This is a genomic window from Georgenia sp. Z2081 (assembly GCF_055326445.1).
The window spans coordinates 47,087-160,109 of record NZ_JBUZNK010000003.1; the positions used below are offsets into that span (position 1 = coordinate 47,087).

The 113,023-nt window shown below is 73.1% G+C and carries 111 protein-coding genes and 4 tRNA genes (1 of these 115 only partly in view); 87 read left to right on the plus strand and 28 right to left on the minus strand.

What is annotated here, in order from left to right; all coding sequences use genetic code 11:
- Positions 1-94: 94 nt before the first annotated feature.
- From ACZLKG_RS06005 to eccCa, 3 genes are all read right to left on the minus strand, one after another.
- A complete protein-coding gene (locus tag ACZLKG_RS06005) occupies positions 95-1,084 on the minus strand; it encodes a carbohydrate kinase family protein (protein ID WP_425709132.1) in 990 nt (329 codons plus the stop codon).
- On the minus strand, positions 1,081-2,472 hold the full coding sequence (locus ACZLKG_RS06010) for a mannitol dehydrogenase family protein (RefSeq protein WP_425709131.1): 1,392 nt from the start codon (positions 2,470-2,472) through the stop codon (positions 1,081-1,083). The genes ACZLKG_RS06005 and ACZLKG_RS06010 overlap by 4 nt, the downstream gene beginning before the upstream one ends.
- 120 nt (positions 2,473-2,592) lie before the next feature.
- Complete coding sequence (eccCa, locus tag ACZLKG_RS06015) at positions 2,593-6,681, minus strand: type VII secretion protein EccCa (RefSeq protein ID WP_425709130.1); 4,089 nt, start codon at positions 6,679-6,681, stop codon at positions 2,593-2,595.
- A 202-nt stretch (positions 6,682-6,883) separates the two neighbouring features.
- Here eccCa and ACZLKG_RS06020 point away from each other — a divergent pair, with 202 nt between their 5' ends.
- Together ACZLKG_RS06020 and ACZLKG_RS06025 are read left to right on the plus strand one after the other, a co-directional pair.
- Positions 6,884-8,263, plus strand: a complete 1,380-nt coding sequence (locus ACZLKG_RS06020; RefSeq protein WP_425709129.1) for a hypothetical protein — start codon at positions 6,884-6,886, stop codon at positions 8,261-8,263.
- A gap of 719 nt (positions 8,264-8,982) precedes the next feature.
- A complete protein-coding gene (locus tag ACZLKG_RS06025) occupies positions 8,983-10,248 on the plus strand; it encodes an RDD family protein (RefSeq protein WP_425709282.1) in 1,266 nt (421 codons plus the stop codon).
- Between the two features lie 129 nt (positions 10,249-10,377).
- Here the strand turns inward: ACZLKG_RS06025 and ACZLKG_RS06030 are convergent, their stop codons facing one another.
- The 5 genes from ACZLKG_RS06030 to ACZLKG_RS06050 all read right to left on the minus strand — a co-directional run bounded on the left by ACZLKG_RS06030 (position 10,378) and on the right by ACZLKG_RS06050 (position 14,848).
- The gene (locus ACZLKG_RS06030) at positions 10,378-11,517 is read right to left on the minus strand and encodes a hypothetical protein (RefSeq protein ID WP_463648250.1); all 1,140 of its coding nucleotides are present in this window, start codon (positions 11,515-11,517) and stop codon (positions 10,378-10,380) included.
- A gap of 63 nt (positions 11,518-11,580) precedes the next feature.
- Positions 11,581-11,763, minus strand: coding sequence for a hypothetical protein (locus ACZLKG_RS06035; protein WP_463648251.1), 183 nt, complete (start codon positions 11,761-11,763; stop codon positions 11,581-11,583).
- A 142-nt stretch (positions 11,764-11,905) separates the two neighbouring features.
- Complete coding sequence (locus ACZLKG_RS06040) at positions 11,906-12,259, minus strand: WXG100 family type VII secretion target (RefSeq protein ID WP_463648252.1); 354 nt, start codon at positions 12,257-12,259, stop codon at positions 11,906-11,908.
- Positions 12,260-12,352: 93 nt separating this feature from the next.
- Entirely contained in the window at positions 12,353-14,455 is a 2,103-nt protein-coding gene (locus ACZLKG_RS06045) for a hypothetical protein (protein WP_463648253.1), read from the minus strand.
- A 36-nt stretch (positions 14,456-14,491) separates the two neighbouring features.
- Positions 14,492-14,848 carry a hypothetical protein gene (locus ACZLKG_RS06050; RefSeq protein WP_463648254.1) on the minus strand — a complete coding sequence of 119 codons (357 nt, stop codon included), beginning with the start codon at positions 14,846-14,848 and terminating at the stop codon, positions 14,492-14,494.
- 1,007 nt (positions 14,849-15,855) lie between these two features.
- On the opposite strand from ACZLKG_RS06050, the gene ACZLKG_RS06055 reads away from it, so the two are divergent.
- The gene (locus ACZLKG_RS06055; protein ID WP_463648255.1) at positions 15,856-16,173 is read left to right on the plus strand and encodes a hypothetical protein; all 318 of its coding nucleotides are present in this window, start codon (positions 15,856-15,858) and stop codon (positions 16,171-16,173) included.
- Positions 16,174-16,835: 662 nt separating this feature from the next.
- Here ACZLKG_RS06055 and ACZLKG_RS06060 read toward each other — a convergent pair.
- The 3 genes from ACZLKG_RS06060 to ACZLKG_RS06070 all read right to left on the minus strand — a co-directional run bounded on the left by ACZLKG_RS06060 (position 16,836) and on the right by ACZLKG_RS06070 (position 17,981).
- Entirely contained in the window at positions 16,836-17,213 is a 378-nt protein-coding gene (locus ACZLKG_RS06060) for a hypothetical protein (protein WP_425708375.1), read from the minus strand.
- Positions 17,214-17,349: 136 nt separating this feature from the next.
- The gene (locus tag ACZLKG_RS06065; protein ID WP_425708374.1) at positions 17,350-17,646 is read right to left on the minus strand and encodes a WXG100 family type VII secretion target; all 297 of its coding nucleotides are present in this window, start codon (positions 17,644-17,646) and stop codon (positions 17,350-17,352) included.
- A 35-nt stretch (positions 17,647-17,681) separates the two neighbouring features.
- Positions 17,682-17,981: a WXG100 family type VII secretion target gene (locus ACZLKG_RS06070; protein WP_425708373.1), complete on the minus strand. Its 300-nt coding sequence runs from the start codon at positions 17,979-17,981 to the stop codon at positions 17,682-17,684.
- Between the two features lie 382 nt (positions 17,982-18,363).
- Here ACZLKG_RS06070 and eccD point away from each other — a divergent pair, with 382 nt between their 5' ends.
- From eccD to ACZLKG_RS06090, 4 genes are all read left to right on the plus strand, one after another.
- A complete protein-coding gene (gene eccD / locus ACZLKG_RS06075; protein ID WP_463648256.1) occupies positions 18,364-19,704 on the plus strand; it encodes a type VII secretion integral membrane protein EccD in 1,341 nt (446 codons plus the stop codon).
- Positions 19,705-21,153 carry a type VII secretion protein EccB gene (gene eccB, locus ACZLKG_RS06080; protein ID WP_425708371.1) on the plus strand — a complete coding sequence of 483 codons (1,449 nt, stop codon included), beginning with the start codon at positions 19,705-19,707 and terminating at the stop codon, positions 21,151-21,153.
- Entirely contained in the window at positions 21,150-22,538 is a 1,389-nt protein-coding gene (locus ACZLKG_RS06085) for a S8 family serine peptidase (RefSeq protein ID WP_463648257.1), read from the plus strand. Before eccB ends, ACZLKG_RS06085 begins: the two co-directional genes overlap by 4 nt.
- An 81-nt stretch (positions 22,539-22,619) precedes the next feature.
- A complete protein-coding gene (locus ACZLKG_RS06090) occupies positions 22,620-24,020 on the plus strand; it encodes an FAD-dependent oxidoreductase (RefSeq protein ID WP_425708369.1) in 1,401 nt (466 codons plus the stop codon).
- A 69-nt stretch (positions 24,021-24,089) separates the two neighbouring features.
- Here the strand turns inward: ACZLKG_RS06090 and ACZLKG_RS06095 are convergent, their stop codons facing one another.
- Positions 24,090-24,848 carry a hypothetical protein gene (locus ACZLKG_RS06095; protein ID WP_463648258.1) on the minus strand — a complete coding sequence of 253 codons (759 nt, stop codon included), beginning with the start codon at positions 24,846-24,848 and terminating at the stop codon, positions 24,090-24,092.
- A 190-nt stretch (positions 24,849-25,038) separates the two neighbouring features.
- Between ACZLKG_RS06095 and ACZLKG_RS06100 the strand changes: the two genes are divergently transcribed.
- The 3 genes from ACZLKG_RS06100 (at position 25,039) to ACZLKG_RS06110 (ending at position 28,404) form a co-directional block, all read left to right on the plus strand.
- Positions 25,039-26,481, plus strand: coding sequence for a hemolysin family protein (locus tag ACZLKG_RS06100; protein ID WP_463648259.1), 1,443 nt, complete (start codon positions 25,039-25,041; stop codon positions 26,479-26,481).
- The gene (locus tag ACZLKG_RS06105; RefSeq protein ID WP_425708366.1) at positions 26,478-27,548 is read left to right on the plus strand and encodes a CNNM domain-containing protein; all 1,071 of its coding nucleotides are present in this window, start codon (positions 26,478-26,480) and stop codon (positions 27,546-27,548) included. The genes ACZLKG_RS06100 and ACZLKG_RS06105 overlap by 4 nt, the downstream gene beginning before the upstream one ends.
- A gap of 136 nt (positions 27,549-27,684) precedes the next feature.
- Positions 27,685-28,404 (plus strand): SDR family NAD(P)-dependent oxidoreductase, encoded by a 720-nt coding sequence (locus ACZLKG_RS06110; RefSeq protein ID WP_463648260.1) that lies wholly within the window; start codon positions 27,685-27,687, stop codon positions 28,402-28,404.
- A gap of 30 nt (positions 28,405-28,434) precedes the next feature.
- On the opposite strand, the gene ACZLKG_RS06115 is transcribed toward ACZLKG_RS06110, so the two are convergent.
- Complete coding sequence (locus ACZLKG_RS06115; RefSeq protein ID WP_425708364.1) at positions 28,435-28,932, minus strand: YajQ family cyclic di-GMP-binding protein; 498 nt, start codon at positions 28,930-28,932, stop codon at positions 28,435-28,437.
- A gap of 126 nt (positions 28,933-29,058) precedes the next feature.
- On the opposite strand from ACZLKG_RS06115, the gene ACZLKG_RS06120 reads away from it, so the two are divergent.
- The 8 genes from ACZLKG_RS06120 to ACZLKG_RS06155 all read left to right on the plus strand — a co-directional run bounded on the left by ACZLKG_RS06120 (position 29,059) and on the right by ACZLKG_RS06155 (position 33,074).
- Positions 29,059-29,139 (plus strand) — tRNA-Tyr (locus tag ACZLKG_RS06120).
- Between the two features lie 174 nt (positions 29,140-29,313).
- Positions 29,314-29,386 (plus strand) — tRNA-Thr (locus tag ACZLKG_RS06125).
- A 53-nt stretch (positions 29,387-29,439) separates the two neighbouring features.
- Positions 29,440-29,513: transfer RNA gene (locus ACZLKG_RS06130), tRNA-Met, on the plus strand.
- A 56-nt stretch (positions 29,514-29,569) separates the two neighbouring features.
- Positions 29,570-29,740: a 50S ribosomal protein L33 gene (gene rpmG, locus ACZLKG_RS06135; protein WP_425708363.1), complete on the plus strand. Its 171-nt coding sequence runs from the start codon at positions 29,570-29,572 to the stop codon at positions 29,738-29,740.
- Between the two features lie 43 nt (positions 29,741-29,783).
- Entirely contained in the window at positions 29,784-30,257 is a 474-nt protein-coding gene (locus ACZLKG_RS06140; RefSeq protein ID WP_425708362.1) for an FAS1-like dehydratase domain-containing protein, read from the plus strand.
- Positions 30,254-30,682, plus strand: coding sequence for a MaoC/PaaZ C-terminal domain-containing protein (locus tag ACZLKG_RS06145; RefSeq protein ID WP_425708361.1), 429 nt, complete (start codon positions 30,254-30,256; stop codon positions 30,680-30,682). The genes ACZLKG_RS06140 and ACZLKG_RS06145 overlap by 4 nt, the downstream gene beginning before the upstream one ends.
- Positions 30,679-31,875, plus strand: a complete 1,197-nt coding sequence (locus ACZLKG_RS06150) for a UDP-N-acetylmuramate dehydrogenase (RefSeq protein ID WP_463648261.1) — start codon at positions 30,679-30,681, stop codon at positions 31,873-31,875. Before ACZLKG_RS06145 ends, ACZLKG_RS06150 begins: the two co-directional genes overlap by 4 nt.
- 65 nt (positions 31,876-31,940) lie before the next feature.
- A complete protein-coding gene (locus ACZLKG_RS06155; protein WP_463648262.1) occupies positions 31,941-33,074 on the plus strand; it encodes a hypothetical protein in 1,134 nt (377 codons plus the stop codon).
- A 9-nt stretch (positions 33,075-33,083) separates the two neighbouring features.
- Here ACZLKG_RS06155 and ACZLKG_RS06160 read toward each other — a convergent pair whose 3' ends face one another.
- Genes ACZLKG_RS06160 through ACZLKG_RS06170 form a run of 3 tightly spaced genes read right to left on the minus strand, consistent with a single transcriptional unit; the run spans position 33,084 to position 35,886 of the window.
- Positions 33,084-33,884 carry an esterase/lipase family protein gene (locus tag ACZLKG_RS06160; protein WP_463648263.1) on the minus strand — a complete coding sequence of 267 codons (801 nt, stop codon included), beginning with the start codon at positions 33,882-33,884 and terminating at the stop codon, positions 33,084-33,086.
- Positions 33,881-34,867 carry an alpha/beta fold hydrolase gene (locus tag ACZLKG_RS06165; RefSeq protein ID WP_463648264.1) on the minus strand — a complete coding sequence of 329 codons (987 nt, stop codon included), beginning with the start codon at positions 34,865-34,867 and terminating at the stop codon, positions 33,881-33,883. The genes ACZLKG_RS06160 and ACZLKG_RS06165 overlap by 4 nt, the downstream gene beginning before the upstream one ends.
- Positions 34,864-35,886 carry an adenosine deaminase gene (locus ACZLKG_RS06170; protein WP_425708356.1) on the minus strand — a complete coding sequence of 341 codons (1,023 nt, stop codon included), beginning with the start codon at positions 35,884-35,886 and terminating at the stop codon, positions 34,864-34,866. The genes ACZLKG_RS06165 and ACZLKG_RS06170 overlap by 4 nt, the downstream gene beginning before the upstream one ends.
- A 97-nt stretch (positions 35,887-35,983) precedes the next feature.
- Here ACZLKG_RS06170 and ACZLKG_RS06175 point away from each other — a divergent pair, with 97 nt between their 5' ends.
- Both ACZLKG_RS06175 and ACZLKG_RS06180 read left to right on the plus strand, forming a co-directional pair.
- Positions 35,984-37,279: a phosphotransferase family protein gene (locus tag ACZLKG_RS06175; RefSeq protein WP_425708355.1), complete on the plus strand. Its 1,296-nt coding sequence runs from the start codon at positions 35,984-35,986 to the stop codon at positions 37,277-37,279.
- Between the two features lie 165 nt (positions 37,280-37,444).
- Positions 37,445-37,888, plus strand: coding sequence for a hypothetical protein (locus ACZLKG_RS06180; protein ID WP_425708354.1), 444 nt, complete (start codon positions 37,445-37,447; stop codon positions 37,886-37,888).
- An 82-nt stretch (positions 37,889-37,970) separates the two neighbouring features.
- Here ACZLKG_RS06180 and ACZLKG_RS06185 read toward each other — a convergent pair whose 3' ends face one another.
- From ACZLKG_RS06185 to ACZLKG_RS06195, 3 genes are all read right to left on the minus strand, one after another.
- Complete coding sequence (locus ACZLKG_RS06185) at positions 37,971-38,645, minus strand: response regulator transcription factor (RefSeq protein ID WP_425708353.1); 675 nt, start codon at positions 38,643-38,645, stop codon at positions 37,971-37,973.
- Positions 38,645-40,306 (minus strand): sensor histidine kinase, encoded by a 1,662-nt coding sequence (locus ACZLKG_RS06190; protein ID WP_425708352.1) that lies wholly within the window; start codon positions 40,304-40,306, stop codon positions 38,645-38,647. Before ACZLKG_RS06190 ends, ACZLKG_RS06185 begins: the two co-directional genes overlap by 1 nt.
- A 182-nt stretch (positions 40,307-40,488) precedes the next feature.
- A complete protein-coding gene (locus tag ACZLKG_RS06195; RefSeq protein WP_425708351.1) occupies positions 40,489-41,709 on the minus strand; it encodes a pyridoxal phosphate-dependent aminotransferase in 1,221 nt (406 codons plus the stop codon).
- A gap of 189 nt (positions 41,710-41,898) precedes the next feature.
- On the opposite strand from ACZLKG_RS06195, the gene ACZLKG_RS06200 reads away from it, so the two are divergent.
- The 44 genes from ACZLKG_RS06200 (at position 41,899) to rplQ (ending at position 78,389) form a co-directional block, all read left to right on the plus strand.
- Positions 41,899-41,971, plus strand: a tRNA-Trp gene (locus ACZLKG_RS06200).
- Between the two features lie 112 nt (positions 41,972-42,083).
- Positions 42,084-42,335, plus strand: coding sequence for a preprotein translocase subunit SecE (gene secE / locus ACZLKG_RS06205; RefSeq protein WP_425708350.1), 252 nt, complete (start codon positions 42,084-42,086; stop codon positions 42,333-42,335).
- An 81-nt stretch (positions 42,336-42,416) separates the two neighbouring features.
- Positions 42,417-43,232, plus strand: a complete 816-nt coding sequence (gene nusG, locus ACZLKG_RS06210) for a transcription termination/antitermination protein NusG (protein WP_425708349.1) — start codon at positions 42,417-42,419, stop codon at positions 43,230-43,232.
- Positions 43,233-43,287: 55 nt separating this feature from the next.
- Positions 43,288-43,719 (plus strand): 50S ribosomal protein L11, encoded by a 432-nt coding sequence (gene rplK, locus ACZLKG_RS06215; RefSeq protein WP_425708348.1) that lies wholly within the window; start codon positions 43,288-43,290, stop codon positions 43,717-43,719.
- A 92-nt stretch (positions 43,720-43,811) separates the two neighbouring features.
- The gene (gene rplA / locus ACZLKG_RS06220; RefSeq protein ID WP_425708347.1) at positions 43,812-44,528 is read left to right on the plus strand and encodes a 50S ribosomal protein L1; all 717 of its coding nucleotides are present in this window, start codon (positions 43,812-43,814) and stop codon (positions 44,526-44,528) included.
- Positions 44,529-44,825: 297 nt separating this feature from the next.
- Entirely contained in the window at positions 44,826-45,350 is a 525-nt protein-coding gene (gene rplJ / locus ACZLKG_RS06225) for a 50S ribosomal protein L10 (protein WP_425708346.1), read from the plus strand.
- 63 nt (positions 45,351-45,413) lie between these two features.
- The gene (rplL, locus tag ACZLKG_RS06230) at positions 45,414-45,809 is read left to right on the plus strand and encodes a 50S ribosomal protein L7/L12 (RefSeq protein ID WP_425708345.1); all 396 of its coding nucleotides are present in this window, start codon (positions 45,414-45,416) and stop codon (positions 45,807-45,809) included.
- A gap of 427 nt (positions 45,810-46,236) precedes the next feature.
- A complete protein-coding gene (gene rpoB, locus ACZLKG_RS06235) occupies positions 46,237-49,734 on the plus strand; it encodes a DNA-directed RNA polymerase subunit beta (RefSeq protein WP_425708344.1) in 3,498 nt (1,165 codons plus the stop codon).
- Positions 49,735-49,792: 58 nt separating this feature from the next.
- Positions 49,793-53,689 carry a DNA-directed RNA polymerase subunit beta' gene (locus ACZLKG_RS06240; protein ID WP_463648265.1) on the plus strand — a complete coding sequence of 1,299 codons (3,897 nt, stop codon included), beginning with the start codon at positions 49,793-49,795 and terminating at the stop codon, positions 53,687-53,689.
- A 382-nt stretch (positions 53,690-54,071) separates the two neighbouring features.
- On the plus strand, positions 54,072-54,446 hold the full coding sequence (gene rpsL / locus ACZLKG_RS06245; protein ID WP_425708342.1) for a 30S ribosomal protein S12: 375 nt from the start codon (positions 54,072-54,074) through the stop codon (positions 54,444-54,446).
- Complete coding sequence (rpsG, locus tag ACZLKG_RS06250) at positions 54,446-54,916, plus strand: 30S ribosomal protein S7 (protein ID WP_425708341.1); 471 nt, start codon at positions 54,446-54,448, stop codon at positions 54,914-54,916. Before rpsL ends, rpsG begins: the two co-directional genes overlap by 1 nt.
- Positions 54,917-54,988: 72 nt before the next feature.
- Positions 54,989-57,103 carry an elongation factor G gene (fusA, locus tag ACZLKG_RS06255; protein ID WP_463648266.1) on the plus strand — a complete coding sequence of 705 codons (2,115 nt, stop codon included), beginning with the start codon at positions 54,989-54,991 and terminating at the stop codon, positions 57,101-57,103.
- A 119-nt stretch (positions 57,104-57,222) separates the two neighbouring features.
- Positions 57,223-58,416 carry an elongation factor Tu gene (gene tuf, locus ACZLKG_RS06260; protein WP_425708339.1) on the plus strand — a complete coding sequence of 398 codons (1,194 nt, stop codon included), beginning with the start codon at positions 57,223-57,225 and terminating at the stop codon, positions 58,414-58,416.
- 678 nt (positions 58,417-59,094) lie between these two features.
- Positions 59,095-59,403: a 30S ribosomal protein S10 gene (gene rpsJ, locus ACZLKG_RS06265; RefSeq protein WP_425708338.1), complete on the plus strand. Its 309-nt coding sequence runs from the start codon at positions 59,095-59,097 to the stop codon at positions 59,401-59,403.
- An 11-nt stretch (positions 59,404-59,414) separates the two neighbouring features.
- Positions 59,415-60,083 carry a 50S ribosomal protein L3 gene (gene rplC, locus ACZLKG_RS06270; protein ID WP_425708337.1) on the plus strand — a complete coding sequence of 223 codons (669 nt, stop codon included), beginning with the start codon at positions 59,415-59,417 and terminating at the stop codon, positions 60,081-60,083.
- Between the two features lie 2 nt (positions 60,084-60,085).
- On the plus strand, positions 60,086-60,730 hold the full coding sequence (rplD, locus tag ACZLKG_RS06275) for a 50S ribosomal protein L4 (RefSeq protein WP_425708336.1): 645 nt from the start codon (positions 60,086-60,088) through the stop codon (positions 60,728-60,730).
- A complete protein-coding gene (gene rplW, locus ACZLKG_RS06280; protein ID WP_425708335.1) occupies positions 60,727-61,032 on the plus strand; it encodes a 50S ribosomal protein L23 in 306 nt (101 codons plus the stop codon). Before rplD ends, rplW begins: the two co-directional genes overlap by 4 nt.
- A gap of 34 nt (positions 61,033-61,066) precedes the next feature.
- A complete protein-coding gene (gene rplB / locus ACZLKG_RS06285; RefSeq protein WP_425708334.1) occupies positions 61,067-61,903 on the plus strand; it encodes a 50S ribosomal protein L2 in 837 nt (278 codons plus the stop codon).
- 19 nt (positions 61,904-61,922) lie between these two features.
- Positions 61,923-62,204 carry a 30S ribosomal protein S19 gene (gene rpsS / locus ACZLKG_RS06290; protein WP_425708333.1) on the plus strand — a complete coding sequence of 94 codons (282 nt, stop codon included), beginning with the start codon at positions 61,923-61,925 and terminating at the stop codon, positions 62,202-62,204.
- A 38-nt stretch (positions 62,205-62,242) separates the two neighbouring features.
- Positions 62,243-62,632, plus strand: a complete 390-nt coding sequence (gene rplV / locus ACZLKG_RS06295) for a 50S ribosomal protein L22 (RefSeq protein ID WP_425708332.1) — start codon at positions 62,243-62,245, stop codon at positions 62,630-62,632.
- A complete protein-coding gene (rpsC, locus tag ACZLKG_RS06300) occupies positions 62,632-63,426 on the plus strand; it encodes a 30S ribosomal protein S3 (protein WP_425708331.1) in 795 nt (264 codons plus the stop codon). Before rplV ends, rpsC begins: the two co-directional genes overlap by 1 nt.
- 2 nt (positions 63,427-63,428) lie before the next feature.
- Positions 63,429-63,848 carry a 50S ribosomal protein L16 gene (rplP, locus tag ACZLKG_RS06305; RefSeq protein WP_425708330.1) on the plus strand — a complete coding sequence of 140 codons (420 nt, stop codon included), beginning with the start codon at positions 63,429-63,431 and terminating at the stop codon, positions 63,846-63,848.
- Positions 63,848-64,102: a 50S ribosomal protein L29 gene (rpmC, locus tag ACZLKG_RS06310; protein ID WP_425708329.1), complete on the plus strand. Its 255-nt coding sequence runs from the start codon at positions 63,848-63,850 to the stop codon at positions 64,100-64,102. The genes rplP and rpmC overlap by 1 nt, the downstream gene beginning before the upstream one ends.
- Positions 64,103-64,110: 8 nt before the next feature.
- Positions 64,111-64,407 (plus strand): 30S ribosomal protein S17, encoded by a 297-nt coding sequence (rpsQ, locus tag ACZLKG_RS06315; protein ID WP_425708328.1) that lies wholly within the window; start codon positions 64,111-64,113, stop codon positions 64,405-64,407.
- A gap of 82 nt (positions 64,408-64,489) precedes the next feature.
- A complete protein-coding gene (gene rplN / locus ACZLKG_RS06320) occupies positions 64,490-64,858 on the plus strand; it encodes a 50S ribosomal protein L14 (protein WP_425708327.1) in 369 nt (122 codons plus the stop codon).
- On the plus strand, positions 64,858-65,199 hold the full coding sequence (rplX, locus tag ACZLKG_RS06325) for a 50S ribosomal protein L24 (RefSeq protein WP_425708326.1): 342 nt from the start codon (positions 64,858-64,860) through the stop codon (positions 65,197-65,199). The genes rplN and rplX overlap by 1 nt, the downstream gene beginning before the upstream one ends.
- Before the next feature lies 1 nt (position 65,200).
- Positions 65,201-65,767, plus strand: coding sequence for a 50S ribosomal protein L5 (gene rplE / locus ACZLKG_RS06330; protein WP_425708325.1), 567 nt, complete (start codon positions 65,201-65,203; stop codon positions 65,765-65,767).
- A gap of 4 nt (positions 65,768-65,771) precedes the next feature.
- Positions 65,772-65,957, plus strand: a complete 186-nt coding sequence (locus tag ACZLKG_RS06335; RefSeq protein WP_425708324.1) for a type Z 30S ribosomal protein S14 — start codon at positions 65,772-65,774, stop codon at positions 65,955-65,957.
- A 58-nt stretch (positions 65,958-66,015) separates the two neighbouring features.
- Positions 66,016-66,414, plus strand: a complete 399-nt coding sequence (rpsH, locus tag ACZLKG_RS06340; RefSeq protein WP_425708323.1) for a 30S ribosomal protein S8 — start codon at positions 66,016-66,018, stop codon at positions 66,412-66,414.
- A 19-nt stretch (positions 66,415-66,433) separates the two neighbouring features.
- Positions 66,434-66,973, plus strand: coding sequence for a 50S ribosomal protein L6 (rplF, locus tag ACZLKG_RS06345; protein ID WP_425708322.1), 540 nt, complete (start codon positions 66,434-66,436; stop codon positions 66,971-66,973).
- A 2-nt stretch (positions 66,974-66,975) separates the two neighbouring features.
- On the plus strand, positions 66,976-67,347 hold the full coding sequence (rplR, locus tag ACZLKG_RS06350) for a 50S ribosomal protein L18 (protein ID WP_425708321.1): 372 nt from the start codon (positions 66,976-66,978) through the stop codon (positions 67,345-67,347).
- 29 nt (positions 67,348-67,376) lie between these two features.
- Complete coding sequence (gene rpsE, locus ACZLKG_RS06355; protein WP_425708320.1) at positions 67,377-68,087, plus strand: 30S ribosomal protein S5; 711 nt, start codon at positions 67,377-67,379, stop codon at positions 68,085-68,087.
- On the plus strand, positions 68,087-68,269 hold the full coding sequence (rpmD, locus tag ACZLKG_RS06360) for a 50S ribosomal protein L30 (protein ID WP_425708319.1): 183 nt from the start codon (positions 68,087-68,089) through the stop codon (positions 68,267-68,269). The genes rpsE and rpmD overlap by 1 nt, the downstream gene beginning before the upstream one ends.
- 2 nt (positions 68,270-68,271) lie before the next feature.
- Positions 68,272-68,742, plus strand: coding sequence for a 50S ribosomal protein L15 (rplO, locus tag ACZLKG_RS06365; RefSeq protein WP_425708318.1), 471 nt, complete (start codon positions 68,272-68,274; stop codon positions 68,740-68,742).
- A gap of 249 nt (positions 68,743-68,991) precedes the next feature.
- Entirely contained in the window at positions 68,992-70,278 is a 1,287-nt protein-coding gene (secY, locus tag ACZLKG_RS06370; RefSeq protein WP_425708317.1) for a preprotein translocase subunit SecY, read from the plus strand.
- A complete protein-coding gene (locus tag ACZLKG_RS06375; protein ID WP_425708316.1) occupies positions 70,275-70,850 on the plus strand; it encodes an adenylate kinase in 576 nt (191 codons plus the stop codon). Before secY ends, ACZLKG_RS06375 begins: the two co-directional genes overlap by 4 nt.
- A gap of 10 nt (positions 70,851-70,860) precedes the next feature.
- Positions 70,861-71,691, plus strand: a complete 831-nt coding sequence (gene map / locus ACZLKG_RS06380; protein WP_425708315.1) for a type I methionyl aminopeptidase — start codon at positions 70,861-70,863, stop codon at positions 71,689-71,691.
- Between the two features lie 226 nt (positions 71,692-71,917).
- On the plus strand, positions 71,918-74,347 hold the full coding sequence (locus tag ACZLKG_RS06385; protein ID WP_463648267.1) for a helix-turn-helix transcriptional regulator: 2,430 nt from the start codon (positions 71,918-71,920) through the stop codon (positions 74,345-74,347).
- Between the two features lie 764 nt (positions 74,348-75,111).
- Entirely contained in the window at positions 75,112-75,333 is a 222-nt protein-coding gene (infA, locus tag ACZLKG_RS06390) for a translation initiation factor IF-1 (protein WP_043501486.1), read from the plus strand.
- 79 nt (positions 75,334-75,412) lie between these two features.
- A complete protein-coding gene (gene rpmJ / locus ACZLKG_RS06395) occupies positions 75,413-75,526 on the plus strand; it encodes a 50S ribosomal protein L36 (RefSeq protein WP_100421663.1) in 114 nt (37 codons plus the stop codon).
- 147 nt (positions 75,527-75,673) lie between these two features.
- The gene (gene rpsM / locus ACZLKG_RS06400) at positions 75,674-76,048 is read left to right on the plus strand and encodes a 30S ribosomal protein S13 (RefSeq protein WP_425708313.1); all 375 of its coding nucleotides are present in this window, start codon (positions 75,674-75,676) and stop codon (positions 76,046-76,048) included.
- 78 nt (positions 76,049-76,126) lie between these two features.
- Positions 76,127-76,534 carry a 30S ribosomal protein S11 gene (gene rpsK, locus ACZLKG_RS06405; RefSeq protein WP_425708312.1) on the plus strand — a complete coding sequence of 136 codons (408 nt, stop codon included), beginning with the start codon at positions 76,127-76,129 and terminating at the stop codon, positions 76,532-76,534.
- Between the two features lie 169 nt (positions 76,535-76,703).
- Positions 76,704-77,726, plus strand: coding sequence for a DNA-directed RNA polymerase subunit alpha (locus ACZLKG_RS06410; protein ID WP_425708311.1), 1,023 nt, complete (start codon positions 76,704-76,706; stop codon positions 77,724-77,726).
- Positions 77,727-77,768: 42 nt separating this feature from the next.
- Positions 77,769-78,389, plus strand: a complete 621-nt coding sequence (rplQ, locus tag ACZLKG_RS06415) for a 50S ribosomal protein L17 (RefSeq protein ID WP_463648268.1) — start codon at positions 77,769-77,771, stop codon at positions 78,387-78,389.
- 314 nt (positions 78,390-78,703) lie between these two features.
- On the opposite strand, the gene ACZLKG_RS06420 is transcribed toward rplQ, so the two are convergent.
- A complete protein-coding gene (locus ACZLKG_RS06420) occupies positions 78,704-79,267 on the minus strand; it encodes a hypothetical protein (RefSeq protein WP_463648269.1) in 564 nt (187 codons plus the stop codon).
- 273 nt (positions 79,268-79,540) lie between these two features.
- On the opposite strand from ACZLKG_RS06420, the gene ACZLKG_RS06425 reads away from it, so the two are divergent.
- The 5 genes from ACZLKG_RS06425 (at position 79,541) to ACZLKG_RS06445 (ending at position 83,996) form a co-directional block, all read left to right on the plus strand.
- Positions 79,541-80,428 (plus strand): tRNA pseudouridine synthase A, encoded by an 888-nt coding sequence (locus ACZLKG_RS06425; RefSeq protein WP_463648326.1) that lies wholly within the window; start codon positions 79,541-79,543, stop codon positions 80,426-80,428.
- 298 nt (positions 80,429-80,726) lie between these two features.
- Positions 80,727-81,185, plus strand: coding sequence for a 50S ribosomal protein L13 (rplM, locus tag ACZLKG_RS06430; protein ID WP_425708308.1), 459 nt, complete (start codon positions 80,727-80,729; stop codon positions 81,183-81,185).
- Between the two features lie 29 nt (positions 81,186-81,214).
- Positions 81,215-81,706 (plus strand): 30S ribosomal protein S9, encoded by a 492-nt coding sequence (gene rpsI, locus ACZLKG_RS06435; RefSeq protein ID WP_425708307.1) that lies wholly within the window; start codon positions 81,215-81,217, stop codon positions 81,704-81,706.
- A 125-nt stretch (positions 81,707-81,831) separates the two neighbouring features.
- Positions 81,832-83,196 carry a phosphoglucosamine mutase gene (gene glmM, locus ACZLKG_RS06440; RefSeq protein ID WP_463648270.1) on the plus strand — a complete coding sequence of 455 codons (1,365 nt, stop codon included), beginning with the start codon at positions 81,832-81,834 and terminating at the stop codon, positions 83,194-83,196.
- A 5-nt stretch (positions 83,197-83,201) separates the two neighbouring features.
- Complete coding sequence (locus ACZLKG_RS06445) at positions 83,202-83,996, plus strand: DedA family protein (protein ID WP_463648271.1); 795 nt, start codon at positions 83,202-83,204, stop codon at positions 83,994-83,996.
- A gap of 10 nt (positions 83,997-84,006) precedes the next feature.
- Here ACZLKG_RS06445 and coaA read toward each other — a convergent pair whose 3' ends face one another.
- The gene (gene coaA / locus ACZLKG_RS06450; RefSeq protein ID WP_425708382.1) at positions 84,007-84,984 is read right to left on the minus strand and encodes a type I pantothenate kinase; all 978 of its coding nucleotides are present in this window, start codon (positions 84,982-84,984) and stop codon (positions 84,007-84,009) included.
- 56 nt (positions 84,985-85,040) lie between these two features.
- Between coaA and glmS the strand changes: the two genes are divergently transcribed.
- The 11 genes from glmS to ACZLKG_RS06505 all read left to right on the plus strand — a co-directional run bounded on the left by glmS (position 85,041) and on the right by ACZLKG_RS06505 (position 96,375).
- Positions 85,041-86,894: a glutamine--fructose-6-phosphate transaminase (isomerizing) gene (glmS, locus tag ACZLKG_RS06455; RefSeq protein ID WP_425708304.1), complete on the plus strand. Its 1,854-nt coding sequence runs from the start codon at positions 85,041-85,043 to the stop codon at positions 86,892-86,894.
- Between the two features lie 26 nt (positions 86,895-86,920).
- A complete protein-coding gene (locus ACZLKG_RS06460) occupies positions 86,921-87,262 on the plus strand; it encodes a holo-ACP synthase (RefSeq protein ID WP_425708303.1) in 342 nt (113 codons plus the stop codon).
- Positions 87,262-88,884 (plus strand): NAD(P)H-hydrate epimerase, encoded by a 1,623-nt coding sequence (locus tag ACZLKG_RS06465; protein WP_425708302.1) that lies wholly within the window; start codon positions 87,262-87,264, stop codon positions 88,882-88,884. Before ACZLKG_RS06460 ends, ACZLKG_RS06465 begins: the two co-directional genes overlap by 1 nt.
- A gap of 23 nt (positions 88,885-88,907) precedes the next feature.
- Positions 88,908-90,200 carry an alanine racemase gene (gene alr, locus ACZLKG_RS06470; RefSeq protein WP_463648272.1) on the plus strand — a complete coding sequence of 431 codons (1,293 nt, stop codon included), beginning with the start codon at positions 88,908-88,910 and terminating at the stop codon, positions 90,198-90,200.
- Entirely contained in the window at positions 90,197-90,784 is a 588-nt protein-coding gene (tsaE, locus tag ACZLKG_RS06475) for a tRNA (adenosine(37)-N6)-threonylcarbamoyltransferase complex ATPase subunit type 1 TsaE (RefSeq protein WP_425708300.1), read from the plus strand. The genes alr and tsaE overlap by 4 nt, the downstream gene beginning before the upstream one ends.
- Positions 90,781-91,632, plus strand: coding sequence for a hypothetical protein (locus ACZLKG_RS06480; protein ID WP_425708299.1), 852 nt, complete (start codon positions 90,781-90,783; stop codon positions 91,630-91,632). Before tsaE ends, ACZLKG_RS06480 begins: the two co-directional genes overlap by 4 nt.
- Positions 91,633-91,653: 21 nt before the next feature.
- Positions 91,654-92,361, plus strand: a complete 708-nt coding sequence (gene tsaB / locus ACZLKG_RS06485; protein WP_425708298.1) for a tRNA (adenosine(37)-N6)-threonylcarbamoyltransferase complex dimerization subunit type 1 TsaB — start codon at positions 91,654-91,656, stop codon at positions 92,359-92,361.
- Positions 92,358-92,813, plus strand: a complete 456-nt coding sequence (gene rimI / locus ACZLKG_RS06490) for a ribosomal protein S18-alanine N-acetyltransferase (RefSeq protein WP_425708297.1) — start codon at positions 92,358-92,360, stop codon at positions 92,811-92,813. The genes tsaB and rimI overlap by 4 nt, the downstream gene beginning before the upstream one ends.
- 141 nt (positions 92,814-92,954) lie before the next feature.
- Positions 92,955-93,656, plus strand: coding sequence for a succinate dehydrogenase cytochrome b subunit (locus ACZLKG_RS06495; RefSeq protein WP_425708296.1), 702 nt, complete (start codon positions 92,955-92,957; stop codon positions 93,654-93,656).
- 11 nt (positions 93,657-93,667) lie between these two features.
- A complete protein-coding gene (locus tag ACZLKG_RS06500) occupies positions 93,668-95,632 on the plus strand; it encodes a fumarate reductase/succinate dehydrogenase flavoprotein subunit (RefSeq protein WP_425708295.1) in 1,965 nt (654 codons plus the stop codon).
- A complete protein-coding gene (locus tag ACZLKG_RS06505; protein WP_425708294.1) occupies positions 95,629-96,375 on the plus strand; it encodes a succinate dehydrogenase/fumarate reductase iron-sulfur subunit in 747 nt (248 codons plus the stop codon). Before ACZLKG_RS06500 ends, ACZLKG_RS06505 begins: the two co-directional genes overlap by 4 nt.
- A 15-nt stretch (positions 96,376-96,390) precedes the next feature.
- Here ACZLKG_RS06505 and ACZLKG_RS06510 read toward each other — a convergent pair whose 3' ends face one another.
- Positions 96,391-97,179 carry a helix-turn-helix transcriptional regulator gene (locus tag ACZLKG_RS06510; protein WP_463648327.1) on the minus strand — a complete coding sequence of 263 codons (789 nt, stop codon included), beginning with the start codon at positions 97,177-97,179 and terminating at the stop codon, positions 96,391-96,393.
- A 97-nt stretch (positions 97,180-97,276) separates the two neighbouring features.
- Here ACZLKG_RS06510 and ilvD point away from each other — a divergent pair, with 97 nt between their 5' ends.
- On the plus strand, positions 97,277-99,139 hold the full coding sequence (ilvD, locus tag ACZLKG_RS06515; protein ID WP_463648273.1) for a dihydroxy-acid dehydratase: 1,863 nt from the start codon (positions 97,277-97,279) through the stop codon (positions 99,137-99,139).
- Positions 99,140-99,217: 78 nt separating this feature from the next.
- The gene (gene tsaD / locus ACZLKG_RS06520; RefSeq protein WP_463648274.1) at positions 99,218-100,261 is read left to right on the plus strand and encodes a tRNA (adenosine(37)-N6)-threonylcarbamoyltransferase complex transferase subunit TsaD; all 1,044 of its coding nucleotides are present in this window, start codon (positions 99,218-99,220) and stop codon (positions 100,259-100,261) included.
- Between the two features lie 107 nt (positions 100,262-100,368).
- Here tsaD and ACZLKG_RS06525 read toward each other — a convergent pair whose 3' ends face one another.
- Together ACZLKG_RS06525 and ACZLKG_RS06530 are read right to left on the minus strand one after the other, a co-directional pair.
- Complete coding sequence (locus ACZLKG_RS06525; protein ID WP_425708290.1) at positions 100,369-101,496, minus strand: YbdK family carboxylate-amine ligase; 1,128 nt, start codon at positions 101,494-101,496, stop codon at positions 100,369-100,371.
- Positions 101,497-101,550: 54 nt separating this feature from the next.
- Positions 101,551-102,828, minus strand: a complete 1,278-nt coding sequence (locus ACZLKG_RS06530) for a class I SAM-dependent methyltransferase (RefSeq protein WP_425708289.1) — start codon at positions 102,826-102,828, stop codon at positions 101,551-101,553.
- 237 nt (positions 102,829-103,065) lie between these two features.
- On the opposite strand from ACZLKG_RS06530, the gene groES reads away from it, so the two are divergent.
- Positions 103,066-103,362, plus strand: a complete 297-nt coding sequence (groES, locus tag ACZLKG_RS06535) for a co-chaperone GroES (protein ID WP_425708288.1) — start codon at positions 103,066-103,068, stop codon at positions 103,360-103,362.
- Between the two features lie 153 nt (positions 103,363-103,515).
- On the opposite strand, the gene ACZLKG_RS06540 is transcribed toward groES, so the two are convergent.
- Entirely contained in the window at positions 103,516-103,818 is a 303-nt protein-coding gene (locus tag ACZLKG_RS06540; RefSeq protein ID WP_425708287.1) for a WhiB family transcriptional regulator, read from the minus strand.
- Between the two features lie 219 nt (positions 103,819-104,037).
- Here ACZLKG_RS06540 and ACZLKG_RS06545 point away from each other — a divergent pair, with 219 nt between their 5' ends.
- Both ACZLKG_RS06545 and guaB read left to right on the plus strand, forming a co-directional pair.
- The gene (locus ACZLKG_RS06545) at positions 104,038-105,243 is read left to right on the plus strand and encodes a MerR family transcriptional regulator (protein WP_425708286.1); all 1,206 of its coding nucleotides are present in this window, start codon (positions 104,038-104,040) and stop codon (positions 105,241-105,243) included.
- A gap of 4 nt (positions 105,244-105,247) precedes the next feature.
- Positions 105,248-106,759 carry an IMP dehydrogenase gene (gene guaB, locus ACZLKG_RS06550; RefSeq protein WP_425708285.1) on the plus strand — a complete coding sequence of 504 codons (1,512 nt, stop codon included), beginning with the start codon at positions 105,248-105,250 and terminating at the stop codon, positions 106,757-106,759.
- A 96-nt stretch (positions 106,760-106,855) separates the two neighbouring features.
- Here guaB and ACZLKG_RS06555 read toward each other — a convergent pair whose 3' ends face one another.
- The 3 genes from ACZLKG_RS06555 to ACZLKG_RS06565 all read right to left on the minus strand — a co-directional run bounded on the left by ACZLKG_RS06555 (position 106,856) and on the right by ACZLKG_RS06565 (position 110,447).
- Positions 106,856-108,364 carry an HNH endonuclease gene (locus ACZLKG_RS06555; protein ID WP_463648275.1) on the minus strand — a complete coding sequence of 503 codons (1,509 nt, stop codon included), beginning with the start codon at positions 108,362-108,364 and terminating at the stop codon, positions 106,856-106,858.
- 243 nt (positions 108,365-108,607) lie between these two features.
- Positions 108,608-109,714 (minus strand): DNA glycosylase AlkZ-like family protein, encoded by a 1,107-nt coding sequence (locus ACZLKG_RS06560; protein WP_425708283.1) that lies wholly within the window; start codon positions 109,712-109,714, stop codon positions 108,608-108,610.
- 16 nt (positions 109,715-109,730) lie between these two features.
- Positions 109,731-110,447, minus strand: coding sequence for an exonuclease domain-containing protein (locus tag ACZLKG_RS06565; RefSeq protein ID WP_425708282.1), 717 nt, complete (start codon positions 110,445-110,447; stop codon positions 109,731-109,733).
- Positions 110,448-110,512: 65 nt separating this feature from the next.
- On the opposite strand from ACZLKG_RS06565, the gene ACZLKG_RS06570 reads away from it, so the two are divergent.
- Both ACZLKG_RS06570 and ACZLKG_RS06575 read left to right on the plus strand, forming a co-directional pair.
- Complete coding sequence (locus ACZLKG_RS06570) at positions 110,513-111,637, plus strand: GuaB3 family IMP dehydrogenase-related protein (RefSeq protein ID WP_425708281.1); 1,125 nt, start codon at positions 110,513-110,515, stop codon at positions 111,635-111,637.
- Between the two features lie 97 nt (positions 111,638-111,734).
- Positions 111,735-113,023, plus strand: the 5' portion of a protein-coding gene (locus ACZLKG_RS06575; RefSeq protein ID WP_425708280.1) for a class II fumarate hydratase. It continues 106 nt past the right edge of the window; the window shows 1,289 of its 1,395 coding nt (coding positions 1-1,289); it begins with the start codon at positions 111,735-111,737; its stop codon lies off the right edge, out of view.

The following is a 113,023-nucleotide window of genomic DNA, read 5'->3' on the forward strand; positions in this document are numbered from 1 at the left end:
CTCCTTTTTCCTCTGTTCCCCCTCCAACCCCCCCCCCCCCCCCCCCCCCCCCCCCCCCTCGACGAGGGGAAGCCGGGGTTGCGACCTCTCCCGGTCAGGCCTGATCGAGCTCGGCGGCCGTCGGCAGGTCGGCGCCCCGGCGGCTCACCGTGATCCCCGAGGCCGCGGCGCTGCGCCGGCCGATCCGCTCCAGGTCGAGCGGCTCATCGCCCGCACCGTCGCCGCCCACCGGTCCGGCTCCGCCCGGCAGCGTGAGCAGCGAGTCGATGAGCGCGGCCATGTAGCTGTCCCCGGCGCCGACGGTGTCGACCACGTCCACCTGCGCGCGCGGGACCCGGACCGACCGTGCCTGGTCGGCGAGGATCGCCCCCTCGGCACCGAGCGTGAGCACGACGAGCCGCGGTCCGAGGGCGAGCGTGTGCGCGACGACCTCCTCGTCGGTGAGGTCCGGGAAGAGCCACTCGGCGTCCTCGTCGGAGATCTTGACGACGCTCGCATGCGCGGCGAGCGCGTCGTAGCCCTGCTGGACCTGCGCCAACGGCGGGAGCAGCGCGGCGCGGATGTTCGGGTCGAACGAGACGATCGCCCCCTCGGCGGCGGCACGGGCGGCGACCTCCCGCACGCGCGTGGCGCCGGGCTCGACGAACGCCGCGTAGGAGCCCACGTGGACGGCCTCGGGGATCTCGATCGTGGCCACGTCGGGCAGCTGCCAGGCGACGTCGAACTCGTAGGCCGGCACGCCCGCCTCGTCGACGGTGGCGACCGCCGTCGACGTGCGCCCCTCGACGACGGAGCCGTCGAGGACCTCGACCCCGGCGTCGGTGAGGTGCTCGAGCACGAGTGCGCCGTCCTCGTCGTCGCCGAGGTGGGTGAGCAGGGCGACGGGCAGGCCGAGCCGGGCCAGCCCGACCGCCATGTTCGCGGGGCTTCCCCCGGGGACGCGGCCGCTCGCTCGCGCGGGCCCCCCGGGCTCGTCGGGGAAGACGTCGACGAGGGCCTCACCGACGACGAGCACGCGCTGCCCGGCGGTGGATCCGACGGCGGGCGCGCCGTCGGCCCCCGCGGCGGGGCCGTCCCCGCTCACGCGTCGCCCGTCCCGTCGAGCAGCGCCTGGGCCGCGGCGAGGACGCCGTCGGCGACGATGGCGTCGTGGGCGGCCACGAAGGCTTCCCGGAACCGGGCGTCGGCGCCGATCCGGCCGAAGAGGTCCTCGTCGTCGAGGTAGGTGCCGGTGTCCGCGCCGAGTCGCTCGGCCGCGGCGTCGAGCCGGTCGCGCTGCCGGTCCGTCACCTGCTCGGTCAGCTCGGGCGTGCCCGCGACCACCGCGCTCGCGGCGAGGGTGAACGCCGTCGCGCGCACCGGCAGGTCCTGGGCGATGAGGTCCTCGACCACCGGGACCACGAACTTGTGGATGCGGTCGGACCCGTCGGTGGCGATCCGCACGAGCGTGTCGGCGATGGCCTCGTTCCCGAACCGCTCGAGGATGGTGTCCTGGTAGTCCGCCAGGTCGATCCCCTCGACCTCGCCGACGGTGGGCCGGGCCTCGTCGGCGATGTAGGCGGCCGCGAGGCGCCCGAGCACGTCGTCGGTCGCCGCCTCGTGCACGTAGCGGTGCCCGGCGAGCAGGCCGGTGAACCCCAGGAGCTGGTGGGTGGCGTTGAGGATGCGCAGCTTCATCCGCTCGTAGGGCACGACGTCGTCGACGAGCTGGACGCCCACCGAGCCGAGGTCGGGGCGGCCGGCGGGGAAACGGTCCTCGAGCACCCACTGGACGAACGGCTCGCCGACCACCGGCCGCCGGTCCTGCACGCCGAGCTCGCGCTCGACCATCGCGCGGTCCTCGTCCGTGGTCACCGGCGTGATCCGGTCGACCATGCTGCCCGGGAACGCGACGTTGTCCTCGATCCAGCCGGCCAGGTCCCCGCCGCGGGCGTAGGCATGCCCGAGGACGCTGCGGCGCGCGACGACGCCGTTGGACTCGATGTTGTCGCAGCTGACCACCGTGAACGGCTCCGTGCCGCGCTCACGACGCAGCGCGAGGGCGTCGACGATGTAGTCGAACGCGGTCGGTGTGCCGGACGGGTCCGGGTGCTCGCCGTACCCGCCCTCGGTGATCGTCAGGCTGACGATCCTCGTCTCCGGCGACGCGAGGCGCTCGACGAGCGCGTCCGGGTCGTCGGGTGCGTAGACGAAGTCGACGATCGAGCCGATCGTCCGCGCCTCGAGCGGCTCCCGCGAGTCGCGCAGGACGAGGGTGTAGGTGAAGTCCTGGGCGGCGAGGTCGTCGCGCATCGCCTTGTCACCGGGGAACAGGCCGACGCCGCAGATCGCCCATCCGTCGCCGTCGCCCGCCTCGAGGAGCCGGTCGACGTACATCGCCTGGTGCGAGCGGTGGAAGTTCCCGATCCCGAAGTGCACGATCCCCGTGGTGAGGCCGCTGCGGTCGTACGCGGGTGAGGTCGGTGTGGTCATGGTGGGCCCCCCGTCCGTCGTCGGGCCGCGCCCGACGAGCTCACGATCAGTGTCCCACGTCACCCTACGCCGGAGGGTGGGCGTCGCCCACCCCGGCGTCCGCCCCGGGCCGTGCCGGAACTACCCGTGGATCTTCGGCAACCAGGCGAGCTGGCCGACCTCGTTGCCGCGGTCGCGGGTGATCATCTGCGCGCGTCCTGCGTTCGTCTTCTTCGCGCGGATGCGCCCGATGACCGGCCCGTCGTCGGGGTTGCCGGACAGCAGGTAGGCGGGGGCCGCGAGGTCGGTCATCGTCTGCATGACCGGCTCGAACATCGCCCGCGAGGCACCACCGATGCGGCGCGTGATCACCACGTGCAGGCCGATGTCCTTCGCCTGCGCCATGAGCGGCTGCAGCGCGGAGAGCGGGTTGCCCGCCGAGGTGTTCACCAGGTCGTAGTCGTCCACGAGGATGTAGACCTCCGAGCCCGACCACCACGACCGGCTGCGCAGCTGGTCCGGCGTGACGTCCGGTCCGGGCAGGCGCCCCTTGAGGAACCCGGCCAGGCCCTTGAGCTCGGTCGTCGCCATCTCGTGCGTGGAGAGGTAGAGCCCGAGGTGCTTCTCCGGCAGCTCGCCGAGCAGCGCGCGGCGCAGGTCGACGGCGATGATCTGCGCCTCCTTGGGGCCGTTGAGTCGCGCGATCTCCGCGGCGACGGCCCGCAGGAACGTCGACTTCCCGGACTTGGAGTCGCCGAGGAGGAACATGAGCGGCTCGGCCGACGGGTCGAGGACGACCGGCGCGAGCCGGGCCTCGTCGACGCCGAGGAGGATGCCGCCGGCCAGCTCCTGCTCGGTGGCCTGGGCGCGGATCTCGTCGAGCGAGATCAGCTCGGGCAGCAGCCGCAGCTTCGGCCCGCGCCGCCCGGTCCAGCTCTCGTTGACGCGCCGCACCATGTCGTCGACACCGGCGCCGAGGGTGCCGGAGTCGCCGTCGCCGTCGACCCGGGGCAGCGCCGTGAGGATGTGGTGCTTGGACTTCGCCAGGCCCCGGCCCGGACGGTTGGGGATGTTCTTCGCCAGCTTCCGGTCCACGTCGGAGTCCAGGGCGTCACCGAGGCGGAGCTCGAGCCTCGAGCCGATCATGTCCTTGAGCTGCATGCGGAAGTCCATCCACCGGTTCGCGGTGCCGATGATGTGGAACCCGAAGGTCAGCCCGCGCCCGGCCAGCTGCTGGAGCGGGATCTCGAGGTCGTCGAAGTCGGCCTTGATCGTCGGCCAGCCGTCCACGACGAGGAAGATGTCGCCGTAGCCGTCGTCGACCCGGCCCTCGGCGCGGCGGATCCGGTAGGTCTCGATCGAATCGATCTTGTTCGCCCGGAAGAAGGCCTCGCGCTCGTCGACCAGCTGACGCATCTCGGCGACGATCCGGCGCACCACGTCGGGCTCCCCGCGGGTGGCCACGCCCGCGACGTGGGCGAGGTCGGTCATGGCGGCGAACGTGCCGCCGCCGAAGTCGAGGACGTAGATCTGCGCCTCCAGCGGCGTCCTCGTCAGCGCGATCGAGGTGACGATCGAGCGCGCGGCCGTCGACTTGCCCGTGCGGGGCCCGCCGACGATCGCCATGTGCCCGCCGGCGCCGGACAGGTCGAAGACGAGGTCCTCGCGGCGCTGCTCGAGCGGCTTGTCCACCACGCCGAGCGGGAGCGTGAGTGCGCCCGCGTCGCGCCAGCGCGGCGAGTGCAGGCCCAGCTCGGGGGTGACCGTGAGGTCGGGCATCAGCTCGTCGAAGGTCTGCGGGACGTCGAGCGGTGGCAGCCAGACGACATGCGCGGGCGGCCCCTGGCCCTCCATGCGGCTCACGCCGATGTCGAAGGTCGAGGGCTGGTTCTTGCGCTCCTCCTCGGCCTTCTTCTCTGCCTCGGCGGCCTGGCGCTCCTCGATCTCCCGGTCCGCGTCGTCAGCGGCCTCGAGCCTGCGCTGCAGCTCCTCGGGGCTCTCGCCGAGCACCGGCGCGGCCGTGTAGGGGGAGATGTCGATGTCGATCTGCTCGACCTGCTGCTGAGCCCCGCCGCCCTCGGAGCGCTTGCGGCGGCGCCGCACGGGCGGTGCACCGGAGACGTAGGCCGCGCGGAACCGGATCATCGTCGTCGTGTCGGGCTTGAGGTACCCGACGCCGGGCATCGGCGGGAGGTCGTACGCGTCGGTTACGCCGAGCACCGTGCGGGACTCCTGCGCCGAGAACGTGCGCAGACCGATCCGGTAGGACAGGTGCGACTCCAGGCCGCGCAGGCGGCCCTCCTCGAGCCGCTGCGAGGACAGCAGGAGGTGCATCGACAGCGAGCGGCCCAGCCGTCCGATCGCGACGAAGAGCTCGGCGAACTCCGGCTTGGCGGAGAGCAGCTCGGAGAACTCGTCGCAGATGATCATCAGCGCGGGCAGCGGCTCGAGGTCGGTCCGGCCGTTCGCGCGGGCCTTCTCGTAGTCGGTGACGTTGGCGAAGTTCCCGGCCGCGCGCAGGAGCTCCTGACGGCGGACCATCTCGCCGCGCAGGGCGTCCTCCATGCGGTCGACGAGCGTGAGCTCCTCGCCGAGGTTCGTGATGATCGCGGACACGTGCGGCATGTCGGCCATGCCGGCGAACGTCGCGCCACCCTTGAAGTCGACGAGCACGAGGTTGAGCGCCTCGGAGCTGTGGGTCATCGTCAGCGCCAGCACCAGGGTGCGCAGCACCTCGGACTTGCCCGAGCCGGTCGCGCCGATGATGAGGCCGTGCGGGCCCATGCCCTGCTGGGCGGACTCCTTGATGTCGAGCTGGACCACGCGGCCCTCGGGGGTCAGCCCGATCGGCACCCGGAGGCGGTCGCGCGGCAGGCGCGGACGCCAGGCCTGCGCGACGTCGAGGTCCCGGACGTCGCCCAGGCCGAGCAGGTCGGTGAGCTCGGCGGAGACCTCGGCGGCCGCCTCGCCGTCCTCCGTGGGGTCCGCCTGGATCTGTCCCGACCGGATCGACGCGAGCCGGGCGGTGAGGCGGCGGGCGGCCGCCTCCGCTCCGGGGACGCCGAGCTGGTCGGCGATCCCGATCTGCGGCTCCGCGCCGACCTGGAGGATCTCCACCGGGGTGGCGCCGGCCAACGGGCCCTCGTCGACGGCGTCGTGCAGCAGCAGCCTCAGCGTCGACGGGGAGACGAGTGCCTCCCACGTCTCGGGCAGGTCGAGGACGGTGACGCCCATGACGCCGTCGGGCGTGAGGACGGGGTTGACCGCCGGCACGTCTCCGCCGTCGACGACGACGAGGACGTGCGGCAGCTCCGGGTCGCCGCCCGACAGGCCGAACCGGGGCCGCTCGGCGATGCCGGCCGGCAGCAGGTCGGCCAGGTGGGCGAGCGACGTGGTGAGCATGCGGGCCGGGCCGACGGCGTCGCTCACGCGCGGGGAGAGCGCGTGGGGGAGCCACTTGATCCACTCCCACTCGGGCAGCGCCTCCTCGGACGCGATGACGGCGATCCGCAGGTCCTCCGGCGAGACGAAGGTCGCCAGGTGCGTGATGACGCCGCGCGCGAGCGACCGGGCGGCGTCCTCGGAGCCGGCGACCTCGATCCGGGCGAAGGCCTGGAGGTCCATGCCGAGCGGGAGGCCGCTGACCTCGCGGTGCGTGACGAGGAACCGGTGCGCGGCCGAGGCGGTGACCGGGTCGAGCTTGGCGAGCGTGGGGATCTCGGGCGACTTCAGGTCCAGGGACAGCGGCTGCGTGGCCGAGCCGATGCGGGTGAGCAGGAAGTCCTCGTCGTCGGGGCTGCGCTCCCACGTGCGGGAGCCCTCCTCGCCGACGGCCGCGAGCGAGCGCGGGTCGGGCATGCGCCAGGCGGAGTAGTCCAGCTGCATCTTCGCGGCGGTGCGCACCTTCTTGCGCAGGTCCGTGAGGTAGGCCAGGTACTCCCGGCGGGAGTCCATCACCGCCTTCTTGTGCTGGTTGCGCTGCCGGATGATGTTCATCGCGACCATGAGCACCATCGCCAGCATCATGGCGCCGCCCATGAGGACCATCCGCTGGTTGCCCGAGCCGCCCCCGAACATCATCACGCCCATCATCCCCATCGAGCCGATCATGGGGACGACCATCATGAGGATGTTCTGCATGCCCTCGGGCTCGGGGAGCTCGGGCGGCACCTGCAGCGTCTCCTCGCTCTGCGGCGGGGGTGGCGGCGCCTTGGTGGACGGACGGACCACGGACTTCCTCCACGTCGATCGCCGGACCGAGGCGCGCACCTCGCCGGGGCTGGACCGCGACGCCCCGGGGACCCAGCCCCTGCGCGCGGCCGGACGAACCGTCCGGAGCCGCCCCTAATATATGGTCTGGGGCGGCATGCGGCAGCCCCCACCGGGCGGTCCGGCCGCCGAGATCGGGCCCGCCGGACGGGGAGGGGAACGGATGACCACGACGGCCGAGCCGCGCGTGCATGCCACCGTGGTCCTCGGTCCCGTCGTGCGGGACGTGGCGGTCCCCGACGGCGCCACGGTCGCCGACGTCCTGCGCCGCCTGCGCGTCGACGCCCGCTCCCGGTCCGTGCTCGTCACCGACTCCTCCGGCTGGCGGGTCGCCGGCGAGGACGTCATCGGCGTCGACGTCCCCGACGGCGTGCTCCTCACCGTGACCCGCGGCTCCGCGGGCGCCTCGATCGAGGCCGACGAGCTCGGACGCTCCCGCACCCTGCCCGACGGCGCCGACTCCTTCGCCGTCATCGCCGCCGCCGCGGTCCTCGCCGTCGGCGGGGTCCTGCTGCTGGTCGGCTCCGCCTGGTGGGGGACCGGCGACCCCCTGCCCACCTGGTGGCGCGGCACCGTCGTCGCCCTGCTCGGAGTGGCCGCCCTCGGGCTGGCCCTGCGGCGCGCGCGGGAGGGCACGGTGCTCGTCGACCTGGCGGCGCTCTCGCTGGTGTCCGTGGCCGCCGGGGTCCTCGTCGTCCCGTCAGGCGGGCCCGCCCAGCTGCGGCTCGCGCTCGTCGTGGCACCCGCCGTGGCCGGGGCCGCGCTCGCGCTGCGCGCCGGCGTGGCCGAGCGGCGGCGCGACCGGACGGCCTCCTCCGCGGCGCTCATCGCCACCGTGTGGCTCGCGGCCGCGGCCGCCGCGCTGGCCACCCTGCAGATCGACACCGGCATGTCGGTCGTGGGGGCGCTCGTCGTCGGCGCGGTCCCGCCCCTCCTGCTCGCCATGCCGGACCTCGCGATCGACGTCCCCGACGACCAGCTCGTCGACCTCGAGCACGTCTCCCGCGACGCCACCGGCGTGCGCCAGGCGGCGCCCCGCGCGCCCGCCGAGGTCACGGCCCCGCGGGTGCGCCGGGTGGTGTCGACGGCACGGGTGCGCCAGGACCTGGTCGTCGTGCTGATGTCGCTGCTCGCGGCCGTCCTCGCGCCCTCCGTGCTCGCGATCGTGCCGATGGGCGGGATCCGGGGCTGGGCCGCGCTCGTGGCGGTCGTCCTGCTCGTGCTGTCCCTGCTGCTCGTGCCCCGCGGCGCCCGGGCCCGCACCGTGCGCGTCCTGCCGCGCCTGGCCGCATTCGTCGTCATCGGTCAGATCGGGTGGGCGGCCGTGGCGGGCGGCCGCGCGGAGGCGCTGACCGTGGGCATCGTGGCGGTGCTCGCCGCGCTCGCCGTGGCCGGGCTCGCGATCGCCGTCGCGTACGGCATGAGCAACGTGGCGCTCGCCCGCCTGGGCGACATCGTCCAGGGGCTGGCCACGCACTTCGCCCTGCCGGCCGGGGTCGTGGCCGCGGGAGCCATCCACTGGGTGAGGCAGGTGGGACTGTGACGGAGAGCGACGACCGACGACCGCGGCGGCGCGACCGCAGGGAGCCGGCTCCCCAGGGGCGACCACCGGAGGCCGGGCTACCGGAGGAGGTGGCTCCCACCCAGGATCGCGGGGCGACGGGCGAGCAGGGTACCGCACCCCGAGGCGGGGGCCGTCCTGCCGGCCGGGCCGGTTCGCGGTCCGCGGCGGGTTCCCGCCCGGCGCCCGGCGGCGGTTCCCGCCCGGCCCCCGGAGCCGGCTCACGCCCGGCGCCCGGCGGCGGTTCCCGCCCGGCGCCTGGCGGCGGTTCCCGCCCGGCGCCTGGCGGCGGTTCCCGCCCGGCGCCCGGCGCGCAGGGTGGGACCGGCGCGTCGGGCCCGATCGTCGGGTCGGGCGGCGGCCGGCGGGCTCCCCGCAGCGGCTCTCCGCTGGCCGGCGGGCCGGCCACGGGCCAGGGCTCCGGGCAGGGCGCCGCACAGTCGGGCTCGCCCGCTCCGACACAGGGTTCGTCGGCGTCGACCGGCACCGTAGGCCGGACGACCGGCGACCGCGCCCGCGCGGGTCTGCCACCCGTGACGACCCGCGCCGGCGCCGCGTCGGCGGCCGGGGCGACGGGAGCTCAGCAGCCTCCTGCGACGGCACGGGAGGAGGCCCGGCCCGACGCCGATCCTTACCGGGATCGCCAGACGCTGCGCGTGCAGCGGCGCACGGCCGCCCGTCCCGACCAGGGCGCCGGACCGATGCCCGGCACGCAGCCGGCAGCACCCGCCGATCGACCGGCGCCCGGGGCGTCGGGACCCGTCGGTGCGCAGGTGGCCGGGCCGGACGGCCCGCGGGCCGCCCTGCCGACCCCCGCCGGTCGGCGCCCCGCCCCGACCCGGGGCGACGGGCCGACGACCGGCTCCGCACCCACGACCGGCTCCGCACCCACGAGCGGACCTATACCCGCGTCGGTGCCTCCGACCGGCCCCGCCGCCGCGGGCGCTCCGATTGCCGGCTCCGCACCGGCACCGTGGGGGGCGTCCGCGCCCGAGGCGGGCGGGACCGACTGGGCCGCCCGTTTCGGCCCGGACGCCGCCGCGCCGTCGGCGCCCTCCGGGCCCGGGACCGGACCGCACCGGGGCGGGCAGGCACCGCAGGCGGGGGAGCGCGACGCGGGGACACACGGTGCAGGACCGACCTCCGTCGGGACCGCACCGGCTGCTGCCACCGCACCGGTCGCCCCCGACCGGCGTGCATCGGCCGCGGTGGCACCGTCTGCCGCGTCGTCACCGCCGGCGCCGGCCCCCGCCCGCGGTGGGGGCTCCCGGCCCGCGGGTCCGTGGCCGGCGGACCATGGAGCTACGGGGGACCGGGACCGCCGTCGCCGGCGACGTCCCGAGGGTGCCCCCGACGAGGCCTCGTCCCGCAGCGGACACCTGACCGGCGGGTCCGGCGCGGACCGGAGCCGGTTCGTCGACGGGCGCCCCACCACCGGTCCGCTCCTCCAGCTGGCGTCCTATCTGATCACGCTGGTCGTGATCGTCGGTCCGGCCGTCGGCGTCTGGTTCCTCAGCTCGTCGATCGTGCTCACCGTCCTCGCGGTCGTCGAGCTCGCGGCCCTGGTCGTCCTGCTCCGTGCGCGCACCGGCATCACGCCCGGCGGGCTCGTGCTCGGGCTGCGCGCCGCACGACGCACGAACCACCTCGCCCCGGGCCTGGCCCGCGAGGCCGCGCGCTCCGGTGTCCTCGGCGGGGCGCACCTCACCGTGGTCGGCGGACTCGTGCTGGCGCTGTCCGGTCTGTTCGATCCCCAGAAGCGCGGCCGCGCCTGGCACGACCGCGTCGGGAGCTCCCGCATCCTGCCCACCAGGCGGATCGCGCGGGAGGACGCCAAGGACCCGGACGGCGCGCGACGGGTGCGGGCGACGATGGCGCCGCTCCCCGCGGACCGGATCGACCTCGGGCGTGAGGTCACCCGGCTCGGTGACGACCCCCGCCACGGCTCGGGCACGCGCCGGGCCTGACCCGGCGCCGGACCCGCCGGCGGCGGGGCTGACCTCAGGTTGGACGTGACGAGGCCCCGACGACCGGCGCGGTCGTCGGGGCCTCGTCGTCGCCTCCTGCCCGAAGCAGGGGACGTCAGACGAGTCCGGTCACCACTCGTCCGTCCTCCGGTCGTTCCCCTTGCGGAGCTGGTCCGGCGCGGGTCGGGCGGCGGCGCGGTCGCTGCCCTTGGCCCCCTCGGGCCGGGCGATCACGGTCGGCCCGGCGGGCTCCTGCTCCGGGCTCGGCGCGAGCTCCTCGGCCGGGTCCTCCTCGTCCGTGCGCTTCCTGCGTCGGTCCGACTTGCGACCGCCGGCGACCATCCCGCCCATGGGCATGCCGCCCATCATCGGCGGCCGTCCACCGGCGCCCGCGCCTGCCCCACCGCTCCCGGACGTGGGCGTACCGCCGGCGGGAGCGGAGCCGACGACGCCGGACGGAGCGCCGCCCGCGCCGGCGGGACCGGGACCGGGGCTCGGGCGTACCGCGCCGGCCGGGTGCCCCGCCGCGCTCGCACCGTCGGAGCCGCCGCCAGGCACACCGGCGACACCGCCGACGGGTGCCACCGCGCCACCACCGACGCCGCCGTCCCCACCGGGTGCGCCCGCGCCGCCCGGGATGCCGCCGGTCCCCGGTGCTGCGCCCGCGCCGGGCGCGCCGCCCGCACCGGGCGCACCCCCTCCGCCGGGACCGCCGACCACGGGTCCGGAGCTCACGGGTCCGCCGGGTCCGCCGGGCGCCGTGCCGGGTCCGCCGGGACCGCCTGTCCCTCCGGGCGGGGCGGCGTCGACGGACGGCTCACCTATGAGGGTCCCGCCGGGGCCGCCCGGCAGGTCCATCGTCGGGATCTGCGTGTCCGGTGCGTCCCACCAGCCGGGGCCTCCCGGCCGCGGAAAAGTGTCGCCGAACCGCGGGGCGGGACGCACGTACCAGTCGCGGGTGTTGGTGTCGGGCGTCGGACGGCGCGGGCTCGTGACGATCCTGTGCTGCTCCGGCTCCGGCGGAAGGGAGTTGTATCGGGGAACACCGGTCACCTCGGGCGGCGGAGTGTGCACGCCGATCGCCGTGCCCTCCGGTGGTGGCGGCGGAATGACGTTCGGGCCGTTCGCCGTCCGAGCGCGGACCTGGCCGCCCGCGTCCTCACGCCATGGCTCGCCGCCGGCGGTGATCTCCGGCATCATCTCGGTGGCCTCGCGCACCCGGTACTCGAGATCCCACAGCGCGCCGCTCGCGTGAGAGTCGTAGCGCATGGTGTCGAACTCGTCGTAGTCGCCGCTCGCGCGGTCCTGCTCCCATCGCGCGTACGTGTCCTCTTACGTCCTCCTCGCCGTGTCGGCGCCGCTGCGCGCGTGCTCGACCGCCGAGCTCACCTCCCAGACCTCCCCCGAGCGGTGCTGGGCCCAGCGCTCCACCCGGGAGAACACCTCGACGGCGGAGTCTCCGGCGTCACCGGTGATGCCGAGCTCGCCCTGCGAGCCGCGCAGGTCGTCGGCCACCCTGACGAGCTCCTGGCGATACCGTCCAGGCCCTCGGAGAGGCCGAGGACGGCCGGTTCCTGAAAGGTCTCGATCCGCCGCATGTTCTCGGTGAGGAACGTGGGGGCCATGTAGTCGTTCGGCATGCTGCGTCCTTTCCTCGTCAGGCCTGCACGGCGGCGGAGACACGGGGCAGGTCGAGCCCCTCGAGCTGGGAGCGGGTCGAGGCGAGCAGTGTGGAGACCTCCTCGTCGACGTCCTGGATGCGCGACGCGGACTCGGTCAGCGACCGCGCGAGCTCCTCGAGCTGTGTCAGCAGGATCGTCATGCTGCCGGAGACGTCGTTGAGCTCCTGCACCACGGCGAACCTCATGCGCGTGGGGCCGGGGAGCTCGCCCCAGCTGGCGGCCTGCTGGTTGATCTCGTCGCTCACGCGCTGCCTGAGCCCCGCGATGTCGTCGACCGTGCTCGCGAGCAGACGTACCCGCGCCTCGAGCACGTCCGGATCCAGCTCCACCTGGTTTATCTCGTCCCCCCTCGGGCCGTGGAGCGCCCGGCCGGCTACTGCGGCGATGGGCCCCGGTTGTCGGTCGTCATTCGTGTCGTCGTCTCACCACTCGTCGGACTCGTCGGGAGTCCGCAGACGGGGCGCCGGTCGAGACTCGCCCCGGCGGCCTCCTCGGCCGGCGGGGCCGCCCGTGGGCGTCGCCTCCGTGCCCGGCTGGTCGACGAGGTCCATGTGATCGGCCTCGCCGGTCCGTCCCTCCGAGCGTCGCCCATCGCCCCGGCCGCGGCCAGCCGTCGCACCGGGGACTGCTCCCCCCGAGCGTCCGCCTCGTCCTGCACCCGCGGAGGCGGCACGGCCCGCGCCACCGCGACCTGCCGCGCCCGCTGCGCCGACCCCGCCCACGAGGGGGCCGGCCATACCGGCGCGCCCGGCGGCGCCGGCACCCGCGCGGCCTGCGCCTCCTGCCCCTGCTCGGTCTGCGGCCCCTGGACGTCCGGAGTCGGGTGCCGCCGCGCGTGTGACGCCGGTTCGTCCGGAGACGCCTGGACGGGCCGCCCCGCGGCCGGCTGAACCGCGACCGCCTGCGGCACCCGTCCCGCCGACGAGCGGGCCGGCCATGCCCGGACGGGCACCGGCTCCGGCCCGGCCGACGCCAGCGCGTCCAGCTCCTGCGCGACCGCCGCCACGGCTCCCGGCCGCGCCGGCGCCGCCCATCATCGGACCGACCATGCCAGGTCGACCGGCGGCTCCGGCTGAGCCTGCGCCTGCGCGTCCAGCTCCTGCGCGACCGCCGCCACGGCTCCCGGCCGCGCCGGCGCCGCCCATCATCGGACCGACCATGCCAGGTCGACCGGCGGCTCCGGCTGAGCCTGCGCCTGCGCGTCCAGCTCCTGCGCGACCGCCGCCACGGCTCCCGGCCGCGCCGGCGCCGCCCATCATCGGACCGACCATGCCAGGTCGACCGGCGGCTCCGGCTGAGCCTGCGCCTGCGCGTCCAGCTCCTGCGCGACCGCCGCCACGTGCAGCAGCGCCGCCCATGCCGGCGCCACCCATCATCGGACCCACCATGCCGGGCGAGCCACCCGCGCCGGGGGCTCCGGGCAGCGCGCCCGGACCACCGATACCCGGGCCGGCGCCCGGAGTTCCGGGTAGCGCGCCGGGACCACCGACGCCGGGACCGGCACCGGGGGCGCCCGGCAGCGCGCCGGGACCCCCGACGCCCGGGCCCGCGCCCGGCGGCGGCAACGTGGGCAGCTGAGAGTCGACGGACGGAGGGCCGGGGTCGGGGATCGGGGGAAGCGGCGGCCGGTAGAACGACGGCGGGTCCCGCGGGTCGGGCCGGTCCGGTGGGTACGGCCGGTCTGGCGGGTATGGCGGGTCGGGCCGGTCCGGTGGGTACGGCGGCTCCGGCCGGTCCGGCGGGTACGGCGGCTCCGGCCGGTCCGGTGGGTACGGCGGCTCCGGCCGGTCCGGCGGGTACGGCGGCTCCGGCCGGTCCGGTGGGTATGGCGGGTCGGGCCGGTCCGGTGGGTACGGCGGCTCCGGCCGGTCCGGCGGGTACGGAGGGTGGTACGGCGGGTCGTCCGGCCGATCGGGCGGGCGAGGAGGATCGGGCAGCCGAGGCGATCCGCCGCCTCCGCCACCTCCTCCGCTTCCACCGGTGCCGCCGTCACCTCCGGTGCCGCCGCCGGGAAGGTCACTGCCGCCCCCGGGCACGTCCGTGCCGCTGCCGCCGGGCACGTCTCCGGTGCCGTCGGCGATGTCCGGGAGCATGGCGATGGCGTCCTCGACCTGGTAGTCGAGCGACTCGATGGCCTCACCGGCGGCGGTGTTGTACTCCTGCCGCCGGGAGTCGTCCCAGTTGCCGCCCTCGTGCGCCGCGGTGTAGCTCTCGTTGAGGTCGAAGTAGTAGGTCTGGGTGGAGCCGCCGGCCTCGCGGGCGTAGTCCACCGCCGCCGCGATCGCGTCGACCTCCCCGGCCCGATGCTCCGCCCAGCCCTGGACCCGCTGGAACGCGAGGACCGCGTCGTCCCCGGCCTGCCCCTCGATGCCCAGGTTGCCGGACGCGGCGGCGAGGTCGTCGGCGAGACCGCGCAGACGCTCGGCGATCCCCGTGAGCGTCGTCGTGTAGCTGTTGATGGGCTGCGCCTGGAACGGCGAGATCTTCCGCAGGGTCTCGGTCAGCGAGGTCGGTTCGTCCGTCATGGTGCGCCTGCCGTCCTTCCCCTGCGCGGTCTCGTGTCAGTCGTCCTGGTCGTTGAAGTTGCCGAGCTCCATGTCGCTCAGCCGCTCGCGGGTCTTCGTCAGCAGGTCGGTGGTCTCCTCGTCGACCCCCTGGATCAGCGCCGCCGAGTCCTCGAGCGCGCGAGCCAGACCCTCGAGGTCCTGGAGCAGCCGCGTCATCCCCATCCCGACGCCGTACATCCGCTCCGAGACCCGGTCGCTGATCCGGTTGATGGTCGAGAGGTCGGACCACCCCGACTTGTGGTCGAAGCGCCCGTTCCAGGCCTCGGACCGGATGTCCTCGACCTCCTCGACGGTGGTCGAGAGCAGCCGGACGCGCGCCGCGAGCACCTCCGGCTGCAGCTCGATCGCCATCGTCGTCCCTCCCGCTGATCAGCCGACGTCGTCGTGCCGGGTCGGCGCGCCCCGTGAGGCGCGCCGGCAACAGGGGGGGCAAATCGGCGTTTTCTTTTTTTGCGCCGAGCGCGGGTGCGGACCGGGCGTCCGAGCGCGTGCCCTTGCCTGCGCCGGCCGCCGTCGCTGGTGCCGACTCGTTCTCGAGCTGGTCGACGAGGTCCATGTGCTCGACCTCGTTCTCCGTGCGCTCCTTGTCCTTGGCTCCCGGCCGTCCGGCGAGCATCCCGCCCATCGGACCACGGGCCGCGCCGGCTGAACCGCCGCGCGAGGCAGCGCCTGCGCCCGAACGGCCGGCCGCCGGAGCACCCGGGCGGGCTCCGCCCCGACCGGGGGCCGCCGCACCGGCCGCCGCGCCGCGTCCGGGCGCCGATGTGCCCGTGGCTGCGCCGCGTCCGGTGGCGCCCACGGTGCCGGGACGACCGGCACCTCGCGCACCGGGTGCACCCGCGCCGCGACCTGCGGCACCTGCGGCCGCACCGGGACGGCCAGCAGCACCTGCGGCGCCAGGACGACCGGCGGCACCGGGTGCGTGACCAGCTGCGCCGACCGTGCCCGGCCGGCCGGCTCCGCCTGTGCGACCGGCAGCCCCGGCTCCCGCGCGTCCGGGCGCTCCTGCGCCGCGGGCAGGCGCTCCGGCCACGCCCGGGCGAGCAGCGCCGCGCGCTCCTCCTCCGGGAGGCGCACCGACCATGCCGGCACGGCCGGGGGTCCCGGCGGCTCCGCCGCGCGCACCCCCGGGACCGCCTCGACCGGCGACCGCTCCACCGCGACCGGCGGGCGGCATGCCCGCCACCGCCCCGGGACGTCCGGGCATGCCACGGCCGCCCGCGCCGGTGCCAGTGCCGATCGGGCGGGCACCACCGCCGGGGCGACCGGCGCCCGGGCCACCGATGGTGTGGATCGGGGGCCTGCCGGGCGTGCCGCCGGGAATGCCGGGGGCACGCCCGCCGCCACCTGGACCGGGCATGCCGGGCGTGATGGGCGGCGGGATCGGCATACCGCCGCCACCGGGCGGCGGCACCGGAGCAGGTCCGGGCAGCACCGGGTTCGGCACCGGCGCCGGGCCGGGCGACGGCAGTGGCGGCGCCGGCGTCGGCATCGGCGCGTCGACGTTCGGCGGGTCCGGGTCCGGAAGCGTGGGGACCTCGGGGACGCGCGGACCCGGAGGGTCGGGCAGCACCGGAGGCTCGGGGCCGATGATGGGCGGCTCCCACGGGTCGTACGGCGGCGGCATGACAGGTGGGTCCGGGCTCGGCGGCCGGATGACCCCGGGCGGCAGGTAGTTCCCCGGGGGCTGGTGCCCGCCGGGTCCGCCGCCCGGTCCGGGCACGTTGCCGCCGCCGCCACCGGGCAGCGGCGCGCCCGAGCGGTTGACGTCGGTGCCGCCGCGGTCGGGCGAGTAGCCGCGGTCCTTGAAGGGCGTCCCGGTCGCCGGCGTGATCTCCGGGATCAGGTCGATGGCGTCCTCGATGCGGTAGTCGAGCGACTCGATCGTCTCGCCGGCGGGACGGTCGTAGCGCTGGATGAGCTCGCGCTGCTCGTTCTCGTCCATCTCGTCCCAGCGGTCACGCTCGGAGTTGTTCGACCAGGAGCTGGCCTCCGTCGTGTAGGTGCCCTGTGCCTCGTCCCCGGCAGTCCGCGCCGCCGCCAGGGCGGTGCCGATCTCCTCGGACTCCGCCGCGCGGTGGCGCGCCCAGGACTCCAGCTCGTCGAACCCCTGCCCCGCGGCATCCCCGGCCTCGCCCTCGATACCGAGCTCCGCACGTCGGGAGCGGATCTCGTAGGCGAGGTCGTCGAGGCGGTCCGCGTAGCTGGTGAAGTTCCGCTCGATGCCCTGCAGCCCGCTCTTCTGGAGGTCGTCGATCCGGGCGAGCGTCTCGGTGAGCATCGTCGGCTCGGTCTTGTGGTAGTTCATCTCGTCAGCTCTCGATCGTCCTGGCTCGGGTCAGACCGGAATCGGGTAGGGGCCGCCGTGCGGTCCGGGCGGGGGCGGGGGGGCGGCCTCGTCGATCTGCTCGCCGATGGCCTCCAGGTCCGCCATGAGGCCGTCGTCGGTCTCCTCCAGGTTCTCGGCGGCGCGCACGAGCGCCTGCCGGATGTCCTCGGTGCTGAGGAGCAGGTCGTTGATCCCGCGGGCGAGCGCGAAGGTCGCCGTCGCGAGCGGGGAGCCGATCCGGCTGACCGTGGCCAGCTCCGACCACATGTTCCGCTGATCGACCCCGTCGCTGTTCATCTCGTCGTTGATCTTGGCGAGCTGCGTCACGACGGTGTCGAGGTAGGTGACGCGAGCTCGGAGCACCTCGGGCTCCAGCACGATGTTCATCTCGGGGGATCCTCCAGATCATCTCTCTGCCGCACCGGGCTGGGCGCTCGGTGGCTCGGTACCTGCGGTGCCGACGCACGAGAGCCACGGAGGCACCGGGACCGAGGGGTCCCGGTGCGACCGAGGCTTGCGTGTGTCAGACGTTGCCGCCGAAGTTGTTGGCAGCGATCCGGTCGGCGTCGGCGAAGTTGCCGCGGCTGCGCAGGACGAGGGACTCGATGAGCATGAGGATGGAGTCGACGTCCTCCATGTTCTGGTCCCAGTGGTGCTTGGCGGTGTCCCAGGCCTGGCGGGCCTCACCGTGGAAGCGCTCGCGCAGGTCGGCGGTGCCGCTGTGCAGGTCGTCCAGGTGCTGGCGGATGCGCTGGCCGGCCGAGCTGATGTCGGCGGCCCCGGTGTCGAGGGCGGCGTGGGTGACGCGGATGTCGTTCATCTGGATAACTCCCAATTCTCAGGTGGTAGGTCGGGTCAGCCGAGCAGCTGGCCGAAGTTGACGCTGCCCTCTTCGTCCTGGGCGGTGAACGACGACTGCGTGCCGCGCAGGTTCTCGGAGAGGGTGGTGAGCACCTCGTTGGTGTGCCGCGCCTCCTCGTTCCAACGCTGCATGGCCCGGTGGAACGCGGTGGCCGCCGAACCGGTCCACTGAGCGCCGATGCTCTGAATCTGCGAACCGAGCCTGGTGAACTCGCCGTCGACGGCGGTCTTCGTCTCGTCGACGCGGGACGCGGCCGTCTCGAGTGCGCCCTCGCCTGCCTCTACTGCTCCCATGGTGTCCTCCTGCTGAATCTCTCGTGGACGGGCCGCTGGTGGACCCGGTGCCCCGCGGGGCCTGACGTCCGCCGATCCGGGAGACCCGCTCTCGACGACAACCATCACGTTACGGCCACGGCGCTCGGCCGGGAACGGTCCCGCTCGGGGAGACCTCCCCACGCGTACAGCCTGGTCGGGGACCAGTGTTCGTGCGGTGTTCGGCGACCCGCCAGGGACGTTGCCGGACGGTCACCCGGACGTCACCGTCCGGTCACGTGGGCCGTGCCGGGCGTGACCGACGACCGCGGTGCGCGGCCGTGCTTGTGGCCGGCTGCGGATATCCTCGTGCAGGCGTTCCCGGGCCGGGGCGCGACGACACCGCGTCGAGGGAGGGCACCGCGTGAGCCAGGCAGTCAGCCGCCGCGCCGTCGGCACCGTGGTCCGGGTGACTCTCGTCGAGGGCGACGACCGCACGGACCTCGCGCTCCCGGGCTCCGTCCCCGTGGCCGAGATCGTGCCGGGACTGGCCCGCCGCCTGGGGATGCTCGAGGTCCGCGCCGCCGTGACCGGCTACCGCCTCACCCGCACGGACGGCACGGAGCTCGCGCCCGACCAGTCGCTCGCGGCCCAGGGCGTCGAGGACGGCGCCCTGCTCGCTCTCGTCGCGCGCGACGCCGGCAGCTCCGGCCGCGTCTACGACGATCTCGTCGAGGCCGTCTCCGACGCCGTGGAGGACCAGCACCGGGCATGGGCCCCGGCGGACTCCGCACGGATGACGCTGGTGGCGACCCTCGTCCTCGTCGTCACCGGCAGCGTCGTGCTGCTCACCGCCGACGACTCCTCCCTCCTGGTTCCCGTGGTCGCGGGGGCCGCCGCGGCGCTCTCGCTCGGCGTCACCGGCGTGCTGGCCGCCCTGCGCAGGACCGCCGCCAGCATGACGATGCTCGGCTCGACGGCGGTGCTCGCGCTGACGAGCGGCCTCGCCCTCGGCGTGGGACCGATGGTCGGCGAGCCGCTCGCCTTCGGTGGGCTCGGCGTCCTCGCCGTCGGGGCGCTCGCCCTGCCGTTCCTCGGGTCGGTGCGCGAGTACGCGGCGGTCCCGATCCTCGTCGGCCTGGTGCTCCTCGCGCTCGGCGGGCTGCCGCTGGTGACCGACCTGGGCACCGGCCAGGTGGCCGCCGGGATCGTCGCCGTGTCCGGCATCGTGCTGTCCTCGGCACCCTGGATCGCCCTGTCGATGACCGGCATCCGCGTGACCGTGCCCCGCAACCAGGCCGAGCTCGACGCCGAACGGCAGGAGATCCGTGCCGCCCGCGTCCGCTCGGAGTTCCTGCGCGGCTCGCGGCTGCTCCTCGCGATGCGGCTCTCCGGGGCGGCGGCCATCCTGCTCGCCACGCCCCATGCGGTGGCGACCGGGATCTGGGGCACCGCGCTGGTCCTCGTCGTGTGCGTGGCGTTCGTCCTCGGCGTGCGCGAGATCTATGCGCGGCGCGACGTCGTCGTCATGACCTCCACGGGGGTCGTCGGTGCCGCGGTGGCGGGTCTCGCCGTCGTCGTCGTCCACCCGACCTGGTGGCTGGCGGTCGCGATCGCCGTCGCCGCGCTCACGGTGGGGATCGTCGGCATGGCCGTCCTCAGCCCCGGGCCGCGGCCCGGCCTGCAGCGCGTGGGCGACACCCTCGAGGTGATCTGCGTGCTCGCCGTCCTGCCGCTGGCCGCGTTCGCCTCGGGCGTGGTGTAGATGGCCTCCAACAAGGACATCCTCGACGCGCAGCGGTTCAACCGGCAGCGCCTCGTCACCTCCTTCGTCTCGGGGGCGCCCGACGGCCGCGAGCTCGAGCCCGGCAAGCCGTGGCGCGGCGTCGTCGGGGGCCTGGTGCTCGTCGGGATCATCCTCGCGGGCGGTTTCGTCTCGCGGTGGCTCGCCCCGGGGGAGCCGGAGGGGTGGGAGGACGGCTCGCTCGTCGTCGTCGAGGAGGACGGCTCCCGCTACGTCACGTCCTCGGGCGTGATGTACCCGGTGCTCAACACGGCCTCCGCACGTCTCGTGCTCGGTGCGGGCGAGATGACGGTCCAGACGCTGTCCCAGGAGGAGGTCGCCGGCGTCACGCGCGGCCCGACCGTCGGCATCCCGGACGCCCCGGACTCGCTCCCGGACCCGGGCGACCTCGTCAACGACGAGTGGCTCTCGTGCGTCACGTCCTCGGGCGCGTCGTGGACCGCGCTGGGTCGCCCCACGATCGACACGGACGGCACCCAGGTCTCCGCCGAGCCCGCGCCGGACCAGGCGATCGTCGTGCGCGTCGAGGGCACGCTGTGGCTCGTCTCCGGCGCCACGCGGCACGCGATCGACGCCGAGCACGAGCAGCAGATCGTCCGCGCGCTCCGGCTCGACGCGGCGCCGGTCCCCGAGACGTCCGCCGCCTGGCTCGAGCTCTTCGCCCTCGGCGCCCCGCTGGAGCCGCTCGCCACGAGCGGGGCGGGCGAGCCGATGCCGGAGCCCCTCCCGGGCCTGGAGGACGTCCCCGCCGGACAGGCCGTCTCCATGGGCGAGGGCGACGACGTCTCGTACTACATCCTTGGCGCGTCGGGGGAGCTCCACCCACTGAGCGACGTCGGCTACCAGATGTACCGGCTGGGCGACGGCGAACACCTCGAGAGCGAGGCCATCGCGGTCAGCGCCGGAGACCTCGGTCAGATGCCCTCCGGTGACGACGCCGACCCCGCCGACTGGCCGGACGAGATCGCGGGCGCCGTGACCGCGACCGACGGTGCGACCCCCTGTGCCCGCCTCGTCGCCGGAGCGATGGACGAGTCCGACTCCTCCGCGCTCGTTGCGGGCCACGACATCCCCGAGGTCGCCGACGACACCGTCACGGTCGAGGGCGGCGCCGGCGCGCTCGTCTCCGGCAGCGGCGGCGGCCTCCTCACGGCCGACTTCTTCATCGACGAGACCGGCCGGGCCTACCCGCTGCTCGGGGCCCGCGGCGAGACGCTCGGCATGCTCGGCTACGAGCTGGAGGACCGGACGACCGTTCCGAGCCCGTGGGTGCGGCTCTTCCCGCAGGGACCGGGGCTGCAGCCGCTGGACCTGCCCGCGCTCGGCGGACCCGGCGACGAGTCCGAGAGCGGGGCCGGCACCGGGACCGAGGCGCCCTCCGGCGGCGAGACCGAGAGCGACGGCTCGTGACCGGTCGGCACGCGCACGGGCGGGGGCGTCGTGGCGATCGGCCCGGAGGTGCGCTGGCGGCGGTCCTGGCGGGCGCCGCCGTGCTCGCCACCCCGCTCCTGGTCTCCGGCGCCCCGGGCGCGCCCGCCGAGGCGTCGCCGGGCCGGGCCGGCCAGGTGCAGGCGACAACGGTCGACCCGTCCCGGGCCCGGACCGGACCAGTCTGGCGGGCCGAGCTGCCCGACGCCTGCACCCCCGAGGAGATACCGACCGAGCCCTCGCCGGTGCTCCCGGCCCTCGGCGTCGAGGAGGCGTGGGAGCTGTCCCGCGGCGAGGGCGTGACCGTCGCCGTCGTCGACTCCGGGGTCGCGCCCAGCGAGCCGCACCTGCCGGCGGACGAGGCCGTGCTGCCGGGCCTGGACTCCATGGGCACCGTGCCCGGCTCGGAGACCGTCACCGAGGGCCCGCCCCTGTCGAGCTCGGACGGCCGGACCGACTTCCACTTCCACGGCACCGCCGCGGCCAGCCTCATCGCCGCGCGCGACCCCGAGGGCACCCACGTGGTCGGCCTGGCTCCCGAGGCCCAGATCCTGCCCGTGCGCGTCTACGTCACCACCGAGGACGATGAGCTCATCGAGGCCGGCTACGGCACGGACGTCGGGCGCATGGCCGAGGGCATCCGCTGGGCCGCCGACCAGGGCGCGCAGATCATCTCGGTCTCGATGTCCCTCCCCACAGACGTCCCCGAGCTCCGGGAGGCCGTCGAGCACGCGAGCGCGGCGGGCTCCCTCGTCGTGGCGAGCGCCGGGAACGCGCGGACCGCCGACGACGACACGCCGGGACCGCGCTACCCCGCCGCCTACCCCGGCGCCCTGGCGGTGACGGCGACCACGATCGAGGGCGAGGCGACCGACGACTCCATCCCCGGCGAGCACGTCGAGATCGCGGCGCCCGGCGACCCCGCCTACTACGCGTACGTCACCGGCGAGGAGTGCTACACCGGTGGCGGCGGCGAGGCCGCCTCGAGCTGGGCGACGGCGTACGTCGCCGCCTCCGCCGCGCTGGTCGCCTCGATGTACCCCGACGAGACGCCGGCGCAGTGGGCCCACCGGCTCATGGTCACCGCCGTGCGCACGGTCCCCGGCGAGCGCGACGACCTCCTCGGCTGGGGCAGCGTGGCGCCCTACGACGCGCTGTCGTTCGTCGACGACGGCGCAGCCCCGGGGCCGCCGAGCCCGGTCCACGAGGCGCCGTCGGTCGACGCACCGACCTTCGTCGCGGTGCCCGAGCGGCCCGAGGACCCGCTCGAGGCCGTCCGGGGCACCGCGGCGTGGTGGGTGTTCGGGGCGTTCGTCGTCGTCGGCGGGGCCGGTCTGCTCGCCAAGGCGCCCCGCCGGCGCGGCTGACCTCACGCGGACCGCCGTTCGCCGCGGGCGCCGCCGCCGTAGACTGGCCCGCGGACCTATCCCGCCCGCCGAGAGGACGCAGTGACCGCCGCACGCCCCCTGCACGTGGCCCTGGTCGGGGCCGGACCCGCCGGCACCTACGCCGCCGACATCCTCTCCGCCTCGGGGCTGGACGTCCGCATCGACCTCATCGAACGGCTCCCGGCCCCCTTCGGGCTCGTGCGATACGGCGTCGCGCCCGACCACCCTCGCATCAAGGCCATCATCCGGGCCCTGGAGAAGGTACTCTCGCGCGGCGACGTGCGCCTCCTGGGCAACGTGGCCGTGGGCCGCGACGTGAGCCTGGAGCGGCTGCGCGAGCTCTACGACATCGTCATCGTCTCCACCGGCGCCGACGCCGACGTCCCGCTCGACATCCCGGGCGTCGACCTGCCCGGGGTCCACGGCGCCGCAGACTTCGTCTCCTGGTACGACGGCCACCCGGACGTGCCGCGCACGTGGCCGCTCCAGGCGCGCGAGATCGCCGTCCTCGGGGTCGGCAACGTCGCGCTCGACGTCGCACGGATCCTGGCCAAGCACCCGAAGGACCTGATGAGCACCGAGGTGCCGGCCAACGTCGTCGCCGGCCTGGAGGCATCGCCCGTCACGGACGTCCACCTGTTCGGCCGCCGCGGGCCCGCCCAGGTGAAGTTCACGCCGCTCGAGTTGCGCGAGCTCGCCAAGGTGCCCGACGTCGACCTGCTCGTCGACGAGGAGGACTTCCACTTCGACGAGGGCTCGGAGGAGGCGATCCGCTCCTCGAACCAGACCAAGCAGGTCGTCAATACGCTGATGGACCTCGCGATGCGCGACCCCTCGACGCTCACCGCCTCGCGCCGCATCCACCTGCACCTGTTCCACTCCCCGGCGGCCGTCCTCGGCTCACCCGAGGACGGGGTCACCGCCCTGCGCACCGAGCGCACCGAGCTCACCGGTGACGGCTCGGTCCGCGGGACCGGCCGGCTCGTCGAGACGCCCGTGCAGGCCGTCTACCGGGCGGTCGGCTACTACTCGGCCCCGATCGACGGCCTCCCGTTCGACGTGCGCGGCGGGATCATCCCCAACGTCGAGGGCCGCGTGCTGGGCGAGGACGGCGAGACCGTCCAGGGGGTCTACGTCACGGGCTGGATCAAGCGCGGACCCGTCGGCCTCATCGGCTCGACCAAGTCCGACGCGCAGCAGACGATCGGCCACGTGGTGGAGGACGCCCGGGCCGGGGTCGTCGGCGCCGGCCCGGAGCGCGCGGGCCGCGAGGGCCTGACCGCCGAGCTCGACGCCGCGGGCGTGCCCTGGACCGACTGGGTCGGCTGGGAGACGCTGGACGCCTTCGAGCGGCGCCTCGGCGAGACCGACGCCCACGTGCGCGAGCGCGTCAAGGTGGTCGCCCGCGAGGCGATGACCAAGATCGCCCGCGGGCACGACGATGTCGGTCCGCTGGTCTGAGCCGGTCCGGGCTGAGCCGGTCCGGGCCGAGCCGGTCCGGGCCGGGCCGGCGCCGTCAGGTACCCGGAGTCAGCGCAGCCGGGGCAGGACGCGGGCCGCGCGCAGGATCCCCCAGACGATCCACAGGACGGCGGTAGCGGCGGCGGCGACGACGGTCCCCAGGGTGCCTGCGCGGGCGAGCAGGTAGAAGGCGGCGAGGGCACGGGGGGACGGCGCCGGTGCCACGCGGGCGTGCTCCGTCGCCTGCGGTGCGGTCTGGGTGGTCTCCTCGGCGGGCTCGCACACGATCTCGAACGTGCCGGTCGACCCGCTGGGCATGACGTGGGTCGACACGTGGTCGTCGTTCGTCAGCTGTCGCAGGAGCCAGCGCGGGTCGAGGCCGAGCCCCGCGGAGTCCGTGCCGGCACAGCTCACGGCCGGGGCCTGCTCGGGTGCCCACAGCCAGACGTCGGAGCCGCGCTCGACCTGGATCGTCACCGGTGTCCCGTCCAGCGGCACGTCCGTCGCTCCGTCGCTCATCCGCGAGTGCAGGACGACGCCGACGACGAACATCACGATCAGGGGCACCACGAGCCAGCGTCCGATCCGCACGAGACCGTGCAGCGTGGCACCGACCTTCGGCCGGAGCGAGGTCCACGAGGTCGCGGGAGCGTGACGCCCCACCCCGGGGGCCGCGCGAGGGTGCGCGTGGTCGGTGGCGGTGGCGACCGGGTTCCAGGGGGAGTGGTCGGCGGCCGTGCGCATCGACTCCAGGTCGCTCGAGTAGGGGTCCGTCGACCGGCGGCCGGGGCGGGGAGCGGCGCCGTAGCTCGAGGGATCGTGGGGCACGCACCCAGAGTAGGTCGGCGCCGCCGTGCCCGACGCGCGTCGGGAGGTGCTCCGTGCACCGGGCGTGCGACGAGCGGTGCTCGTCCTAGTAGCCTGCCTCCCACCCGCTCCGCCCCGACCCGAGGACACCGATGCCCGGCCGAAGTACCAGCCCCGCGCCCCCTGCCCGCCTGCGCCCGGGGGGAGCGGAGTGAACCCGGTGGTCTCGATCGGCGTCGGACTGGTCGTCATCGTCGTCATCACCGCCGCCACGGCGTACTTCGTGGCCCAGGAGTTCGCCTACATCACCGTCGACCGGTCGGCTCTCGCCGCACGGGCCGAGGCCGGTGACGCGGCGGCACGGCGCACCCTCCAGATCACCCGACGCACCTCGTTCATGCTCTCCGGCGCCCAGCTCGGCATCACCGTGACCGGGCTGCTCGTCGGGTACGTCGCCGAACCGCTGGTCGGGCAGGCGGTCGGCGACCTGCTCGGTTCGGCCGGTCTGCAGATGGCGCTCGCGCTCGCGCTCGGCACCGGCGTCGCGCTCGTGGTGTCCACGTTCGTCCAGATGCTCTTCGGCGAGCTCGTGCCGAAGAACCTGGCGATCGCCGCGCCGGGACCGGTGGCCGAGCGGCTCGCGCTGTCGACCACCTGGTACCTGCGCCTGCTCGGGTGGCTCATCACGATCTTCGACCAGGCCTCCAACCTGCTGCTGCGGCTGCTGAGGATCGAGCCGGTGCACGACGTCGAGCACTCGGCGACCGCCCGGGACCTGCGCAGCATCGTCGCCGAGTCCCGGGAGGCGGCCACGCTCTCGCCCGCGATGTCGACGCTGCTGGACCGGGTGCTGGACTTTCCCGAGCGCGACGTCGAGCACGCGATGATCCCGCGCGCGCAGGTCGACGTCGTCCGTGACTCCCTCAGCGTCGGGGAGCTGCGCGAGGTGATGGCGGGCGGGCACACGCGCTATCCCGTGCTCGCCGAGGACTCAGAGCAGGTCCTCGGCGTGGTCGACCTCAACGACCTGCTCGGCACGGACCTGCCGGACGATGCGCCGATCACCGCGATCATGCGCGAGCCGCTCGTCGTGTCCCATCTGGCCTCGCTCACCTCGGCGATGGAGGACCTCGGGCACGGCGGGCGGATCGCCTGCGTGGTCGACGAGTACGGCGGCTTCACCGGCGTGCTCACGCTCGAGGACCTCGCCGAGGAGGTTGTCGGCGAGATCGCCGACGAGCACGACCCCGCCCCGCAGGAGGTCGCCGCCGGCCGGCACGAGGGGGAGTGGGAGGCCCCTGGCGCCGTCCATCTCGACGAGGTCGGCCGCGCGCTGGGGGTGACGATCCCCGAGGGGGACTACGAGACGATCGCCGGGCTGGCCATCGACCTGGCGGACGGCCTGCCCGAGGTCGGCGACGCGTTCGACGTGGAGCTGCCCATCGACCCCGGCGAGTTCGCGCGCACCGACGACCCGCGGCCGGGCGTGCTCCACGCGGAGGTCCTCGAGGTGGACCAGTGGGTCCCGAGCCGGCTGCGACTCACGCTCAGCCTGCCGACCCCGGATGACGACGCGCTCCTCGGCGAGGGACGTACCGGGCGCGACGCGCCCCGTGGGACCCACCGGACCGACGACGGCGAGGAGCAGTCATGAGCCCGCTCGTCGTGGTCGCGGTGACGGTCGCGCTCGTCGCCGCCAGCGCGTTCTTCGTGGCGACCGAGTTCGCCCTCGTCTCCGCCAAGCGGCATCGCATCGAGGAGCTCGCGCCCACCTCGAGGTCCGCGCGGGCGGCCCTGCGCAGCGGCGCGGAGCTCACGCTGCTCCTCGCGGGCTCGCAGCTCGGCATCACGGTCTGCACCCTCGCGCTCGGTGCGATCACGAAGCCGGCCGTCCACCACGCGCTGACGCCGCTGCTGGAGGTCACGGGCATGCCCTACGTGGCCGCCGACATCGCCGCGTTCGTCGCTGCCCTCGTCGTCGTCACGTTCATCCACCTCGTGGTCGGTGAGATGGCGCCGAAGTCCTGGGCGATCGCCCACCCGGAGCGGTCGGCGATGCTGCTCGCGATCCCCATGCGCGGATTTCTCTGGGTCACCCGCCCGTTGCTGCGCATGCTCAACGGCCAGGCCAACGGGATCGTGCGGCGCCTCGGCGTGGAGCCCGTGGACGAGGTCAACACCGGGCAGGACCCCGACGCGCTGCGTCACCTCGTCGAGCACTCGGCCGAGGTCGGGGCGCTCGACCCGCTCTCCTACGCGTCGCTCTCCCGGGTGCTCGACCTGAGGGCCGCGACGATGGCGGACCTTCTCGACGGCGGAGAGGTCACCGCGCTCGCGCCCGACGCGACGGCCGGGCAGGCACGCGACCTCGCCCGCAGCTCGGGACACCTGCGGCTCATCATCGGCACCGCCGGCCGGTACACGGGGGTGCTGCACGTGCGCGACACCCTGCTCGCGCCCGGCCCGGACGCGCCCGTCGCGCCGTACGTGCGGCCGCTCCTCGGAATCGCCGCGGACACACCGCTGACCGAGGCCACGCACCTCATGCGCGTCGGCCGGCACCACATCGCGCTCGTCACCGGCGAGGACGGGCGGGTCGGCGTCGTCACGCTCGCTGACCTGCTGCCGCGGCTGCTCGCGCTGTCCGGGGAACCGCGTTCGGCGGAGTCCTCGGGGGCGCGCCCGGACACGGGCGCGGGGTCGATCGGCGACCGACCCTGAGTGGCGGGTGCGCCCGCCGGGTGGGCCGGCCGGGTGGGCCGGCCCGTGCGGCGGGTACCGGCCGGCGGCGGACGCCGTGCGGCGTCGGCGTATCGTCTGGTCTGCGCCGCCGTCCCGGCGCACCTGGGAGGCTGCCATGACTGCCCACGACCTGTCCGCACGCGTCGTCCTCGTCGCCGGGGGCACCGGCAACGTCGGAGAGGGGATCGTCCGGGCCCTGCTCACGGCCGGCGCGCGCGTCGTCGTGCCGAGTGCCCGTCCGGGGCGGCTCGCCGAGCTCCGTGACCTGATCGGTGCCGACCTGGCGACGCGGCTCCTGCTCGTCGACCACCCGTACGAGTCGTTCGAGGACGCGGAGGCGCTCGCCGCACGGGTCGCCGACCGCGGCGTCACGGACGTCGTCGCCGCGATCGGCGGCTGGCACCAGGGTGAGCACGTCTGGGAGCTGACCGAGGAGACCTGGCGGCGGGACTTCGTCAGCACGGTCACCACGCACGTCGCGCTCGCCCGGGCACTCGTGCGCGCCCTGCCCGCCGACGGTACCTACACGTTCATCACCGGCACCGCCGCGCGAGAGGCGGCGGCGACCGCCGGGCCGGTGAGCATGGCGGGTGCCGCCCAGCTCATGCTCCGGCAGGTGGTCAGCGCCGAGGCGGGCGGGTCGCCACGTGCGTCGTCCCTCCTGCTGGGGCCGGTCGTCACGCGCTCCCGCACGAAGGGGAAGAAGGAGTGGCTGACCGCCGACCAGGCGGGCCGAGCGGTCGCCCACGTGATCGCCACCCCCACCCTGGGGGACACCGTGGTCGCGGTCGAGACGGTCGACGCGCTGGAGAGGCTGCTCGGCGACCCGGCCTGACCGGGGCTGCTCGGCGGGGTTCTGCCCGGGTCAGCGGTAGTTGACGTACTGGAGCGCGGCGTCGATGTCGTCGGCGCGCTTGAGCAGGGCGATGACGGACTGGAGGTCGTCGCGCGACTTGCTGCTCACGCGGATCTCGTCACCGGTGATGTTGGCCTTCACGCCCTTGGGCCCCTCGTCGCGGATCAGCCTGGTGATCTTCTTCGCGACGTCCTGGTCCAGCCCCTCCTTCAGCGGGCCGGCGAGGCGGAACTCCTTGCCGGACTGCACGGGCTCCTTCTCGCCGAGGTCGAGGGCCTTGAGCGAGACGCCGCGGCGCACGAGCTTGGTCTCGAGCACGTCGAGGACCGCGAGCACGCGCTCGGCCGTGTTGGCGGCCATCGACACGACATCGCCCTTGAGCGTGACGTCGGCGCCGACGCCGCGGAAGTCGTAGCGCTGGCCGATCTCCTTGCGTGCCTGGTTGACCGCGTTGTCGACCTCCTGGCGGTCGACCTTGGACACGATGTCGAACGAGGAGTCGGCCATGTGAGCCTCCGGCTGGTAGACGGGCCCCGCTGGCGGGGCGGTGGGTGACGCAGGACTCGCCCAGGTGGCTACGGACCTGCGCCCGGATGTTGATATCGTGCCATCCGCACCCGTTGAGGGATGCCCGGCGAGTTGCCCGAGCGGCCAAAGGGAGCTGACTGTAAATCAGCCGCGCAAGCTTCGCAGGTTCGAATCCTGCACTCGCCACGACCGGCCGGACCCGCATGCGGGTCCGGCCTTCGTCGTCGTGCGGCGCGGCGACGCCGGGGAGCGGGGCCTGTGAGCACACTCACCGCGTGCCCGGGCCCTCGTGGTTGGCCCGGCGCCGTCGCCGCGTTGTAGGCTCGTCCGCGCTGCCTCGATGAGCTTGTCGTCGGGCACGCCCCGATAGCTCAGTCGGCAGAGCGTCTCCATGGTAAGGAGAAGGTCAAGGGTTCGATTCCCTTTCGGGGCTCTGGTTCACGGATACAGCCTGCGCCCGCGCGTGGACGCCGTTCGTGGCCGCGTGGCGGGGTAGCTCAGCTGGTCAGAGCGCACGACTCATAATCGTGAGGTCGGGGGTTCGAGCCCCCCTCCCGCTACCGCGCCCGCACCGCACATCGGCGGTGGTGGGCTCAGCGACAGGAACGAGGACATCATGGCCACCAAGTCGGCGGACATCCGCCCCAAGATCACCCTGGCCTGCGAGAACTGCAAGGGCCGGAACTACATCACCAAGAAGAACAAGCGGAACACCCCGGACCGCCTCGAGCTGCAGAAGTTCTGCCCGCGCTGCAACACGAAGACCGGTCACCGCGAGACCCGCTGATCCCTGGGGGGACGACGTCACCGCCCGCGGCTAACCTGGATGGATGACCGAGACCCCACCGCGCCCCGCCGGCGTCGACCCGACGCTCGCGGGGCGCACCTATGCCCCGACCGAGACCTACGTCGTGTCCGAGGCGAAGATCGTCGAGATGGCCGAGGCGACCGGTGCGACGCACCCGCTGCACACCGATGACGAGGCGGCCCGCGCCGCCGGCTACGCGGGCGTCGTGGCACCGCCGACCTTCGCGGTCGTGCTCGCGCAGCGCGCCGAGCAGTCCTACGTCGCGTCCCCGGAGTCGGGCATCGACTTCTCCCGCGTGGTCCACGCCGACGAGCGGATCACCCACCACCGGCCGATCGTCGCGGGGGACCGGCTGCGGACCAGCGTCCTCGTCGAACGGATCCTCGCCCGCGGGGCCCTCACGCTCGTGACGACCCGGGCCGAGATCGCCGAGGCGGGCACCGAGGCCCCCGTCGCCACCGTCACGTCCACCCTCGCCGTGCGGGGCGACGCATGAGCGCCGCGCCCCGCCCCGTGCCCGAGGTCGGCGAGGAGGTCCTGCGGGAGACCGTGCCGGTCACCCGCACCACCCTGGTCCGCTACGCCGGCGCGTCGGGGGACTTCAACCCCATCCACCATGACGACGCCGTGGCAGCGTCCGTCGACCTGCCCGGCGTCATCGCGCACGGGATGGCCACGCTCGGCATCGCCGCCGCGCTCGTCGAGACCTGGGCGGGCGGCCCGGGAGCCGTCCTCGACGTCCAGACGCGGTTCGCCCGCCCCGTCGTGGTCCCGGCGGGCGGCGGGACAGAGCTCGAGGTGACGGGCGTAGCCGGCCAGGTCGAGGGCACAACGGTGCGAGTCGACGTCGACGTGCGCCACGAGGGGGTCGCCGTCCTCACGCGCGCCCGCGTGCTCGTCGACCTCGCGAGGTCCGTGTGAGCGAGGTTCGCGGGCGCGGCGCCGGCCCGACGGCCGCGGGCACGACGACGCCGCCGGCCACGGCGACACCCCCCGGCCCCACGCCGGGGGCCGACGCGATCGCGCCGACCACGTTCGCCGAGGCGACCACCCTGCGGGTCGGCGGCCCGATCGGGACGCTCGTCGACGCCGGGTCCGAGGCCGAGATCGTCGACGCGGTGCGGGCGGCCGACGCGGACGGGACACCGCTGCTCGTGCTGGGCGGCGGCTCCAACCTGCTCGTCGGCGACGCCGGGTTCGACGGGATCGTCGTGCGCGACACGCGCCGTGAGCTCGACGTGGACAGCGTCCAGGGGTGCGGCGGCGGGCAGTTCACGGCGCCGGCCGGCGCCGTGTGGGACGACGTCGTGGCCCGCGCGGTGGCCGACGGTGCCTCGGGCCTCGAGGCCCTGTCCGGGATCCCCGGCTCCACCGGGGCGACCCCCGTGCAGAACGTGGGCGCCTACGGGCAGGAGGTCGCGGGCGTGCTCTCGCAGGTGCGGGCGTGGGACCGCCTCGCGGGGCGGCCGCGCACGCTCGCCCTCATGGACCTCGGCCTGGGCTACCGCACCTCGGTCCTCAAGCGTTCCCTCACCGACACCGGCGCCGGGGGAGGCCGCACCTGGGGCCCGACCGGTCGCTGGGTCGTCCTGTCGGTCTCCTTCCAGACCCCGGCGAGCGTGATGTCCGCGCCCGTGCGGTACGCCGAGCTCGCCCGCACGCTTGGCGTCGAGATCGGGCAGCGTGCCCCCTCGACCGACGTCCGTGCCGCCGTGCTCGAGCTGCGCCGCGGCAAGGGCATGGTGCTGGAGGCCGATGACCACGACACCTGGTCCGCCGGGTCCTTCTTCACCAACCCGATCCTGCCGCCCGACCGGGCCGCGGAGCTGCCGCAGGCCGCGCCGCGGTTCGACGCGCCCGCGCCGGACGGGTCGGGCGCGACGTGGGTGAAGACCTCGGCCGCCTGGCTCATCGACCATGCCGGGTTCCACAAGGGGCACGGCATGCCCGGACCGGCGGCGATCTCCAGCCGGCACGCGCTCGCCCTGACCAACCGGGGCGGCGCGCGGGCGTCCGACGTCGTCGCGCTCGCCCGCGAGGTCCGCGACGGCGTGCGGGCGGCCTACGGGGTCGAGCTCGTCCCCGAACCGGTGCTCCTCGGCGTCGAGCTCTGACCTGCTCCGCGCCCGAGCCCACCACTGGCCCCCTGCCCGCCCGAACGTCTGCCCCGGAGGCACCCGTGACCGCCGTCCCCGACCTCCTTGACACCCTCCTGCGCGGCACACGGGCGGAGATCGAAGCCGCCGGCACAGCCGTGGCCGCCACGCTCGGTCGGGGCGACGCCGATGCGGTCGGCCGGGCCGACCGTGCGTTGCGAGACGGCAGCGCCTCGCTGCGGCGGACACCCGACGGCGGGTACGACCTCGTCGTCGGGCCCCGCACCTGGCGGGCCGGCCGGTTCACCACGCCGACCCTCGCCGAGCTGCGCGCTGCCGCCGCCGCGGCACCGACGGACGATCCGGGGGACGCTCCGGCCGGAGCGACCCTCTCGGTGCTCGTCGGCGCCCACCCGCTCACGGACATCGGTGCGTTGCAGGCGTTCGCCGCGCGGGACACGCTGTTCCAGGTCGCCTCCCAGCTCAACTGCCTCGAGGCCCCGTCACCGAGGCTCGTCCCGGTCCCCGAGTACCTCTCCGACCCCACGCAGGGCCCCCGCGCCGCGATCGGGGCCTTCCCCGGTGCCCTCCTGCGGCACCACGCCGCCCCGGACGGCGCCGGCGGCACCTTCGTTCAGACGGACGACCGTCAGGTCGAGCTTCTCGCCGACGCGCTGCCCGCGCGCATCGGTCGCGCCGTCGGCGGATACCTGCGGCCAGGTGACCTGGCCGACGTCGACGCCGGGGCCCGTGCGCTCGCGGAGCACCGTGAGGACATCCGGGTCGGCGTGCACGACGACGTCGAGGTGGCTCTCGGCGCGAGCTGGCGTGGGTCGGTGCCCCCAGGCACGCGCATCGCGCAGGTGTGCACCTCCACGCTCGCCTCCGGCCTCTACGGCGACGGCCGTCCGCCGACCGGTGCGCTGCTCGACGTCGCCCGGACGCTGCTGCGTGCCGCCTACCTGGGGACGCTGCTCGCGGCGGCCGCCATCGGGCGGCGTCGCGTGGTGCTCACGCTCATCGGCGGGGGCGTGTTCGGGAATCCCCACCCCACGATCCTCGGGGCGATCGACTGGGCGCTCACCGAGTACGCGGGAGCCTCGGCGGGCCCGCTCGACGTGGTCCTCAACGCCCGCGAGCTGGACCCGGGCGTCGACCTCGATCAGCTGCGGGACCGGTGCGAGCGGCGCGGCGGGAAGCTGCGGCGAGCGGCCTGACGGCCCGGCCTACGCTCGTCCGCGGCCCTGGTCAGTCCGGGCGCGTGGGGGGCGCCCGGACAGCCGGGCCACGTGCCGGGCGACGAGGGCGTGGACCGCCGGGGACCCGAGCGGGCGGAAGTGCCCGCGCTCGGCCAGCCGGACGTTCGTCGCCCCCTGCAGGTACGAGCCACCCGGCACGTGCGGATCCCACGCGGGGGCGAGGGAGACGATCCGCGCGTCGACCTCCGTGCGGCGGGCGAGGCTCACGAGGTCCGGCGCCGAGGGCCGCAGGCCGCCGACGACGGAGCGCGGCGGGAACACCTGCGCCCACCTCGAGCCGCGCCACGGCGTGGCGATCGCGACCATCCCCGCCACCCGGTGCCCCTCGGGCCCGAGCATCGCCGCCTTGCCGACGAGCCCGCCCTTGCTGTGGGCGACGAGCACCACCCCGGTGAGGTCGAGCCCGGCCAGGAACGCGGTCGTGGCGGCCGCGCCGTCGGCCACGGTGCGGGCGTTGAGGCCGAGGTCCGGGACGACGCCCACCGGGTGCCGCGCACCGGCCAGCGCGCGCCCGACCCGGGCCAGCATGTGCCACGACTCGTAGACCCCGGGAAGAAGGATGACGGGGGCGGCACCGGCGTCGTCGACGCCGTCGGGGGCGGCGTGCAGGGCCGGGCGCCAGCCGTCGCGCCTGAGCATGCCGCGCGCGGAGGTCGCCGCGGTCGCGGCCACCCACGCGTAGTCCAGGCCGTGCGCGAGCGGCCGGGTGGCAAGCTCCGCGGCGCGCCGCAGGTGCTCCCCGGTCCGAGGGTGCCGCCGCCGCGTCACGGCCCGTCGGACAGGCCGTGCCCGTCGTCGGAGGGGGAGCCGGGCGGGACGGCGGAGCCTGGCCCGTGCCGTTCGTCGTCGGCGAGGTGGGTCAGGGCGGCGCGTACGACGGCAGGGTGGTCCTCGACGACCACCGAGTGTGCCGCACCCGGGACGAGTGCCACCGTGCAGCTCCGCACGCGCCCGGCGAGCTCCCCGGCCCAGGTCTCGGGCACGAGATGGTCGTGCTCACCGTGCAGGATCGTCACCCGTGCCGACGGTCCCGCGAGCGCGAGCCGGTCCTCGATCCGGTAGCCCATCACCTCGGGCAGGATGTCCGCCACCCAGCGGGTGGTCGCCGTGAGGTAGGAGCGGGTGGCGAGCAGCCGGAGCCGGTGCGTCTCGTGGACCGCCGACTGCAGGTACCGCCACAGCTGGGTGAGCGGGCGGCGCTCCGCGGCGTTGACGGGCGGCGCCACGAGCACGGCCCGGCGCAGGGCGTCCGGCTGCCGGGCCATCATCTCCACCGCGACCTGGGCGCCCATCGAGTGGCCGACGAGGACCGGGTCGTGCACCCCGCCGGCGGCCAGCACGTCCTCGACGACCTCGGCGAGGCCGGCGATGCCGAGCGTCGTCGCCGGCGGCGGGACGTCGCCGAAGCCGGGCAGGTCGACGAGGAGGACCTCGCCGTGCTCCGCGAGGTCCTCGGCCAGCGGAAGCAGGTAGATCGAGGAGAGTCCCACGCCGTGCAGGAGCACGAACGTCACCCGGCCGTCGCCGGGGACGTCGGGGTTCTCGTGCTCGGCGCCGGCGCCGGGTGCGCCGACGCGATGGACGCGGACGAACGTCCCGTCGAGGAGCCGCATCGACGTGGCGGTGCGCGAGAGCCGGGCGACCGTGCGCCGCGACCCGGGACGCAGCCGCACCTGCCGGCCGGCGGGCGGCGAGACGAGGTCGGCGACGGCGAGCGTGAGGCGTCGCCACCACCGCAGTCGAGCGGTCACGCGGGCTCCGCGAGCCACTCGTCGACCTCGGCGACCCAGCGTGCGACGTCGCGACGGTGGGCCCGGGACGCGCGCAGCGAGCCCTTGGCGAGGCCGGCGATCTCGGCGTCGCCGAGGCCGTGGACCTCGCGGGCGGCGACGTACTGGTCGGTGAGGCGGGAGAGGAACAGCAGGGGGTCGTCGGCACCGAGAGCCAGCGTGGCGCCGGAGTCGAGCAGGCTCCGCAGCGGCACGTCGGCGGCGGTCGGGTACACCCCGAGCGAGACGTTGGAGGCGGGGCACACCTCGAGGGCGATCCCCGCGTCGACCACCCGGGCGAGGAGGTCGGGGGACTCGGCGAGCCGCACGCCGTGCCCGAGCCGGTCGGGCCGCAGGTGCGTGACGACGTCGGCCACGTGGTCGGGCCCGAGGAGCTCGCCGCCGTGCGGCATCGCCGCGAGACCGGCCTGGCGGGCGATGCGGAAGGCCGCCGCCCAGTCGGAGGTCGTGCCGCGGCGCTCGTCGTTGCTCAGGCCGAACCCGACGACCTGACCCGGGCCGTCCCCCGCGTGGAGGGCCGCGAGACGGGCCAGCGTGCGGGCGTCGAGCGGGTGCCGGGTGCGGGACGCGGCGACGATGACGGCCACCTGGACACCCGTCGCCCGGGACGCCGCGGCGGCCTCGTCGAGCACGATCTCGAGGGCGGGCGTGAGACCGCCCACGTACGGGGCGTAGCTCGTGGGGTCGACCTGGATCTCCAGCCTGCGCGAGCCCTCGGCGGCGTCGTCGGCGGCGGCCTCCGCGACGATCCGGCGCATCGCGGCCTCGGACCGGACGACGGCGCGCGCGGTGTCGTAGGACCGCTGGAACCGGAACCAGCCGCGCTTGTCGGCGGGGACGCGCAGCGCGACGTCGTCCGTGAGGTTCGCGGGGAGCCGGACGCCCTCGTCCTCGGCGAGGTCGAGCAGCGTGGACACGCGCATGGAGCCGGTGAAGTGCAGGTGCAGGTGGGCCTTGGGGAGCCGGCCCAGGTCGCGCATCGGGACATCATGCCAGGACAGGGGGTCGGACGCGGGCCGGGAGCGGCTCGGGCGCCTCGATGGCGCACGGGCCGCGCGCGTGTGATCTTATTTCGTCATGAGCATCTCGGCGGCGGCGATGAGGGAGCCGGCCGACGTCGCCCTGCTGACGGGGCCCGACGCCGGTGACGTCCTCACGTCCGCCCTCGTGCCCGACGACGGCAGGCTCGTGGAGTGGGCCGTGCACACCGTCCACCACCGCCCGGGCGCGGGCGTGACGGTCGGCTACACCGCCACGGTCGAGCGGACCGCCGCCGACGGGTCGCGCAAGCGCACGGAGGAGTACCTGTGCGCGACCACCGCACGTCTCACCCGCGCGGCGGGGCCCGGGCTCGTCCGTCTCGAGCCGCCGGACGGCCGTGGCCCGGTGGTCCACCTGTGGCGGCACCCGGCCGACCCGGAGCTGCCCGCGCTGGCCACCGCGTGCGACTCCGCGAAGATGTCCCAGCGGCTCGGTGAGCAGGTCACGCTCGAGCTCGTCGCCTATCGACCCACGCGCCGCGCGGTCCTGCGCGCGACGGGCGCCTCCGGGCGCGTCCACTACGTCAAGGTGGTCCGGCCGGTCTCGCTCGCGGACCTCGTCGGGCGCCACCGGATGCTCACCTCCGCTGGGGTGCCCGCGCCGGCGGTGGTCGCGGAGGAGCCGGCCGGGCTCGCCGTCCTCGCCGAGGGGCAGGGGGAGTCGCTCGCGCGCGTGCTGCACCGCGGTCCGGGGCACGAGACCGACGCCGTGCTGCACGCCCTCGTGCGCACGCTCGACACCCTGCCGCCCGCGGCCCTCCAGCTGGCCCGCCGCTCGGCCTGGTCCGAGCGGGCGAACCACTACGCCCACGCGGCGGCGACCGTCGTCCCCGAGGCCGAGGCGCGCACGAGGGCGCTCGCCGCCGGTATCGACCAGCTCCTCCACGCCGGTCCGCCGCAGCCCGTCGTGCCCGTGCACGGGGACTTCTACGAGGCCAACGTGCTCATGGACCCCCGGGAGGGGATCACCGCGGTCTCGAGCCTGCTCGACGTCGACTCTCTCGGGCCCGGCCACCGCAGCGACGACCTCGCCTGCCTGCTGGGCCACGTCTCGGTCCTCGTCCACCTCGCGCCCGACCGGTACCCGGCGGTCCCGCACGTGCTCGCGCGCTGGACGCAGCTCTGCGAGCAGATGGTCGATCCCGTCCAGGTCTGCACCCGGGCCGCCGGCGTCACCCTGTCGCTGGTGGCGGGGGCCAAGCGGGCCGACGGGAGGTGGCGGGCCGACGCCGAGGGGCGGCTCGTCACCGCGGAGGCCTGGTTGGCCCGCGCGCGAGACTTCACCGCCGGCCGCGTGACCGGCCCCTTCGTCGTGCCGCCGCCCGTCGGCTGACCAGCCGGGACGCCGGTCCGGGGCCGGTCGTCCGACGCCCCCGGTCGCCGTGGATGAGAGTCCTCTCATCCGCCGCTGGGCACGACCTCACCGCCCGCGACGAGGATGGTCGGGTCGGCGGGCGACCTGCCGCCGACCGTCGAGCACCGGAAGGGACGAGCACGGATGCGCACGAAGGCGTCGTGGATCGCGGTCGGGTCGCTGTCGGCCGTCGCCGTCGTCGGAGGGACCGTCCTGGCCGGTGCCGAGGCCGAGGACGTGGAGCTGGACTCCGTGCGGATCCCCCCGGCCCGCGTCTCGCCGTCGGAGTCGAGCAGCGACGGGACCGGGGAGTCCACGACGGACGGGACGGGGGAGTCGACCACGGACGGGGCCGAGGAGCCCACCACCGAGCCGGCCTCGCCCACGGAGGAGGCGACGACGGTGCCGCCGGAGCGCAGCTCCGTCTCGGCCGCCTCGCCCGAGCCGCCCCCCGCGCCCGCGCCCGCACCGGCTCCGCCGCCTGCACCCGCGCCTGCCCCGGCACCCGTGCCGGCGCCCGCTCCGGCCCCGGTCGAGAGCCCGGACTCGCCCGACAGCCCCGAGAGCGCCGAGAGCCCCGACGACTGACGCCCGGCGGCGAGGACGGACGTCGACCGGCGAGGACCGCGGTCGGCCGGCGCGGGTCGATGCCAGGAGCCGAGCGGCCCGGTCAGCCGGTGACGAGCCGGTAGCCCATCCGCGGGACCGTCTGGATGCGCTCCGCACCGATCTTCTTGCGCAGGTAGCGCACGTAGACGTCGACCACGTTGGACCCCGGGTCGAAGTCGTAGCCCCACACGCGCGAGAGGATCTGCTCGCGGGAGAGCACCTGGCCGGGGTGCAGCAGGAAGGTCTCGAGCAGGGCGAACTCGCGGGCGGACAGGTCGACGGTGCGTCCCGCGACCGTGGCCTGCCGCGTGCGCACGTCCAGGGTGAGGTCGTCGACCTGGAGGTGGGTCGGGTCGGCCCCGGACGAGGCCGTCTGGGCCGAGCGCAGCCGGAGGCGTACGCGGGCCAGGAGCTCCTCGAACCGGAACGGCTTGGGCATGTAGTCGTCGGCACCGGACTCCAGCCCGGTCACCGTGTCGTCGACCGACGAGCGTGCCGTCAGCATGATGACGGGCAGGGTGTGCCCCTCGCCGCGCAGGGTCTGCAGCACCTCGAAGCCGTCGACGTCCGGCAGGCCGATGTCGAGGATGACGAGGTCGTACCCGCCGGTGCGGACGTGGTCGAGCCCGGCCCTGCCGGTGGTGACCGCCGTCGGCTGGTGCCCGGCAGCCGTCAGGCCCTTCGTGACGAACGAGGCGATGCCCGCCTCGTCCTCGATGATGAGGATCTGTGCCACTACCTGCTCCCTTCGCGAGCTGTCTCCGTGGTGCTGACCCGGGCCCGGCCGGGCTCACCGGCCTCCTGCGGTGCGTCCAGGTCGACGTCCAGGTCGAGCTCGAGCGCGCGGGCCGGGAGGTCGAGCACGAACGTGGACCCACGGCCCGGCTCCGAGGCGACGTCCACGCGCCCGCCGTGCGCCTCGGCGATCGCGCTGACGATGGCGAGACCGAGCCCGCTGCCGTCCGTGCGCTCCTCCCCGGGCCGGTTCGTGCGGGCGAACCGCTCGAAGATGCGGCGCTGGTCCTCCGGGGCGATGCCGCGGCCCTCGTCGCGCACCCACAGGTGGAGCCGCCCGGACTCGGTCGCCGAACCGAGCGCGACCGTCGAGCCGGCCGCGGAGAACTTCACCGCGTTCGCGGCGAGCTGGATGAGGGCCTGCGTGAGCCGCTGACCGTCGACGACCGCCTCGGCCTCGAGCCGCGCGTCGATGACGAACCGGCGCTCGCCGAGCTGACGGATCTGGTCCAGCACGTTGTCGAGCATCGGCCCCAGGTCGGTCGGGCCCGGCTGGACGAACGTCGGTGCGTCCGCCTTGGCGAGCATGACGAGGTCGTCGGCCAGGCGGTGCATGCGGTCGAGCTCGGAGATCGTCAGCTCGCGGGTCTGGCGGGCATCGTCGGCGTCGTCGGGGTTCATCAGCTCGAGGTGCCCACGGACGATGGTGATCGGAGTGCGCAGCTCGTGCCCGGCGTCGTCCAGCAGCCGGCGCTGGGAACGGAACGAACCCTCGAGGCGGGCGAGCATCGCGTTGACCGTCCGGGCGAGGTCGGCGACGTCGTCGGACCCCTCCGCCTGGATCCGGCCCGACAGGTCGGTCTCGGTGATGCGCTCCGCGGTCGAGCGCAGCTCCCGCAACGGGGAGAGGAGCCGGCCCGACACCACCCAGGCGACGACCCCGACCACCAGCATCGACACGACGGAGACGACGAGGTAGGTGCGGGCCGACGCCCACACCGGGGCGAGCTCGGCGTCCATGTCGAATGCGATGACCACGGCGCCCGACGTCGGCGCGCCCGGTGGGCTGCCCTCGGGGTCGATCGACACGGGCAGCATCGCGTACCGGTAGGTCGCCATCGACGTCGAGACCGAGCTGATGGTCCCTCGCCCGTCCTCCACCGCAGCGGTGAGGGCGGCGATGAGCTCGTCGTCCGCGCCCATGTCCAGGCCGCCGGGCTGCCACCAGCGCGCGTCCGTGCCGACGAATCCCATGGCCCCCTCGTTGTCCGCCGGGACCTCCGAGGACATCGCCGTCCAGACCGCGCCGGAGATGCCGTCGGCGGCGCTCACGGCCTCGCCCTCGCTCAGCAGCGCGGCCATCTCCTGGGTGGTGCGCTGGAGCGTCGCGTCGACCGAGTCGATGGCCCGGCCCCGTTCCAGCCACACCGCGGTGCTGCCGACGACCACGAGCGTGAGGCCGGTGAGCAGCAGGACCGTCCGGATGATCTTGGCCCGCACCGTGCTGCGGCGGTACCACGGGCGGTCCGCCTGCGTCGGCGTGGCCGCTCCGGGGTCGGGGGCCTCCTCGTGCACCGCCGCCTCGGGCGTGGGGGCCGACGGCGCGGCGTCGCGCGCGGGCGCGCGGGCGGGCCCGGCGGTGCCGCTCCTGCGTCCGTCCACGTCCCAGCCTCCTCCGGGCCGCCCGTCGCGGCCCTGCCCACGCTAGTGTCCGTGGCCGGGATGAGGCGGAGATGAGACACGGGCTGCGGGACTCTCAGCGCCTTGCGCCGGCTCCCGGGACGGGCACGGGCCCGGCGCCGTCGCGCCGGGCCCGTGGCCACCTCGTCCTCGGGGTGCTCCGTTCAGCGGAGCAGCTCCGCCATGCGTCCGAGCGCCTCGGTGAGGTTCTCGTCGGACGTGGCGTAGCTCAGCCGGAGGAACCCCGACGGGCCGAAGGCCTCGCCCGGCACGACCGCGACCTCGACCTCCTCGAGGATGAGCGAGGCGAGCTCGGCGGAGGTCTGCGGGGTCCGGCCGCGGAACGTGCGGCCGAGGAGCCCCTCGACCGAGGGGTAGGCGTAGAACGCGCCCTTCGGCTCCGGCACCTCGATCCCGTCGATCGCCCGCAGGAGGTCGACGACCAGCCGGCGACGCCGGTCGAACGCCATCCGCATCTCCGCCACCGCGGTGAGGTCGCCGGACACGGCGGCGACGGCGGCGCGCTGGCTGACGTTGGCCACGTTCGAGGTCAGGTGCGACTGGAAGTTCGTCGCGGCCTTCACGACGTCGGCCGGTCCGACGAGCCAGCCCACGCGCCATCCGGTCATCGCGTACGTCTTGGCGACCCCGTTGAGCACGATGGTGGTGTCGGCGAGCTCGGGGACGACGCCCAGGACGGGCGTGAACTCGGCGTCGCCGTACACGAGGTGCTCGTAGATCTCATCGGTGATCACCCAGATGCCGTGCTCGAGCGCCCAGCGGCCGATGCGCTCGGTCTCCTCGCGGGAGTAGACCGTGCCGGTCGGGTTCGACGGCGAGCAGAGCACGAGGACCTTCGTGCGCGCCGAGCGGGCGGCCTCGAGGAGGTCGACGTCGACCTTGTAGCTGCGCTCGGCACCGGCGAACACCGGCACGGCCACGCCGCCCGCCAGCGAGATCGCCTCCGGGTAGGTGGTCCAGTACGGCGAGGGGAGCAGCACCTCGTCGCCCGGGTCCAGCACCGCGGCGAACGCCTGGAAGACGGCCTGCTTGCCTCCGTTGGTCACGAGCACGCTGCTCGGGTCGATCGGGTAGCCGGAGTCGCGCAGCGTCTTGGCCGCGATCGCCTCCTTGAGCGCGGGCAGGCCACCCGCGGGGGAGTACCGGTGGTTGACCGGGTCCTTGGCCGCCGCGACCGCCGCCTCGACGATGTAGTCCGGCGTCGGGAAGTCCGGCTCGCCGGCGCCGAGGCCGATGACGGGCCGGCCCTCGGCCTTGAGCGCCTTGGCCTTGGCGTCGACGGCGAGCGTCGCGGACTCGGCGATGCCGGCGAGTCGGGCGGAGATGCGGGGACGGGAGTCGGCTGTCGTCGTCACGACAACCATCGTGGCACGGTCCGCGCCCGGCGTCCCTCCCCGTCCGGGACCCGGTCGTCGGGGTCGCGCGACGCCGGGTGTGACGCGTGACCTTCCGCACCACGGTCGACCATGCCCTGGGCGGTGCGTACTATGGTCCATCGGCGGCGTCAGACCCGCAGACTTCCCCGTGCCCGCACGGTGGTGGGTCGCCGCCGAAGGGCAGTGGCGCAATTGGCAGCGCACCGGTCTCCAAAACCGGCGGTTGAGGGTTCGAGTCCCTCCTGCCCTGCACCTGACGGCGCAGGAGAACGACAGCCGTCGGGCCCGACCCACCGATGGTGGGCGCGCCCGCACCCGTGCCGGGAGCGGGCCACCGGCGACAGGCGAGGGACAGTGTTGACGTGAGCGAGACGACGGCCGCCGAGGGCGGCTCCGGACGCAAGGCGGAGGTCGAGCCCCGGCGCGGGCTGTTCGCACGCATCGCGCGCTTCATCCGGCAGGTCTTCGCCGAGATCCGCAAGGTGGTGCGCCCCACCCGGCGCGAGCTCATCACGTACTTCTTCGTCGTCGTCGTCTTCGTCCTCGTGATGATGGCCATCGTCGGAGTGCTGGACCTCGTGTTCGGCCAGCTCGCCCTGTGGACGTTCGGCTGAGCCGAGACCAGGGCCCTCGGGCCGTGAACCCGTGCGACCGACCGGTCGCGCGACCGACACATCCAAGGAGGATGTTCCCTCGTGTCTGTGGACTTCCATGGCGACGACAGCACGTCGACCGACGACCTGGGCGTGGACGCCGAGGCCGCCGCGTCGACCCCTGACGGCGCCGACGCAGGAGCCGAGGCGGACGCCCCCACCGCGGGGGACGACGCCCCCGGCGCCACCGACGAGCCCGTCGACGGCGCGGACCAGGCCGACGACGCCGAGCCCGAGCTCGACCCCGAGGCCGCGTTCCGGCTCGAGATGCGGATGCTGCCCGGCGACTGGTACGTCGTCCACACCTACGCAGGCTTCGAGAAGCGCGTGAAGGCCAACCTCGAGCACCGGCTGACGACCCAGAACATGGAGGAGTACATCTTCCAGGTCGAGGTGCCGACCGAGGACGTGGCCGAGATCAAGAACGGCCAGCGCAAGATGGTCAACCGCGTGCGCATCCCCGGCTACACGCTGGTGCGCATGGAGCTGACCGACGAGTCGTGGGGCGTCGTGCGACACACGCCGGGCGTCACGGGGTTCGTCGGCAACGCCCACGACCCGATGCCGCTCACGCTCGACGAGGCCATCTCCATGCTCAACGTCTCGCCCCCGCAGGTCGCCGCGGGCGCCGCGGAGGCCGACGGCGAGGCGCCGCAGCCCCAGGGCGGCGAGGCGGCCCCCGTCGTCGTCGACTACGAGATCGGCGAGACGGTCACCGTCACCGACGGTCCGTTCGAGACCCTGCCGGCCACCATCTCCGAGATCCACGTGGAGAGCCGGAAGCTGCAGGTGCTCGTCAGCATCTTCGGCCGGGAGACCCCGGTCGAGCTCTCGTTCTCCCAGGTCACCAAGGCCTAGGGGACGGACCGCGGTCGCCGCCGCGGACCTACGTTCCATCCATCGAAGGACCCGAATGCCTCCCAAGAAGAAGATCTCCGGCTACATCAAGCTCCAGATCCAGGCCGGAGCAGCCACCCCCGCACCGCCGATCGGACCCGCCCTGGGTCAGCACGGCGTCAACATCATGGAGTTCTGCAAGGCGTACAACGCCGCGACCGAGTCGCAGCGTGGGAACGTCGTCCCCGTCGAGATCACCGTCTACGAGGACCGTTCCTTCACCTTCGTCACGAAGACGCCGCCCGCCGCGGAGCTCATCAAGAAGGCCGCCGGCGTGCAGAAGGGCTCCTCGACCCCGCACACCGACAAGGTCGCCACGATCTCCCGCGAGCAGGTCCAGGAGATCGCGCGCACCAAGGCGGAGGACCTCAACGCGAACGACGTCGAGGCCGCCGAGAAGATCATCGCGGGCACCGCCCGCTCCATGGGGATCACCGTCGACGGCTGACCCCCGCAGGCGCCGCGACCGCGGCGCAGTGGCAGGGCCCGGCGTGGGCCCGACCGACCACGACTGCTCGAACCCAGCACAGGAGAAGCAGAATGACCACGCGCAGCAAGACCTACCGCAAGGCCGCCGAGAAGATCCACGACGGCGAGCTCTACGCCCCGCTCCAGGCGGTCCGCCTGGCCAAGGAGGGCGCCACCACGACGTTCGACCAGACCGTCGAGGTCGTCTTCCGCCTCGGCGTCGACCCCCGCAAGGCGGACCAGATGGTCCGCGGCACCGTCAACCTCCCGCACGGAACCGGCAAGACCGCCCGGGTCCTGGTCTTCGCCGTCGGCGACCGTGCGCAGCAGGCCATCGACGCGGGTGCCGACGAGGTCGGCGGCGACGAGCTCATCGAGAAGGTCGCGGGCGGCTACACCGGCTTCGACTCGGCGATCGCCACCCCTGACCTCATGGGCAAGGTCGGCCGGCTCGGCCGCGTGCTCGGTCCCCGTGGCCTCATGCCGAACCCGAAGACCGGCACCGTGACGATGGACGTGGCCAAGGCGGTGAACGACATCAAGGGCGGCCGGATCGAGTTCCGCGTCGACAAGCACGCGAACCTGCACTTCGTCATCGGCAAGGCCTCGTTCGACGAGACGAAGCTGGTGGAGAACTACGCGGCCGCGCAGGAGGAGATCCTGCGGCTCAAGCCGGGCAGCTCGAAGGGCCGGTACATCTCGCGGGCGACGATGAGCACGACGATGGGCCCGGGCATCCCGCTCGACGCCACCAAGACGCGCAACCTCACCAGCGAGGACGCGTCCTGACCGCAGCCTGACGCACCGCGGGCCCGGCACCCACCTGGGTGCCGGGCCCGCTTGCGTGAGCAGGCACACGCCGGGCGGGGGTCCGCCGGAGGGCGCCGCCCGCTACGATGGACCCGCCACAGACCGTCGGTCGTGCGGGACTCGTGTCCCGCGCCGAAGTCCACCCGGGTGGAGCCTGCGCAGGCGAGCTACGAGCCGAAGCATCACACCGATGCCACCGAGCCCCGTGCCGTCCGCGCACGGGGCTCTTCTTCGTCCGTGTGGGCACCCGCCGGTCCCACATCGGAAGGAGGGCTCATGGCAAGGCCGGACAAGACCGAGGCCATCGCCGAGCTCGAGACGGGCTTCCGCGAGGCTCAGGCCGTGCTGCTCACCGAGTACCGCGGCCTGTCGGTCTCCCAGCTCATGGAGCTGCGCCGCTCGCTCGCGGGCACGGCCCGTTACGTCGTCGCGAAGAACACCCTCGCGGCGATCGCGGCCGAGAAGGCCGACATCGAGATCGACCGCGAGTCCCTCACGGGGCCGACGGCGATCGCCTTCGTCCACGGTGAGGTCTCGGAGGCCGCCAAGGCCCTGCGCGACTTCGCCAAGGACAACGAGCAGCTCGCCATCAAGGGCGGTGTCCTCGACGGCGTCCAGCTCTCGGCGGACGACGTCCGCACGCTCGCGAACCTCGAGTCCCGCGAGGTCCTCCTGGGCAAGGCGGCCGGTGCCTTCAAGGCCGCGCTGTTCCAGGCGGCCTACATGTTCACCGCGCCGGCCACCCAGGCCGCCCGCACCATCGACGCCCTGCGCGAGAAGCAGGCAGCCGCCGAGGCCTGACCGGCCCGGCAGTACACCCCACCTCTGCTCGCGTAGCAGGACCGAAACGGAAGGAAAGCCACCATGGCCAAGCTCACCACCGACGAGCTCATCGAGGCGTTCAAGGAGCTCACGCTCATCGAGCTGTCCGAGTTCGTCAAGCAGTTCGAGGAGACCTTCGACGTCGTCGCGGCGGCCCCGGTCGCCGTCGCGGGCGCTGCGCCCGCCGCCGCCGGCGGCGGCGAGGGCGGCGACGACGCGGCCGAGCAGGACTCGTTCGACGTCGTGCTCGAGTCCGTCGGCGACAAGAAGGTCGCGGTCATCAAGGAGGTGCGCGCGCTCACGTCCCTCGGTCTCAAGGAGGCCAAGGACCTGGTCGACGCAGCCCCGAAGGCCATCCTCGAGGGCGTCGACAAGGACGCCGCCGACAAGGCCAAGGAGCAGATCGAGGCGGCCGGCGCCACCGTCACCGTCAAGTGATCGCCGCCCTCTGAGAAGGGGGCGCGCAGAACGACCGGCCCGGGGCCGGGACCCGCACGGGTCCCGGCCCCGGACCTGTTCCGGGAACCCTTCGTGCGCGTTCCAGGGACGGAGCGGGCGCGCGTGCCCTACACTGGACGCGGCCGACGGCCGGTCCGACGCAGCAGGGTCGCTGCGACGGGTCTCACGGACTCACCTGGGTGAGTGCGGGATCACGGGCACCTGCGGGTGCGCGCACCTGGACGGGGCGCTGCGCCGTGTGTAAGGTGGACACTTGCGTTAGCCGACGCCTGCCCTGCCTCCACCCACCCGAGCACCGATGTGCTCCGGACATCTCGAGCCGCGCCACCAGGCGTGATCCTCCCGGGGAACGGGCACGAAGTCGACACGCGCCGCGTGCACACCTCTCCGCAGGGAAGGACCCCCTTTGGCTGCCTCGCGCACCTCTGCCGCCCCGTCCGCCGACCTCGTCGCGAAGCGCCTCGCGTCGCCCAGGCTGTCGTTCGCCAAGATCTACGAGCCGATGCAGGCGCCCGACCTGCTCGGCCTGCAGACCGAGAGCTTCGACTGGCTCCTGGGCAACGACGCCTGGCGGGCCCGCTCCGAGGCCGACCCGGCCGGGTCGAGCCACACCATCTCGGGCCTGGAGGAGATCTTCGAGGAGATCTCGCCGATCGAGGACTTCTCCGAGTCGATGTCCCTGTCGTTCCGGGACCACCGCTTCGAGCCCGCGAAGTACACCGCCGAGGAGTGCAAGGAGAAGGACCTCACCTACGCCGCTCCGCTGTTCGTCACGGCGGAGTTCATGAACAACACGACCGGTGAGATCAAGTCGCAGACCGTGTTCATGGGCGACTTCCCTCTCATGACCGACCGCGGCACCTTCATCATCAACGGCACCGAGCGCGTCGTCGTCAGCCAGCTCGTCCGCTCGCCGGGCGTCTACTTCGAGCGCACGCCGGACAAGACCTCGGACAAGGACATCTTCACCGCGAAGGTCATCCCGTCCCGCGGCGCGTGGCTCGAGCTCGAGATCGACAAGCGGGACGCCATCGGCGTGCGCATCGACCGCAAGCGCAAGCAGTCCGTCACGGTGTTCCTGCGGGCCCTGGGTCTCACCGAGTCCGAGATCCGCGGCCACTTCGAGGACTACCCCGTCCTGCTGGAGTCCCTCGAGAAGGACACGGTCAAGACCCAGGACGAGGCGCTGCTGGACATCTACCGCAAGATCCGTCCGGGCGAGCCGCCCACGGTCGAGGCCGGCCGCAACCTGCTGGACTCCTACTACTTCGCGCACAAGCGCTACGACCTGGCCAAGGTCGGCCGCTACAAGATCAACAAGAAGCTCGGCATGACGACGCCGGCGGGGGAGTCGCTCCTGCGCGTCCAGGACATCGTCTCCACGATCCGGTTCATCCTCGCCCTGCACAAGGGTGAGGAGACGCTGCCCGGCACCCGGGACGGCGAGAAGGTCGACGTCCGGGTCGAGACCGACGACATCGACCACTTCGGCAACCGTCGCATCCGCGCCGTCGGCGAGCTCATCCAGAACCAGGTCCGTACGGGCCTGTCCCGGATGGAGCGCGTCGTGCGCGAGCGCATGACCACGCAGGACGTCGAGGCCATCACGCCGCAGACGCTCATCAACATCCGGCCGGTGGTCGCCTCCATAAAGGAGTTCTTCGGCACCAGCCAGCTGTCGCAGTTCATGGACCAGAACAACCCGCTCTCGGGCCTGACCCACAAGCGCCGTCTCTCGGCGCTGGGCCCCGGCGGCCTGTCGCGTGACCGCGCCGGCATGGAGGTCCGTGACGTCCACCCCTCGCACTACGGCCGCATGTGCCCGATCGAGACCCCTGAGGGGCCGAACATCGGCCTCATCGGCTCGCTGGCGACGTTCGCGCGCATCAACCCGTTCGGGTTCGTGGAGACCCCGTACCGCCAGGTGGTCGACGGCCGGGTCACCGGCGAGATCGAGTACGTCACGGCCGACGACGAGGACCGCCACACGATCGCCCAGGCGTCGGCCCCGCTGAACGAGGACGGCACCTTCGTCGAGGAGCGCGTCCTGTGCCGCACCCCCGGCGGCGAGCCGGCGCTCATCGAGCCCGCCGAGATCGCGTTCATGGACGTCTCGGCGCGGCAGATGGTCTCCGTCGGCACGGCGATGATCCCGTTCCTCGAGCACGACGACGCCAACCGCGCGCTCATGGGCGCCAACATGCAGCGTCAGGCCGTCCCGCTCATCCGCGCCGAGGCCCCGCTCGTGGGCACCGGCATGGAGCGTCGGGCGGCGGTCGACGCGGGCGACGTCGTCACCGCGCAGGTGGCCGGCGTCGTCACCGAGGTCTCGGCCGACTCGGTGGTCGTCCTCGACGACGACGGCGGCAGCTACACGCACCGCATCATGAAGTTCAACCGGTCCAACCAGGGCAATTCCTACAACCAGCGCGTGCTGGTCGACGAGGGCGACCGGGTCGAGGTCGGATCCGTGCTGGCCGACGGCCCCTCGACCGACGAGGGCGAGCTCGCGCTCGGCCGCAACCTCCTCGTCGCGTTCATGTCCTGGGAGGGCTACAACTACGAGGACGCGATCATCATGTCGCAGCGTGTCGTCACCGACGACATGCTCACCTCGATCCACATCGAGGAGCACGAGGTCGACGCCCGCGAGACCAAGCTCGGCGCCGAGGAGATCACCCGTGACCTCCCCAACGTCTCCGAGGAGATCCTCGCGGACCTCGACGAGCGCGGCATCATCCGCATCGGTGCCGAGGTCAGCGCCGGTGACGTCCTCGTCGGCAAGGTCACGCCCAAGGGCGAGACCGAGCTGACGTCCGAGGAGCGACTCCTGCGCGCGATCTTCGGCGAGAAGGCGCGCGAGGTGCGCGACACCTCGCTCAAGGTGCCCCACGGCGAGTCCGGCATCGTCATCGGCGTGCGGGAGTTCACCGAGGACGACGACGAGCTGCCCCCGGGCGTCAAGCAGCAGGTGCGCGTCTACATCGCGCAGCGCCGCAAGATCACCGACGGCGACAAGCTCGCCGGCCGGCACGGCAACAAGGGCGTCATCTCCAAGATCCTGCCCGTCGAGGACATGCCGTTCCTGCCCGACGGCACCCCGGTCGACGTCATCCTCAACCCGCTCGGCGTCCCCGGCCGCATGAACGTGGGCCAGGTCCTCGAGCTCCACCTGGGCTGGGCCGCGGCCAACGGCTGGGACATCACCGAGGCCGTCAAGGCGGCCGAGGAGTGGACGAAGAACCTGCCCGAGCACGTGCACCGCGCCGAGCCCGGCTCGACCGTGGCGACACCGGTGTTCGACGGCCTGCAGCAGGACGAGCTCGAGGGCATCCTCGGGCACACCCTGGTGGGCCGCGACGGCGACCGCGTGGTCGGGGCAGACGGCAAGGCGCAGCTGTTCGACGGCCGGTCGGGCGAGCCGTTCCCGCACCCGATCTCGGTCGGCTACATGTACATCCTCAAGCTGCACCACCTGGTCGACGACAAGATCCACGCCCGGTCGACCGGTCCGTACTCGATGATCACGCAGCAGCCCCTGGGCGGTAAGGCCCAGTTCGGCGGCCAGCGGTTCGGCGAGATGGAGGTGTGGGCGCTCGAGGCGTACGGCGCCGCGCACGCCCTGCAGGAGCTGCTGACCATCAAGTCCGACGACGTCACGGGACGCGTGAAGGTCTACGAGGCCATCGTCAAGGGCGAGAACATCCCCGAGCCGGGCATCCCGGAGTCGTTCCGTGTGCTCATCCAGGAGATGCGCTCGCTGTGCCTGAACGTCGAGGCCCTGGACTCCTCCGGGACGCTCATCGACCTCAAGGACTCCGACGACGAGGTGTACCGCGCGGCCGAGGAGCTGGGCATCGACCTCTCCCGCCGCCCGGACGCCTCGAGCGTCGACGAGCTCTGACCCGCCGCGCAGCGGCATTCGAACACGAGCGCTACCTGAACGAAGGAAGTAGGACACGTTGCTCGACGTCAATCTGTTTGACCAGCTCCACATCTCCCTGGCCACCGCCGGCGATGTGCGCGAGTGGTCGCACGGCGAGGTCAAGAAGCCGGAGACGATCAACTACCGCACGCTCAAGCCGGAGAAGGACGGCCTGTTCTGCGAGAAGATCTTCGGTCCCACCCGGGACTGGGAGTGCAACTGCGGCAAGTACAAGCGCGTGCGCTACAAGGGCATCATCTGTGAGCGCTGCGGCGTCGAGGTCACCCGCTCGAAGGTCCGCCGCGAGCGGATGGGCCACATCGAGCTGGCGGCCCCGGTCACGCACATCTGGTACTTCAAGGGCGTCCCGTCGCGCCTGGGCTACCTCCTCGACCTCGCCCCGAAGGACCTCGAGAAGGTCATCTACTTCGCGGCGTACATGATCACCGAGGTCGACGAGGACGGCCGGCACGAGGACCAGAGCACCCTCCAGAACGAGATCGACCTGGAGAAGTCCGAGCTGAGCAAGGCGCGCGACCTCGCGGTCGAGCAGCGCCTGCAGAAGCTCGAGGCCGACCTGGCCGAGCTCGAGGCCGCCGGCACGGACTCCGCGGCCCGCGACAAGGTCCGCAAGTCGGCCGAGCGCGAGGCGAACCAGATCCGGCGCAAGGGCGACGGCGAGATCGAGCGGCTCGAGAAGGTCTGGGACCGCTTCAAGGCGCTCTCGGTCGGCGACCTCGAGGGCGACGAGTCGCTCTACCGCGAGATGAACGCCCGCTTCGGCATCTACTTCAAGGGCTCGATGGGCGCCACGGCGATCCAGAAGCGCCTGGAGACCTTCGACCTCGAGGCCGAGGCCGAGTCGCTGCGCGAGACCATCGCGACCGGCACCGGTCAGCGCAAGACCCGCGCGCTCAAGCGCCTCAAGGTCGTCAACGCGTTCCTCACCACCGGCAACTCGCCGCTGGGCATGGTGCTCGACTGCGTGCCGGTCATCCCGCCGGACCTGCGTCCCATGGTCCAGCTCGACGGCGGCCGGTTCGCCACGTCGGACCTCAACGACCTCTACCGCCGCGTCATCAACCGGAACAACCGCCTCAAGCGGCTGCTCGACCTGGGCGCGCCGGAGATCATCGTCAACAACGAGAAGCGCATGCTCCAGGAGTCGGTGGACGCGCTCTTCGACAACGGCCGTCGCGGCCGCCCGGTCACGGGCCCCGGCAACCGTGCGCTGAAGTCGATCTCCGACATGCTCAAGGGCAAGCAGGGCCGGTTCCGGCAGAACCTGCTCGGCAAGCGCGTGGACTACTCGGGCCGCAGCGTCATCGTCGTCGGCCCGACGCTGAAGCTCCACCAGTGCGGTCTGCCCAAGCAGATGGCGCTCGAGTTGTTCAAGCCGTTCGTCATGAAGCGGCTGGTCGAGCTCAACCACGCCCAGAACATCAAGGCGGCCAAGCGCATGGTCGAGCGCCAGCGCACGCAGGTGTGGGACGTCCTCGACGAGGTCATCCGTGAGCACCCCGTGCTGCTCAACCGCGCGCCGACCCTGCACCGCCTCGGTATCCAGGCGTTCGAGCCGCAGCTCGTCGAGGGCAAGGCGATCCAGCTCCACCCCCTCGTGTGCGGCGCGTTCAACGCGGACTTCGACGGCGACCAGATGGCGGTCCACCTGCCGCTGTCGGCCGAGTCGCAGGCCGAGGCGCGGATCCTCATGCTCTCGAGCAACAACATCCTCAAGCCGTCGGACGGCCGTCCGGTGACCATGCCCAGCCAGGACATGATCATCGGCCTGTTCCACCTCACGACCGAGCTCGACGAGGGCACCGGCGCAGACCGGTACTTCTCCTCGGTGTCCGAGGCCATCCTCGCGATGGACAACGGCGAGCTCGATCTCGGCGCGAAGATCTCGATCCGGTTCACCGACCTGGTCCTGCCCGAGGGGCACGAGCAGGCCGCGAGCGCCGCCGCCGGCGAGCCCGTCGTGCTGCGCACCACACTCGGTCGCACGCTGTTCAACGAGCTGCTGCCGGTGGACTACCCGTTCATCGACGAGGTCGTGGACAAGAAGCGGCTCGGCCGCCTGGTCAACGACCTGGCGGAGCGGTACCCCAAGGTCGACGTGGCCGCGAGCCTCGACGCGCTCAAGGAGGCGGGCTTCCGCTGGGCGTCCCGCTCGGGCGTGACCATCGCGATCTCCGACGTCGTGGCCCCCGAGGCCAAGGCGGGGATCCTCGAGGAGCACGAGCGCAAGGCCGAGGCGATCCAGGACCAGTACGACATGGGTCTGATCACCGACGACGAGCGGCGCCAGGAGCTGATCGACATCTGGGGCGAGGCCACCGACGCGGTCGCCGACGCCATGCGCGCGAACTTCCCCAAGGACAACACCGTGTTCCGCATGGTGTCCTCGGGTGCGCGAGGCAACTGGATGCAGGTCCGTCAGATCGCCGGCATGCGCGGTCTCGTGGCCGACCCGAAGGGCGAGATCATCCCGCGCCCGATCAAGTCGAACTACCGCGAGGGCCTGTCCGTCCTCGAGTACTTCATCGCCACCCACGGTGCGCGCAAGGGTCTTGCGGACACCGCGCTGCGCACCGCGGACTCGGGCTACCTCACGCGTCGTCTCGTCGACGTCTCGCAGGACGTCATCGTCCGTGAGGCCGACTGCGGGACCCGTGGCGGGCTGCCCGTGACGATCGGCGTCCCGTCGGCGTCGGGGGAGGGCATCGTCCTCGACGAGAGCGTCGAGACCTCGGCGTACGCCCGGTCCCTGGCGGCCGACGTCGTCGACGCCGAGGGCACCGTGCTGGCCTCGGCGGGCGACGACGTCGGTGACGTGCTCATCGACCAGCTCGTCGCCGCCGGCGTCACCGAGGTCAAGGTCCGGTCCGTGCTCACGTGCGAGTCGAGGGTCGGGACCTGCCAGAAGTGCTACGGCCGGTCGCTGGCCACGGGCAAGCTCGTGGACATCGGCGAGGCCGTCGGCATCATCGCGGCGCAGTCGATCGGCGAGCCCGGTACCCAGCTGACGATGCGCACCTTCCACACCGGTGGTGCGGCGTCGGCGGACGACATCACCCAGGGTCTGCCCCGTGTCCAGGAGCTCTTCGAGGCCCGCACCCCCAAGGGTGAGGCCCCGATCTCCGAGGCCGCCGGCCGCGTGACCGTCGAGGACACCGACAAGGGGCGCTCGCTCCGCGTCACCCGTGACGACGGTCAGGAGGACGTGGTCTACCCCGTGTCCAAGCGGTCGCGCCTCCTCGTCGAGGACGGGCAGCACATCGCCGTCGGCGACCAGCTGGTGTTCGGCGCGGTCGACCCGAAGGCCGTGCTGCGCATCCTGGGCCCGCGCCGGACCCAGGAGCACCTCGTCGCGCAGGTCCAGGAGGTCTACCGCTCGCAGGGCGTGGACATCCACGACAAGCACATCGAGGTCATCGTGCGGCAGATGCTGCGTCGCGTGACCGTGCTGGACTCGGGCGAGACCCGGCTGCTGCCGGGCGAGCTCATCGACCGGACCGCGTTCAACGACGAGAACCGTCGCGTCGTCTCCGAGGGCGGGAAGCCGGCAGCCGGCCGGCCCGAGCTCATGGGCATCACCAAGGCGTCGCTCGCGACCGACTCGTGGCTCTCTGCGGCCTCCTTCCAGGAGACCACCAAGGTGCTCACCGAGGCGGCGATGAGCGGCCGTCGCGACCCGCTGCTCGGCCTGAAGGAGAACGTCATCCTCGGCAAGCTCATCCCCGCGGGGACGGGTCTGCCGCGCTACCACGACGTCGTCGTGGAGCCCACCGAGGAGGCGCGTCAGATGGCCTTCACCGAGCTGGGTTACTCCGAGCTCGACTTCGTCGGCAGCCGTGCGGGCGAGCCCGTGCTGCTGGACGACATCGACTTCTCCGCCTACGGCGGCGAGACCTACCCCGAGTTCCGCTGACCACGGGGGAGCGGCGCTCCCCCGTCCGCAGCACCCTGCCGCCGGCCCCGACGCACCGCCGTCGGGGCCGGCGGCGCCCCGGAAGGCGTCGACGTGTCACATCACACCACTTCGGCGACCCCGGTCCTTTGACGCCAGAAACTGGCGGCCGCTACTCTGGACGGCGGTGCCCGGACCGATCGGGCCCTTGCGCGCACGTCACCTGCCCCGGTCCTCGACCAGCGGCCGGCGGCGGACGACCAGAGGCGGACCGCCCGCGACGTCACCACGGCCCTCCGGGGCCGGTCGGCGTCACGCAGGTGCGCCACGCCCGAGCGCGGGGTGCAGAGATCAGATCGATCCGAGGCAGTCGCACCGATTGCAGCAACGAGACGGAGAAGTAGTGCCCACGATCCAGCAGCTGGTCCGCAAGGGCCGGTCGGTCAAGTCGAGCTCCTCGAGCACGCCGGCCCTCAAGGGGAGCCCGCAGCGTCGTGGCGTGTGCACCCGCGTGTACACGACCACCCCGAAGAAGCCGAACTCGGCACTGCGGAAGGTGGCGCGCGTCCGTCTCTCGAGCGGCATCGAGGTCACCGCCTACATCCCGGGCGTCGGGCACAACCTCCAGGAGCACTCGATGGTGCTCGTGCGCGGCGGTCGTGTGAAGGACCTGCCCGGTGTCCGCTACAAGATCGTGCGCGGCGCGCTCGACACGCAGGGCGTGAAGAACCGCAAGCAGGCCCGGAGCCGCTACGGCGCCAAGAAGGAGAAGAAGTAATGCCTCGCAAGGGTCCTGCCCCGAAGCGTCCCGTCGTCGTCGACCCGGTCTACGGCTCGACGATCGTCACCCAGCTCGTCAACCGCGTGCTGCTGGACGGCAAGAAGTCCACCGCCGAGCGGATCGTCTACGGCGCCCTCGAGGGCGTCCGCGGGAAGACCGAGGGCGACCCGACGGCCGTCCTCAAGCGCGCCCTGGACAACGTGCGGCCCTCGCTCGAGGTCCGTTCGCGCCGCGTGGGTGGCTCCACCTACCAGGTGCCGGTCGAGGTCCGTCCCTCCCGGTCCACCACGCTGGCGCTGCGCTGGCTCGTCGACTACGCGCGCGCCCGCCGCGAGAAGACGATGACCGAGCGCCTGATGAACGAGATCCTCGACGCCTCGAACGGGCTCGGTGCCGCGGTCAAGCGCCGCGAGGACATCCACAAGATGGCCGAGGCCAACCGCGCCTTCGCGCACTACCGCTGGTGATCGAGCGCGGCCGGCACGTCCGGCCGCGCCCCGCATCCGACCGACACCGAGACTCACGAGGAGAAACCCGACGTGGCAACTGACGTCATGACCGACCTCACGAAGGTCCGCAACATCGGCATCATGGCGCACATCGACGCCGGCAAGACGACGACGACCGAGCGGATCCTGTTCTACACGGGCGTCAACCACAAGCTCGGTGAGACCCACGACGGCGCGTCGACGACCGACTGGATGGACCAGGAGCAGGAGCGCGGCATCACCATCACGTCCGCCGCCGTGACGTGCTTCTGGGAGACCAACCAGATCAACATCATCGACACCCCGGGGCACGTCGACTTCACGGTCGAGGTCGAGCGCTCGCTGCGCGTCCTCGACGGTGCGGTCGCCGTCTTCGACGGCAAGGAGGGTGTCGAGCCCCAGTCGGAGACCGTGTGGCGCCAGGCGGACAAGTACGACGTCCCCCGCATCTGCTTCGTCAACAAGATGGACAAGCTCGGCGCGGACTTCTACTTCACCGTCGACACGATCGTCAAGCGCCTCGGCGCGAAGCCGCTCGTGCTCCAGCTGCCGATCGGCGCGGAGAACGACTTCACCGGTGTCGTGGACCTCGTCCAGATGCGCGCCCTGGTGTGGCCCGCGGACTCCAAGGGCGACACGACGCTCGGCGCCAAGTACGAGGTGAACGAGATCCCGGCCGACCTCAAGGAGCGCGCGGAGGAGTACCGCACCCAGCTCATCGAGACGGTGGCCGAGGCCGACGAGGCCCTCATGGAGAAGTACTTCGAGGGCGAGGAGCTGACGGTCGAGGAGATCAAGGCGGGCATCCGCAAGCTGACGGTCAGCTCGGAGGTCTACCCGGTCCTGTGCGGCTCGGCCTTCAAGAACCGCGGCGTGCAGCCGATGCTCGACGCGGTCGTCGACTACCTCCCCAGCCCGCTCGACGTCCCGGCGATCCCGGGCGTCGACCCCAAGGACGAGAACGTCGTCATCGAGCGGCACGCGGACTCCACGGAGCCGTTCTCCGCCCTCGCGTTCAAGATCGCCGTCCACCCGTTCTTCGGCCGGCTCACCTACATCCGGGTGTACTCGGGGACGATCAAGTCCGGGTCCGCGGTGCTCAACTCGACCAAGGGCAAGAAGGAGCGCATCGGGAAGATCTTCCAGATGCACGCCAACAAGGAGAACCCGGTCGAGGAGATCGGTGCCGGCCACATCTACGCCGTCATCGGTCTGAAGGACACGACGACGGGCGACACGCTCTCCGACATGAACGACCCGGTCGTGCTCGAGTCCATGAGCTTCCCGGAGCCGGTCATCCACGTGGCGATCGAGCCGAAGACCAAGGGTGACCAGGAGAAGCTGGGCACGGCGATCCAGAAGCTCGCCGAGGAGGACCCGACGTTCACGGTCCGCCTCGACGACGACACCGGTCAGACGGTCATCGGCGGCATGGGCGAGCTGCACCTCGACATCCTCGTCGACCGCATGAAGCGCGAGTTCCGCGTGGAGGCCAACGTCGGTGCGCCGATGGTCGCCTACCGCGAGACCATCCGCCGCGCGGTGGAGAAGGTCGACTACACGCACAAGAAGCAGACCGGTGGCTCCGGCCAGTTCGCGAAGGTCCAGGTGTCCTTCGAGCCGCTGGACACCGAGGACGGGGAGCTCTACGAGTTCTCCAACGCCGTCACGGGTGGCCGTGTGCCGCGGGAGTACATCCCGTCGGTCGACGCCGGTATCCAGGACGCGATGCAGGGCGGTGTCGTCGCGGGCTACCCGCTGGTCGGCATCAAGGCCACCCTCCTGGACGGCGCGTACCACGACGTCGACTCCTCGGAGATGGCCTTCAAGATTGCCGGCTCGATGGTCCTCAAGGAGGGCGTGAAGAAGGCGGACCCCGTCCTTCTCGAGCCGACGATGGACGTCGAGGTGCGTACGCCCGCGGAGTACATGGGCGACGTCGTCGGCGACATCAACTCGCGGCGTGGCATGATCCAGTCGATGGAGGACGCCACCGGCGTCAAGGTCGTCCGGGCGCTCGTGCCGCTCTCCGAGATGTTCGGGTACGTCGGTGACCTTCGGTCGAAGACCCAGGGCCGCGCGGTGTACTCGATGCAGTTCCACAGCTACGCCGAGGTTCCTCGGAACGTCGCTGAGGAGATCATCAAGAAGACCCGGGGCGAGTAGGTCCCACGGGCCGCACCCCAGCACCAATCCCAACCGACCCGTAGGATCCATCTGCCCCTGGCGTGGGCATCCGGTTCTCGCCAGACAGACAACTACCCGAGTCCCAGGAGGACACCACAGTGGCTAAGGCCAAGTTCGAGCGGACCAAGCCGCACGTCAACATCGGCACGATCGGTCACGTCGACCACGGCAAGACGACGCTGACCGCGGCGATCTCGAAGGTTCTGGCGGACCAGTACCCCGACCTCAACGACTTCACGCCGTTCGATCAGGTCGACAACGCTCCCGAGGAGCGTCAGCGCGGCATCACGATCAACGTCTCCCACGTCGAGTACCAGACGGAGAAGCGCCACTACGCGCACGTCGACGCCCCTGGTCACGCCGACTACGTGAAGAACATGATCACCGGTGCTGCGCAGATGGACGGCGCGATCCTCGTGGTCGCGGCGACCGACGGCCCGATGGCCCAGACCCGCGAGCACGTGCTGCTCGCCCGTCAGGTCGGCGTGCCCTACCTCCTCGTGGCGCTCAACAAGTCCGACATGGTCGACGACGAGGACCTCCTCGAGCTCGTCGAGATGGAGGTCCGCGAGCTCCTCACGGACCAGGAGTTCCCCGGCGACGACGCCCCCGTGGTGCGCGTCTCGGCGCTCAAGGCGCTCGAGGGCGACGAGCAGTGGGTCAAGTCGGTGCAGGACCTCATGGCCGCCGTCGACGAGAACGTCCCGGACCCGGTCCGTGACATCGAGAAGCCCTTCCTCATGCCGATCGAGGACGTCTTCACGATCACCGGTCGTGGCACGGTCGTCACCGGTCGTGTCGAGCGTGGCCAGCTCAAGGTCAACGAGGACGTCGAGATCGTCGGCATCCAGGAGCAGAAGCAGACCACGACGGTCACGGGCATCGAGATGTTCCGCAAGCTGCTCGACACCGCCGACGCCGGCGAGAACGTCGGCCTCCTCCTGCGCGGCACCAAGCGCGAGGACGTCGAGCGTGGCCAGGTCGTCTGCAAGCCCGGGTCGATCACGCCGCACACGCAGTTCGAGGCGCAGGTCTACATCCTGGGCAAGGACGAGGGTGGTCGTCACAACCCCTTCTACTCGAACTACCGCCCGCAGTTCTACTTCCGCACCACCGACGTCACCGGCGTCATCCAGCTGCCCGAGGGCACCGAGATGGTCATGCCCGGCGACAACACGGAGATGACGGTCGACCTCATCCAGCCCATCGCCATGGAGGAGGGCCTCGGCTTCGCCATCCGCGAGGGTGGCCGCACCGTCGGCTCGGGCCGGGTCGTCAAGATCCTCAAGTGATCGCAGCCGGCACGCGCCGGTAGCAGGGCAGGGCCCGCCACCCCTCCGGGTGGCGGGCCCTTCCGCATGCCCGCAGAGCGTGCGCGGACGGTGGAGGCGCGGCCTGGACCGCACGCTGCCGAGTTGGACCGCGCTCTGCCGAGCTGGACCGATGGCTGCCGAGCCGGACCGCGCTCTGCCGAGCTGGACCGGTGACTGCCGAGCCGGACCGCGCTCTGCCGAGCTGGACCGCGGCACGGTCCAGGTCGAGGGCCACGGGTCCACCTCGACGCACACCGGGCGAGGTGGGCCACGGGGGATCGGCGCCGCAGGGCCGCCGCCGGCGCACCGGGTGCGGAGCCTCACACGGCCGAGCACCCGCCCGGGCTTCCGACCTGCGGGTCGGCGCTGGTAACGTTGACGGCCGGACACCGGTGCGCGCTCGTGCGCGTGCCGACCGCCGCAGGCACTCCAACCAGCGGCGGGCAGACGTTGCGGAGCCCGGGTCAGCCCGGTCAGCCGCAGGCCGGCCGTCACGGACATCGTTCGTGGGGGCGGGGCGTGGGCGGGAGGCCCGCGACGGCAAGCATCCAACGGTCAGGCCCACAAGGGTCGCTCGGGCCGGACGTGCGCAGAACGCGACACGCCCGGGCGCGGGGGTCGGCCGAAGCAAGGGTACGAGAGAGGTATGACGACGCCATGGCGGGACAGAAGATCCGCATCCGGCTCAAGTCCTACGACCACGAGGTCATCGACAGCTCGGCGCGCAAGATCGTCGACACGGTGACGCGCGCTGGTGCGACGGTCGTGGGCCCGGTGCCGCTGCCGACGGAGAAGAACGTCTTCGTCGTCATCCGGTCGCCCCACAAGTACAAGGACAGCCGCGACCACTTCGAGATGCGCACGCACAAGCGGCTCATCGACATCATCGACCCGACGCCGAAGGCCGTCGACTCGCTCATGCGTCTCGACCTGCCCGCGGACGTCAACATCGAGATCAAGCTCTGAGGACCGACGCCATGACCACCACTTCCCAGCAGACCGCCGGGGCCACCGTCAAGGGTCTCCTCGGCACCAAGCTCGGCATGACCCAGGTGTGGGACGAGGACGGGCTCCTCGTCCCCGTGACCGCCGTCAAGGTGGACACCAACGTCGTGACCCAGATCCGCACGCCGGAGCGCGACGGCTACACCGCCGTCCAGATCGCGTACGGCGAGATCGACCCGCGACGCGTGACCCAGCCGCTGCGCAAGCGCTTCGACGCCGCCGGCGTCACCCCGCGCCGCCACGTCACCGAGCTCCGCACGGCCGACGCCGAGGAGTACACGGTCGGTCAGGAGCTCGACGGCTCCACCTTCGAGACCGGCCAGCGCGTCGACGTCGTCGGCACCACCAAGGGCAAGGGCCTCGCCGGCGTCATGAAGCGGCACGGCTTCGCCGGTGTCTCCGCCTCGCACGGTGCGCACCGCAACCACCGCAAGCCCGGCTCGATCGGCGGTGCCGCGACCCCCGGCCGCGTGTTCCGCGGCCAGAAGATGGCCGGCCGCATGGGTGTCGCCCGTCGCACCGTCCAGAACCTCACCGTCCACGCCGTGGACCTCGAGCACGGCGTGCTGCTCATCGCCGGCGCGGTCCCCGGCCCGAAGGGCGGCCTCGTCGTCGTCCGCTCCGCCGCGAAGGGGGCCTGACCATGACCGCGATCGACGTCCACGACGCCACCGGCAAGAAGACCGGCACCGCGGACCTCCCGGCCGAGGTCTTCGACGTCCAGGCCAACACGGCCCTCATGCACCAGGTCGTCGTCGCCCAGCTCGCGGCGGCCCGCCAGGGCACGCACGCCACCAAGACCCGCGGCGACGTCCGCGGCGGTGGCAAGAAGCCCTACAAGCAGAAGGGCACCGGTCGCGCCCGCCAGGGTTCGATCCGCGCGCCGCAGTTCGCCGGCGGTGGCGTCGTCCACGGCCCGCAGCCGCGCGACTACAGCCAGCGCACCCCGAAGAAGATGAAGGCCGCCGCCCTGCGCGGCGCCCTGTCCGACCGCGCCCGTGCCGGCCGCGTCCACGTGGTCTCCTCGCTCGTCGAGGGCGACACCCCGTCGACCTCCGCCGCGCGAGCCACCATCGCCGGCCTGACCGGCACGCGTCGCGCCCTCGTGGTGCTCACGCGCTCCGACGAGGTCGCCGCGCTCTCCGTGCGCAACCTCGCCGAGGTCCACGTGCTGTGGGTCGACCAGCTCAACACGTACGACGTCCTCGTCAACGACGACGTCGTGTTCACCTCCGCGGCACTCGACGTCCTCGTCGGCGGGCGCGCGGACGAGGAGGAGTCGAAGTGAGCCTCGAGACCGTCAAGAACCCGCGCGACATCATCGTCCGGCCCATCGTGTCGGAGAAGAGCTACAACCTCATCGACCAGGGGAAGTACACCTTCGAGGTGGACCCCCGCTCGAACAAGACCGAGATCAAGCAGGCGATCGAGCAGATCTTCGACGTGAAGGTCAGCGCGGTCAACACGATCAACCGCAAGGGCAAGACGCGCCGGACGCGGACCGGCACGGGCAAGCGCAAGGACACCAAGCGCGCCATCGTCACCCTGCGGTCCGGGACCATCGACATCTTCGGTGAGGTGGCCGGCTGACCGCCGGTCGGATTGGGATCGAGGGAACCAGAACATGGGAATCCGTAAGTACAAGCCGACCACGCCGGGCCGTCGCGGCTCCAGCGTGGCCGACTTCGTCGAGATCACGCGCTCCACTCCGGAGAAGTCGCTCGTCCGCCCGCTGAGCAAGTCCGGGGGACGCAACTCCTCGGGCAAGATCACCACCCGGCACAAGGGTGGCGGCCACAAGCGCGCCTACCGGGTCATCGACTTCCGTCGCCACGACAAGGACGGCGTGCCCGCCAAGGTCGCGCACATCGAGTACGACCCGAACCGGACGGCGCGCATCGCGCTGCTCCACTACGCGGACGGCGACAAGCGCTACATCCTCGCGCCGACCCGCCTGTCGCAGGGCGACCTCGTCGAGTCGGGCCCGGGCGCGGACATCAAGCCCGGCAGCTCCATGCAGCTGCGCAACATCCCGGTCGGCACCACGGTGCACGCGATCGAGCTCCGCCCCGGCGGCGGCGCGAAGATCGCGCGCTCGGCCGGCTCGTCGGTCCAGCTGCTCGCCAAGGAGGGGATCTACGCCTCGCTGCGCATGCCGTCCGGCGAGATCCGTCAGGTCGACATCCGCTGCCGCGCCACGATCGGGGAGGTCGGCAACGCCGAGCAGTCCAACATCAGCTGGGGCAAGGCCGGCCGCATGCGCTGGAAGGGCAAGCGTCCCACCGTCCGCGGTGTCGTCATGAACCCCGTCGACCACCCGCACGGTGGTGGTGAGGGCAAGACCTCCGGTGGTCGCCACCCGGTGAGCCCGTGGGGCAAGCCGGAGGGTCGCACCCGCCGTCCCAACAAGCCCAGCGACAAGCTGATCGTGCGTCGTCGCCGGACCGGCAAGAAGCGCTGAGCCAAGGAGCACTGACGAGATGCCACGCAGCCTGAAGAAGGGCCCCTTCGTCGACGACCACCTGCAGAAGAAGGTGGACGTCGCCAACGAGAAGGGCGCCAAGAACGTCATCAAGACCTGGTCCCGCCGGTCGGTCATCACGCCCGACTTCCTGGGCCACACCTTCGCCGTGCACGACGGCCGCAAGCACGTCCCGGTGTTCGTCACCGAGGCGATGGTCGGTCACAAGCTCGGGGAGTTCGCCCCGACGCGCACCTACCGCGGGCACGACAAGGACGACCGGAAGGGCCGCCGCCGCTGAGGCGCGCGCCCGACGACCAGCAGAGGTAAGGCAGAGACATGGAAGCCAAGGCGCAGGCGCGATTCGTTCGCGTGACGCCCATGAAGGCACGCCGGATCGTGGACGTCGTCCGCGGCAAGCGCGCCGAGGAGGCCGTGGACGTGCTCCGGTTCGCCCCCCAGGCGGCGGCGGAGACCGTCCGCAAGGTGCTCGAGTCCGCGATGGCCAACGCACGTGTGATGGCCGACCGCGACGGCGAGCGCTTCGACGCGAGCGAGCTCCGCGTCCTCGAGGCGTACGTCGACGAGGGTCCGACGATGAAGCGGTTCCGGCCGCGCGCCCAGGGGCGTGCCGCTCGGATCCTCAAGCGGACGAGCCACATCACCGTCGTCGTCGGCGACGAGTCCGAGGTGCCCGCGGGCGCCGGAAGCAAGGGAGGGACCAACTAGTGGGTCAGAAGGTCAACCCGACCGGTTTCCGGCTCGGCATCACCACCGACCACCGTTCGCGGTGGTTCGCCGACTCCACCAAGGAGGGGCAGCGCTACCGCGACTACGTCCGCGAGGACGTCGAGGTGCGCAAGCTCATGTCGAAGGGCCTCGAGCGCGCCGGCATCTCCAAGGTGGACATCGAGCGCACCCGTGACCGCGTGCGCATCGACCTGCACACCGCGCGTCCGGGCATCGTCATCGGCCGCCGCGGCGCCGAGGCCGACCGCCTGCGCGGCGACCTCGAGAAGCTCACGGGCAAGCAGGTCCAGCTCAACATCCTCGAGGTGAAGAACCCCGAGATGGACGCGCAGCTGGTCGCCCAGGGCATCGCCGAGCAGCTCGCCTCGCGTGTCTCGTTCCGCCGCGCCATGCGCAAGGGCATGCAGTCCGCGCAGCGCGCCGGCGCCAAGGGCATCCGCGTGCAGTGCGGCGGACGCCTCGGCGGCGCCGAGATGTCCCGCTCGGAGTTCTACCGCGAGGGCCGCGTGCCGCTGCACACCCTGCGCGCGAACATCGACTACGGCTTCTTCGAGGCCCGCACGACCTTCGGCCGCATCGGCGTCAAGGTCTGGATCTACAAGGGCGACGTCACCGAGAAGGAGTACGCCCGTCAGGAGGCCGACGCCGGCTCCCAGCGCGGTCCCCGCCAGGGACGCGGCGGTGGCCGTGGTCCGCGTCGGGACTCGCGGCCGGCCCCGGCCGCCACCGAGGGCGCCCCCGCGGCGCCCGCTACGCCCACGACGGAGGCCTGAGCATGCTCATCCCCAGGCGGACCAAGCACCGCAAGCAGCACCACCCCGGACGCCGGGGAATGGCGACGGGTGGCACCACCATCTCGTTCGGCGACTACGGCATCCAGGCGCTCGAGCACGCCTACGTCACCAACAGGCAGATCGAGGCGGCCCGTATCGCCATGACCCGTCACGTCAAGCGTGGCGGCAAGGTGTGGGTGAACATCTTCCCGGACCGCCCGCTGACGAAGAAGCCGGCCGAGACCCGCATGGGTTCCGGCAAGGGCTCCGTCGAGTGGTGGGTGTCCAACGTCAAGCCGGGTCGAGTGATGTTCGAGCTCGCCGGCGTCCCCGAGGACCTGGCCCGCGAGGCCCTGTCCCGTGCGCAGCACAAGCTCCCGATGAAGACGCGATTCGTCGTGCGTGAAGGTGGTGAGGGCTGATGGCCATCGGATCGAAGGGTCTGACGCCGATCGAGCTCGACGAGATGGACGACTCCGTGCTCGCCGAAAAGCTGGCGGAGGCCAAGACCGAGCTGTTCAACCTCCGGTTCTCCTCGGCCACGGGCCAGCTCGAGGACCACGGGCGGCTCAAGGCGGTCAAGCGGGACATCGCGCGCATCTACACGATCGCGCGTGAGCGCGAGCTCGGGCTGCGCACCGCGCCCGCCCCGGCCGAGACCACGAAGAAGAAGTGAAGGACGACATGAGCGAGAACCCCAGCGCCGCCACCACGGCGACGACGACGGACGAGCGCAACTACCGCAAGTCCCGTCGCGGCTACGTCGTGTCGGACAAGATGGACAAGACCGTCGTCGTCGAGGTCGAGGACCGCGTCAAGCACGCGCTCTACGGCAAGGTCCTGCGCCGCTCCGAGCGGGTGAAGGCGCACGACGAGAACAACGAGGTCGGCGTCGGCGACCTGGTCCGGATCATGGAGACCCGGCCGATGTCCGCCACCAAGCGCTACCGCGTCACCGAGATCATCGAGAAGGCCCGCTGACGCGGGCAGCTCGACCCACCATCACATCCGTTCGGCCAGGCTCGCCCGCCGGCGAGAACCGGCACGACGACAGGAGTAAAGAATGATCCAGCAGGAGTCGCGGCTCAAGGTCGCCGACAACACGGGTGCGAAGGAGATCCTCTGCATCCGTGTGCTCGGTGGCTCGGGCCGACGCTACGCCGGCATCGGCGACGTCATCGTCGCCACCGTCAAGGACGCGATCCCTGGCGGCAACGTGAAGAAGGGCGACATCGTCAAGGCGGTCATCGTCCGCACCCGCAAGGAGCGCCGCCGCCCCGACGGCAGCTACATCCGCTTCGACGAGAACGCGGCCGTCATCCTCAAGGCCGACGGCGACCCGCGGGGCACCCGCATCTTCGGCCCGGTCGGCCGCGAGCTGCGCGACAAGAAGTACATGCGAATCATTTCCCTGGCGCCGGAGGTGCTGTGATGGCGAAGATCAAGAAGGGCGACCTGGTGGTCGTCATCGCCGGTCGTGACAAGGGCAAGCAGGGCCGTGTGCTCAAGGTCGACGTCGCGAAGGACCGCCTGATCGTCGAGGGTGTCCAGCGCGTCACCCGGCACACCAAGGTCGGCCAGTCCTCCTCCGGCGGCACCAGCGGCGGCATCGAGACGATCGAGGCCCCGATCCACGTGAGCAACGTGATGCTGGTGGACCCGGAGACCAAGAAGGGCACCCGCGTGGGGTACCGCACCGAGCAGGTGGAGCGCGACGGACGGACCCGCGACGTGCGGGTCCGCGTGGCCAAGCGCTCCGGTAAGGACGTCTGACATGACCGAGACCACCACCGTCGTCCCCCCGCGCCTCAAGGAGCAGTACCGCTCCGAGGTCAAGGCGGGGCTCCTCGAGGAGTTCGGGTACGAGAACGTCAGCCAGATTCCGGGCCTCGTCAAGGTCGTCGTGAACATGGGTGTCGGTGACGCGGCACGCGACTCCAAGCTCATCGAGGGTGCGGTCCGCGACCTCACCCTCATCACCGGTCAGAAGCCCCAGGTGACGAAGGCGCGGCGCTCGATCGCGCAGTTCAAGCTGCGCGAGGGCATGCCGATCGGCGCGCACGTCACGCTGCGCGGCGACCGCATGTGGGAGTTCCTCGACCGCCTGCTGTCCATCGCGCTGCCGCGTATCCGCGACTTCCGGGGCCTGAGCCCCAAGCAGTTCGACCGGAACGGCAACTACACCTTCGGTCTCAACGAGCAGTCGATGTTCCACGAGATCGACCAGGACGCCATCGACCGGGTCCGCGGCATGGACATCACCGTGGTCACGTCCGCCATCAACGACGACCAGGGGCGCTCGCTGCTCAAGCGCCTCGGCTTCCCCTTCAAGGAGGACTGATCCCGTGGCCAAGACCGCTCTCAAGCAGAAGGCCGCCCGCACCCCGAAGTTCAAGGTGCGTGCCTACACCCGGTGCCAGCGCTGCGGACGTCCGCACTCCGTGTACCGCAAGTTCGGCCTGTGCCGCGTCTGCCTGCGCGAGATGGCCCTTGCCGGCCAGCTCCCCGGCGTCACCAAGTCCAGCTGGTAATTCACTGACGTCGCAGGTCCGAGACGGAAACCGCGACGAGGAAGGGCTGCTGCCCACCATGACGATGACCGATCCCATCGCAGACATGCTCACGCGTCTGCGCAACGCCAACTCGGCCTACCACGAGTCGGTGTCCATGCCCTATTCGAAGCTCAAGGCCGCGATCGCCGAGATCCTGCAGGCCGAGGGCTACATCGCCGGGTCGACGGTCGAGGACGCCGAGGTCGGCAAGACCCTCGTGCTCGCCCTGAAGTTCGGCCCCAACCGTGAGCGCTCGCTCGCGGGCGTCCGGCGCGTGTCCAAGCCCGGGCTCCGCGTCTACGCGAAGTCCACGAACCTGCCGCGCGTGCTGGGCGGCCTCGGTGTGGCGATCCTGTCCACCTCCTCCGGTCTGCTGACGGACCGCGAGGCCGGCGACAAGGGCGTGGGCGGGGAAGTCCTCGCCTACGTCTGGTGATCGGGAAGGAAGAGACAGTATGAGCCGCATCGGAAAGTACCCGGTCGCCGTGCCCACGGGCGTGGACGTCACCATCGACGGAGCCGCCGTGTCCGTCAAGGGCCCCAAGGGCGCCCTGTCGCACACGGTCAAGGAGCCCATCACCGTCGCCCGCGACGACGACGGCGCGATCGTCGTCTCGCGTCCGGACGACGAGCGCGAGTCGCGCTCGCTGCACGGCCTGACCCGCACGCTGATCTCCAACATGGTGACCGGCGTGACCGACGGATACACCAAGGGCCTCGAGATCGTCGGCACGGGCTTCCGTGTCGTCGCCAAGGGCTCGGACCTCGAGTTCGCCCTCGGGTTCTCGCACCCCGTGGTCGTGTCCCCGCCGGAGGGCATCACGTTCACCGTCGAGTCGCCCACCAAGATCAAGGTCTCGGGCATCGACAAGCAGCTCGTCGGCGAGACCGCCGCGAACATCCGCAAGATCCGCCGCCCCGAGCCGTACAAGGGCAAGGGCGTGCGGTACGAGGGCGAGCAGGTCCGCCGCAAGGTCGGAAAGGCTGGTAAGTAACGATGGCGATCACGATCAAGGGCAAGGGGCGTCGGGTCGCCCGCTCCCGTCGCCACCTGCGCGTGCGCAAGCGCGTGCAGGGCACGGCCACCCGTCCGCGCCTCGTCGTCACCCGCAGCTCGCGCCACATGGTCGCGCAGCTGGTGGACGACACGGCCGGTGTCACGCTGGCCTCGGCGTCCACGCTCGAGGCCGACCTGCGCTCCGCCGAGACGGAGAAGGTCGAGAAGGCCAGGACGGTCGGCCGTCTCGTGGCCGAGCGTGCCAGGGCCAAGGGCGTCACGGCCGCGGTCTTCGACCGCGGCGGCAACCAGTACCACGGCCGCGTGGCCGCCGTCGCCGACGGTGCCCGCGACGCCGGCCTGGAACTCTGACCCCGAGTAGAGAGCTCAAGGAGAGACATATGGCTGCACAGCAGCGAGACCGAAGCTCCGGCTCGGCCACGACGGGCGGTTCCACGGAGGGCCGTGAGGACCGCCGCGGTCGCGGCGACCGCCGGGGTGGGCGCGACAACCGTCGCGAGGAGAAGAGCCAGTACATCGAGCGCGTGGTGACCATCAACCGCGTGTCGAAGGTCGTCAAGGGCGGCCGCCGGTTCAGCTTCACCGCGCTCGTCGTGGTGGGCGACGGCGACGGCACCGTGGGCGTCGGCTACGGCAAGGCCAAGGAGGTGCCCGCGGCGATCGCCAAGGGGACCGAGGAGGCCAAGAAGAACTTCTTCAAGGTGCCGCGCGTCCGCAACACGATCCCGCACACCGTGCAGGGCGAGGACGCCGCGGGCGTCGTCTTCCTGCGACCGGCCGCCCCCGGTACCGGGGTCATCGCCGGCGGTCCCGTCCGCGCCGTCCTCGACTGCGCCGGGATCCACGACATCCTCAGCAAGTCGCTGGGCTCGTCCAACGCCATCAACATCGTGCACGCCACGGTGCAGGCGCTGAAGAACCTCGAGCAGCCCGAGTCCGTGGCGGCCCGCCGTGGGCTTCCGCTCGAGCGCGTCGCCCCGGCGGCGATGCTCCGGGCGCGCGCCGAGGGCGAGTCCAAGGACCGCGAGGCCAGGGACGCCGATGCGGCCAAGGCCGAGAACGACGCGGCCGTGGCGGGGGTGTCGGCCTGATGACCCAGCTCAAGGTGACCCAGACGAAGTCCACCATCGGTGGCAAGCAGTCCCAGAAGGACACGCTGCGGAGCCTCGGCCTGCGCAGGATCGGCCACACGGTCGTGCGCGAGGACCGACCGGAGGTCCGCGGGATGATCAGCACGGTGGCGCACCTCGTCGCCGTCGAGGAGGTCGACTGACCATGTCGGAGGAGACGACGGGCGCCTCGCGTCCGATCAAGGTCCACCACCTGCGCCCGGCACCCGGCGCCAGGACCGCACGCACGCGAGTCGGTCGTGGTGAGAGCGGAAAGGGCGGCAAGACCGCCGGCCGCGGTACCAAGGGCACGGGCGCGCGCTACCAGGTGCCCGCCGGTTTCGAGGGCGGGCAGACGCCGCTGCACATGCGGCTGCCCAAGATGCGGGGCTTCAAGAACCCGTTCCGCGTCGAGTACCAGGTCGTCAACCTGGACGCGCTGGGCGAGCAGTTCCCCGAGGGCGGCACGGTCGGCGTCGAGGAGCTCGTGGCCAAGGGCCTGGTGCGCAAGGGCCACCCGGTCAAGGTGCTCGGCGACGGCGAGCTGTCGGTCGCCCTCACGCTGAGCGTCGACAAGGCCTCGGCGTCCGCGCGCCAGAAGATCGAGGCTGCGGGCGGTACGGTCACGACCGCGTGACCACCACCCGCGCGTAGCCGAAGGGCGGTCCGGCTCAGCCGGGCCGCCCTTCCGCCGTCCGTGGCCCGCCGTGCGACCGGGCCCGACGACGCGATCCGGGCAGCGGCGGGACCTACGTCACGTCCGCCCGCCGCGCAGCCCTCCGACCCTTGCCGGACCGGCAGGTAGGGTGACCCAGGCGCCGCGTGCGCCGAGGACCGTGCGCCCCTCGCGCAACCGGTCGACGATCATGATCAGGAGACGAACTAGGTGCTGAGCGCATTCCTCCAGGCGTTCCGGACTCCGGACCTACGGCGCAAGCTGCTGTTCACGCTGGGGATCATCGCGATCTACCGGATCGGTGCGTTCGTGCCGGCCGTCGGCGTGAGCTATCCGAACGTGCAGCAGTGTCTCGGTGCGACGCAGCAGAACGACCTCATGGGCATGATCAACCTCTTCTCCGGAGGGGCCCTGCTGCAGCTGTCGGTCTTCGCGCTCGGCGTCATGCCGTACATCACCGCCAGCATCATCACGCAGCTCATGCGCGTGGTGATCCCGCGGTTCGAGGAGCTCCACAAGGAGGGCTCGTCGGGACAGGCGAAGCTCACCCAGTACACGCGCTACCTCACGGTCGGCCTCGCGGTCCTGCAGTCCGCCGTCATCGTCACCGTCGCCAACAACGGCCTGTTCCCCGGCTGCCCCGTCGACCCGATCCCGGACACCTCGCCGGTCTCCCTGCTCGTCACCGTCATCTCGCTGACCGCGGGCACGGTCCTCATCATGTGGTTCGGCGAGCTGATCACGGAGCGCGGCGTCGGCAACGGCATGTCGCTGCTCATCTTCGTCTCGATCGCCGCGTCGTTCCCGTCGGCCATGCTCACGGTGGGCCGCGGCGACGGCGGCGCCGGTCGCTTCGCCCTCATCGTCGGCCTGCTGCTCGTCATCACCCTCGTCATCGTGTTCGTCGAGCAGAGCCAGCGACGCATCCCCGTGCAGTACGCCAAGCGGATGGTGGGGCGCCGGACCTACGGCGGCTCGTCCACCTACATCCCGCTGAAGATCAACATGGCCAACGTCATCCCGGTCATCTTCGCGTCCTCGATCCTCATGCTGCCGACGATGGCCTCGCAGTTCGGCGACCCGAACGAGGGCTGGGTCCAGTGGGTGATGGTCAACTTCTCCCCGCAGAGCGCCGGCTACATGATCCTCATGGCCGCGATGATCCTGTTCTTCGCGTTCTTCTACACGTCGATCACGTTCAACCCCGACGAGATCTCGGACAACATGAAGCGTGCGGGTGGCTTCATCCCGGGCATCCGCGCCGGTCGTCCGACGGCGGAGTACCTGCGCTACGTCACCACTCGCATCACGACCGTCGGCGCCATCTACCTCACGATCGTCGCACTCATCCCGACCATCGCGCTCGCCGCCATGAACGTCACCCAGCTGCCGTTCGGCGGGACCTCGATCATCATCGTGGTCGGCGTCGGCCTGCAGACCGTCAAGGAGATCAACTCCCAGCTCCAGCAGCACCACTACGAAGGGTTCCTGCGATGACCTCACGACTCGTCCTCCTCGGCCCGCCCGGAGCGGGAAAGGGCACCCAGGCCGGTCGGATCTCGGACGCGCTCGGCGTCCCGGCGATCTCGACGGGCGACATCTTCCGGCAGAACGTGGCCCAGAAGACCGAGCTCGGGCGTCGCGCCCAGCGGTACATGGACGCGGGGGAGTACGTCCCCGACGAGGTGACCAACGCGATGGTCCGCGACAGGCTCGCGGAGGAGGACGCGGCGGCCGGCTTCCTGCTCGACGGCTACCCCCGCACCGCGGACCAGGTCGCCGAGCTCGACGACATGCTGAGCGCCGACGGCTCGGGCCTCGATGTGGTCGTCGAGCTCACCGCCGAGACCGACGAGGTCGTGGGCCGCCTCCTGCAGCGCGCGAAGGAGCAGGGGCGCGCGGACGACACGGAGGTCGTCATCCGCCGCCGGCTCGAGGTGTACGCCGAGCAGACGGCGCCCCTGGCCCGGCTCTACGCCGACCGTGGTCTGCTCGTGCAGGTCGACGGCATGGGGGACATCGAGAGCGTGACCGAGCGGCTCCTGGCCGCGCTGCCCCCGGCCGGCTGAGGGGCGTCGGGTGCGCGGGAAGATCGAGTACAAGACCGACGACGAGATCCGGTCGATGCGGACCCCCGGCCTGGTCGTGGCGGCGATCCACGAGGCCGTCCGCGGGGCCGTCTCGCCGGGCGTCACGCCCGTGGACCTCGACGACGTCGCCGCACGGGTCCTGCACGAGCACGGGGCGAGGTCGAACTTCCTGGGCTACCACGGTTTTCCCCGCCACATCTGCGTGTCCGTCAACGACCGGGTGGTGCACGGGATCCCCGACGACCGACCGCTCGCCCCGGGTGACGTCGTCTCCGTCGACGCCGGCGCCGTCGTCGACGGCTGGCACGCCGACGCCGCGTTCACGACGACGGTGGGAGAGCCGGTCGAGCGCGACGCCCACCTCGTGGAGGCCACGCGGCGGGCGATGTGGGCCGGCGTGGCGGCGATCGCACGTGGTGGTCACGTCACCGACGTCGGGCACGCGGTCCGGGACGAGGTCGAGGGGTACGACGCCGAGCACGCCACGTCCCACGACGTGGTCCAGGACTACATCGGCCACGGCATCGGCACGGCCATGCACATGGCCCCCGACGTCGTCAACCACCGGGTCCGCGCCCCGCGCTACCCGGTCCGACCGGGCCTCGTGGTCTGCGTCGAGCCGCTCCTGACGGTGGGCGCGCAGGACAACACGATCCTCGACGACGACTGGACCGTCGTCACCCTCGACGGCTCGCGGGCCGCGCACTGGGAGCACACGGTGGCAGTCCACTCGCGTGGGGCATGGGTGCTCACGGCACCGGACGGCGGGCGCTCCGAGCTGGCCGCGCGCGGGATCGACGTCGTCCCGCTGGGCGCGTAGCAGCTCCTCACGGCGCGACGCCGCCGCACGCGCGGTGCAGATCGTGTGACGACTTCGGTCACTCCTTCCCATCGGGGTGCCTGCAGCGCTACGGTGTCGCTACCTCACCCCCGGGAGGTACTGGTATGCGAGGCCGCATCGTCGTGCAGATCAACGCGTCGCACGCACGCGCAGCGGGATCTCCCGTGATCCCTGGCGCGTTCCGTCCACTGTCAGGAGCCGGCCGATGAGCGGCATACCCCGTGTATCCGTCGGATACCGGATGCCGCCCATGGCGGCGGCACTGCTCGACCCGCTGCCCGCGCTCACGCTCGTCCACGCCCCCCGCGGCTGGGGCAAGACCTCGCTCATGGCCTCGCGGCTGTCCGGGGCCGGTGGGCACACGGGCCCCGTCCACTGGGTGTCGCTCGGCGAGCGGGCGATCACCGGGGCGGACGTGGAGAGCTACCTCGCCCAGCTGGCCGAGGTGGCGTCCGACCCCACCGAGCGACCCACCCTCGTGCTCGACAGCCTGAGCGAGCTGGAGCCCGACGCGGTCACCGTCCTGCTCGAGACGGCCGAGGCCTGGGACGGTCCGAACCTCGTGCTCATGAGCCGGGACTCCCGTCCGCTGGTCACGCTCGCGCCGCTCGCCCCCGACTCGGTGATCATCACCGGCCAGCACCTGCGGATCGACGCCGACCGCACGGTCGAGATCGGCCGGCGCATGGGGGTGGAGCTCTCCACCGAACGCGCGCAGCGGATGGTCGACGACTTCGCCGGCTGGCCCGGACTCGTGCGTGGGGCCCTGTTCGGGGAGGTGACCGGGGGCGCGGGTGCCGCGAGCTACGACGTGCTCACCCGGTTGTCGACCCACGTGATGTCCGACTTCTCCGCGATGACCTCCGGCGGGTACGCAGGGCTCATGCTTCCCGAGCGGATCACCGACTGGGTGGCGGACGAGCTATTCGGCGGCATGGACGCGACCTCGGTCGTGCGCCGGGTCGAGGGCCTGGGTGTCGTCCGCCCCGCCGGTGACGCGTTCGTGTTCGCCGCGGGCATCCGGCGCATCGGGCTGCGCGCGTTCCGGGAGGAGCACCCCGACCATCTGAGGTCGGTCGCGCAGCGGCTCCTCGTGCGGGCGCGCCAGGAGGGGGACGTCCGGGAGGTGGTGCTCCTGGCGGCGGAGGCGGGCGACTGGCAGGCCGTGCGGACGGTCGTGCACGACGAGTGGGAGCTCCTCGTCCGTGACCATCCGGACGCGCTGCACGCGGTCGCGACGCGCGCGCCGGACTCGCAGGTGGCCGACGACCCGCGGCTGCTCGGGGCGCGCGAGCTCCTCGGCGCCGACGGCCCGCCGTCGTGGATGACCGAGTTCATGGCTGCCCGCATCCCGGCGAGCGCGCCCTCGTCGTCGATGGGTCCGCTGCCCGCGGCGGGTGCCCGCGGCATCGACGTGCTCGACTGGCGCAAGACCCTGGCCCTCCTGGCCGTGTCGCGGATGCGTGCCGCGGACGGCGTCACGGCCACCATCGCGGCCCACCAGGCCCTGAAGTTCCGACCCGGCGCCGACGCCGGGACCCCGTCGTGGGCCTCGGACCGGGCCGTGGCGGCCGGACTGTCCCTCGCGCTGACGCTCGTGGGGAACACCGCGGACGCGCTCGCATGGGTGGAGCGCATCGAGCAGACCCCGGGCGCCGGGTCGGCGTCCGGCGAGGACCGGGAACAGGGCGCCGGGCCGGACCCGGACGACCGGACGGCCGAGTCGGTGCTCGTCGCCGGCTGGCTCGCCCGGATCGCCGACGAGCTCGACCGGCTCGGCCCGGTGGCCAGGAGACCGGCGGACGGCGAGGAGGACGTGACTCTCGCCCTGAGGCGGCTGCTCGACTCGACCTCGGACGCCGGGCTCCAGGGCGGGATCGTCCTCGTCCTCACCGGCATCGCGCTCCTGCGGGGGGAGGCGGGCCCGATGCTCGCCGAGGTCGAGCAGCGCGCCGTCGTCGCCCGGTCGGCCACGCAGATCCCGGTGGCGCGCATCCTCATGCACGCCTGCGCCGCCGACCTGTGCCTGGCGCTCGGTCACACCACGGCGGCAGGGTCCTGGATCGACTCCGCGCACACGAGCGCGTACGCCTCGGTCCTCACGGAGCCGGTCACGACGCGGCTGCTGCTCGCCCGCGGGGACGTGGCCGAGGTGCTGCGCCGCACCGAGACGATCGACGAGTCGGTGGCCCCCCGGTACGCCCTCGAGCTCTGGCTCGGCCGTGCCGCCGCGGCGAAGCGCTCGGGACTGATCTACGTCCTGTCCGAGGCGGTCCGCGAGGCCGCGGCGCTCGCCGTCGAGCACCGTATCGTCCGCCCGTTCCTCCAGCTGCCGGCCGACGTCGCCCACGACATCGTCGAGCTGGCCGCGCCCGCCCTCGGTGACCTCGACGTCCCGCTGCTCCACGAGCACCGGGGCGTGTTCCCGGCCCCGGAGGACAAGGTGCGGCTGACGGCTCGCGAGCTCGAGGTCCTCACCGAGCTCGCCAAGGGGGCCACCGTGCCAGGGATCGCCCGCACGTACGTCGTCGCGCCGTCGACCATCCGCACCCACACGTCGGCCCTGTACCGCAAGCTCGGGGTGACGACCCGGGCCGCCGCGATCGAGCGTGCGACCCGGCTCGGGCTCCTGTAGGACGTGACCCGGTTCGGGCTCCTGTAGGACGTGACCCGGATCGGGCTCCTGTAGGACGTGACCCGGATCGGGCTCCTGCAGGAGGAGCTGGGCCGCCGCGATCGAGCGTGCGACCCGGCTCGGGCTCCTGCACGCCTGCAGGTGGGGCCTCGGTGCCCTGCCCGCTGCCGGCCCGGGTGCTCACGGCACGGTGCCTCTGGACACCGCCCGGACCCCACCTGGACGCAGGGTGGACGCTTCTCGAGGCCGAGCCCGCACGTGTCGGCGCTCGTCCTACTGCGCAGGCGTGGTCGGAACGGATTGGATCCGGGTACGGGCCCGGACCAGGGCCACGATCGGGCGGTCCGCGCGCGAGGGACGCGTCCCCCGGGCGCCTCACGGCGCGGCGCATCCGATCGAGCTGGTCACGGGCCCCGGCCGGGCCACGCCCGGCCGGCGCACAGCTGCGGATGCGGGGAAGGGAAGGGCCCGGCAACCGTGCGCGGACGTCAGGGGCGGGCACGGCGGGGGCCGGGTCCGGCCGCGACGTCCAGGGGGTGGGGGCGCGCACGCGCCCTCACCCCCGTGCGGGGGACCGGGGCGGCGCGCCCGTCGGGCCCATCTCGCCCCACCCGAGCTCGGCACGTGCGCTGGCTCACCGAGACGCCCGGTTCCGCGACGAGGCGCCATGGCGTAAAGTGGCCCGCTGGGCATGGCTGTGTCTCGGCACGGCTGAGCGACCGCACGGCGCGGTCGGAGCACCACCCACGACGTGAGCGGAGAGCATGGCGAAGAAGGACGGGGTCATCGAGATCGAGGGCAGTGTCGTCGAGGCACTCCCGAACGCGATGTTCCGGGTTGAGCTGAGCAACGGGCACAAGGTGCTGGCTCACATCTCGGGCAAGATGCGTCAGCACTACATCCGGATCCTTCCCGAGGACCGGGTCGTGGTCGAGCTCAGCCCGTACGACCTCACCCGCGGCCGCATCGTCTACCGCTACAAGTAACCCATCCACATCTCGAGCGTCGACGCCGCCCGAGCCCGTCCCGGGCCGGCGGGCGAGCGACGATGAAGGACACACCACCATGAAGGTCAAGCCCAGCGTCAAGAAGATCTGCGACAACTGCAAGGTGATCCGTCGCCACGGTCGCGTCATGGTCATCTGCGACAACCTTCGCCACAAGCAGCGCCAGGGCTGAACCCCTGGAAGTCGACCGGGCGACCCGGTCGGCGACATTCCGACAGCACGCGCGGCGCGCGTGCCACCCCTGGTCCGGAGGCCGGGGCCCGCACAAGGCGGGAGGTCGGGGTGATCGGACCTCCGGACCGGATCGAGGAGACCCGAGTTGGCACGTCTTTCCGGCGTCGATCTTCCCCGCGAGAAGCGGCTCGAAGTGGCGCTCACCTACATCTACGGCGTCGGCCGCACCCGTGCGGCCAAGACCCTCGAGGCGACCGGCATCAGCCCGGACCTGCGGGTCAAGGACATGACCGACGCCGACCTCGTCGCACTGCGCGACCACATCGAGGGCAACTATCAGATCGAGGGTGACCTGCGGCGCGAGATCGCCGCCGACATCCGTCGCAAGGTCGAGATCGGGAGCTACCAGGGCATCCGCCACCGTCGCGGTCTTCCCGTCCGCGGTCAGCGCACCAAGACGAACGCGCGCACCCGCAAGGGCCCGAAGAAGACCGTGGCCGGCAAGAAGAAGACCAAGTAGCCACATCCGCCGGCGCCCGCCACGCGGTGTGAGCGCCGCACCGATCAACCCACACCCTCGCGAGAACGGACAGACCCCATGCCTCCCAAGGCTCGTACCTCGACGGCCGCCCGCCGTCCGCGTCGCAAGGAGCGGAAGAACGTCTCCGCCGGCAACGCCTTCATCAAGTCGACGTTCAACAACACGATCGTCTCCATCACGGACCCGTCCGGTGCGGTCATCGCCTGGGCCTCGTCCGGCCAGGTCGGCTTCAAGGGCTCCCGCAAGTCCACGCCGTTCGCGGCGCAGCTCGCGGCCGAGGCGGCCGCCCGCCGCGCCCAGGAGCACGGCATGAAGAAGGTCGACGTCTTCGTCAAGGGCCCCGGCTCGGGCCGCGAGACCGCGATCCGTTCGCTGACGGCGACCGGCCTCGAGGTCGGCTCGATCCAGGACGTGACGCCGCAGGCCCACAACGGCTGCCGGCCGCCCAAGCGACGCCGGGTCTGAGACCTCCCGCCCCGGCCCCGTCGGCACCCGCGCACCGCGCGTGGCGCCCGTCGGGACCGGGGTCGCCCCGCCCACGGGCGGGCCCCTGCACGACCCGCGCGGACGGACAGAGTCCGCGCGGCCTGCGAGGCGTCATATAGCGGATGCCCGCCGAAAGGAATGATCGACCGTGCTCATCGCACAGCGCCCCGTTCTCACCGAAGAGGTCGTCGACGACCAGCGTTCGCGCTTCGTCATCGAGCCGCTCGAGCCGGGCTTCGGCTACACGCTCGGCAACTCGATGCGCCGCACGCTCCTGTCCTCCATCCCCGGTGCAGCCGTCACCTCGATCCGCATCGACGGCGTGCTGCACGAGTTCTCCACCGTGCCCGGGGTCAAGGAGGACGTCTCCGAGATCATCCTCAACATCAAGAACCTCGTCGTCTCCTCCGAGAACGACGAGCCCGTCGTCATGTACCTGCGCAAGCAGGGCTCCGGCTCGGTGACGGCCGAGGACATCACGCCGCCCGCCGGCGTCGAGGTCCACAACCCCGACCTGCACATCGCCACGCTCAACGCGAAGGGCAAGCTCGAGATCGAGCTGACGGTCGAGCGCGGCCGTGGCTACGTCTCCGCCCAGCAGAACAAGTCGGTCGACGCCGAGATCGGTCGCATCCCGGTGGACTCGATCTACTCGCCCGTCCTCAAGGTCAGCTACAAGGTCGAGGCCACCCGTGTCGAGCAGCGCACGGACTTCGACAAGCTCGTCGTCGACGTCGAGACGAAGAGCGCGATCACCCCCCGTGACGCGCTGGCCTCGGCCGGCAAGACGCTCGTCGAGCTCTTCGGGCTCGCGCGCGAGCTCAACGTCGAGGCCGAGGGCATCGAGATCGGTCCGTCGGCGATGGACACCGAGCTGGCCCAGGACCTGGCCCTCCCGATCGAGGAGCTCGGCCTGCTCTCCCGCTCGTACAACTGCCTCAAGCGTGAGGGCATCCACTCCGTCGGCGAGCTCGTCGCCCGCTCGGAGGCGGACCTCCTCGACATCCGCAACTTCGGTGCGAAGTCGATCGACGAGATCAAGGAGAAGCTGCAGACGCTCGGCCTCGGTCTCAAGGACAGCCCGGCGGGCTTCGACCTGGCCCAGCACCGCGGCACCGAGGTGGACGACGACTTCGGGGACATCCGGTTCTCCGCCGAGAACCCCGCCTGATCCCACCACCTATCGCGCACCGTATTCACCCAAGGAGTCATCATGCCCAAGCCCGCCAAGGGTCCGCGTCTGGGTGGTAGCCCGTCGCACGAGCGCCACATGCTCAACAACCTCGCGCAGTCCCTGTTCGAGCACGGCAGCATCACCACCACGGTCGTGCGCGCCAAGCGCGTCCAGCCGCTCGCCGAGCGCCTCGTCCAGTTCGCCAAGCGCGGCGACCTGGCCTCGCGCCGGCGGGTGCTGCGTCACCTCTCGGACAAGAACGTCGTCCACGGCCTGTTCGCCGAGACCGCCCCGAAGATGGCGGAGCGCAACGGCGGCTACACGCGCATCACGAAGGTCGGCAACCGCAAGGGCGACAACGCCCCCATGGCCGTGATCGAGCTCGTCCTCGAGCCCGTCTCGCCGAAGCAGGCCGTCGTCAAGGAGGCCACCAAGGCCACGCAGCGCAGCGCGCCGGCGGCCGAGGCCCCCACCTCCGCCGAGCCGATCGCGGAGGACGCGGGCGCCACCGCCGACGTCGAGGACGTCGAGACCGAGGCACCCGCCGCGGACGAGGCGACCGAGACGACCGAGGCGCCCGCCGCGGACGAGGCGGACGCGTCGAGCGACGCGGCCGAGGAGGCCGGCGCGGACGAGGCCGACGAGGCCGACAAGGCCTGACGCCGGGCACGTAGCAACGCCGGAGGGCGGACCACCACGTGTGGTCCGCCCTCCGGCGTTCGTGCGTCGGCACGCCGGTGGATCAACGCGTCGGCGGTGCGTCCGTGGACCGGGCCGGTGGGGGAGCGGCGGACCACCGGCAGGGCGTCCCACCGTTCGGGACGCCGACGGCCGCGGTGCCGTCGCACCGCGGCCGTCGTCCGTCCCCGCGTGGACGGGACCCCCTCAGGAACCGTCGTCGCCGGACGGAGGCGCCCCGGGCTCGCACGCTTCCGGGACGCCGTCCGCTCGTGGCCCCCTGGCCGCGAGCGGGGTCAGTCCCCGGAGTCGGCGCTCGGCGCCGAGCCGCCGGAGTCCGCGCTGGGCGCCGAGGCCGGGGAGTCCGCCGACCAGCCCGAGTCGGCCGAGACGGGCGCCTGGCGGGGTGCAGGGGCCGGTGCAGGGGCCGGGGCGGGTGCAGGGGCCGGAGCCGCGGGTGCCTGCTGACGCGGCGCGGGTGCCGGGGAGGGCGCCGACGGGGCGGAGGCGGGCGACGGGCCGGACGCGGGCGACGGCGCCGATGCTGCGCTCGCCGCCGAGACCGCGGACGCCTGGCTCGGGGCGCTCACCGCTGTCCGGGTGCTGTAGGCGGAGTCGGGGAGGGCGAATCGCCCGGGTCCGACCAGTTCCACCCGTGGTGCCGACGGGGCCGAGTCGATGGACGCGGCCGAGTCCGTCGACGCGGCCGAGGCCGGCGACGGTCCGGAGACGGTCTGGCGCTGGGTCGTCGTGCGGTCGGCGGGGTGGTCGTCCCGGTCGTCCGCGACGGCGAGCGATCCGCCCGCGATGATGGCGACGGCCGACAGGGTGCCGGTGGTGATCCACAGCTTCTTGCTCATGGTCTCTCTCTCCTTGGTACGCCATCCGGGGGGATGGGGGCTTCCTCGATGACCACACCGTGCCGGGCGCAGACGTGAAGGCCGGGAGAGCGACGTGAAGGTCCCCTCATCACCGCGTGCGGGCCGGACTACCCTGCACGGGTGCGAGACGACGGGACCGGCGCCGAGCCCGCGGACGCCGTGCGGGACGCTCCGGGTGCCGGCGTGGACGCTTCGCGGGCCGTCGGGGCCGTCGGGGCCGTCGGGGCCGCCGGGCGGCACGCCGCGGAGACCCTGCGCGTCCGGCTCGACCTCGCCTACGACGGCACCGCCTTCTCCGGCTGGGCCGCGCAGCCCGCCCTGCGCACCGTCGAGGGTGAGCTCACCGCGGCTCTGACGACCGTCCTGCGCGTGCCCGGGCTGCGGCTCACCGTCGCCGGCCGCACCGACGCAGGCGTGCACGCGCACCACCAGGTCGCGCACGTCGACGTGCCGGTGGAGGCATGGGCGGCGGTGCCGGGCCGGACGGACCGGGACCCCGCGGACGCGCTCCGCACCCGGCTCGCGGGGGTGCTCGCGCGCTCGGCGAGCGGCCCGCGAGGGGCGAGCGACGTCGTCGTGCACGGCGTGCGCACCGCCCCGCCGGGCTTCGACGCGCGCTTCTCGGCCACCTGGCGGCGCTACGCCTACCGGGTGAGCGACAGCGTCGCCACGCGGGACCCCGTGCGCCGTGGCGCCGTCCTGTGGCACCCGCGCGCCCTCGACGGCGCAGCGATGGGACGGGCGGCCGCCGGCCTCGTCGGCGAGCACGACTTCCTGTCGTTCTGCCGGCCCCGGGAGGGGGCGACGACGATCCGCACCCTCGAGTCACTCGCCGTGGAGCGGGCGGACGCCGGCCCGGACGCCGGGCTCGTCGTCCTCACCGTGCGCGCCGACGCCTTCTGCCACTCGATGGTCCGATCGCTCGCCGGCGCCCTGCTGGCCGTGGGCGAGGGGAGGCGGCCGGTGACCTGGCCGGCGGAGGCGCTCGCGCTGCGGAGCCGGACCGCCGGCGTCGACGTCGCGCCCGCCCACGGGCTCACGCTCGAGGGGGTCGGCTACCCCGCGGACGAGCTCCTCGCCGAGCGGGCCCGGGCCGCGCGACGCGTCCGCACGCTCGACGAGGACGAGGCGTCGCCCTGACGGGGTCCGACCGCACCGTCGGTGGGCACGGGCCGCACGCACGACACCGACGGCACGCCGTCCAGAGCGCGCCGTGGCCACCGTCACGAGCCCGATCGGCGGCGGGACCTCCCGCGACGCGGCCGCGTGGGCTACCCTGGGGAGTCGTCGTACGTCCCTCGTGCGCCCGGTGCCTCCCACTCGCCGGAGTCGCGCCGAGGATGACCACGGCACGAAGCAACCGACCATAGGTGGTGGCGCCCACGAGCGCCGCACCCGTTCGTCAAGAACGCCGACAGTAGTAGTGAGGCATACGCCCGTGCGCACGTACACACCCAAGCCCGGCGACGTCACGCGGCAGTGGCACGTCATCGACGCCACCGACGTGGTCCTGGGCCGCCTGGCCAGCCAGGTCGCCACCCTGCTCCGTGGGAAGCACAAGCCGACCTTCGCCCCGCACGTCGACGGCGGCGACTTCGTCGTCGTGGTCAACGCGGACAAGGTCGCGCTGACCGGCGCCAAGCTCGCCGACAAGAAGACCTACACCCACTCCGGGTTCCCGGGCGGGCTCAAGTCGACGACGTACGTGGAGATGCTGGCCAAGCACCCGACGCGCGCCGTCGAGCGCGCCGTGCGCGGGATGCTGCCGAGGACGACCCTGGGTCGTCAGCAGCTCGACAAGCTCAAGATCTACGCGGGCCCCGAGCACCCGCACGCGGCCCAGCAGCCGCAGCCGTTCGTCATTGACCAGGTCGCTCAGCAGCCCGCCAAGGCCTGAGCCCACCACCGAGACCCACGAGGAGAACCGTGGCCGAGCCCACCACCGAGTTCGACGTCGACGCAGACGACGCGCCCGCCACCTACACGTCAGAGAGCGAGTCGGCCCCCGAGGGTGCCGGCGCCTCGATCACCGCCCCCGGTCAGGCCCTGGGCCGCCGCAAGGAGGCCGTCGCCCGCGTCCGGCTCGTCCCCGGCACCGGTGAGTGGACGATCAACGGCCGCACGCTCGAGGAGTACTTCCCGAACAAGCTGCACCAGCAGCTCGCGCGCTCGCCGTTCACGCTGCTCGACCTCGACGGCCGGTTCGACGTCGTCGCCCGCATCGCCGGCGGCGGCGTGTCCGGCCAGGCCGGCGCGCTGCGCCTCGGCGTCGCCCGGGCGCTCAACGTCATCGACCGCGACGCGAACCGTGCCGAGCTGAAGAAGGCCGGCTTCCTCACCCGCGACGCCCGCGCCATCGAGCGCAAGAAGGCGGGTCTGAAGAAGGCCCGCAAGGCGCCGCAGTACTCCAAGCGCTGATCGCCTCGTCGACGGCCCCGTCCCGGCAAGGGACGGGGCCGTCGTCACATCCGTGCGGGCGCGCCAGTGCGCAGCGCCCCGGCCTGGCAGGCTGGGTGCGGACCGAGATCGAGGAAGGGAACCGGATGGCACGCCTGTTCGGCACGGACGGGGTTCGCGGGCTCGCGAACCGGGACATCACCGCGAGCCTGGCGCTCGAGCTCGGCGTCGCCGCCGCACGCGAGCTGGTCGCGTCGGGGACCGCGCACGGCACCGGCGGCCGGCCCCGGGCGATCGTGGGCCGGGACACGCGCGTGTCCGGCGAGATGCTGTCGGCCGCGATGTGCGCGGGCCTCGCCTCGGCGGGTGTCGACGTCGACGACGTGGGTGTGCTGCCCACCCCGGGGATCGCCCACCTCACCGCGACCTCCGACGTCGATCTCGGCGTCGTCATCTCCGCCTCGCACAACGCGATGCCCGACAACGGCATCAAGTTCTTCGCCCGCGGCGGCTTCAAGCTCGACGACGCCGTCGAAGACCGCCTCGAGGCCCTCCTGGGCACCGACTTCGTCGCGCCCGTCGGCGACGGCCTGGGCCGGCTCGGCTCCGGCGCCGTCACGGCCGGCTCCACCTACGTCGAGCACCTCGTCGGCGCGATCTCCGGCACGCCCCTGGCCGGCCTGCGCGTCGCCGTGGACTGCGCGAACGGCGCCGCCTCCGACATCGCTCCGGCGGCCCTGCGCGAGGCGGGGGCCGACGTCGTCGTGCTCAACGCCTCCCCGGACGGGTACAACATCAACGACGCCTGCGGGTCGACCCACCCCGAGCAGCTCCAGGCCGTGACGGTGGCCGCGGGCGCCGCGTTCGGCGTCGCGTTCGACGGCGACGCCGACCGGTGCCTCGCCGTCGACGCCACCGGCACGCTCGTGGACGGCGACCAGATCATGGGGATCCTCGCCACCGACCTGCACGAGCGGGGCGAGCTCGCGCACGACACGCTCGTCGTCACCGTGATGTCCAACCTGGGGCTCCTGCAGGCCATGGACCGCGCGGGCATCGCGACGGTGCAGACCGGCGTGGGCGACCGCTACGTGCTCGAGGCCATGCGCGCCGGCGGCTTCGTCCTCGGCGGCGAGCAGTCCGGTCACGTCATCGCCGCGTCGCACGCCTCGACCGGCGACGGAGTGCTCACCGCGCTGCTCCTGGCCGCGCGCGTCGTCCAGACGGGCCGCACGCTCGCCGACCTCGCCGCCGTCGTCCCGCGCCTGCCGCAGGTGCTGCTCAACGTCAAGGGCGTCGACCGGGCCGCAGCGGCCACCGACGAGGGCCTGGCCGCGGCCGTCGCCGCCTCCGAGGGGCGCCTCGGCGGCGGGGGCCGCGTCCTCCTGCGCCCGTCCGGCACCGAGCCGGTCGTGCGCGTCATGGTGGAGGCCGGCACCGAGGACGAGGCGCGCCGGGAGGCGGAGGCGCTCGCCGCCGTCGTCGCCGACCGGCTCGCGCTGCCCGCCTGACCGCCATGGGCGAGGTGCTCGAGCTCGTCGACGCCGTCCAGACGTGGATGGTCGACCTCGCGTCCTCGCCGTGGGTGCTGCTCATCGTCCTGGTGGGCTGCATCGTCGACGGCTTCTTCCCGGCGGCACCCAGCGAGAGCGTCGTCATCTCGGCCGCGGCACTCACGGCCGCGGGGGAGGGACCGCACATCTACTTCCTCTGGCCCGTTGCCGCGGCCGGGGCGTTCATCGGCGACAAGATCGCGTACTGGATCGGTAGCAAGATCCCGCTCGCGCGCATCCCGGTGCTCAACGGCACGCAGGGGAGGCGGGCGGTAGCCGGCGCACGGCGCGCGCTGGGACGCCGGGGGGCCTCTCTCATCCTCGCCGCGCGCTTCCTCCCGTTCGGCCGGGTGGCCGTCAACATGACGGCCGGAGCGGTGGACTACCCGCGCACGAGGTTCACCGTGCTGGCCGGCATCGCCGCGGTCGTGTGGGCGACCTACACGGTCGGCCTGGGTTTCGGGGCCGGGGCGGCACTCAAGGACCACCCGCTCCTCGGCGTGGTCGTCGGCGTCGTCGGCGGGGTCCTGCTCGGCCTGGCGCTCGAGCGGCTCCTCGGCTGGGCGCAGGGACGGTTCCTGCCCGACCTGGGGATCCCTGAGGACGAGGGCGACGCCGACGATCTGCCCGCGGGGGCCGGTACCGACGGGGACGCAGCCACCGGCGACGACGCGTCCGCGGGCGACGACGCGTCCGCGGGCGACGACGCGTCCGCGGGCGATGACGCGTCCGCCGACGATCAGGGCCGGGTGGCGTAGCGCCGGCGCGTCAGAGCTTGCGCAGGAGCATGCGGTGCATCCGGTGCTCGCCGTCCTTGGTGATGACGAGCTTGGCGCGGCTGCGGGTGGGCAGGATGTTCTGCTCGAGGTTCGGGGCGTTGATGGTCTCCCAGATGTGGGACGCGGTCGCCGCGCCCTCCTCGTCGTCGAGGTCGGCGTAGCGCCGGAAGTAGGAGTCCGGGACCGAGAACGCGGTCGAGCGCAGCTTGAGGAACCGGTCGATGTACCAGCGCCGCACGTCCGCTGTCCGGGCGTCCACGTAGATCGAGAAGTCGAAGAAGTCGCTCACCGCGAGCATGGAGGAGCGGTCGGCGGCAGGTCGCGCGGGCTGAAGGACGTTGAGCCCCTCGACGATGAGGATGTCGGGGTGGCGGACGACCTTCTGCTCGCCGGGCACGATGTCGTACGTCACGTGGTCGTAGACGGGCGTCGACGCCGACCGCGCGCCCGCCTTGACGGAGGCCATGAAACGCAGGAGCGCGCGCCGGTCGTAGGACTCGGGGAAGCCCTTGCGCCCGAGGAGCCCGCGCCGCTCGAGCTCGGCGTTGGGCAGCAGGAAGCCGTCGGTCGTCACGAGCTCGACCCGGGGCGTCTGGGGCCAGCGCCTGAGCAGCTCGCGCAGCAGCCGCGAGGTGGAGGACTTGCCCACGGCCACCGAGCCCGCCACGCCGATGACGAACGGCGTGCGGGTGTAGCTGCCGCCGAGGAAGTGCTCGGTGCCGGCATGCAGGTGGTCGGTCGCCGCAACGTACTGCTGCAGCAGCGCGGACAACGGCCGGTAGACGACGTCGACCTCGGAGAGGTCCAGCGGGTCGCCCAGGCCGCGCAGGTTGACGACGTCGGCGTCGGTCAGCGGCAGCGGCGTGGTCTCGGCCAGGCGCGACCAGGACTCCCGGTCGAGCTCGGTGTAGGGGGTGAGGTGGCGCTCGTGAGCGGCGCCGTTCCGGGATCCGTGGTCGGTTCTCAGGTGATCCTCTGACACCCGGACATCCTGCCACCGGCTCGGCGGTTATCCTCGCTCCCATGTGTGGAATCGTCGGCTACGTCGGCCCGAACGTCCCGTCCGCCCGTCCGCTCGAGATCGCGATGGACGGTCTCGCGAGGCTCGAGTACCGCGGCTACGACTCCGCGGGGATCGCCCTGCACACGGGGTCCGAGATCGTGGTGCGCAAGCGCGCGGGGAAGCTGCAGAACCTCAGGGACGCGATCGAGCAGGATCCGGTGCCGGACGCGGTGGCCTCGCTGGGGCACACGCGGTGGGCGACGCACGGCGGGCCGACGGACGGCAACGCGCACCCGCACGTCGGGGGCGCCGGCGCGGTCGCCGTCATCCACAACGGCATCATCGAGAACTTCGCCCCGCTGCGTCGCGAGCTCCTCGAGGCCGGCGTGACGATGAGCTCCGAGACCGACACGGAGGTCGTCGCCCACCTGCTCGCCGACGCCTACGAGGGCGACCTCACGGCCGCGCTGCTCGCCGTCGTCGGTCGCCTCGAGGGCGCGTTCACGATCCTCGCCCAGCACCGCGACCAGCCCGGCACGATCGTGGGCGCGCGCCGGTCCTCCCCGTTGGTCGTCGGCCTCGGGGAGGGCGAGAACTTCCTCGGCTCGGACGTGTCCGCGTTCATCTCCGGCACCAAGGAGGCGCTCGAGCTCGGCGAGGACCAGGTCGTGACGATCACGCCCGACTCGGTCGACGTCGTCGGTTTCGACGGCACCCCGGCGCAGGGCCGCCGCTACACGGTGGACTGGGACGCCGCGGCCGCCGTCAAGGGCGGGTTCCCGACCTTCATGGACAAGGAGATCCACGACCAGCCGGCCGCCGTGCGGGACACGCTGCTCGGCCGCCGCGACGAGGAGGGCCGCCTGGTCCTCAACGAGATGCGGATCGAGGAGTCGGTCCTGCGCACCGTCGACAAGGTCATCATCATCGCCTGCGGCACGGCCGCCTACTCGGGCCACGTCGCCAAGTACGCGATCGAGCACTGGTGCCGCATCCCGTGCGAGGTCGAGCTCGCCAGCGAGTTCCGCTACCGCGACCCGGTGGTCACCGAGCGCACCCTCGTCGTCGCGATCTCCCAGTCCGGGGAGACCATGGACACCCTCATGGCCGTGCGCCACGCGCGCGAGCAGGGCTCGAAGGTCCTGGCGATCGTCAACACGTTCGGGTCCACGATCGCCCGCGAGGCGGACGCGGTGCTCTACACGCACGCCGGCCCCGAGATCGCGGTGGCGTCGACGAAGGCGTTCCTCGCCCAGATCACGGCCTGCTACCTGCTCGGCCTCTACCTCTCCCAGCTGCGGGGCAACAAGTACCCCGAGGAGGTCGCGGGCTACCTCGAGGAGCTCGCCGCGATGCCGGACAAGATCGCGGACGTGCTCGAGAAGGAGGAGGGCCGGGTCCGCGAGCTCGCCCGCTCGATGGCGGACACCCGGTCGGTGCTCTTCCTCGGCCGCCACGTCGGGTTCCCGGTCGCGCTCGAGGGGGCGCTCAAGCTCAAGGAGCTCGCCTACATCCACGCCGAGGGCTTCGCGGCCGGCGAGCTCAAGCACGGGCCGATCGCGCTCGTCGAGCCCGGCCAGCCCGTGTTCGTCGTCGTGCCCACCCCCCGGCGTCCGGTCCTGCACCAGAAGGTCCTGTCCAACATCCAGGAGGTGCGCGCCCGCGGCGCGCTGACGATCGTCGTCGCCGAGGAGGGGGACACCGCGGTCGAGGAGGTCGCGGAGCACGTCATCCGGGTGCCCCGGACGCCGACCCTCATGATGCCGCTGGTGACCACCGTGCCGCTGCAGATCTTCGCGTCCGAGGTGGCCGCGGCGAAGGGCCTCGACGTCGACCAGCCGCGCAACCTCGCCAAGTCCGTCACGGTCGAGTAGCGGGGCGCGCGGTGGCGGTGCGCTCCGTGGGGATCGACGTGTGCTCCGTGGACCGGTTCACGGCGGCGCTCGAGCGCTCCCCGCGGTTGCTGACGCGGCTTTTCACGCCCGACGAGCGCGACATGCCGCCCGCCTCGCTGGCCGCGCGGTTCGCGGCGAAGGAGGCCATCGCCAAGGCGCTCGGTGCGCCGAGGGGCATGCGGTGGCACGACTGCACCGTACGGCGGGTCACGGGCGGGGCGCCGCTCGTGGAGATCCGGGGCACCGTGGCGGCGCGCGCCGCCGAGCTCGGGATCGTCACCTGGCACCTGTCGATCTCGCACGACGCCGGTATCGCCGCAGCGGTGGCGATCGGGGAAGGGAACTGATGCGCGTCGCACTGACCGCCGCGGCCGTCCGCGCGCTCGAGGAGCCGCACCTTGCGGCCGGCGTGCCGCTGATGGAGCGGGCCGCCGGGGCCGTCGCCGCCGCCGTGGAGGCCGAGCTGCGCACCACCCGGAAGGACCTCACCGGATCGCGGGTCCTGGTCCTCGTGGGCTCGGGCGCCAACGGCGGCGACGCCCTGCTCGCCGCCGCCCGGCTGGCCGCCAAGGGGGTCGCGGTCGTCGCCCTCGCCGTGTCCGCCTCCGCGCACCCGCCGGGCCTCTACGCGGCGCGCACCGCGGGCGTCGACGTCCAGGCCGCTCCCGGCGCGGACCTGCCGGACGCCCGCGTGGCCGGCGACCTCGCCGGCCTCGCAGGCTGGGCCGAGCTCGTCGTCGACGGGATGGTCGGCACCGGGGCGACGGGCGGGCTGCGCGGGCCGGCGCTCGCCGTCGCCGAGGCCGTGCTGGCGGCCCCCAGGCGACCGGTCGTCGCGATCGACGTGCCGTCCGGGGTCGGCGTCGACGACGCGACGCTGCCCGGACCCGTGCTGCACGCCGACGTCACCGTGACGATGATCGCCGCCAAGCCCGCGCTGCTGCTCCCACCCGCCGCCGGCCGGGCCGGCCGCGTCGAGGTCGCCGACATCGGCGTGCCCCCGACCGGCGTCCCGCACGTCCTGGCCCCGGAGTGGAGGGACGTCGCGCGTTGCGTGCGCCCGCCCGCCTGGGACGACGACAAGTACTCCCGCGGCGTGCTCGGCGTCGTCGCAGGCTCCGAGGCCTTCCCCGGCGCCGCCGTGCTCACGGTCGCGGGAGCGCTGCGCACCGGCGTGGGCATGATCCGGCTCCTCGCCGGCCGCCGCGCGACCGACCTCGTGCTCGCCGCGCACCCGGAGGTCGTGGGCGTCGACGGGCGCGTCCAGGCACTCGTCGTGGGGCCGGGCACCGACTCCGGGACGGACCGCGACGCCCTCGCGCCGGCGCTCGAGCGGGCGCTGGGTGACGGAACGCCTGCCGTGGTCGACGCCGGGGCGCTGCCCCTCGTGCCCGAGATCGTCGCGCAGCCGGGCGGGGAGGAGCCGCCGGCCGTGCCGCTGGTCCTCACGCCGCACGCCGGCGAGGCCGCGCGCCTGCTGGGCACCCTGCGCGGCGGGGACGTGCCTCGCGCGGAGGTCGAGGAGGCGCCGGCCGCCGCTGCGACCGAGATCGCCGCGGCGACCGGTGCGGTCGTGCTGCTCAAGGGCGCCCGGACCGTCGTCGCCGGAGGCGGCCCGCTGCGGGTCGCCTCGGCCGGCGTGCCCTGGCTCGCCACCGCAGGCTCGGGCGACGTCCTCGCCGGCGTCCTCGGCGCCCTCCTCGCCACGGCCGCCGCCCGTGCGGAGAGCGACGGCAGGACGCTCGCCCCCGCCGAGCTCGCCGACGTCGCCGTCGCGGCCGCCCACCTCCACGGCACCGCCGGCCTGCGGGCCGCCGGTCCCGCGCCGGGCCGGCCGATCGTCGCCGGGGACGTCGCGGCGGCCCTCCCGGGCGTCGTCGCCGACCTCGTGGCCGGCCGGGACCCGGCGGCGGACAACGAGATCGACGCCGGCGGGCGCGGGCTGCTCAGCCGGTTCGGCCTGCGGTGAACGCCGCCTGGCACACTGTCGCGGTGACGAACGAGCAGGTGCCGTCCGCCGCGGGGCCGGGAGCGGACGCGCCCGGCCCGGACGAGCGCGGCACGGAAGCGCGCGGCAGCGACGCGGCGGGGGCGGCGACGGCCGGCTGGCCCGCGACCGCGCGGGTCGACCACGAGGCCCTCGCGCACAACCTCCGCGTGCTCCGGGACCGGGCCCGCGGCGCCGACGCGCTCACCGTCGTCAAGGCCGACGCCTACGGTCACGGCCTCCTGCCGGTCGCCCGCACGATGCTCCGCTCCGGGGCGACGCTGCTCGGCGTCGCCCAGCTCGCCGAGGCGCTCACCCTGCGCGCCGGCCTGGGCGGCCGCGGACGCATCCTCGCCTGGCTCTACGCCCCCGGGGCCCCGCTGGCCGACGCGCTCGACGCCGACATCGAGATCGGGATCAGCGCCCCCTGGATGCTCGACGAGCTCCTCGCCGCCGTGCGGGCCACCGGCCGGGTCGCGACGGTCCATCTCAAGCTCGACACCGGCATGGCCCGGAACGGCTACGCGCCCGCCCAGGTCGACGACCTCCCCGCCCGGCTCGGCCCGGCGGTCGCCGAGGGGGCGCTCCGCGTCGGCTCGACCTTCTCCCACCTCGCTAGCGCTGACGAGCCGGCGAGCGGCACGACCGAGCGGCAGACCGCCCTGTTCCTCGAGCTCGTCGGCCGCCTGAGGTCCGCCGGCGTCGACCCGGGCCCGCTGCACCTGGCCGCCTCGTCCGGCGTGCTGCTGCACCCGGCGACGCACCTGGACATGATCCGTCCGGGCATCGCGCTGTACGGCGTCTCGCCGGCCGAGGACGTCATCCCGGCCGCGGACCACGACCTGCGTCCGGCGATGACCGTGAGCGGGCGCCTGGTCCTCACGCGCGAGTCGCCGGAGGGGACGCCCGTCGGTTACGGGCACACCGCCCGGACGGAGCGGGACACGGTGCTCGGCCTCGTGCCGCTCGGCTACGCGGACGGCGTGCCGCGGGCCGCGTCGAACCAGGTGGCCCTGAGCGTCGCCGGACGTCGGGTGAACCAGGTCGGCCGGGTGAGCATGGACCAGGTCGTCGTGGACCTCGGACCGGGCGCGACGGACCGGCCGGGGGACGAGGTCGTCCTCTTCGGCGACCCGGCCCGTGGGGAGCCCTCCGCCTGGGAGTGGGCGCTCGCCTCGGGGACGATCGCCTACGAGACGCTCACCTCCGTCGGTGTCCGCGTCCCCCGCGTCCACGTGGGCGCCACCCGGGGCGTCGACGACGCCGCCGGGACCCACGGTGAGGTGAGCCCGCGATGACGCCACGGACCTGGAGCGCCGACGCGCCGACGACGGACGACACCAGGGCACTCGCCGGCCGCCTCGCCGCGCACCTGCGTGCGGGGGACCTCCTCGTGCTCAGCGGGCCGCTCGGCGCGGGCAAGACCACGTTCGTCCAGGGTCTCGGCGCCGCCCTCGGCGTCCGCGGCACCATCGCCTCCCCGACCTTCGTCATCGCGCGCGAGCACCCGCCGCTCGGCGACGGTCCCGGCCTCGTCCACGTCGACGCCTACCGGCTCGGCGGAGCCGGCGAGCTCGACGCGCTCGACCTCGACAGCTCCCTGGAGGAGTCGGTCACCGTCGTCGAGTGGGGCGGGGGCACGGCCGAGCCGCTCGCGGACAGCCGGCTGGACGTCGTGCTCACCCGGCCGGTCGGCGACACGCGCACGGCGGGCGGCATGAACTCGTCGGGCGGCACGAACACGGCGGGAGGCGCCGCCGCCGAGCAACCGGGCGACGCGGACGAGCTCGCCGACACCGACGAGCCGCGGCTCGTGGAGATCACTGCGCACGGCCCGCGCTGGGCCGGCGTCGATCTCTCCGACGTGACGGGCCCGCGGTGAGCAGGGCGCCGGTCGCCCTGCTCGTCCTGCTCCTGCTGGGGCTCCTCGCAGGACCGGCCGGTGCGGAGTCGGCGACCGAGTCGCCCACGGAGTCCGCCTCCGACGCCCCGGGCGAGCCGGACCCTGCGCTCGACGGTCTGCTCACGCTCCCGATGACCGTCGAGCGCTGGTTCACGGTCGAGGCCGAGGCGGTCGCGCGCTCAGGTGCGCCCACCGTGCTCGCCGACGTGGTGGGGGACCGGGGGGAGGAGGTCACCGTCGGGACGCCGCGACCGGTCCTCACGTGGACCCGCGAGCTGCTGGCGCAGGACGCCACCGGCCCCGTCGTCACCTCGACCCCCCGCGCCGTCGCGCCCGTGCTCCTCGACGAGCTGCCGGTCGGCGTCGTCGTCCTCGAGACAGGTACCGGCACCTACGGCGGCGAGGTCCGCGACGTGCCGGGGCTCGCGCCGGCCCTCGCTGCGCTCGACCCCGAGGTGGGCGTCGTCGAGGACACGCGGACCGGGGCCTGGTACGCGTACGCGCACGGGCGGGTCGCGCCCCTGGACGACAGGGCGGGCGCCATGCTCGCCGGCTCCGCCGACATCGCCGCGTACCTTCCCTTCCTCCTCGACCCGGAGCCGGTCGGCACGACGCCGGAGGACCGGGGGGACCCGGTGCGCTGGGTGGTCGTCGTCGGCGCGGTCGTGGTGGGCGGCGTGCTCGTCGCGGCCGGGCTCGCCGTGTGGCTGCGCGGCTCGGAGGACGACGACGAGGCGGTACCCCGGCCGGCCAAGGATCGGCTGCGCGCCCGCGTGCGCGCCGAGCTCCGCGAGGGCCGCCCGGGCAGGTGGAGCCACCGGGGCTGACGCGCGCCTACCCTGGGGCGCGTGCGCGTCCTCGTCATCGACACCTCCTCCCGCCCTGTCGCCGCGTGTATCGACGCGGTCGGCGGCGATGCCGCCTCGGCCCACCTGCTCGGGCACGTCCGCGGGGTGCACGACCGGCGGCACGCGGAGGAGCTGGCGCCCGCCGTCGCCGAGCTCGTGGGCGAGCACGGCACGCCGGACCTCGTCGTCGTCGGCACCGGGCCCGGACCGTTCACGGGTCTGCGCGTCGGCCTCGTCACGGCCCGCGCACTCGCCCGCGGATGGGGCGCCGCCCTGGCGGGGGTGCCCTCGCTCGACGCGGTGGCGCGCGACGCGCTCGACGACGCGCCGGGGGCCACGGTCGTCGTCGCCACTGACGCCCGGCGCCGCGAGGTCCACCACGGCCGGTACCGTGCGCGCGGCGCGCACGAGGTGGAGGTGCTGGCCGCCCCCGCCGTCGCCGCCCCCGCGGACGTCCGCCGCGAGCTGGAGCCGAACGACGTCGTCGTCGGGGAGATGGCGCCCGCCGTCACGGCGACGGACGACGGGACCGGGGACCACGGGGCCCGCGAGGTGGAGGCCGGGTCCTCCGGCGCCGGGTCCGCAGCCTTCCCCCTCGCCCTGGCGCGGCTCGCCCTCGCGCGGCTGGCCGCGGGCGAGGAGCTGCCGGCCGAGCCGCTGTACCTGCGTCGCCCGGACGCCGCGGTCCCCGCGCAGGTGCGGCCGTGACGTACCGCCTGCGGCCGCTGACCCGGGCGGACATCGACCGGGTCGCCGAGCTCGAGCCCGTCCTGTTCGGCCCGGACGACTGGTCGGCGGGCATCTACCGCACGGAGCTCGCGCAGCAGGGCCGGACGTACCTCGCGGCCGTCGACGACGAGGACCGGCTCGTCGCCTGGGCCGGCACCGCGGCGGGGGAGGAGACCCAGGTGATGACGGTCGGCGTCGACCCGGCGCACCGGCGTCGGGGGCTCGCGACCCGGCTGCTGGGCGAGCTGGTCGACCGGGCCCGACGCGCCGGCTCGCGCAGCGTCGTCCTCGAGGTGCGGGCCGACGACGACGGCGCCCGGGCACTCTACGAGCGGGCGGGCTTCGAGGCCGTCGGGATCAGACCCCGTTACTACCAGCGGTCCGGCCGCGACGCGGTGGTCATGCGGCTCGGTCTGGAGCCCGGGAAATAGCGCGAGAATTCCGTACGAAACTCCTCACGAAAATGTCTCTTGACCATTTCCGGACCCACCGGAAAGACGAGTTCGGGACCATTCGTCTCGCGTGCGGGGAAAGGCCCGACCCATCGAACCCCCGGGGTTAGGATCGCCCTCGTGACCACCACTGCAGCGCCGTCGAGGGCGCGGACAGCACGGAGGACCACGGTCGCCCTCAAGGTCGCGATGGCCGTCACGGGTGTCATCTTCGTGCTCTTCGTCCTGTCCCACATGTACGGCAACCTCAAGATGTTCCAGGGCGCCGAGGCGTTCGACGGGTATGCGCACTGGCTGCGTGAGGCGTTCTACCCGATCCTCCCGCACCAGGGGCTGCTGTGGCTCATGCGGGTCGCCCTGCTCGCGTCGCTGGTGGTCCATGCCGGGGCGGCGTTCGCGCTCTGGAAGAGGGCCCGGGGGGCCCGCACCACGCGCTACGTGAAGAAGCGCTCGCTGCAGCAGACCTACGCGTCGCGCACGATGCGCTGGGGCGGTGTCATCATCCTCGCCTTCGTCGTCTTCCACATCCTGCAGTTCACGACCATGACGATCGAGGTGGGCGGCTCGTTCGACAGCCCGTACCAGCGGATGGTCGAGGCGTTCCAGCCCGCGCACTGGTGGGTGTACGCGATCTACCTCGTCGCGATGGTCCTGCTCGCCCTCCACGTGCGCCACGGCGTGTGGTCGGCGCTGCAGACCTTCGGCCTGTCGACGAAGCGGCGCGAGGCGGCGTTCAACGGCATCGCGATCGTCGTCGCGCTCCTGCTCCTCGTCGGGTTCATGGCGACCCCGACGGCCATCCTTCTCGGCATCGTGAATTGAGGCGCCCCCGCATGACCGCAGTGATCAACGACCTGTACCGCGAGGGTGCGCCCATCGCTGACACCAGCGCCCCCGCCGGCCCCCTGGCCGAGAAGTGGGCGCAGCGCCAGTTCGGCGCCAAGCTCGTCAACCCCGCCAACCGGCGCAAGATCTCGGTCATCGTCGTCGGGACAGGTCTGGCCGGCGGCGCGGCCGCCGCGACCCTGGGCGAGGCCGGCTACCAGGTCAAGGCCTTCTGCTACCAGGACTCGCCGCGCCGCGCGCACTCGATCGCCGCGCAGGGCGGGATCAACGCCGCGAAGAACTACAAGAACGACGGCGACTCCGTCTACCGGCTCTTCTACGACACCGTGAAGGGCGGCGACTTCCGGTCGCGGGAGTCCAACGTCTACCGGCTCGCCGAGGTCTCGCGTCAGATCATCGACCAGTGCGTCGCGCAGGGCGTCCCGTTCGCCCGCGAGTACGGCGGCCTGCTCGACAACCGCTCGTTCGGCGGCGTCCAGGTCTCGCGGACGTTCTACGCGCGTGGCCAGACCGGGCAGCAGCTCCTCATCGGCGCCTACCAGGCGCTCGAGCGGCAGATCGGCGCCGGGTCCGTCGAAATGAACAGCCGGCACGAGATGCTCGAGCTCGTCGTCGTCGAGGGCCGTGCCCGCGGCATCATCGTGCGGGACATGATCACCGGCGAGATCGAGACCCATCTCGCCGACGCGGTGGTGCTCGCCTCCGGCGGCTACGGCAACGTGTTCTTCCTGTCGACCAACGCGATGGGCTGCAACGTCACGGCCACCTGGCGCGCGCACAAGAAGGGCGCCTACTTCGGCAACCCCTGCTACACGCAGATCCACCCCACGTGCATCCCGCAGACCGGCGACTACCAGTCCAAGCTCACGCTGATGAGCGAGTCGCTGCGCAACGACGGCCGCATCTGGGTGCCGAAGAACGCGCAGGACTGCACGAAGGACCCGCGCGAGATCCCCGAGGAGGACCGGGACTACTACCTCGAGCGGCTCTATCCCTCGTTCGGCAACCTCGTGCCTCGCGACATCGCGTCGCGCCAGGCGAAGAACATGTGCGACGAGGGACGCGGGGTCGGCCCGGAGGTCGACGGCGTGCGCCGTGGCGTGTACCTGGACTTCGCCGAGGCCATCGGCCGGATGGGCCGCGGCGCGGTGGAGTCCAAGTACGGCAACCTCTTCGACATGTACGAGCGCATCACGGGCGAGAACCCCTACGAGGTCCCGATGCGCATCTACCCGGCCGTCCACTACACGATGGGCGGGCTGTGGGTCGACTACGACCTCCAGTCCTCGATCCCCGGCCTGTTCGTCGCGGGCGAGGCCAACTTCTCCGACCACGGGGCCAACCGCCTCGGTGCGTCGGCGCTCATGCAGGGTCTCGCGGACGGCTACTTCGTCCTGCCGAACACCATCAACGACTACCTCGCGGACCACCACGGCGCGCCGGTGCCCGAGGACCACCCCGACGTCGTCGCGGCCGCGGACCAGGTGCGTGAGCGCGTGGCCCACTTCCTGTCCAACGACGGTTCGCGCTCGGTGGACTCCTTCCACAAGGAGCTCGGCACCATCATGTGGGAGTACTGCGGGATGGAGCGCACCGAGGAGGGCCTGCGGACGGCGATCGACAAGATCCGGGCGCTGCGCGAGGAGTTCTGGCGCGACGTCAAGGTCACGGGGAGGAACGAGGAGCTGAACCAGTCGCTGGAGAAGGCCGGCCGCGTGGCCGACTTCTTCGAGCTGGGCGAGCTCATGTGCATCGACGCCCTGCACCGCAGGGAGTCGTGCGGCGGGCACTTCCGTGCCGAGTCGCAGACCGAGGAGGGGGAGGCCCTGCGCCACGACGACGAGTTCGCGTACGTCGCGGCCTGGGAGCACGGCGCGGACGGCGTCCCGGTGCTCCACAAGGAGGACCTCACCTATGAGTACGTCGAGATGAAGCAGCGGAGCTACAAGTGAAGATCACCATCAACGCCTGGCGTCAGTCCGGACCGGAGGACAAGGGGGCCATGCGCTCCTACCGGCTCGACGACGTCTCCGAGCACATGTCGTTCCTCGAGATGCTCGACGTGCTCAACGAGCAGCTCTTCGCGGCGGGCGAGGACCCCATCGCGTTCGACCACGACTGCCGCGAGGGCATCTGCGGCGCCTGCGGCATCGTCATCGACGGCGAGGCGCACGGCCCCGAGGTCACCACCACCTGCCAGCTGCACATGCGGTCCTTCAAGGACGGCGACTCGATCACCATCGAGCCGTGGCGGGCGACCGCGTTCCCGGTGGTCAAGGACCTCGTGGTGGACCGCAGCTCGTTCGACCGCATCATCGCGGCCGGCGGGTACGTCTCGGTCAACACCGGTGCTGCCCCGGACGCGCACGCGACGCCCGTGCCGAAGGACGACGCGGACCGCGCGTTCGAGGCCGCCGCCTGCATCGGGTGCGGCGCCTGCGTGGCCGCCTGCCCGAACGCCTCGGCGATGCTGTTCCTCGGCGCCAAGGTCACCCACCTCGGCATGCTGCCGCAGGGCCAGCCCGAGCGGCAGGCCCGGGTGGTGGACATGCTCGACCAGCACGACGCCGAGGGCTTCGGCGGCTGCACCAACATCGGGGAGTGTGCCGCGGTGTGCCCCAAGGAGATCCCGCTCGACGTCATCTCCCAGCTCAACGCCGACCTCGGCAGGGCCACGATCTCCGGCCGGAGCTGAGCCCCGCGCCACGGCTCAGGACGTGACCGGCACGTACATCACCACGTGCAGGTCGGCGGCGTCCGAGGGCACGAGCCGGTGGTGCTCGAACTCGAGCAGACCGTGCTCGCGGTGCCGGAAGGTGCGCCTGCGCGACTCGAACCGCGAGACGGCCATCTCGGCGGAGTGGGTGCGGAACTCCTCGCTCGCCCCCGTGAGCCGGTCGACGACCGCCCGGTGCCCCGGGCCGGCCAGCCGCACCCCGGCCTCCGCCCGGAACTCGGCGAGGAAGCGACGGCTGTCCCGCTCCCAGTCGGGGAGCATGCGTCGCAGGTCGGGGTCGGTGTAGACGAGCCACAGCAGGTTGCGGTCGGCCGGGTCGACGTGCGCGATGCGCGGATAGAGCCACGCGTAGCCGGCGTTCCAGCCGACGATCGCCCAGTCGGCCGTCACGACGAAGGCCGGGAAGTCCAGCGCGTCGACGAGCCGCCGGAGGTGGGCCGGGACGGCCTCACGGCGAGCCGGCGGGGCGACGGCCTCCTGCTCGGCGAGGCCGAGCACGTAGGCGGTCTCGTCCTCGGTCAGCCGGAGCACGCGGGCGACGGCGAGGAGCACCTGGCGCGAGACGTTGGTGTCTCGGCCCTGCTCGAGCCACGTGTACCAGCTGGCGCTCACGCCGGACAGGGCGGCGACCTCCTCCCGGCTCAGGCCCGTGGCGCCTCGGCGGGCCGGCGTCGGCAGGCCGAGCGCCGCCCGGTCGGAGGTGAGGCGCCGGGCCCGGAGGAAAGCACCGAGCTCCTCACGCCGGGGCGTGCGGGGACGGATCACCCACCGATGGTACTGGGAGTACCGGTACCAGCCGCATCCGGCGACCGGCCCCGGATCGTCGTGACGCGGCGTCGGGACGGGGGACGATGGGCGCATGCCCGCACATCGCTCACGCACCGTCACCCACGGCAGGAACATGGCCGGGGCGCGCGCCCTCATGCGTGCCTCCGGCGTCGACGGCGCGGACATCGGCCGCAAGCCGGTCATCGCCGTCGCGAACTCCTTCACCGAGTTCGTCCCTGGCCACACGCACCTCGCGCCCGTGGGCCGGATCGTCTCCGAGGCGATCCAGGCCGCCGGCGGCATCCCGCGCGAGTTCAACACGATCGCCGTCGACGACGGCATCGCGATGGGGCACGACGGCATGCTCTACTCCCTGCCCTCGCGCGACCTCATCGCCGACTCGGTGGAGTACATGGTCAACGCGCACTGCGCGGACGCTCTCGTGTGCATCTCCAACTGCGACAAGATCACGCCCGGCATGCTGCTCGCCGCGCTGCGGCTCGACGTGCCCACGGTGTTCGTCTCCGGCGGCCCCATGGAGTCGGGGCGGGCGACGCTCGTGGACGGCACCGTCCGCACGCTCGACCTCGTCGACGCGATGTCCGAGGCGGTCAACGAGAACGTGGCCGACGAGGACCTCATGCGCATCGAGGAGGCGGCCTGCCCCACCTGCGGCTCGTGCTCGGGGATGTTCACGGCGAACTCGATGAACTGCCTCACCGAGGCCATCGGGCTCTCCCTGCCCGGCAACGGTTCGGTACTCGCCACGCACACCGCCCGGCGCGCCCTGTACGAGAAGGCCGGCTCGCTGGTCGTCGACATCACGCGCCGGTACTACGAGGAGGACGACGACACGGTCCTCCCGCTCAGCATCGCGACCCCGGCGGCGTTCGAGAACGCGATGGCGCTCGACATCGCGATGGGCGGCTCGACCAACACGATCCTCCACCTGCTCGCCGCGGCCAGCGAGGCCGGCGTGGCCTTCGGCCTGGAGGAGATCGACGAGATCTCGCGGCGGGTGCCGTGCCTGTCGAAGGTCGCGCCCAACGTGGCCGAGGGCCGGACCTACTACATGGAGGACGTCCACCGGGCCGGCGGGATCCCCGCCCTGCTGGGCGAGCTGCGGCGCGGCGGTCTGCTGAACGAGGACGTGCACACCGTGCACGCGCAGACGCTGGGCACCTGGCTCGACGAGTGGGACGTGCGCGGCGGTCGGGCCTCGGAGGAGGCCACCGAGCTGTGGCACGCGGCCCCGGGCGGGCGGCGCTCGTCGACGGCGTTCTCCCAGTCCGAGCGGTGGGCGTCCCTCGACGTCGACGACACCCACGGGTGCATCCGGTCCTTCGCGCACGCCTACTCCAAGGACGGCGGCCTGGGCGTCCTGCGCGGCAACATCGCGGTCGACGGCGCCGTGGTGAAGACCGCGGGCGTGGACGAGTCGATCTGGACGTTCTCGGGGCCCGCGGTCGTGTGCGAGTCGCAGGAGGAGGCCGTGCAGCGGATCCTCGGCAAGGAGGTCAAGGAGGGCGACGTCGTCGTCATCCGCTACGAGGGCCCCAAGGGGGGACCGGGGATGCAGGAGATGCTGTACCCGACCTCCTACCTCAAGGGTCTCGGGCTCGGCAAGGCGTGCGCGCTCATCACGGACGGACGGTTCTCCGGCGGGACCTCGGGCCTGTCGATCGGGCACGTCTCGCCCGAGGCGGCCGCCGGCGGCACGATCGCACTCGTCGAGGAGGGGGACAAGGTCTCGATCGACATCCCCCGGCGCAGCCTGACGCTCGACGTCCCCGACGAGGAGCTCGAGCGCCGCAGGGCGGCCCTGGAGGCGGGCGGCGGGTACCGGCCGAAGGAGCAGCGCCCCCGCAAGGTCACGCCGGCGCTGCGGGCCTACGCGGCGTTCGCCCAGTCCGCCGACAAGGGGGCCGTCCGGCTGGTGCCCGAGACGGTCTGACGGCGCGGCCCGGTGGTCGGTCGGCCGGCTCCCGGGCCGTCGGGTCGCCGGTCGCGCTCCGCGCGTACGATCGCCTGCGTGACCTCCCCGCTCGTCCTCGGCATCGAGACCTCCTGCGACGAGACCGGCATCGCGCTCGTCCGCGGCACCGAGCTCGTGGCCGACGTGACGGCGTCGTCGATGGAGGAGCACGCCCGGTTCGGCGGCATCATCCCGGAGATCGCCTCCCGAGCTCACCTCGAGGCCTTCGGGCCGACGCTCGACGCCGCCCTGGCGCGCGCGGACGTCGACCTCTCGGAGGTGGACGCGATCGCCGTGACCGCCGGTCCCGGGCTCGTCGGCTCGCTGACCGTGGGGGCGGCCGCCGCGAAGGCGCTCGCGCTGTCCGTGGGGCGGCCGATCCTCGGCGTCAACCACGTCATCGGCCACGCGGCCGTCGACGCCCTCGTCCACGGGGCCGTCCCGGCCCGCTCGGTCGCGCTCGTCGTGTCCGGTGGGCACACCACCCTGCTCTCGGTCGGGACGGGCATCACCGACGTCACCCTGCTCGGGGAGACGCTCGACGACGCCGCGGGGGAGGCGTTCGACAAGGTCGGCCGCCTGCTCGGGCTGCCCTACCCCGGCGGGCCGCACGTCGACCGGCTCGCCGCCACCGGTGACCGGGAGGCGATCCGCTACCCGCGCGGGCTCTCGGCGCCGAAGGACCGGGAGCGGCACGCCTACAACTTCTCGTTCTCCGGCCTGAAGACGGCCGTGGCCCGTGACCTCGAGGCCCGTACGTCCCGCGGCGAGGAGATCCCGGCGGCCGACGTCGCCGCGGGCTTCTCCGAGGCGGTCGCCGACGTGCTCGCGACCAAGGCGCTGCGTGCGTGCGCCGACCAGGGGGCCGACGTGCTCGTCGTCGGCGGGGGATTCTCCGCGAACTCCCGCCTGCGCGAGCTGCTCGCCGAGCGCGGTCCCGCCGCCGGCGTGGAGGTGCGCATCCCGCCGCCGAGGTTCTGCACCGACAACGGGGCGATGATCGCGGCCCTGGGGTCCGCCGTGGTCGAGGCGGGACTGCCCTCCTCGAGCCTGGGCTTCGGCGTCGACTCGTCGATGGCGACCACGAGCGTCCTGGTCTGAGAACGGCGCCCACCGGCCGAGGCGCGGCGGCGCCGGTGCCGCCAGCTCGTGCCGCCGGCGCCGTCAGCTCGCGGCGCCGGTGCCGCCAGCCCGTGCCGCCGGTGCCGTCAGCCCGCGGGGCGTCGCTCCTCGGTCAGCTCCCCGGCCAGGTGCAGGGGCACCGCTGCCCAGCCGTCCTGCTCCGCGGCCGCGAGCTGGCGCCGGTAGGAGGCCCCGGTGTCGAGGACGTGCTCCACGAGGGCGAGGTCGTCCGCGCAACCGAGCCGCTCCGCCGTCGGCGCGAGGTCGGCGACCAGACGTCGCACGGCCTCCGTGGCAGGGACCGAGCCGCCGTCGGTGTCGGTGACGAAGGTGGCGTCGAGCCCGAACCGAGCGGCGCGCCAGCGGTTCTCCGCGGTGAGCCAACGGGGGAGGGCGGGCAGCTCCTCCCCGGCGTCGAGGCGCGTCGAGGAGTCCTCGACGACGCACTGGTTGAGGGCGGTCAGCGCCGCGACCTCGGCGATCGTGGGCGGGGAGTCGCAGATCCGTGACTCGACGGTCCCGAGCTGGGTGGGGCGGGCGTCCCACCGGGTCTCGGTGCGGCGCGCGATGACGTCGGCGGCGAGCAGGTGTTCGACGATGCGCTCGTAGTCCGACCAGGTCGCCATCGAGTCCGGCAGCCCGGCGGTGGGCAGCTGCTGGAAGATCATCGTGCGGTTCGACGCGTAGCCGGTGCCCACCCCGCGCCAGGCGGGCGAGGAGGCCGACAGCGCGAGGATCGGACCGCTCGTCTGCAGGAGGGCACCGACCAGGGGGACCGCCTTGTGCCGGTCCTCGACGCCGACGTGCACGTGCAGTCCGTAGATGAGCATCTCGCGGCCCCACCAGGCGGTGCGGGCGATGAGCCGCTCGTAGCCCTCGGCCACGGGCTGGGCCTGCGGGTCGGCCGTGGCGTGGGCGCCTCCGCCGGACAGGACGAGGTCGCGTCGGCCGGCAGCCTCGACGAGCTCGTCGAGCACCTCGGCCAGCTCGGCGACCGCGGACGCGACGGTGGCGTGGACGCCGGTGACGATCTCGACGGTGCTGGCGAGCAGCTCGTGCGCCAGGCGGGGGTGCGGGGTGCCGGCCGCGGAGCGGAGGTCGTCGATGAGCGCGGGCCCCTCGTCGCGGGGCTCGCCGGTGGCCGCGTCGAGCACCTGGAGCTCCCACTCGACGCCGAGCGACGAGCGCTCCGAGGATCCGAACTCGACGGGCACGGCGCCATTGTGCACCGCGGGCCCCGGCATGAGACCGCGGCGACGCGCTCGGTCTCAGCCCTTGTCGCCGTGCTCGTGCGTCGGCTCGACGCTCGTCGCGTCCACCGGCTCGACGCTCGTCTCCGGCACCGGCTCGACGAGCAGGGCCACGTGCCGCCCCTCGGCGCGGGTGAGCACGAGCGTCGCCCGGTTCGGTCCCCTCAGCCGCAGCCGGCGGCGCACGTCCTCGACCTTCACGCCCGAGCCGCGCTGCTTGATCGTCAGGTCCCCGATCTCGCGAGCGGCGACGGCCCTGGCCAGGCCCTTGGCCCCCGCGTCGACCTGCTCGAGGATGCGGTAGGAGCGGGCGAACGGGGAGGCCGCCGGGGCGTCCGAGGTGAGGTAGGCGATCCGGGGCGAGACCACACCGGCGCCGAGAAGTCGGGCGAGGTCGGCGACGAGCCCCGCACGGATGACGGCGCCGTCGGGCTCGTGGAGGAAGGCGCCCAGCGGTGCCACCGGTGCGTCGTCGTGGGGTGCCGACGGGGGGAGCGGGCCACCACCCTCGGGCGCGAGCAGGTGCGGCTCCTCGCCGAGCAGGACGAGGGCGGAGCGGCCGGCTCCCTCCGGCGCGGCGTCGCCGAACCAGAGCGCGGCCTCGACCACCTCGCGGTCGACCGAGACCCACTGGGCATGCGCGTCGTCCGGGATCCGGTCGAGCTCGATGCCCGGCGCCACCTTGATCCCCGCCGCACGTACCGAGCGGGCTCGGGCGACGACGTCGGCCAGCGGCGGGCTCCAGCTCTCGGGTTCGGTCAGGCGCCGGCCCGCGGCGTCGCGGCGTGCCGGGTCGGCCCACAGGGCGTCGGCACCGAGGTCGGTCAGGTCGACGTCGAGGGCATCTGCCTCGCGCACCTCGGCGCCGTCGAAGGGCTCGAGGTTCGCGCGGGCGAACGCGGCGGTGACCGGGTCCTGCTCGACGGCGACCACCCCGGTGCCCAGACCGGCGATCGCGAGCGAGTCCAGGCCGAGGCCGCAGCCGAGGTCGGCGACCCGGGTGACGCTCGCCCGGCGGAACCGGTGCGCGTGATGTGCGGCGACGACGGTGCGCGTGGCCTGCTCGAGCCCGGCGCGCGTGAGGAGCAGCAGGTCCGCGACCGGGCCGAGACGGTCCGCGGCCTCGGCGCGCAGGGCGAGCTGGGTGAGGGCGGCGGAGGCGAGGTCGGGCGCCATCCCGTGGGCGCGCAGCCGAGCGTTCATGTGCTCGGCCGTCGCGGGCGAGTACGGGGGCAACGCGGCAAGCATCGCGCGGCCCTCGGTCGAGGCGAGAGTGCGCGCGGTGTCGAGCTCCATCCGGCCATCGTCGCAGAGCGGGGGGCGCAGGGCGGCAGGGTGGCGGACGCAGGTGCCGGGGCCTCCTCGTCCGCGGCGCGACATCCACGATCTGGCACTCTGATTGCGCGAGTGCTAATCGGCGACCTAGTCTTGACCCCGACGGACTCACCACGCGCCCGACCCCCGCGACGGCGGGAGCGAGGCTGAGGACGACAGTCAGAGATCCACTCCATACGTAGGAAGGGGAGGTCCGCAGTGTCGGTCTCCATCAAGCCGCTCGAGGACCGCGTGGTCGTCCAGACCCTCGAGGCCGAGCAGACCACCGCGTCCGGTCTCGTCATCCCGGACACCGCCAAGGAGAAGCCCCAGGAGGGCACCGTCGTGGCGGTCGGCCCGGGTCGCGTCGACGACAACGGCAACCGCGTCCCGCTCGACGTCGCTGTCGGCGACGTCGTCCTGTACTCCAAGTACGGCGGCACCGAGGTCAAGTACTCGGGCGAGGACTACCTCGTCCTGGCGGCCCGCGACCTGCTCGCCGTCGTCGAGCGCTGACCCGCTCGGCCCAGTCACGCGAGAGGGCCCCTGCGACCACGTCGGTCGCAGGGGCCCTCTCGTGCGTCCAGGTGCACCGGTGATGCCCGATCCGATCAGACGGCCCGGTCGGCCCGAGGGCCCGGGGCGGACGCTCGACCGCGGGCGGGCGGGTCAGCCGGCCTGCGGGCTCGTTCGTCGTCGGTCCTGGCGGTAGGTCGCCGCACGCTCGTCCTCGCTCAGGCCGCCCCACACGCCGTAGGGCTCGCGCACCGTCAGCGCGTGCTCCCGGCACTGCTCGAGGACCGGGCAGCCGGCGCAGATCGCCTTCGCCGCGTCGTCACGACGACGACGCACCCCGCCTCGCTCGCCCTCCGGGTGGAAGAACTGCTCGGGGTCGACCTCTCGGCAGGTCCCGTGGATCTGCCAGCTCCATACGTCGAGCAGCGGTCCGGGCAGTCGGGACAGCTCGGCCATGGGGCCTCCTCAGATCGGATGAGCAGGGGCCCGGCCGGACGACCGTCCGAGCACCATTCATCAACAGGTTATTACTTGCGCGAAAGTTGGGCAAGGGGGTGCGTGGCGGCACATGGCGCCGGGTCCCGCTGTGGCGTGCATGTTGCGCATGCACCGGAAATGCATAGGTTGGTGTCTCGCCCGTGTTGCCCGCACGGACCGTCGGACGGAGGATGGAGCATGGCCGCACGCCCCGAAGCTGCCCGCGCCTCGCGCCGCGGCACGACGGCGGACCGGGAACCCCCTGCGCAGGAGTCGGTCCACGAGGCTGAACTGGCCGGCGCGGTCGAGAGTCTCGACGGCGCCTACATCGACGAGAGTCGCCCGCTCGACCCGTCCGGAGCTCGACCCCCCGGCGATCGCGGGTCGAGCAGGTCGGCCCGCCGTGCGAACGCCGAGGACGGAGACGGAGATCCGGATCGGGACGAGAGATCTGTTCATGGGACAGACCTCGACCGGGATGCCGTTATCGCTTCGCGCTCGGCGGACGGTGCTGCGGCGGGCGTCGTCGCCGAAGCGCCCCTCACGGTCGGCGCGCTCGCTGAGCGGCTCGGCATCGCCACGTCGACGCTGCGCAGCTGGGACCGTCGCTACGGGCTCGGTCCGAGCGACCACCGCGCCGGCGACCGCCGCCGGTACGGCCCCGCCGACGTCGTCCGTCTCGAGCGGATGCGCGCACTCACGCTCTCCGGCGTCAGTCCCTCCGACGCGGCGCGGGCCGTCACGCAGACGCCGACGGGCTACGGGGCAGGGATGCCGGTCGCCGTGACCGCCACCAGTCTCGACGTGCAGTCGCTCGCCGCGGCGGCCGCCGCCGGGGACCGGAACGACGTCCGGCTCGCCGTGTCCCGGCACGTCGAGGCCCATGGCTGGACGGCCACCTGGCAGCGCCTGCTCTCGCCGACCTGCGACCTGCTCGCCGTCGGGGCGGAGCCCCAGGCACCGGGCAGCGACGGCATCACCGTGCTCACCGGCTGCGCGCTCGAGGTCGTCCGCACGACCGTCCTCGCCCACGGTGTGACGGAGCCCGTCCGCGTGGCCGTCCATACGACCCCGAAGCACGTCCTCGCCGCCCACGTCCTCGCCGGCGCCCTCGCCGAGCGCGGTGTTCTCACGCTCCTGCGGCGGGTCGGCCGCAGCCGGGTGCCGGACGAGGCGCTGTCCGACATCGTCGACCGGACGCCCGACGTCGGGGTGGTGGTGGGGTTCGGACGTGCCGCGAGCGTGCGGGCGCTCGCCGCGTCCGGGCGCGAGCGGCGACCCGAGGTCGTCCTCGTCGGCCCCGGGCTCCCGAGGCGCGTCCCGTCCGAGGCGATCCTGGCCTCCGACCTGCCGTCTGCGGTGTCCACGGTCACTGCGCTTCTCGAGGGCGCGGATCTAGCATGACGGGATGACGGAGACCCCCGCACACGACCCGTTCGCGCTGGTCGGACTGACGTATGACGATGTGCTCCTCCTGCCTGGGGCGACGGACGTCATCCCCTCCGAGGTGAGCACCGCTGCGCGGCTCACGCGCGAGATCGAGCTGCAGGTCCCGCTGGTCAGCGCGGCGATGGACACCGTGACCGAGGCGCGCATGGCGATCGCGATGGCGCGCCAGGGCGGACTCGGGATCCTGCACCGCAACCTCTCGATCGAGGACCAGGCGCAGCAGGTCACCGTGGTCAAGCGGTCGGAGTCGGGGATGATCACGGACCCCGTGACGATCGGCCCCGACGCGACGCTCGCCGAGCTCGACGAGCTGTGCGCCCAGTACCGGATCTCCGGTCTGCCCGTCGTCGACAGCGACGACGTGCTGCTGGGCATCATCACGAACCGCGACCTGCGTTTCGTCCCCACCGACTCCATGGGGGAGCGCACCGTGCGCTCGGCGATGACCTCGATGCCCCTGGTGACCGGTCCGGTCGGGATCAGCAACGAGGACGCCGCGGAGCTGCTCGCCGCCCACAAGATCGAGAAGCTCCCGCTCGTGGACGACGCCGGGCGCCTCCGCGGCCTCATCACGGTCAAGGACTTCGTCAAGTCGGAGCAGTACCCGCAGGCCACGAAGGACGCGGACGGCCGCCTCCGGGTGGGCGCGGCCATCGGCTACTGGGGTGACGCCTGGGAGCGGGCGACGGCGCTCGCCGAGGCCGGCGTCGACATCCTCGTGGCGGACACGGCCAACGGCGAGGCGCGACTCCTGCTCGACATGGTGCGCAAGCTGAAGAAGGACCCGGCCTTCGCGCACGTGCAGGTGATCGGCGGCAACGTGGCGACCCGCGAGGGCGCGCAGGCTCTCGTCGACGCCGGCGTCGACGCGGTCAAGGTCGGGGTCGGGCCGGGCTCGATCTGCACCACCCGCGTGGTGGCGGGCGTCGGCGTCCCGCAGGTCACCGCCATCCACATGGCGGCCCAGGTCTGCGGCCCGGCGGGCGTCCCCGTGATCGGGGACGGTGGGCTGCAGCACTCGGGCGACATCGCCAAGGCCCTCGTCGCGGGCGCCGACACGGTGATGCTCGGGTCGCTGCTGGCCGGGTGCGAGGAGTCCCCCGGCGACCTCGTGTTCGTCAACGGCAAGCAGTACAAGCACTACCGCGGGATGGGCTCGCTCGGCGCGATGGCCTCTCGCGGACGCGTCTCGTACTCGAAGGACCGCTACTTCCAGGCGGACGTCAGCACGGACGACAAGATCGTGCCCGAGGGGATCGAGGGCCAGGTCCCCTACCGCGGCCCGCTGTCCGCGGTCGCGCACCAGCTCGTCGGGGGCCTGCACCAGTCGATGTTCTACGTCGGGGCGCGGACCACCGGCGAGCTGAAGGAGCGCGGGAGGTTCATCCGCATCACGCCCGCGGGTCTCAAGGAGTCGCACCCCCACGACGTGCGGATGATCGCCGAGGCGCCGAACTACACCGCGCGCTGACCGGTTCGAGGCAGGGCTCGCGGGCGTGCGGTGCGCACGCGCGGACCGCGCGTAGGCAGTCGGTCGCGGCGCGCGCACCGGGTGGCCATCCGGCCCTCACTCCAGAAGGTGGTCGAGGTCTGGTGGTTCCGGATCTGGTGCCCGCCGATCCGGCTCGGGAGCCTTCCCGGGCGGAAGGCTGTTCCGCGACGCTGACCCTCGTGGCTCCGGTTCTGGCTGCGGCTCAGGCCCCGGCTCCGGTCGTCGGGTTCGCTCCTCGACGCGTCTCTTGAGCGCCTCGTAGCGCTCGCGGGTCATCTCCGGCGGCGGGGTCGGTCTCCGGTACGGGAACGGTGATCTCGGCGTCCGGTACCGGTGCCCGGTGGGGGTGCGGACCTCGAGCCCCTCGCCACCGGACGCGAGCTCGTGGCGCCACCCCGGGTTGTTCTTCACGTAGTTGTGGGTCTCGCACAGTCCCGACGCGTTGTCCGCGCTGGTCGCGCCGCCCTCCGCGTACGGCGTGGCGTGGTCGACGTGCCTGATCCCGCCGCTGCAGAACGGTCCGGTGCACGCGTCGTCGCGCAGGAGGATCAGCCGCCGGAGCTGCCCGCCGAACACCCGCGCACGGGACTCCATCGACACCACACCGCCCGTGGCGGGATCCGTCCACAGCCGCCGGAACCAGACCTTGGTCGCCTCGCGGAGCTGGTCCCGGACCACCGACGCGGCCACCGGGCCGTGACCGGGCAGCCAGGCCGGCTCGTTGCCACCGGCGAGCGTACGGTCGGTCATGACGATGGTCAGATCGACGTCCCGCGGCTCGGTCGCGCAGGTGCCTGTCACGTGCTCGACCAGGAGGTCGGCGGCGATCTGTCCAGGGGTGCGCCCTCGGGCGTTCCCGGAATTGACGATGCCTCCGGCCTGCGTGAGCAGGGAGGCGTGCACCCGTACCGCCTCGGTCATCGGCAGCAGCGCCGAGACGTAGGCCATCGACCCGGTTGCCGGCCGCACGCTGACATGACGCTGCCGCTTCTCCCGGAGACGCCGGAGCTCGGCGGCCCCCTCGTCGCGCTCGAAGGCGGCCTTGCGCGCGTGGTTACGCACCTGCCGGTCGCCCCAGGTCGGGAGGTCCGGCGCGAGCATCGCGTCGACCTCGCGGCGTTGCTCGACCGAGAGGCCGACGGTCTCCTGCGCGAGGATCGTGGCGCGCCACTCGGACACGAGCCCCTGACTCATCAGCGTGAGGGTCCGGGGCAGCTCGTGGACGAGGGTCTTGGCGAGCCCGAGGTGCCGGTCGCCCTTCGTGGGGGCCTCCTTGCGTGCCAGCGCGACCTCCGCCATCAGGCCCCTGGCGCGCTGACCGGCGGGGACACCGCGATCGGCCTCGTCCTCGGCGCGCATCCGGGCGAGATCGGCCGTGGCCATCGCCTGGCCCGCAGCTGCGACCGCCTTGAGCTCCTCGAGGAACTGGATCTGGTCGACCGCGTCGGCCTCGGAGGCGCGTTCGAGGCGGGGGATCGCCTCCCGCAGGGCTTGAAGCTTGTCCAGCGTCAGAACCGGGGGTGCGACGTCGGTCTCCTGCGTCGTCATCATCGCCCCCTCCGCGTCGTCGTCGACCTCGACCATGCGTGCGTTATATCGACCACGCTAGTCGGCACCACTGACACCGGCGGGGGACCGTCTGGAGCCTGTGGACAGGTGTGACCTGGGAAGACATGTGGAAACGTCGTCGCGGGTGAGCGGGTGAGCGGGTGAGCGGGTGAGCGGGTGAGCGGGTGAGCGGGTGAGCGGGTGAGCGGGTGAGCGGGTGAGCGGCTGAGCGGCTGGGCGGCAGGGCTGCCGTCCCGCCGGGGTCCGCCACCACGTCGGTCAGCCGTCGGCGAGCGCGAGCTCCCTGCCGCGCACGACGCCGACCCGCGCCAGCTCGCTCTCGAGCTCGCGCCGCGTCGCCGCGTCGGCGCCGCCGAACCAGGCCACGGACACCTCGCTCCCGCGCGTCCGCCAGGTTCCGACCACGACCCCGCCGCGCACGACGAGGTCGGAACCTCGCGAGACCTCGGCGCGGTGGTGCGGCGGGACGATCCGGTCGTCGGCGGTCCCGGGGCCGAGTACCCACGGGTCGTGACCGGGCAGCAGCCGAACGACGTCCGACGCCCGGGCGCCGAGGATCGCCTCGAGGTCCGCCCCGAGCGCCCAGGCGTCCCGGCCGTCGACGCCGACGCGGACGGCGTCCGCCGACCGGAGCCAGTCGAGGACCCGACGCCTCGGGGCGCTGAGCCCCTCGCCGAGCCAGTACAGGAGGTTCGCCTCGGTCGCGGGTGCGTAGGCGGCGAGATAGAGGACGACGGCGGCGACGCCCGCCTCGTCGGTCGCCTGCTCGATACGACCCGGATCGCGTCCGGGCGCGAGCCGGAATGTCGACCGCCCGTCCCGAGGGGGTCCGAAGACGATGTCGCCCCACCAGTGCAGCGGCTTGTAGAGCGCGTCCGCACCGAGACCGCCTGCGGCCCGTGCCAGGTGCGCGAGCGACGGGCTGCGACCGAGATGTGCCGCGATCTCCTCGCGGGTCGCCGGCCCAGCGGTGAGCAGCTCGCCCACCGCGGCGCGCAGGTCGCCCCAGTCGTCGAGCTCGAAGCTCGCCTGACGCTGGTACCGCGGGGTCTCCCACACCCGGGTCGTGCGGCGCACGGTCAGCAGGGTCCGCGCCGTGCGGGCCTCCATCACGTACGAGCCGCCGCGGAACGCGTAGGCCAGCACGAGGTCGTCACCGCCCAGGGTCTGCTCCAGCGCGCCGGCGGCTGGAACGGAGGACCGCGCCCCCACCGAGAGCTCCGCGCGCTCCGCCGGCCACCCGCGCAGCGCCACGACGCGACGCACGACATCGACCGGGTCGGACGCGCCCGCGTCGCCGAGGCCGTGCCGGTCCAGCCGCCACGCGAGAGCGCGGCGGCCGTCGAGCTCGACGGTGCGACTCATGGCCGTCGCTCGTGACCTATGCCGTCGGCTCGACCGGCCATGCCCGTGAGACGTGCGCGTCGGCACGTCCCTTGCCGCGCAGGAACTCCTCGAAGCTCTCCGCCCACTCGGCGTGCCACGTGGCCTGCGCCCGGTGGAGGTCGGCCGAGGGCAGGTCCGCGACCTTCGGGTGCTTCGCCGCCAGGGCCGTCAGGACGGCGAGCGTGTGCGCCACGTCGCCGTCGGCGGTGTGCGCGGCATCGTTCGCCGCGACCCCGTACGCCTCGCCCATCGCCTCGAGAGTCTTCTTCCCCTTCCGGAACCGCTCGACCTTCCGGTCCACGACGAGCGGGTCGACGACGGGGGAGACCTCCCGCCCGAGCCGCTCCTCGAGAGTGGCGAGGCCGTGCCGGGCGAGCTCGGCGCGCAGGATCGTCAGGTCGTACGTCGCGTTGAACGCGACGAGGACTGCGCCGGACGCGAGGGCGCCCGCGACGACCTGGGCCACCTCCTCGAGCGCCTCCTCCGGGGGCGCCCCGTGCTCGCGCGCGTAGGCCGTCGTGATGCCGTGGACCGCGGTCGCGGCCTCGGGGATCTCCACGCCGGGGTCGATCAGCCACGTGCGCGAGCTGCCGATCGTGCCGTCGGCCTCCCGCACGACGAGCGCCGCCGTCACCACGCGGTCGTTCCCGACGTCGATCCCCGTGGTCTCGGTGTCGAACCCGAGCCACACGTCCTGCGTCCATCCGGTCATCCGTCCTCCTGACGTCTGGGCCACTGTCGCAGAGCCCACCGACGTCGTGCAGGTAGCCTCCACACGTGAGCATCGAGATCGAGATCGGACGTGGCAAGCGCGGCCGCCGCGCATACTCCTTCGACGACGTCGCCGTCGTGCCCTCCCGACGCACGCGCGACCCGGAGGACGTGTCGATCGCCTGGCAGATCGACGCCTACCACGTGGACATCCCCGTGCTCGCGGCGCCGATGGACTCGGTGATGTCGCCGGCCACGGCCGTCGCCCTGGGCCGGCACGGCGGCATCGGGGTCCTCGACCTCGAGGGCCTGTGGACACGCTACGAGGACCCGGAACCGCTCTACGCGGAGATCGCCGGGCTCGACGCCGACGCCGCGATCAACCGGATGAAGGAGATCTACGACGAGCCGATCAAGGCCGAGCTCATCACGGCCCGCCTCAAGGAGATCCGGGCGAGCGGTGTGACGGTCGCCGGCTCGTTGTCCCCGCAGCGCACCCAGGAGCACTGGCGCACGGTCGTGCAGGCCGGCGTCGACCTGTTCGTCATCCGGGGCACCACCGTGTCCGCCGAGCACGTGTCGTCGGCGGCCGAGCCGCTCAACCTCAAGCGTTTCATCTACGAGCTGGACGTCCCCGTGCTCGTCGGAGGCGCGGCCACCTACACGGCCGCCCTGCACCTCATGCGCACCGGCGCGGCCGGCGTGCTCGTCGGCTTTGGCGGCGGCGCCGCCTCCACGACGCGTCAGACCCTCGGCATCCACGTGCCGATGGCCTCGGCGATCGCCGACGTCGCCGCCGCCCGTCGCGACTACCTCGACGAGTCGGGCGGCAGGTACGTCCACGTCGTCGCCGACGGCGGGGTCGGGCACGCCGGCAACCTCGTCAAGGCCGTGGCCTGCGGTGCGGACGCCGTGATGCTGGGGGCCGCGCTCGCCCGCGCCGAGGAGGCGCCCGGCCGGGGCTGGCACTGGGGGTCCGAGGCCCACCACCCGCAGCTGCCGCGGGGCGCGCGCGTCCAGGTCGGCACTGCGGGGACGCTCGAGGAGATCCTGCACGGGCCCTCCGACCGCGCGGACGGCACCGTGAACCTCATGGGTGCGCTGCGGCGTGCGATGGCGACGACGGGCTACTCCGACGTCAAGGAGTTCCAGCGGGTCGAGGTCGTCGTCTCGCCGTACCAGGCGTCCTGAGCCGGGCGGCGCACCCGGTGCCGCTGCCGGTGGGACACTGTGCGCGGCGGGCGCGCGGTCGCGCCCGTGACCGGCGCAGCGAGAGGAAGACGACGACGTGACTGAGTTCCGGATCGAGCACGACACCATGGGCGAGGTGCGCGTCCCGGCGGACGCCCTGTACGCCGCGCAGACGCAGCGGGCCGTGGAGAACTTCCCGATCTCGGGCAAGACCCTCACTCCGCAGCATATCCACGCCATCGGGCAGATCAAGCGTGCGGCGGCCATCGCCAACGCGGAGCTCGGCGTCATCGACAAGGACGTCTCCGCCGCGATCGTGGCGGCCGCCGAGCAGGTCGTCGCGGGGGACCACGACGGCGAGTTCCCGATCGACGTCTTCCAGACCGGCTCCGGCACGAGCTCGAACATGAACACCAACGAGGTCATCGCCACGATCGCCTCGCGCGACTCGGGCCTCGCGGTGCACCCGAACGACCACGTCAACGCGTCCCAGTCGTCGAACGACACCTTCCCGTCCGCGATCCACATCGCCGCCGTCGGGCTCGCGACCACCGGGCTCATCCCGAACCTCACCGTCCTGGCCGAGTCCCTCGAGCGCAAGGCGAGCGAGTTCGCCGACGTCGTGAAGTCGGGCCGCACCCACCTCATGGACGCCACCCCGATCACCCTCGGGCAGGAGTTCTCCGGCTACGCCCAGCAGATCCGCAACGGCATCTCCCGCATCGAGGCGACCCTGCCGCGGCTGGCCGAGCTCCCCCTCGGCGGCACCGCCGTCGGGACCGGCATCAACACCCCCGAGGGGTTCGCGCCCCGCGTCATCTCCCTCATCGCGGAGAACACCGGGCTGCCGCTGACCGAGGCGCCGAACCACTTCGAGGCGCAGGCCGCGCTCGATTCCGCGGTGGAGACCTCCGGCGCCCTGCGCGCGACCGCCGTCTCCCTGACGAAGATCGCCAACGACATCCGCTGGGGCGGCTCCGGGCCCCGCACCGGCCTGGGCGAGCTGCGCCTGCCCGACCTGCAGCCCGGCTCCTCGATCATGCCCGGCAAGGTCAACCCGGTGCTGCCGGAGGCGGCCGTCATGGTCGCCGCCCAGGTCATCGGCAACGACGCGGCCATCGCCTTCGCCGGTGCGCAGGGCAACTTCGACCTGCTCGTCATGCTGCCGGTGATGGCGCAGAACCTGCTCGAGTCGATGACGATCCTCGGCAACGTCTCGCGCGTGCTCGCCGAGCGCTGCATCGACGGGCTCGAGGCCGACGAGGAGCGCTGCCTGCGGCTGGCCGAGTCCTCGCCGTCGATCGTCACCCCGCTCAACCGGGTCATCGGCTACGAGGCGGCGGCGAAGATCGCCAAGCACTCGGTCGCGGCGGACCTGACGATCCG

Coding starts and splice junctions, on each gene's coding strand:
- ACZLKG_RS06500 (WP_425708295.1), top strand. CDS start 93,668: ATGACCGCAGTGATCAACGACCTGTACCGCGAGGGTGCGCCCATCGCT.
- ACZLKG_RS06420 (WP_463648269.1), bottom strand. CDS start 79,267: ATGAGCAAGAAGCTGTGGATCACCACCGGCACCCTGTCGGCCGTCGCC.
- ACZLKG_RS06010 (WP_425709131.1), bottom strand. CDS start 2,472: ATGACCACACCGACCTCACCCGCGTACGACCGCAGCGGCCTCACCACG.
- tsaE (WP_425708300.1), top strand. CDS start 90,197: ATGACGCCACGGACCTGGAGCGCCGACGCGCCGACGACGGACGACACC.
- ACZLKG_RS06385 (WP_463648267.1), top strand. CDS start 71,918: ATGAGCGGCATACCCCGTGTATCCGTCGGATACCGGATGCCGCCCATG.
- ACZLKG_RS06445 (WP_463648271.1), top strand. CDS start 83,202: ATGGGCGAGGTGCTCGAGCTCGTCGACGCCGTCCAGACGTGGATGGTC.
- rplD (WP_425708336.1), top strand. CDS start 60,086: ATGACCGCGATCGACGTCCACGACGCCACCGGCAAGAAGACCGGCACC.
- ACZLKG_RS06175 (WP_425708355.1), top strand. CDS start 35,984: ATGAGCATCTCGGCGGCGGCGATGAGGGAGCCGGCCGACGTCGCCCTG.
- rplQ (WP_463648268.1), top strand. CDS start 77,769: ATGCCCAAGCCCGCCAAGGGTCCGCGTCTGGGTGGTAGCCCGTCGCAC.
- rpsQ (WP_425708328.1), top strand. CDS start 64,111: ATGAGCGAGAACCCCAGCGCCGCCACCACGGCGACGACGACGGACGAG.
- glmM (WP_463648270.1), top strand. CDS start 81,832: ATGGCACGCCTGTTCGGCACGGACGGGGTTCGCGGGCTCGCGAACCGG.
- rplP (WP_425708330.1), top strand. CDS start 63,429: ATGCTCATCCCCAGGCGGACCAAGCACCGCAAGCAGCACCACCCCGGA.
- ACZLKG_RS06070 (WP_425708373.1), bottom strand. CDS start 17,981: ATGGGAGCAGTAGAGGCAGGCGAGGGCGCACTCGAGACGGCCGCGTCC.
- ACZLKG_RS06530 (WP_425708289.1), bottom strand. CDS start 102,828: ATGGAGCTCGACACCGCGCGCACTCTCGCCTCGACCGAGGGCCGCGCG.
- rpsE (WP_425708320.1), top strand. CDS start 67,377: ATGGCTGCACAGCAGCGAGACCGAAGCTCCGGCTCGGCCACGACGGGC.
- rplB (WP_425708334.1), top strand. CDS start 61,067: ATGGGAATCCGTAAGTACAAGCCGACCACGCCGGGCCGTCGCGGCTCC.
- ACZLKG_RS06020 (WP_425709129.1), top strand. CDS start 6,884: ATGACCACGACGGCCGAGCCGCGCGTGCATGCCACCGTGGTCCTCGGT.
- rpsG (WP_425708341.1), top strand. CDS start 54,446: ATGCCTCGCAAGGGTCCTGCCCCGAAGCGTCCCGTCGTCGTCGACCCG.
- ACZLKG_RS06115 (WP_425708364.1), bottom strand. CDS start 28,932: ATGGCCGACTCCTCGTTCGACATCGTGTCCAAGGTCGACCGCCAGGAG.
- rplV (WP_425708332.1), top strand. CDS start 62,243: ATGGAAGCCAAGGCGCAGGCGCGATTCGTTCGCGTGACGCCCATGAAG.
- ACZLKG_RS06050 (WP_463648254.1), bottom strand. CDS start 14,848: ATGGCGATCGAGCTGCAGCCGGAGGTGCTCGCGGCGCGCGTCCGGCTG.
- rpsJ (WP_425708338.1), top strand. CDS start 59,095: ATGGCGGGACAGAAGATCCGCATCCGGCTCAAGTCCTACGACCACGAG.
- ACZLKG_RS06025 (WP_425709282.1), top strand. CDS start 8,983: ATGCCCGGCACGCAGCCGGCAGCACCCGCCGATCGACCGGCGCCCGGG.
- rpsH (WP_425708323.1), top strand. CDS start 66,016: ATGACGATGACCGATCCCATCGCAGACATGCTCACGCGTCTGCGCAAC.
- rpsS (WP_425708333.1), top strand. CDS start 61,923: ATGCCACGCAGCCTGAAGAAGGGCCCCTTCGTCGACGACCACCTGCAG.
- ACZLKG_RS06110 (WP_463648260.1), top strand. CDS start 27,685: ATGACTGCCCACGACCTGTCCGCACGCGTCGTCCTCGTCGCCGGGGGC.
- rplX (WP_425708326.1), top strand. CDS start 64,858: ATGGCGAAGATCAAGAAGGGCGACCTGGTGGTCGTCATCGCCGGTCGT.
- guaB (WP_425708285.1), top strand. CDS start 105,248: ATGACGGAGACCCCCGCACACGACCCGTTCGCGCTGGTCGGACTGACG.
- ACZLKG_RS06140 (WP_425708362.1), top strand. CDS start 29,784: ATGACCGAGACCCCACCGCGCCCCGCCGGCGTCGACCCGACGCTCGCG.
- rpmG (WP_425708363.1), top strand. CDS start 29,570: ATGGCCACCAAGTCGGCGGACATCCGCCCCAAGATCACCCTGGCCTGC.
- ACZLKG_RS06105 (WP_425708366.1), top strand. CDS start 26,478: ATGAGCCCGCTCGTCGTGGTCGCGGTGACGGTCGCGCTCGTCGCCGCC.
- ACZLKG_RS06170 (WP_425708356.1), bottom strand. CDS start 35,886: ATGCGCGACCTGGGCCGGCTCCCCAAGGCCCACCTGCACCTGCACTTC.
- ACZLKG_RS06030 (WP_463648250.1), bottom strand. CDS start 11,517: ATGCGCTACGACTCTCACGCGAGCGGCGCGCTGTGGGATCTCGAGTAC.
- rpsK (WP_425708312.1), top strand. CDS start 76,127: ATGCCTCCCAAGGCTCGTACCTCGACGGCCGCCCGCCGTCCGCGTCGC.
- eccB (WP_425708371.1), top strand. CDS start 19,705: ATGGCCTCCAACAAGGACATCCTCGACGCGCAGCGGTTCAACCGGCAG.
- rplO (WP_425708318.1), top strand. CDS start 68,272: ATGTCGGAGGAGACGACGGGCGCCTCGCGTCCGATCAAGGTCCACCAC.
- ACZLKG_RS06555 (WP_463648275.1), bottom strand. CDS start 108,364: ATGGTCGAGGTCGACGACGACGCGGAGGGGGCGATGATGACGACGCAG.
- rplE (WP_425708325.1), top strand. CDS start 65,201: ATGACCGAGACCACCACCGTCGTCCCCCCGCGCCTCAAGGAGCAGTAC.
- rplK (WP_425708348.1), top strand. CDS start 43,288: ATGCCTCCCAAGAAGAAGATCTCCGGCTACATCAAGCTCCAGATCCAG.
- rplN (WP_425708327.1), top strand. CDS start 64,490: ATGATCCAGCAGGAGTCGCGGCTCAAGGTCGCCGACAACACGGGTGCG.
- ilvD (WP_463648273.1), top strand. CDS start 97,277: ATGCCCGCACATCGCTCACGCACCGTCACCCACGGCAGGAACATGGCC.
- rplA (WP_425708347.1), top strand. CDS start 43,812: ATGACCACGCGCAGCAAGACCTACCGCAAGGCCGCCGAGAAGATCCAC.
- ACZLKG_RS06060 (WP_425708375.1), bottom strand. CDS start 17,213: ATGAACATCGTGCTGGAGCCCGAGGTGCTCCGAGCTCGCGTCACCTAC.
- ACZLKG_RS06545 (WP_425708286.1), top strand. CDS start 104,038: ATGGCCGCACGCCCCGAAGCTGCCCGCGCCTCGCGCCGCGGCACGACG.
- rplL (WP_425708345.1), top strand. CDS start 45,414: ATGGCCAAGCTCACCACCGACGAGCTCATCGAGGCGTTCAAGGAGCTC.
- infA (WP_043501486.1), top strand. CDS start 75,112: ATGGCGAAGAAGGACGGGGTCATCGAGATCGAGGGCAGTGTCGTCGAG.
- ACZLKG_RS06180 (WP_425708354.1), top strand. CDS start 37,445: ATGCGCACGAAGGCGTCGTGGATCGCGGTCGGGTCGCTGTCGGCCGTC.
- ACZLKG_RS06465 (WP_425708302.1), top strand. CDS start 87,262: ATGCGCGTCGCACTGACCGCCGCGGCCGTCCGCGCGCTCGAGGAGCCG.
- rpmD (WP_425708319.1), top strand. CDS start 68,087: ATGACCCAGCTCAAGGTGACCCAGACGAAGTCCACCATCGGTGGCAAG.
- ACZLKG_RS06145 (WP_425708361.1), top strand. CDS start 30,254: ATGAGCGCCGCGCCCCGCCCCGTGCCCGAGGTCGGCGAGGAGGTCCTG.
- ACZLKG_RS06375 (WP_425708316.1), top strand. CDS start 70,275: ATGACCTCACGACTCGTCCTCCTCGGCCCGCCCGGAGCGGGAAAGGGC.
- glmS (WP_425708304.1), top strand. CDS start 85,041: ATGTGTGGAATCGTCGGCTACGTCGGCCCGAACGTCCCGTCCGCCCGT.
- rplC (WP_425708337.1), top strand. CDS start 59,415: ATGACCACCACTTCCCAGCAGACCGCCGGGGCCACCGTCAAGGGTCTC.
- rpmC (WP_425708329.1), top strand. CDS start 63,848: ATGGCCATCGGATCGAAGGGTCTGACGCCGATCGAGCTCGACGAGATG.
- rpmJ (WP_100421663.1), top strand. CDS start 75,413: ATGAAGGTCAAGCCCAGCGTCAAGAAGATCTGCGACAACTGCAAGGTG.
- ACZLKG_RS06540 (WP_425708287.1), bottom strand. CDS start 103,818: ATGGCCGAGCTGTCCCGACTGCCCGGACCGCTGCTCGACGTATGGAGC.
- ACZLKG_RS06045 (WP_463648253.1), bottom strand. CDS start 14,455: ATGACGGACGAACCGACCTCGCTGACCGAGACCCTGCGGAAGATCTCG.
- rplJ (WP_425708346.1), top strand. CDS start 44,826: ATGGCAAGGCCGGACAAGACCGAGGCCATCGCCGAGCTCGAGACGGGC.
- ACZLKG_RS06560 (WP_425708283.1), bottom strand. CDS start 109,714: ATGAGTCGCACCGTCGAGCTCGACGGCCGCCGCGCTCTCGCGTGGCGG.
- ACZLKG_RS06195 (WP_425708351.1), bottom strand. CDS start 41,709: ATGGTTGTCGTGACGACGACAGCCGACTCCCGTCCCCGCATCTCCGCC.
- ACZLKG_RS06055 (WP_463648255.1), top strand. CDS start 15,856: ATGCCGGGCGTGATGGGCGGCGGGATCGGCATACCGCCGCCACCGGGC.
- ACZLKG_RS06565 (WP_425708282.1), bottom strand. CDS start 110,447: ATGACCGGATGGACGCAGGACGTGTGGCTCGGGTTCGACACCGAGACC.
- rplR (WP_425708321.1), top strand. CDS start 66,976: ATGGCGATCACGATCAAGGGCAAGGGGCGTCGGGTCGCCCGCTCCCGT.
- rplF (WP_425708322.1), top strand. CDS start 66,434: ATGAGCCGCATCGGAAAGTACCCGGTCGCCGTGCCCACGGGCGTGGAC.
- ACZLKG_RS06065 (WP_425708374.1), bottom strand. CDS start 17,646: ATGAACGACATCCGCGTCACCCACGCCGCCCTCGACACCGGGGCCGCC.